This window comes from Nonomuraea sp. 3N208, from assembly GCF_052245935.1.
Classification (GTDB): domain Bacteria; phylum Actinomycetota; class Actinomycetes; order Streptosporangiales; family Streptosporangiaceae; genus Nonomuraea.
Genome location: NZ_JBQQBR010000007.1, coordinates 1 through 114,275, shown reverse-complemented (window position 1 = coordinate 114,275; position 114,275 = coordinate 1). Strand labels below are relative to the sequence as shown.

Here is a 114,275-nt window from a genome sequence, read left to right as displayed (position 1 = left end):
TGGGCGCCGGGGAGGACGGCGCCCACGAGGAGACGCGGAATCGGCTCGCGGTGGGCGACGCGGTAGGCGTCCCCGCTCTCGGGGTGTACCTCGAGGTCGAACGCGACCATGGGTTGGTCGTTGATCGTCACGCCCGTGTCGTGCATCGAGAGAATGACGGCGGCGGCCGGCACGCCGTTGTCCCGAAGGTCATGGTTACCGCCGGCCATGTCTTTGATCATCCCGAACAGCCCGCCGGATCTGCTCGGCTGCACGTCTCCACCGACGGCCGACATGGCCGTGCGCATCGCGCGATTGGTCAGGCCGAGCACGATCATGAAGGCCCCGGGGATCGACAGCGTCATGCCGACGGGGAAGGCAATAGTCGCCCAGTCGGGTATCGGCCACATCAGCATCCCGGTAACCCCGGCCGCCAGCACGAGGCTGCCGATCACTTCCACGGCCACTCCAATCGGGAGCAGCATTCCCTTACGGGTCATCAGCGTGTTTCCTTATCGCCCGGTCCTGTTCGTATGGTGATCAGGTAACGGCAGAGCGCTTGCCAGGTGCTTGCACGCCGTTTGCCCGGTGCGCCGATGAACAGCACGCCCTCGGGGCCGACGTCTCCGGCCGTGCCGACCTCGACGTCGCCGGCGAAGTCACGCGTGTTGACGTAGCCGGCCTGCCGGGTGTCCTTTCTCATTGGCCGGAGACAGTCTCATTGATCATGAGGCAGCCAGGTCAGCACGTTGCGGCCGCCTCAACTTCTATGAGTCGGGACAGGAGGAATCCACTTGCGGCTCACCATGATGGAGCCGTCGTCGGGAATGGTGATCGCGATGACGCAGTCGCCGCGAATCCAGCCCGACCGCACCAGATAGTGCGTCCCGGCGCGATCGACGATCTCGTGCAGGTTCGGGTACCCATACCACTTGCCGGTTTCCTTGGCGCGGATCCCGCAGTCGTCGAGCTGGCCGAGCCGCTTCTGGCTGTAGACCGTGGCGCCTGTTCTCTTCTCGAGATTTGCGGCAAGCTTCCGAGCTCGGGCGTGTCCCTCATCCTCCGCGTATAGGCCGATCGCCCAGATCGCAGACAGGAACGCGATGGCCACGGCCAAGGGCCGTATCCACGCCACCCGCCCCCTGCCGTCCGGGGCGGTGACCAGCAGCACGCCGACCATGACGAGGCCGAGCGTCGCATAGGTACGGACCGGGGTCGGGTCGCCGGGAGCCCCAACGCCGTAGCCGAGTAGCAGCGCGCCGAGCCCTGTGCCGGTGCGATGCCGGGCGATACCTTCGCGCATACGGTGAACAGCGCCACTGGCCGCGCCGGAAGCGCGAACCACGGCCTCCTTGACCCTCGCGAACCGGGAGCTCCCCGAGAGGGAGGTCTCCGAATCGCGTACATGTGGCCTGGCGCGCTGGATCCACACCGCTACGAGCAGGGTCAGGACCAGGATCACTAGCAGATCCTGGCCGGCCACCCCGACTCCCCGGAGGCCGTATTCCATGGCTGTCAGACCGAGATCGAGCGGCGAGAGGCTGAAGTAGGCGAAGAATGCCTCCGAGTAGGACCAGCCCATGTAGATGGTCACCGCCGTGATGACAAGCCCGTTGGCCGCGACAATGCCCGCTGCGCTCGGAAAGGAACGGGTGTTCTCGCCTACTGAGCGGTCCTCAGCACCTTCACCGTCCGGTCCCCTTCCCACGCGAGGATGCCCACCTTCCCTATTGACCAACGATCAGCAGATCTCACTCGGTCTCCCCCGGCGGGTCGGCGGCCCCTCCGCACGGCGACGCCGGATCATTGATGTCGCAGGTGTCGTGCTGGTCGGTTTCACCGTCGATGTCCCTGGCCCTTTTTGGGCTGGCGTCTTCGCCCTGTTCGCCAGAGGGATCCGGCATATCGGGGTTTTTTGGCTGATAGTGCGAGGTGTCGCTGGATCCCGAATCTGGATCGTCGGAAGAGTCGCATCCCGCAGTGGCAAAGAAGATCACCGCGACCGCGCTTACGGCCGCCACAACGTGTCTCATTGATCACGCTGCCCTTCGGGGCGCAAAGCGCCTGCTAGTTGGTCCGTCACGCAACCTTGGCGGGGATAAATGATCGGATCAGCATCATCTTGGATGCATCCATGTCCTTACGCGATCATTTCCAGTCGAACGGCTGGATCCGGGTCGTTCGTTACGAAGATAAGGTTGGCAACCTGCGGCCCGCGATCCGATTTGCGCAGAGAATGGCCGGTTTGCGCAGGCAGTAGAACGGAACGATGCGGCTCACGGGAGAGCAGCGCCGACGTGAACCTCCGCGTGACCGTACGGCAGCGCGGTGACATCCCAGCGCGCTCTCTCCTACCTGACCGATCGCAGAGTTTCGGAAGGGTGGGCTCCGTATTTCTGGCGATAGGCGGTGGCGAATCGCCCCAAATGGGTGAATCCCCACCGGTGTGCCACGTCGGTGACGCTGGTATAGGACGGCTCGGAAGCGACAAGTTCCGCGTGTACCCGCTCCAGGCGCACGCTCCGCAGGTATGCCATCGGCGACATGTCAACGTGGGTCTGGAATGCTGCTTGGAGGGTGCGGATGCTGACACCCGCGATGTCGGCGAGCGCTGCCGCAGTGAACGGAGTCGCCGGTGATGCCCGCATCGCTTCGATGACTCGCTTGACCGCCGGAGGTCGGGATGGTGGCCCGGGGCTGAGGAGTTCCTCCCGGTAGTTGTGATCTGCTGCTGCCAGCAGGTGGGAGAGCATGCCGTGCCATAGGGGCGCGCCGATGATCTCCTGCCTCGTCAGGGGGTCCTCAATCCCGATCTGCCCGGCGAGCATGCACACCAGCTCCCGCAGAATTCGCCCGTAGCCATGGGTCAGGTCCATCGAAGGGGCGAGGTTGATCGGTGAGCGAACGGGCCTTTGCAGGAGGCGCTCCAGTTCCGCCTCCAGCGCCTCGCGCCTGATCTTGACGCACAGGATGCGGCTACCGGCGCTCCATCGACTCAGCTGTACATCCCCGGTCGGCCCATACAACACAGCGCGCTGCGGGGTTGCCGTGACCTCATTCCCCAAATTCTCGGAACTCAGGTAGCCCGACAGCGGAATGTTGAAGTGATAAAACTTGCGAAGCTCGGCGAAGTCCATCTTGATGTCGGCGTTGAACTGGCAGTCTCCCACCAGGATCGGCCCGAGCTGCATGGCGTCGATCGACATCATGAATTGTTCGGCGCCGCGAAGGACACTCATGCGAAGCGGATAGTACGTCTGGGCGCCCTGCTCGCTGGCCTCGTCAGGGTCAAGCGTGCGAGTGCTGAATCTCCAAGGCAGTGATGGAACTGCCGTGGTAGCTGAATTCGCCATACTGCCGCCATGACACTCGGCCACTATTCAATTCCGGAACGCTAGCATATGGTCGGCGGCCACCGTCAAGCTCTCCCTGCGGCCGGCGGCTCAGGTGCCGCTCGTGCCCTCGATGAACGGCAGGCGGCACGGGACACCGGGGATGCGGGGGCTCTCGCCTCCCGCGTGATTCCGGTTGCTTATGGGAAGGCCAAACGCGTCAACCCCCACCGCCCGGTGTGCTTGACTTCCGCCCGGTAACCACACCCTCTGGGAGGGTTCATGGGGGAGTTCGTGGGGATCGACCCCCGAGGCGCACATGAGCTGATCCGCCGCATGGAGGCGGGAAAACAGGCCCTGACCGGTACCCGGCCAGGGCTCGACGCGGCCATCGCCGAGGCAGGCGAGGACTGGGCCGGCCGCCAGGGCACCGCGGCCATGCACCGCACCTGGGCCTTCTACGACGAGTCGCAGCACGACCTGAAATGGCGCATCGACACCATCGAGCAGCTGGTAACGGTACGTGAGAAGGGCATGCTCACCGGGACCTTCCCGTTCGGCAGCGAGACCGAGGCCGTGTCGGCCGCCGTGAACGACGCGAACGAGGTCGCCGAGACGTTCCAGAACCACGACCGATACCTGCCCGGCGACAACTGGCTCAGGAAGGCCGCCGGGCCGCTCAAGGGCAAGGTCGTCGACCCGGCCTACGCGGCCGCGCTGCTGGCCGGGCTCGGCGGACCTGAGGCGTTCGTCAAACTCTTCCGCGAGTGGATCGACACCCAGGCCGCCGGGCAACACCGAGGGCTCCAGCCCGAAGCGCTCGAACGAGCGGCCGCCTCCACCCCCGGGCAGCTGGCCGCCGCCTTCGCCAGCGCCGAGCGCACCGGACGGCTCGGCGGCGAATGGTACGACATGGTGGCGACCGCTCCGGCGGACGTCCTGACGACACTGGTCGCGCTGGCCGGCCAATCCGGCACGTTCCTCAACCGAGTGGCCATCGACCTCCTGAACCGCTCGCCGGACGCCGAACCCACGGCCGCGGACTGGAATCTCCACAATCTCGCGCAGGCGTACACGGCCAACCCGGACGCCTTCCAGCAACTGCTGGCCGAGCACCCGAAGGAGTCCGGAGTCCTGCTGGCCGCCGACACCCACAACCCCGCGTACGAGCCGACCCTGGCGGACGCGCTGCACAACGCGCTGAAGCCGGGCGCCGGGGCGGACGGGTTGCGCGAGCGGGCCTGGTTCACCGTCATCCGCAGCAACACCGAGCTGCCCGGGATCGAGGCGCTGAAGGCGGGGAGTGCCGGGCCGTGACGACCAAACAGCAACTGCTCAGGGAAGCCGCCGCCAAGGAGGCGCTCGCCTCCGCCTTCGCCAGGTACGCCAAAGGCCTGGCCGACGCCTTCGACGGCATCCCTTCGCAGCAAGGGCAGTTCGATCCTTTCTGGAAGGGCCCGTCGGTGGAGCGGTATCTTGCGCATGCCGTCCGGCTCCGCCGCGAAATGGGCGAGCTCGAGGATTCATGCCTCGCCACCGCAGACAACCTGCGCCGCCGAGCCAAGCAGCTCCGCCTGAATGCAGCGAACCTGGAGAGTCGGTGAGCGTCCACATCGGAGGACAGCGCCGCTGGGTGAGGGGCTGTGGCCTTTGCCGATTCTCGACAAGATCGCGGTTGATCGGAGCGGCGCGGGAGAGCAAGTGGCGGCCGCGTTCCTGGTCCCTGTGATGTCGGCGGCCCGGCTGCGTCGCGCGAAATAGGTCACACATTGACCGGCACATGTGTTCGATGTCTGACGTGACGTGGCACCGGTCGGGACACTACGTTGTGGTTGTGGCCCGGTGGGACGTCAGGGAACGCGCTGCGATGGTGGCACTGCTTCGCCGTACCTCTACGGAGAAGGCGGAACGCGAGCTCGTTCAGCGACTCACGGAAGAGGCATCAGCGGCGGCCGTGTTGCGTGAGCGCCTGGCTCCCGTCGACTTGTTCTCAGACCCAGTGGAGGAAGCGATAGCCGAGGCCCAGGAGGAGATCGCCTCCTGGGAGGAGGAAGGTATCCAAGTCATCGCCTTGGGCGATGATCATTAAACGATCAAGAACGCGTCGCTTGACATCCATAGGAGCATCACCAGCAGGCCGCCCGGACGCACTGCGCGGCGGGATACCTTCACGGCGACCTCCTGGCTCTCTGTCGTCGTGGCTCGCAGGACCGAGGCATCGGTGTCCTGCCCGCCGGCGACGAGAGAGGGCACCGAGCAGCGGAAGCCGAAAATCGCTTCGATCTCACCTTGCCGCACTGCGACGTCGACCGCAGGCCTGGCCGGGGCCGAGAAGGCGCTCATCCCGTCACCGTCCCAGCGCCCGAGGGGAGCGAAGAAGCGTGCGCGTGCACCCACCAGGCGAGCGGAAGTGCGATCAGCACCACCGCCTGGATCGCGAGCAACGCCGGAACGATGCCCCAACGGTCTGCCACCAGGCCGGCTCCCAGGGCGACGAGCGCGTAGAGCACGCTGCCGAGCAGCGACGCAAGCGAACCCATCGTCGCGCGTTCCCGGTCGGTGAACTCGCGCTGCAGCAACGTCTGCTGGGCGATTGTCGACATGCCGTAGGCCGGTGACCCAAGCAGCACGGGCGAAAATACCGTCGGCTTGACCAGCGCCACGAAGTTCGCCACATTGTCGAACAACTCACCGAACAGCAGAGTGCGGGCCGCGCCCACCCGGCCGATCACCCAACCACTGACGCGGAAGCCGATGAAGGCCACGCCATGGCCGAAGGTGCGCCATAGGCCCAGCGCCCAGAGCGGCCACAGCCCTGCCACGAAAACAGGCGACAACTGGGCCGCGCTTTCGCTGCTGTAACGAAGCGCCGACACCAGAGTCATCCGGCGGAGCACCGGATTACGGCGGATGCCGCGCAGGGCCGATCCGAGATGCACCAGCACGTTCGATTCCAGCGGGCTGTGCACCCGCGGTTCCCGGACCCGCAAGGCGACGAGCACGCACAGCACCTGCGGCACGACCGACAGCACGACCACCACACGCAGCGACCACGCGCCGGCGACCACGCCACCTATGGCTGCCGCCAGTGCGAGCGCGATCTGGAACATCGAGTTCACCCGGCCCGAGTGCCGGGGGAACTCCTCCTCCCGGCCGGCTTCGAGCAACGTGTCGTAGAGCAGAGACTCGTTGTTGCCGCTCCACAGTGAGGTCGCCAATCCCTCCAGCACAACAGCTGCCAGGAGGAGGCCGTAGCCCGAAGCGCCGGCGTACCCGAGATGGGCGGCCACCATGACGACGGCACCGGCGATCATCGTGCCGCGTCGGCCGAGGCGGTCGGAGAGCACCCCGGTAGGGACTTCGAACGCTGCCGAAGACAGCATCTTCACCGCCAGGAGGCTGGCGGCAGCGGTGTACGAGCCGGTGACTTGCGCGAAGTAGATGACCATAATCGGCCCGTACATGCGGAAGTCGCCGAAGAAGTTGAACCAGCTCAGCAGGCGGACATTCCGGTTGACAGTCTGATCAGCGGAGTTCGGAGCAGGCGGAGCTGACCTCGACCGTTGGGATTTCCTGCCGAACGGGGCAGCGATCAGGCGTTCGACCAGGACACGTACACGGAGCAGTGAAGAATGACGAGCGGACACAGCAGAACTCCCGGAAAGGCGAACGGAGACGCCAAACAGCGCCAAGGGCCGGTGACACGTGTCACCTCGCCCCGGCGACCGGGATGTGTGCTGACTTTGCTGCTACACGCGCGGCGTTACAAGCCTGCGCCTGCGGTCACCAAGGGGCGAACGGAAGCTCCGGTCATCGTTGTAGACATCAGTGCTCCTCAATTCCCCAGGCGGACGGGATTCCGCAGCGGCTTCAACTCTAGCGACCGAAGGACCTACGTGTCCGCTGAATCACGGACACAACGGCGGGTAACCGCGCCTCATGGCCGCTTGAGCCAATCCAGGATGGCGGCGAGGACAACGCCGTCGCGGTAGACAACGGCATGCTTGTCGTAGCGGGTGGCCAGGCCGCGCCAGTTCTTCATCCGGTTGAAGAACCGTCCACGACGTTGCGGTTCTTGTAGTCCTCGCTGTCATGGGAGACGGGCCGGCCACCCCGGGCGCCACGACGCCGGCGGTACCCCGCCTGGTCTGCCGGCTCAGGAATGACCGTCTTGATGCCACGCGCCCGCAGCATCGCTCGATGGCCACGTGACGAATAGGCCTTGTCCCCCCGCAGCAGTTCAGGCGTGGTGCGGGGCCGGCCGGGGCCTTTGCGGGCCACCCGCAGCTCGGCGAGCAGCTTGGGCAACGCCGGCCAGTCCCCGGCCTGACCAGGGCTGACAAGCACCACGAGCGGGCGGCCTTTGCCGTCGACCAGCGCGTGTGTCTTGGTGGTCAGGCCGCCGCGTGACCGGCCGATGCCGTGATCGTCGGGCTCGACAAGCTGATTCGTGTCATTCGGTGCCGCCCCCCGTGTGCGAGAAGGGCGACACCGACGACCTCGCAGCGGTCGCACCGTGCTGATGCACCCGCGCGATCGTGGAGTCCATCGACACCCGCCAATCGACCTCTCCGTCCACGTCAGCGTCTGCCTGCAGGGTGGCGAGGATCTCGTCCCACACCCCGTCACGTGACCAGCTCTGATGGCGACGGTGCACCGTCTGCCACGCCCCGAATTCCTTCGGCAGATCTCGCCACGCCACTCCAGTGCGAAGGCGGTAGAGCACAGCCTCCACCACCGGACGATGCGGCCGGAACGGCGGACCCATCGGCCCCTTCGTCGGCGGCAGCAGAGGCTCGATCCGAGCCCACATGTCATCGGAAAGCAGCGCCAGACGCGTCATCTGCCGATCTTCTACTGAACGCGCGCTCAACTCGTGAGATGCGCCCTAGTCGCGATAAGTCCGGACATAGTCGAACGTGGCGACGGCGCCCGCTCTGTTCATCGAGATCAGCCCGATCTTGAGCTTGCCCTTGAACGGAAGCGTCCATACGCCGCTCCGCACCCAGCGCGACCCGTCCCGGCTGGTCGCCGCGCGCACCTCCACCTCGTTGTTCGCCGCGTCATGGTGGTACGACATCCGCAACCACATCGTCGAGGCCGCCGGCCCGCCGAACATCGGCCCGTTGAAGACGGCGGTCGGTGGGGTGGTCGTCGGCCGTTCGCCCTCCTTCAGGAACTCGCTCACCTGCAGCACCGCCCCATTGCCGCGGGCCAGCGGCAGCACCGAGTGGGCCATCTTGAAGTAGCGGTCGTCGTTCTCGTACAACACCAGGCCGGCCTGCTGGTTGCCCTGGGTCGGCGCGAAGTCGAGCTTCGTCTCCACTGTGTAGTCGCCGTCCGGCGCGTCCCGGAGCAGGACCGACGCCGTGTTGGTGGTGCGGTGCAGTTCGGCGTTCTGGGTCGGCCAGGACAGCGTGCCGCCCGAGACGGTGACGTCGGCCGCCGGGCCGCGCACCCACTGCCAGGTCGTATCGATCGCCGTGCCGTCGAACTCGTCGCTGTACTCGGGCAGCAGCGCGCCGGGCGCGGGTTCGGGGATGCGTGATGTGACCGGCGTGTACAACTTCGCGGCACCGACGTTGTCGGCGTCGGCGGCCCCGCGGGCGACCGCGCCCACCGCGCCCGGACGGGCGGCGGGCGGCGGCAGGCGGCGGGTCTGCACGGCCACGGGGTCGCCCAGCTTGTCGCCGCTTACCTGTACGGTCAGGTCGAGGCCGCGAAGCTCGGCCACCACCGTGTGCCAGGTGCCGAGGTCGAACCCGGCGGGCAGCGGCGTCACCTGGCGGCCGCGGCTGATGCCGCCGATCACCACGTCGCTGACCAGGGCGCCCCGGTCGCGGTCCAACCAGGCGGTCACGTGGTTGAGGCGGTTGACGTGGGCGAGCGTGAGCCCGGCCGCGCCGGATGTGACCCGCAGGTCGGCTTGGGCTCGGACGTTGGCGCCCGGGGTCTTCTTGCCCGACGTCACGTAGGAGAGACCGCCCGTGTGGGAGGCGTAGCCGTGGGCGTCCTGGTCGGTCTTGATCGACCAGCCGCGTCCGTCCTGCCAGCCGCCGAAAGATCCCTCGCCGAACGTGCCGCCCGCGTCGTACGACGCCACCGGAGCGGGCTGCGGGCCCTCCGACGGTCCGGCGCCGGCGCGGACCACCGGCCAGCCGTCGATCCAGTCCAGCCGGTCGATGAGCAGCGGCCGTTTGGTCAGGCCGGACGGCCCGTTGACGATCGGCGGGAAGTCGGGGTCGGCGGTCGAGACGGCGTGGTAGACCAGCCAGTCCTGGCCGGACAGGTCGGTCAGGAAGCCGCTGTGGCCAGGGCCGGCCCAGCGGTTGCCGTTCGCGCCGGCCACGATGGCACCCTTGGTGGTCAGCGCCATCAGGTCCACGCCCTCGTCGTCCGTGAACGGGCCCAGCGGGCTGGTGGCGCGGCCGACCTTCACCTGGTAGCCGCTGTAGGCGCCGTCGCAGCAGCCGGCGTCGGAGTAGAAGAGGTAGTAATGGTCGCCGCGGCGGACGACGTACCCGCCCTCCATGCGGCGGCCCCTCGCGACCTGCGTCACCGGGCCTTCGACGCGGGTGGCGTCGGCGTTCATCTTCGCCACGCAGAGCGTGTCGTAGCTGCCCCAGTAGAGGTAGTGGCCACCGTCGACGTCGGTGAACTGGGCCTGGTCGATGGTGAAGGTCGGGCACGCGCCCTGCGGCTCGGGCGGTACCACGTCGCCTGCGTCCGTCCACGGTCCGACGGGGGTCGGGGCGGTGGCCAAGCCGATGTCGCCGGAGGCGAGCGAGTAGTACAAGTAGTACTTGCCGCCTATGTAGCGGATGTCGGGCGCCCAGAGGCGGGCGCCGTTGTGCCACGCCGGCTTGGTCTGCGAGGTGAAGACGTCGCCGGCATGTTCCCAGGTCACCAGGTCCGTCGAGCGCAGGATCGGCAACATGCGCTCGCCGGCCTCGCCCTTGCTGTTGAAGACCGGGTTCTGGGTGCCGTAGGCATACCAGAGGCCGTCGCGGGCGTGGATCACCGTGGGGTCGGGGAGGGAGTCGACCACGCCGGCCGACACCGGGTTCTCGTAGACGGGCGCGGCGGTCAGGCCGGACAGTAGGGCGGTGACGGCTAAGACAATCTTCATGGAGTGGGGCTCTCCTTCTCGAAGGAGCTCAGCGTGGGGTCGTAGTCGAGGGCGCCGATGTCGTACATCGGGGTCATCCAGTGGTAGAAGTTGTCGCCGCGCTCGCGCAGCAGGTCGTACAGGCGGCGCATCAGGCGGCGGCGGACCGGGGCCAGCTCGGGGTGGGTGTAGCGGTTGCTGAGCTCGTGCGGGTCGGCGTGCAGGTCGTACAGCTCGTTGACGGACTCCGGGTTGACGACCAGCTTGTAGCGGTCGTCGCGGATCATCCGCTGCGGGTAGGGGAAGTGGTGGCCGTGGAACTCGGCCAGCAGCTCGGCGGGCCACTCGGGATGCTCGCCGCGCACCAGGGGGACCAGGCTGCGGCTGTCCACGGCCGGCTTGGTGTCGCAGCCGGCCAGCTCCAGGATCGTCGCCGTGCAGTCGGTCAACGTCACGAACTCGTTCCTGACCTGCGGCTGTTCGCCGGGGATGCGGACGATGCCGGGGATGCGGTAGATGTCCTCGTACATGGCCGGGCCCTTGTCGTGCAGGCGGTGGGCGCCGGTGAACTCGCCGTGGTCGGCGGTGAAGAAGACCGAGGTCTGGTCGGTCAGCCCGAGTTCGTCGAGGCGGTCGAGGATGCGGCCGATCTGCTGGTCGATCAGGGTGACGTAGCCCCAGTAGACGGCGATCAGCTTGCGCGTGATCTCGATGGGGATCGTGTCGAACGTCCAGTGCTCGCTGTAGTTACGCTGCACCGGCGGTTTGCCCTCGAACGTCTCCGCGATCGACGGCGGCAGCTCGACCAGGCTCGGGTCGTACATGTCGAAGTACTCGTCCGGCAGCAGGTACGGCAGGTGCGGCCCGAAGAAGTGGGTGGCCAGGAAGAACGGGCGGCCGTCGGCGGCATAGCGGTCGAGGTGCTCGATGGCCCGGGTCGCCAGATAGTGCTCGAACGTGGCCTCCACCGGCTGGTGCAGCCGCGCCGCGAGCAGGTTGCCCTGGTTGCCGTTGGGGGTGGTGCCCCGGATCAGGTCCGAGATCCGGTACGGCGGCAGCCCCTGCTCCTCCAGGTACGCCAGGTAGTCCGGATGGTCGACCGGATTGTGCCAGCCGGGCAGGTTCGGGCCGTCGAAGCCGTACGAGGCGGCGTTGCGGCTGGTGCCGCCGTGCCACTTCCCGATCAGCCCCAGCTGGTAACCGCGCTCCCGCAGCCCGCCGGGGAAGGTGAACGCGTCCTCTCGCAGATCCTCCAGATAGCCGACGTTGCGCTCGTAGTTCGCCAGCAGCCGATGCCGGAACGGGGCCTGCCCGGTGAGCAGGCTGGCCCGCGCCGGCGTGCAGATGGCCGTCGGCGTGTAGAACCGATCGAACCGCGTGCCGGTGGCGGCCAGCCTGTCCAGGTTGGGCGTGGCCACGTGCGGGTTGCCGTAACAGCCCAGGGTGTCGACGCGGTGCTGGTCGGTCATCAGGAACAGCAAATTCACCACTGAGTCGTGGCGCTGAGACCCGGTCCTTCGGAACCGGGAGATAGCGCCAACCCCCTTTCGAAAAGAGTATGGAAAACATCGGTAACAGTCAGTAATATGTGCCGGTGCGTGAGGCTCGAGTGACAGGAGGTGCGCGATGGCGATCCGCCGCTCTGCCGCTAAGCGGAAAGGCCTGCCCTCGGTGGTGCAGCTCCGGCTCACACCCGCCCCCGACCAGGCCGACGCCCTCACCGCAGCAGTGCTGCTGTGCAATCAGGCAGCGACCTTCGTCTCCCGGCTGGCCTGGCAGCAGCGCACATTCACCATGGGGGAGCTGCACCGGCAGGCCTATTACCCGGTGCGCGCGGAGTTCGCCGGGCTGGGCGCACAGGCGGCCGTGCGGGCCATTGCCCGGGTGGCCGGCGCGTACGCCAACCGGCGTGCCACCAAGACGCGGGCTCATGTGTTCCGCCCGTACGGTGCGGTCCCCTACGACGCCCGGCTGATGAGCTGGAACCGTGATGCCCGCACGGTGTCGTTGTGGACCCCCACCGGCCGCGTGACTGTGCCGTATACGGGGCGGCCGGAGGCTTTGAAGGCCGTCGACACGCTGCCGCTCGGCGAGGCCGATCTCATCTTCCGGCGCGGCGAGTGGCTGCTGCACGTTGCCGTCACCCTGCCCAAACCGGCGGTGCGCGAGCCGGTCAACGGCTTCCTCGGGGTGGACCAAGGAGTGGCGAACCTGGCCGTCACCAACGACGGCGCGGTGCTGCCCGGGCCCGCCCTGCCCGGCCCGATCGGCGGCAACGGGCACGTGCGCAGCCTGCGGGAGCGCAGGTATCGGCAGCGCCGCCGTTTGCAGAAGAAGGGCACACCTGCGGCGCGGCGGGTGCTGCGCCGTCTGTCCGGGCGTGAGCACCGGATGATGACCGACGTCAACCACCAAATCTCCAACCATGTGGTGTGCGAAGCCGAACGCACCGGCCGCGGCATCGCCCTGGAGGATCTCCAGGGCATCCGCGGCCGGGTAAGGGCTCACCGGCTCCAGCGGCGCACCCTGCACGGCTGGGCGTTCGCCCAGCTGATCGCGTTCACCCGCTACAAGGCCGCGCGGGCCGGGGTCGCCTTCCTGCTGGTCGACCCCGCCTATACTTCGCAGGCCTGTCCCGACTGCGGGTGCGTCACCAGGGCGAATCGGCCGGCGCGGGGCCGGTTCGTCTGTACCGGGTGTGGCCTCGCTGGGCACGCCGATCACATCGCGGCCTGCAACATCGCCGTACGCGGCGTTGCGGGCTGGGCTGTTGTCAACCAGCCGCACGCTACCGGCCTCCCTTCAGCCAGACGGGACCGTGAGAGCAAACCACCGGTCTCAACCGGTGGTAGTTGACTTGCTGAAGGCCTTTTCGTAGAGATCGCCGGTGTAGTACGTGGCCGGGTCGGGGCGCGACTTGAGCTGGCCGGTGTTGACGAAGAAGTTGCTCAGGCTGTTCAGCCACTTGGCGACCGTGCCGTCCTTGGTCTTGGCCACCAGGTCGGCCGTCGGCATCGTCTGGACGTTCGCCGCGTCGGCCTTCACCTTGGCCGGGTCGAGCTTGAGCAGCGCCGCCGACTCGGCGATCGACTCCTCGGGGTGCGCGGCCCGCCAGTCGTTGGCCTCCTGCAGCACCTTGATCACCTTGTTGGTGAGCTCCTGATCCGTCTTGGGCCCCGACACGAACGCGGTCGGGAACGAGCTGTCGGGAAACTCCCTGGTGCTGGCGAGCTCGACGGTGCCCGGCACTTTCTGCTTGATCGTGTCGATCAGCGGATACCAGATGCCGGCCCCGTCGATCTGTCCGGCCGAGAACGCCGACACGACGGTGGCCGGGTCCATCGGCACCTTCTGGATGTCCTTGGCGGTCATCCCGGCCTTCTGCAGCGCCAGGTTGAGCACCATGTCGCCGGACGTGCCCTCGGGCACCCCGACCTTCTCGCCCTTCAAGTCCTGCATGGTCGCGACGCCGGGGCGGCCGATGACGCGGTCGGCGTACGCGAGCGTGTTGATCGCGATGACCTTGGCCTTGCCCGAGGCCGGCAGCCACATGGCGCCGGGGCCGATGTAGCCGAAGTCGAGGTCGCCGGCGCCGAGCGCCTGGATCTGCAGCGGCCCGTTGGTGAAGACCTTGATGTCGGGGGTGAGCCCCTGCTTCTCCCACAGGCCCTGCTTGTCGGCGATGGCGAGCAGGCTGGCGCCGTTGTAGTCGCTGATGTAGCCGAAACGGACCGTGGTGCCGTCATCAGAGCAGGCGGTCACGGACAGTGTCAGCAGGCTCACCGCCGTGGCGGCCGTCAGGGCGCGACGAAGAGAACGCATGGCGGATCAGTCCTTTCCAGGGGGTGTCAGGCGGCTGATGCTTGGTGGTAAACGCTGTGCCAGACCTCGTTGCGGATCCGCCCGAACTCGGGCGAGAGGCGCATTTCCTCGGTCCTTGGGTACGGCAGGTCGACGTCGACGACCTGCTGGATGCGGCCGGGACGGGCCGCCATGACGATCACGCGCCTGGCCAGGTAGACGGCCTCGTCCACGTCGTGGGTGATGAACATGACCGTGCGCTGCTCCTGGCTCCAGGTCGCCAGCAGCTGGTCCTGCAGTTGCACCCGGGTCAGCGCGTCCAGCGCGCCGAACGGCTCGTCCATGAGCAGGACCTGCGGGTTCACCGCGTACGCGCGGGCGATTGCGCACCGCTGCTTCATGCCGCCGGACAACGTCTTGGGCAGCGCGTCGGCGAAGTCGGACAGCCCCACGAGCTCGATCGCCCGCTGCGCCCGCCGCCTGCGCTCATCGGCAGGGAGCTCGGCCAGCTTCAGCCCGAACTCGACGTTCTTGCGCACGGTCAGCCAGGGGAACAACGCGTACTGCTGGAAGATCACCCCGCGTTCCGGCCCGGGACCGGTGACCGGCACGCCGTCCACCAGCACCTCGCCCGAGGTGGGCTCGACCAGCCCGGCCGCCATGCTCATGAGCGTGCTCTTGCCGCACCCGGACGGGCCCACGACCGTGACGAACTCCCGGTCGGCGATGTCCAGCGACACCTGGCTCAGCGCGGTGAACGTATCGTCCTTCATCGGGTAGGTCTTGACGACGTCCCTGAACGAGATCTTGGTGGTCAACGGCGCTCCTGCCAGTCGGTGAGGTGGCGCTCGGCCAGCAGCAGCAGCCGGTCCATCAGCAGGCCGAGCACGCCGATGGCGATCAGGCCCACGAAGATCGTGGGCAGGTCGTAGTAGAGCTGGGCGTTCTGCATGCGATAGCCCAGGCCCTCCTGGGCGGCGATCAGCTCGGCGGCGACCAGCGTGCCCCAGGCCGAGCCGAGCCCGACCCGCATCCCGACCAGGATGAACGGCGTGGACGCCGGCACCACGACCTTGAGGAAGATCGTCCGATCGGACGCGCCGAGCACGCGGGCGGCGTTGATCAGCGTCTTGTCCACGTCCACCACGCCCTGGAACGTCGCCACGACGCTGGACAGGAACGACGCCAAGAAGATCACGAAGACCTTCGGCACCTCGCCGATGCCCATCAGCACGATGGCGAGGGGAATGATCGCCAGGGGCGGGATGGTGCGGAAGAACTGCACGTAAGGCTCCAACAGGCCGCGCGCGGTGGCGTACCAGCCCATCAGGAAGCCGATCGGGATCGCCAGCAGGGTGCCGAGCAGGAAACCCAGCAGCACTCTGCGCAGGCTGGCGAGCGCGTCGTCCAGGAGTGTGCCGTCCGCGATCAGCTCGCCTGCCTTGGCCGCCACTTCCAGCGGGGTCGGCAGTCCCTGCACGCCGACCGTGGCCAGCAGTGTCCACACGACGAGGCCGATGACGACGGCGATCAGGTTCAGGGTGAAGGCGCGGCTGGAGCGTTTGGGCTCGCGTCGCGCCGTAGGTGTCTTGCCCAGTGCGGTGAGCTGCGTCATGACTGACCCAAATGGTTCATGAGGTCCTCTGGCACAAGATCCGGACCGGCCGGATAACGGGAAAGCAAAGGGGATTCGTGCAGCACCAGGGCGATGCCGCCGAGCGCGCCCGCGGCCTCGCCGAGCGTCGCGCGGCGCACCGTGATCCGGTGCCTGGAGATCGGCATGACGCGGGCGTGCAGCGTGCGCTCGATCGGCTCGAACAACGCGGCGCCGGTCTCCGCGAGCTCGCCGCCGATCACGATCACGCTGGGGCCGATGGCGTTGCACAGGGCCGCGAGCACGCCGCCGATGTTCTCCCCGACGCCCTCGAGCAGGCGGAGCGCCGTGCCGTCGCCGGCCTTGACGGCCTTGATCAGCTCGGGGGCATCGTCGGCCCGGCCACCGGCGGCGCGGTAGGAGTCCAGCACGGCTCTGACCGAGGCCACGGTCTCCAGGCAGCCGGAGCCGCCGCACGAACAGGGCGCGCCGTGCGGGTCGACCGTGATGTGGCCGAACTCGCCCGACAGGCCGTACGCGCCGCGGTGCAGCGACCCGGCGATCACCAGCCCGCCGCCGACGCCGTGGGACAGCCGCAGGTACAGCACGTCCTGGCCGCCCGCGGCCGCGCCCCAGATCGCCTCGCCCAGCGCGGCCAGCCGGGCGTTGTTGTCCAGCAGCACCGGCACGCCGAACCGCTCCCGCAGCAGCACCTGCGCAGGATGCAGGGTGTCGCCGTCCTCGCGGGAGTCCGGGCCGCCGACCGGGCCGACCACGCCGGCGCCGATCGCGCTGAGCGCGCCCAGCCGCAGGCCACCCTCGCCGAGTGAGCCGACGAGCCGCTCGGCCAGGTCCACTCGCTGCTCCCACGGCAGGTCGGCGTCGTGCGGCTCGCTGGCCGCGCCGACGATCTCGTGCGCCAGGTTGACGGCTGCGACGTGCAGCGCGCGGCGGGCGAAGTCGATGCCGATGGCCTGTCCGGCGTCCGGGTTGAGCGTCAGCGTCTCAGCCGGCCGGCCGCGGCCGCGCGGCGTGTCGTCCTGCTGGGTGGCGGTGACGACGGCGCCGGTGGTCATGAGCTCGGCGAGGATGTCGTACAGGGTGGTACGGGACAACCTGCAGAGCTTGCCCAGCTCGCCTCGGCTGAGTGGGCCGTGCTTGCGCAGCAGTCCGAGCACGAGCTCTTCGTGCCCGCGCCGCAGCTGTGACAAAGGGCCACGGGGTTGTGACATAACGCCGAGTCTGCCCACGCCCACTGTTTTTCGTCAATAACCCGGAAAAAAACGTCTCGGGTGCGACATGGCGCTGTGAGCTGGAGAAACGCGGCTGCGTAGGGGGTTGGCGAGCCTTGTAACGTTCCCGTAACACGCCCACGCGCCCACGCAAGCCCGTCGACGTGCGTCAGGAGTACCGCTCGCACACTGTGAACGACACTCTCCTGGTGGCCTTCGACGGTGTCAGCAGGTGATAGACGATCGTGTGCCGCCCCGGCTCGAAGGCTCCGAAAGGGTTGCGCCGGTCCTCGGTCGTGCCGGTCACCCAGCCCGTCTTCCGTCCTTCGTCCTGGCCGTCCACCACCCAGCGGTAGGTGTACTCCGTCTGCTTGCCAGATGGACCCTTGATCACGGCGACCGGGAAGAGACTGGGCGACCAGCAGCCGTCTCCTCCGATCTGCTGCCCCTCCAGCGTCAACGACACCAGGCGTACGGCCCCCGCAGCCGTCGTCGTCGTCGCGGGTTTCGCCGGGGACGTCGTAGGTTTGGGCGTCGACGGGCGGCGGGAGGGGGTGGGGGTCGAGCGGGCGGTCCTGGTGGGGCGCGTCTTCTTAGCCGGCGCAGTGGGGGTCTTGCCAGTGCCCCGGTTCGTGGCCGGTGGGCTGGTCGTCGTGGTGGTGGTCGGTTCCCTGGCGGCTGACGAGGTGGGCGCGGCCGTTGTCGCCGGGGTGGGCATCCACATGATCGCCCCGGCGACCAGCGCAGCGGACAGGCCCAGCGCGCCGACGCCGGCCAGCAGCGCCTTCCAGCGGGGGCGGCTCGCGGGATGACCCACCGTACCGCCTCGTCGGCCTGCCGTACCGGTGGGTGGAGCGCCGATGAGCAGGAGCAGGACGTCCTGCATGGTGGGGCGGGCGGCGGGGTCCTTGGCCAGGCAGGACAGCACGATCGGACGCAGCGGATGCGGCAGATCGCCCAGGTACGGCTCGTCGTGGAGGATGCGGCGGATCACCGCGGGCAGTGAGTCGTTGCCGAACGGCGGACTTCCTGTCGCGGCGAACACGATCATCGACGCCCACGCGAAGACGTCCACGGCGGGACCGAGCGGGGCGCCCGCGATCTGCTCGGGCGCCATATAGGCGGGCGTGCCGACGATACTGCTCGTCACGGTCAGCGAATGGCCGGACGCGCGGGCGATGCCGAAGTCGATGACCCGCGGCCCATCCCTCCCGAGCAGCACGTTGGCGGGTTTGAAATCGCGATGCACCACCCCGGCCCGGTGGATCGCCGCCAGCGCCGTCGCGGTCGCCACCGCGAGTCGCTGCAGGTTGGGCCCCACGTGACGGCCGGCCTCCTGGAGTGAAGGACCCTCGACGTACTCGGTCACGATGTACGGCCGGCCGCTCAGCGAGGCGTCGAACACCTGTGCGATGCAGAACGGCTCCACCCGGCGCGCCGCGTCGATCTCCTTGGCGAAGCGATGGTCATCCGCCAGGCCGTCAGCCAACACCTTGACCGCGACCCGCCGCCCGTCGGGAGCCTGGCCCAGGTAGACCACCCCTTGGCCGCCCGCGCCCAGACGCCCCAGCAGCCGGTAGGGGCCTACGGTCGGGGGATCTTCTGGCAGGAGCGGGTTCATCATCAGCTCCCAGTGGGGCAGATGGTGAACGAGAACGTCTTCGACACCGCTTGGGGCGAGGTGAGGCGGAGGATGATCCGGTGAGGACCGTCCGACTCCACGAGCGGGCCAGTGACCTGCCGAGTGTAGGTGTCGGCGATGACGGACTCGGAGCGCTGCACCACCCGCCCGTCCAGGACCCATTCGTAGCGGAACGTGGTGGCCAGCTTGGTCCCCTCCACCAGGCCGGAGATGTTGCCTTGGCCGAACACGCAGTCAGGGGTGTCGGCATGCCTGGGGCCAATGACCCGCACCCAGACGATCCGGAAGGAGCCGCTGCCCGATCGGGGTTTCGCCGATGAGGTCGCCGGCCGGGGAGCGGGCTGCGTCGGCTTCGTCGTCCGCGTCACGGTCGGCTTCGTGGTGGTCGCTGGTTTCGGGGTGGAAGGACGTTTGGTCCTTTTCGGGCTCTGGCGCGTTTTCGCCGGTGTCGGCGTCGCGGAAGTGGTGAACGCCAGCGGCTGCGTACTCGGTCGCGGCTCCCAGACGCTTGTGACCCCCCAGGCGAGGACGGCCGCGACCGCCAGCGTCCCCACGCTGGAGACCCCTGCGACGAGCGCCGTCCTGCTCCCGCGCCGACGCCGCCCGGGAACAGTGGACGGACCGCGGCCATCGGCACCGTCCGGAGGCCCGAGGGTCTGTCCCCCCAGAAGCTGCAGCAACACGTCGCGCATGGCCGGCCGCCGCGCCGGATCCTTGGCCAGGCACCTCAGCACGATCCCGCGCAACGGTTGCGGCAGGTCGCCGAGCTGCGGCTCGTTGTGCAGGATCCGATTGATCACCGCGGGCAGCGAGTCCTCACCGAACGGGGGCGTACCGGTGGCGGCGAACACGATCACCGATGCCCACGCGAACACGTCGACGGCCGGCCCGATCCGCTCGCCGGCGAGCTGCTCCGGCGCCATGTATGCAGGCGTCCCCACGATGCTGCTGGTAGCCGTCAGCCCCGCTTCCACGGACCGGGCGATCCCGAAGTCGATCACCCTGGGCCCGCCCTGTCCGAGCAGTACGTTGGCAGGCTTGAAGTCGCGATGCACGATGCCGGCCTGATGAATGGCCGCCAGCGCCGTCGCAGTCGCCACCGCGAGCCGCTGCAGGTCAGCGCCGACGTGGCGCCCGGCCTCCTGGAGTGAGGGACCCTCGACGTACTCGGTCACGATGTACGGCCGGCCGCTCAGCGAGGCGTCGAGCACCTGGGCGATGCAGAACGGCTCCACCCGGCGCGCCGCGTCGATCTCCTTGGCGAAGCGCTCGTTGGCGAGTCCCTCGCGGAGCACTTTGACCGCGACGGGCCTTCCGTCGGGCCCCTGGCTCAGGTAGACCACCCCTTGGCCGCCCGCGCCCAGACGCCCCTGCAGCCGGTAGGGCCCCACGGCAGTGGGGTCGCCTTCCCGGAGGGGTTCGACGTGCGACATGGGACTCCTGTGACGACTTGGGGGATCTTGGCACCATAGCGGGAAATGTCGGACCTAGTGGGCCAGTCGGGTAAACCAGACCCTCGGGCAGGCCTGGCGGATCACTCTGTAGGCCGTTGACTTTTGTTTGTCTGATCGCCAAATTAAATGGCATGAGGCGGACCCTTTTGGTGCTCCTGGCCATGCTGCTGACCTGCGCCACCCTCGTCGTGCCCACCCGGGCCGCGGCTGCGCGCGAGGTCACCTACGACCGGTACTCGCTCATGGTGGACGGTCGCCGGGTCGTGTTGCAGGCGGCCGAGTTCCACTACTTCCGGCTGCCCAGCCCGGGGTTGTGGCGGGATGTGCTGGAGAAGTTCAAGGCGGCCGGGTTCAACGCCGTCTCGCTCTACTTCTCGTGGGCCTACCACTCGCCGAAGTCCGGCGTGTACGACTTCACCGGCGTGCGTGACGTGGACCGGCTGCTGCGTACCGCCTCCGAGGCCGGGCTGTACGTGATCGCCCGGCCGGGGCCGTACATCAACGCCGAGAGCAGCGGCGGCGGCCTGCCTGCCTGGGTGAAGACCGTGCCGGGGCGCGCCCGCAGCAGTGAGGCGGGATATCAGACCGCCTACCGGGAGTGGCTGCACCGGATCAACCCGATCATCGCCAGGCACCAGGTGACCGACGGCGGGCCGGTGGTCCTCTACAACGCCGAGAACGAGTACCAGGTCAACACCGATGCCGCCTACATGCAGGACATCCAGGACCAGGCCCGGGCCGACGGCATCGACGTGCCCATCACGACCAATGACTGCTGCGACGGTGGCAGCTGGAGTTCGACCTGGGCGACCGGGCCCGGCGCCGTGCAGATCCCGGGCATCGACGACTACCCGCAGTCCTTCGAGTGCGCCAATCCGGGGCTGTGGGGGCCGTGGGGCGAGGGGCTGACCGAGCGGCTGCGCGACGACATCCCCGTGTTCGCCGCCGAATACCAGGCCGGCGCCATCGACGTGGGCAACGCCGGCTACGACAAGTGCCGCGAGCTCACTGGGCCGGCCTTCATGAAGTACTTCTACAAGAACAACCTGGTGACGACCGGGGCGACGATGTTCTCGTACTACATGGGATACGGAGGCACGAACTGGGGCTGGCTCGCCCAGCCCAACGACGTCTACACCTCCTACGACTACGGCGCCCCGATCACCGAGGCCAGGCGGCTCACTCCCAAGTACGACGAGTTCAAGCGCCAGGGCTACTTCCTGCAGGCCGTCGCACCGCTGGCCAAGACCGATCCGGTCGCCACGCCGCCCCCATCCGACAACCCGGCTCTGACCACGGTGGCGCGCGCCAACCCGGACACCGGCACCCAGTTCGTCCTGGTCAAGCACACCGACCGGGCCGCGACGAGCACGGACGCCGCCACCCTCGACTGGGCGGGACACCGGGTGCCCGTGCAGGTCAAGGGGCGCGACGCGCACGTCCTCGTCGCCGGGTACGACCTCGGCGGCCAGCGCCTGACCCTGTCCACCTCCGAGATCATGACGCACGCCGCCATCGATGGCCGCGACGTCGCCGTCCTCTACGGTACGGCGGGCTCGCCTGGCGCCACCGTCCTGCGGTACGGCTCCGAGCCGCGGGTCACGGTGCTCGACGGCCGCGTGACCAGCTCCTACTCGGGGGGCGACTTGCGGCTCGACTACAGCCACGAAGGGCTGGCCAGGGTGCTGGTCACGGGAGGCGGACGGCGGCCGCTGATGCTCCTGATCGGCACGGATGAGGAGGCGGCGAGGTTCTGGCGGGCGGACACGGCTTCGGGCCCTGTGCTGGTGCGCGGCACGGAGCTCGTGCGCTCGGCGTCCGTGAGCGGTGACACCGCGCGCCTGGTGGCCGACGTGGCAGGGGACGCCACGCCCATGGCAACCGGGGGCGCCACGAGCCTGGCGGCCCGCGCCGGGGCGGGGGAGGTGGAGGTGTTCGCGCCGCCCGCGGCCCGCCGCCTGCGGATAGGCACGCACGACGTCCGCGTGAACCGCACGCCGAGCGGCTCGCTGCTCGGCTCAACCCGCGCCCCCGAACCGGCCCCGCTGCCCGAGCTGACCTCCTGGCGCGCCCGCCCCGAGGCCCCTGAGGCCCAGCCCAGGTTCGACGACTCCCGCTGGACCCTCGCCGACCACACCGCGACCACCAACCCGCACCCGCCCAAGACCCTGCCCGTCCTGTACGCCGACGACTACGGCTACCACTACGGCAACGTCTGGTACCGCGGCCACTTCACCGCCACCGGCGCCGAGACCACGATCGACCTGAACGCGATCACCGGCCTGCGTGGCAACTACCTGGTCTGGCTCAATGGCCGGTATCTCGGCTCGGCCGCCGGCGGCGTGCAGGCGGACTCCGGCGACCAGTGGACCCCGCCCAATCCCGACCCGGGCCCAGGCCACTTCGCCATCCCGTCAGGCATGCTGAAGCCGGGCACCGACAATGTGATCGCCGTCCTCGTCGCCAACATGGGGCACAACGACGACTGGATCGCCGACGACCTCCGCTTCAAGCAACCCCGCGGCCTGATCGGCGCCTCCGTCGGCGGCACCCCCGTCACCTGGCGCATCCAGGGCGCAGCCGGGGTCGACAAGATCCGCGGCGGGCTCAACAACGGCGGCCTCTACGGCGAGCGCACCGGCTGGCACCTGCCGGCACATCCCGATACATCCTGGAAGAACGCCGACCCGGCCACCGCACCCCTGACGCCCGGAGTCACCTGGTACCGGACGTCGTTCAAGCTCGACCTGCCCAAAGGCCACGACGTCCCGATCGGACTCCGCTTCGGCGGCGACCCGTCACCGGCGTACCGCGTGCTGATCTTCCTCAACGGCTGGAACGTCGGCCAATACGGCGGCGACATCGGCCCGCAACGCGACTTCACGCTCCCGGCTGGGCTCCTGAACGAGCACGGCCTGAACACCCTCGCCCTGGCCGTCACCGCCGAAGAGCCGGTGCCCGCGGGCCCCGGCCCGATCAGCCTGTTCGCCTACGGCAACGTCCGCGTGGACTAACCCCGCGGGGGCACGGCCAGCTCGCCCAGCTCTGACCAGTCGTCCTGCGGGACCGCGGCGTTGACGATGCGCGGCGTCTCGGCCAGGTAGTCCGGCAGGGTGCGCTGGGCCTGCTTGAAGTGATCCGACTGCACGTGCGCGGCCCCGGCCGTGTCGTCGCGGAACGCCTCCACCAGGACGTACTCGTTCGGATCGTCAAGGCTCCGCGACCAGTCGAACCACAGGCAGCCGGGCTCGGCCCGGGTCGCCTCGGTGAACTCGGCGGCGATCTCCGGCCAGCGGTCGGCGTGCTCGGGCAGGATGCGGAACTTGGCGGTAATGAAGATCATCGGCCCTCCATAGTTCGGTACGGCCCGAGCTTAGCGACGAGCGATTTCCATGTATGTCATGTAGGAAATGTTGACTTTATGCCTGGAGATCCGTAGCTTCGTAGGCATGAGGGGCCTTTACCTGACAACCCGCCCGCACGTGGACTTCGGCCACGTCGCCAGCGCGCAGTGTCGCTGATCACGCATCGCAGGCAGACCTCTTTTCCCTCCCCAGAGGAACCCAACGTGATCAAGCTCAAACATGCCCTCATGGCCGCGCTGCTCCCCGCCCTCCTGGCCGGGTGCGGCGGCGCCGAGGCGAAATCCGCGGACTCAGAAGTGAAGGTGCTGCGCTACCAGGGCAGCGCCGGCGCCGTCACCTACCCCGAGCTGGCCGAGGAGCTCGGCTTTCTCGGCGACGTCAAGCTGAAGTGGGTGGGCAACACCACCTCAGGACCGCAGGACATCCAGTCCGCGGCCACCGGGCAGACCGACTTCGGCGGCGCCTTCGACGGCGCCGTCATCAAGCTCAAGGCGGCCAAGGCCCCGATCAAGGCGGTGATCGGCTACTACGGCTCCGACAAGGAGACCTTCAACGGCTACTACGTCAACGAGAACAGCCCTATCAAGACCGCCCGCGATCTCATCGGCAAAAAGATCGGCGTCAACACGCTCGGCGCGCACCACGAGGCCGTCATCAAGGAGTACCTCAGGCGCGAAGGGCTGACGCCCGATGAGATCAAGCAGGTCCAGCTCGTGGTGATCCCGCCGGTCAACACCGAGCAGGCCATCCGGCAGGGTCAGCTCGACATCGGCACGTTGGGCGGCGTGCTCAAGGACAAGGCGCTCGAGCGCGGCGGGCTGCGGTCGCTGTTCACCGACGTGGACCTGCTGGGCCCGTTCACCGCCGGAGCCGTCGTCCTGCGCGAGGACTTCATCGCCGAGAACCCGACTACCACCAAGACCTTCGTGACCGGCTTCGCCAAGGCCATCGAATGGGCGCAGACCCACTCCCGCGAGGAGGTCATCGCCAAGTTCGAGCAGATCATCGCCAAGCGCGGCCGCAACGAGAGCGCCGACACCGTCCGGTTCTGGAAGAGCACCGGCATCGCCGGCAAGGGCGGCGTCATCGCGGAGAAGGAGTTCCAGACCTGGATCGACTGGCTGGAACGCGAAGGCGAGATCAAGTCCGGCCAGGTCAAGGCAGCCGACCTCTACACCAACACGTTCAACCCCTACGCCGGCGGGAGCGGATCATGAGCAAGATCGGCATCAGCAACGTCACCAAGACCTTCCCCGTCAGGGACGGCGGCGAGCCGTTCACCGCGCTGTCCGGCGTGGACCTCGACGTACGCGAGGGAGAGTTCCTCACGCTCGTGGGCCCCAGCGGCTGCGGCAAGTCCACACTCCTCGACCTGATCGCCGGTCTGACGCCGCCGACGGCAGGCGAGATCGTCATCGACGGCACCCCCGTCACGGGCCCCGGGCTCGACCGGGGGATCGTCTTCCAGCAGTACGCCCTGTTCCCCTGGCGCACCGCCCAGGCCAATGTCGAGTTCGGGCTGGAGGCCAAGGCCGTGCCGCGGAAGGAGCGGACCCGGCGGGCACGCGAGCACCTCGCGCTCGTCGGCCTGGCCGGGTTCGAGGACCGCTACCCGCACGAGTTGTCCGGCGGCATGCGGCAGCGGGTGGCCATCGCCCGCAGCCTCGCCTTCGACCCGGACGTGCTGCTGATGGACGAGCCGTTCGCCGCGCTGGACGCGCAGACCCGCGAGTCCCTGCAGGAGGAGCTGCTGCGCGTCTGGCAGCACACCGGCAAGACGGTCATCTTCATCACACACGGCATCGACGAGGCCGTCTACCTGGGGGAGCGGGTCGCGGTGATGACCTCAAGGCCCGGCCGGATCAAGGAGGTCGTCGAGATCGCGTTCGACTCGCGCGAGGGCGACCTGCGGGCCGATCCGGTCTTCGGCGAGTACCGGCACCACGTGTGGAAGCTGCTGCGTGACGAGGTGGCGGCGGCGCAGGTCCAGGAGCGCGAGGTGGCGATCTCCCATGGCTGACACCCGGCAGGACACGCCGCCCGGCGAGCTCCATTGGTACGACCTCCCAGACGACGAAGCACTCGAAGACCCAGCACCCCACGACGAAGCACCTGACGACGTCCACGAGGACGACGCACCTGCGGACGCCGGTCCCGGGCCGGACACCGCGTCGCCGCCGCCTGCCCCGTCGGGCGTGGCGAAGGCCCGCCCGGAGCGGGTCAGGGGAACGCTCCGGCGCGCGGTCAGACGCGGCACCGTGAACTCGACGGCCATCCTGCTCCTCCTGGCCGCCTGGGAGATCCTGCCCAGGCTCGGCGTCCTGGACCGCGTCTTCGTCCCCCCGCTCTCCGAGAACCTGGTCGCCTGGTACGACCTCCTGATCAGCGGGCAACTCCCCGAGCACCTGCAGGCCTCCCTGGCCCGCTCGCTGGCCGGCTTCGGCCTGGCGATCGTGCTGGCCATCCCGCTCGGCCTGCTGATCGGCTGGTATCGGCCGATCGCCGACTTCCTGACCCCGCTGCTCGAGCTCTTCCGCAACACCTCGGCGGTGGCGCTGCTGCCGGTGTTCACGCTGATCCTCGGCATCGGCGAGACCACGAAGATCGTCTTCGTCCTGTACGCGTGCTCGTGGCCGATCCTGCTCAACACCATCAGCGGCGTGAAGACCGTCGAGCCCCTGCTCATCAAGTCGGCCAGGTCCATGGGCCTCGGCCCGGTCCGCCTGTTCCAGAAGGTGATCCTGCCCGCCGCCGTGCCCACGATCTTCACCGGCGTGCGGCTGGCGGGCGCGTACTCGATCCTCGTGCTGCTGTTCGCCGAGATGGTCGGCGCCAAGGCCGGGCTCGGCTACCTCATCCTGGACACCCAGTCCAGTTTCCGCATCCCCGACATGTACGCCGGCATCATCACGATCTCCGTGCTCGGCCTGCTGTTCAACCTGCTGCTGGTCGCCGTCGAGCGCCGCTTCTCCACCTGGAGGACAACGTGACGAGAAAGCTCCACCTCAACGCCTTCCTCATGGGCGTGGGCCACCACGAGGCGGCCTGGCGGCATCCGCGCACCGAGCCTGCCCGCCTCACCGACGTCCGCCACTACCAGGAGCTGGCCAGGATCGCCGAGCGCGGCAAGCTCGACTCTGTCTTCCTCGCCGACGGCGTGGCCCTGCACGGCAACGTCGCCCACAACGCGCTCGGCGGCCTGGAGCCGCTGACGTTGCTGTCGGCCCTGGCCGCGGTCACCGACCACATCGGCCTCATCGCCACTGTGTCGACGACGTACAACGAGCCCTTCCACGTGGCACGCAAGTTCGCCTCGCTCGACCACATCAGCGGCGGCCGGGCCGGCTGGAACATCGTCACCTCGGCCGGCGAGGCCGAAGCCCGCAACTTCGGCGTCGAGCGGCCGGCGCACGCCGCCCGCTACGCCAGGGCGACGGAGTTCCTGGAGGTCGTGCGCAAGTTGTGGGACAGCTGGGAGGACGACGCGATCCTGGGCGACCGCGTCGGCGGCCAGTACGCCGACACCGGCAAGATCCACGCGATCGAGCACGCGGGCGAGCACTTCGCGGTGCGCGGTCCCCTCAACACCTCCCGCTCGCCCCAGGGCCACCCGCTCCTGGTCCAGGCCGGATCGTCAGAGGACGGCAAGGAGTTCGCCGCCCGTTACGCCGAGGCCGTCTTCACCGCGCAGCAGACGCTCGCCGAGGGGCAGGCGTTCTATGCCGACCTGAAGGGGCGCCTCGCGGCATACGGCCGCCGGCCCGACGAGCTGCTGGTCCTGCCGGGGATCTCGCCGATCATCGGCTCGACCGAGCGGGAGGCGCTGCGGCTGGAGAAGGAGCTGGAGGACCTCATCATCCCCGCGTACGGGCTGGCTCAGCTCTCCCACATGACCGGCATCGACCTGACCGAGGACGCCCTGGACCAGCCGCTGCCCGACGTGCCCGTCGAGACGGAGGGCGCCCAGAGCCGTCGCAAGCTGGTGGTGGACCTGGCCAGGCGCGAACGCCTCACAGTCCGGCAGCTTCTCGGCCGCCTGGCCGGCGGGCGCGGCCACCGCGTCGTCGCCGGCACCCCCGAACAGATCGCCGACCAGATCCAGGAGTGGTTCTTCAACGGCGCGGCCGACGGGTTCAACATCATGCCGCCGATCCTGCCCGGCGGCCTGGCCGACTTCGTCGACCACGTGGTGCCGGAGCTACGCGCGAGAGGACTGTTCAGGCACGAGTACGAGGGCCGCACGCTCCGCGACAACTACGGCCTGGGCCGGCCCGCCTCCCAGTACGCCGCGCGGCTGGCGGTGGCCGGATGAGCATCGTCACGCTGGTCGGCAACCCCCGTGAGGGCTCCAGGACGCGGGCCGTCGCCGTCGCGGCCGCGGAGGCGGTCTCGACGCGGATCGGAACGGCCGGGCCCCACGAGGTAGTGGACCTGTCCGCGCTCGGCCCGCATCTGCTCTCCCCCGGCGCGTCCCCCGGGGTGGAGGTGGCGCTGGAGCTGGTGGCCGAGTCGAGCGTGCTCGTAGTGGCCAGCCCCACGTACAAGGGCACCTACACCGGGCTGCTCAAGTCCTTCCTCGACCGCCTGCCGCCGGACGCGCTGGCCGGCAAGGCGGCGCTGCCGCTGCTGGTCATGGGGGATGCCAAGCATGCGCTGGCCGTCGAAGTGCACCTGCGGCCGCTGCTGGTGGAACTGGGCGCGACCGTGCCCACTCCCGGGCTGGCGGTGCTCGAAGCACAGATTCCACACCTCGAGGAGATCCTGACGGCCTGGGCGGACCGGGTCGCCCCGCAGGCGGCCGCGGTGCTGGGGGAGAGGGCGTTGTCGTAGCACCTGACGGTGGCCGCCCACGGGCGGCCACCGTTGACGCACCGGAGTTCGCACCGCTAGCCTCAAAGTAGTGTTCTAGAAGACTAGAACTCAACAAAGAGGGGAGTCGAGGATGCACGGACAGGCCGTGCGGACACCGCTCACCGGGCGGACCGGGCCGTATTTCGGGAAGTTCGGCGGCCGGTTCATTCCGGAAGCGCTGGTGGCCGCCCTGGACGAGCTGGATGCCGCTTACCGGGACGCGCTGGCGGATCCGGAGTTCATGGGGCGGCTCAACGAGCTGCACCACACGTATGTGGGCCGGCCGAGCCTGATCACCGAGGCTCCGCGCTTCGCGCGGCACGCCGGCGGCGCGCGCATCCTGCTCAAGCGCGAGGACCTCAACCACACCGGAGCCCACAAGATCAACAACGCGGTGGGCCAGGCGCTGCTCACCCTGCGCATGGGCAAGACCCGCGTCATCGCCGAGACGGGCGCGGGCCAGCACGGTGTGGCCACCGCCACCGCGGCCGCGCTGCTCGGCCTGGACGCCGTGGTCTACATGGGCGAGGTCGACATGCGGCGACAGGCGCTCAACGTGGTCAGGATGCGGCTGCTCGGCGCCGAGGTGATCCCCGTGACGTCGGGCTCGCGCACGCTCAAGGACGCCATGAACGAGGCCATGCGCGACTGGGTGACCAACGTCGAGAACACCCACTACCTGATCGGGTCGGCCTCCGGACCGCATCCGTTCCCGACGCTGGTGCGCGAGCTCCAGCAGGTCATCGGGGTGGAGGCGCGGCGACAGGTGCTGGGGCTGGCCGGGCGGCTGCCCGATGTCGTGTGCGCCTGCGTCGGGGGAGGCTCGAACGCGATCGGGATCTTCCATGCTTTCCTTGACGACCCGGATGTGGAGTTGGTGGGGCTGGAGGCCGGGGGCGACGGGGTCGAGACCGGCAGGCACGCGGCGTCGGTGTGCGGTGGCGCGCTGGGCATCCTGCACGGGACCCGTACGTTCGTGCTGCAGGACGCCCACGGGCAGACCATGGAGAGCCACTCGATCTCGGCCGGGCTCGACTATCCGGGGGTCGGGCCGCAACACGCCTGGCTGCACGACATCGGCCGGGCGCGGTACGCGTCGGTGCCGGACGCGGAGGCCATGGAGGCGTTCGCGCTGCTGTGCCGTACTGAGGGGATCATCCCGGCCATCGAGAGCGCGCACGCGCTGGCCGGCGCCATCCGGGAGGGCAGGCGGCTGGGGCCGGACGGGATCGTGCTCGTCAACCTGTCCGGTCGCGGCGACAAGGACGTGGACACGGCGGCCCGCTACTTCGGCCTGCTGGAGGAGGCCGACGGGCCGGCGGGCGTCCGTGGCCTGGAGGGGAGCGCCGAATGAGCGCCCGGACGACCATCGAAAGAGCCAAGAGCGAGGGGCGGGCCGCGCTCATCGGGTACCTGCCGGTCGGCTTTCCCGACGTCGCCACGTCGGTGGCGGCGATGCGGGCCATGGTGGCCGGTGGCGTGGACGTCGTGGAGGTGGGCCTGCCGTACTCGGATCCGCTCATGGACGGCCCGCTCATCCAGCGGGCCACCGAGGCGGCGCTCGCCGGCGGCGTCACCCCAGCGGACGCGTTCACCGCCGTCCGGGAGGTCGACGCGCCGGCGCTGGTCATGACGTACTGGACGCTCGTCGACCGCTACGGAGTCGCGCGGTTCGCGGCGGACCTGGCCGCCGCGGGCGGCGCCGGGATGATCACACCGGACCTGATCCCCGACGAGGCGGCCGGCTGGCACGCGGCGGCCGACCTGTACGGGCTCGATCGCGTGCACCTGGTGGCCCCGACCTCCACGCCGGAGCGGCTGGCCCTGGCCGCCCGGTCCTCGCGCGGCTTCCTGTACGCGGCGTCGCTCATGGGGGTGACCGGCGAGCGGGACCTGGTGAGCACGACGGCGAAGGACCTGGTCGCGCGGGTCAAGGAGGTCACCGACCTGCCCGTGTGCGTCGGGCTCGGCGTGGGCACCGGCGCGCAGGCCGCCGAGATCGCGGGCTTCGCCGACGGCGTGATCGTCGGCTCGGCGTTCGTTCGCGCGCTCATGGACGCCCCGGACCGGGCGTCGGGCCTGGCCGCGGTCGAGGCGGTGGCACGGGACCTCGCGGCCGGCGTGCGAATGGCCGCAGGCGTTGGGTCCGAGTGAACGGGTGGGCCGCAGGCGTTGGGCCGAGTGAACTGGTGGGCCGCAGGCGTCCGGGCCCAGTGAACGGATGGGCCACAGGCGTCGGGGCCGTATGAAACGGTGGGCCTCAGGCGTCGAGGTGTAGCGAGACGGCCGGTTCCCGCACCTGGCGCCGGGTGGTGAACACGATCTGGGCGGCGCACATGACCGCCCGATCCGCCAGCACCGCCCGGTCCTCCGCGTCATACGTGACCCGCGTGCTCATGAGCGCCGCATCGCCCACCGGCCGCCGCAACAGCGCAGCCTCCTCCTCCGACAACACGACCGGCCTGATCGCCTCGGTGGCCCACGCCGGCGACACCCCGCACCGCTCCTCGATCAGCCGGTAGAGCGGCGTGCGCTCCAGCTCGCCGTCCGCGGGATCCCCGCCCAGGTCGAGCGGCGTGTAGGACAGCTGGTGGATCACGGGGGTGCCGTCCACGACCCGCAGCCGTTCGATGACCGTGACCTCGGCGTCCGAGCTCAGCCCCAGCTCCGCCCGCACCGCCGCCGGCGGCAGAGCGCGGAGCGTGCCGAGCAGCACCGTCCGCAGATCGATTCCCTGCCCGGCGAGATCCTCGGCGAGACTGCCCAAGCTGTTCATCTGGTACGGGATCACGTTCCCCGCCACGAACGTGCCGAGCCCCTGCCGCTGCTCGATGCGCCCTTCCGCGCTCAGCCGCTGCAACGCCTGCCGCACGGTCATGAGGCTGACCCCGTAGTAGTCGCTCAGCTCCCGCTGCGCGGGCAGCGGCTCGCCGGGCGCGAACGCGCCACCGTCGATCTGGGCGAGCAGATCACGGTAGATGGCCTGATATTTCGGCTCACCCCCCTGCGACCCGGTGAGGCGCGGCCGCGGTTTTCCCTGAGGGAACGTCGGCATGTCTTACTCCTGGCTGACAGTGAAAGCATATCTTCGCGTACTGGCGCGGCCTCCTGGGAGATGCCATGATCCGGTCCACCGGGCCAGCCCCTCAGCGAGGTGAAAGATCGTGATATTCCGTCGAGTCCTGTCCGTCGCCGCAGCCGCGGCAGCGCTCCTGCCCTTGGCGCCGGGCGCGGCCGAGGCCGCGAGCCGCGCCACCCGGTTCGCCACCTTCAACGCCTCGCTCAATCGCAACGTCGAAGGCCAGCTCGTCAGCGACCTGTCCACGCCGGACAACACGCAGGCGAAGGTCATCGCCGAGAGCATCCAGCGGGCCCGCCCCGACGTCCTGCTCATCAACGAGTTCGACTACGACGCCAACGGCACGGCCCTGCGCCTCTTCCACGACAACTACCTGTCGGTGGGCCAGGGCGGCGCGCAACCGATCACCTATCGGTACCGCTACACGGCCCCCAGCAACACCGGCATCGCCTCCGGGTTCGACCTGAACAACAACGGGTCCGTCGTCACCACGCCCGGCGCGCCCGGCTACGGCGACGACGCGTTCGGCTTCGGGGTCTTCCCCGGTCAGTACGGCATGGCGGTCTACTCGAAGTACCCGATCGACGTGCGCGGGATCCGCACCTTCCAGAAGTTCCTGTGGAAGGACATGCCCGGCGCCGTCCTGCCCGACGACCCGGCCACGCCGGAGCCCGCCGACTGGTACTCGCCGGACGAGCTCAAGGTGTTCCGCCTGTCCTCCAAGAGCCACTGGGACGTGCCGGTCCGCGTTGGGCATCGTACGGTGCACTTCCTGGTCAGCCACCCGACGCCGCCCACGTTCGACGGCGCGGAGGACCGCAACGGCCGCCGCAACCACGACGAGATCAGGCTCTGGGCCGACTACACGAACCCGGGCCGCGGCGGCTACATCTACGACGACCGCGGCCGGCGCGGCGGACTGCCGGCCGGCGAGCCGTTCGTGATCGCCGGCGACCAGAACGCCGACCCCAGCGACGGCGACAGCTACCAGAGCGCCATCCACCAGCTCCTCGACCACCCGAAGATCGACAGCGGGTTCGCGCCGTCGAGCGCGGGCGCGACGGAGGCCGCCGCGCTGCAGGGCGGCGCGAACGCCACCCACAAGGGCGACCCCAAGTACGACACCGCCGACTTCGCCGACACCGCGCCCGGCAACCTGCGCGCCGACTACGTGCTGCCGTCCAAGCGGCTGAGGGTGGCGGGCGGCGGCGTCTTCTGGCCGGTGTCCAGCGACCCGCTGTCCCGTCTCACCGGCGTCTTCCCCTTCCCCAGCTCCGACCACCGCCTTGTGTGGCTGGACGTCAGGCAGTAAGTGAAGCCGGGAGGGCGGGCCATCGTCCGCCGGGGCGCCGCTCGCCCTCCCGAACATAGATCTTGTCACCGGGTCAATGCGGTGTTACCTCTTGCGAGTGCGCGTGATCCGCGCACCTCCGGACACGCATGGAGGGAACCGACCGTGTCGTCAAAGTCCTGGTTACGTAGCAGCACCCTCATCGCCGTCGCGTTAGCCGCATCGGCACTGGCACCCACCGGTGCCGCCCAAGGAGAACCCGGCAACGGGCAATCGAACATCGTCCACGACTTCCAAGCCGAGGAGCATGGCAAGCCGGACGTGGACAACCGGCAGGGCCGAGTGGCGCCGCCCGCCAACGCCCGCAGGGCGGGCCCCGCCGCCGAGATTCGCTGGAACGCTCTCGGCACCCCGGCCGCCGTCGTCAGCTCCGAACCCCTGGCCGAGGGCCTCGGTTCCGACCCCGAGCAGGCCGCACGCGGCTACCTCAAGAACAACCAGAGCATCTTCGGCCTGCCGGCCGAGGCCGTCGACGCGCTGGAGCGGGTCGCGGTCAACCCCATCGGCGCAGGCCACGCCGTGCTGCTGCGGCAACGGTTCGGTGACCTGCCCGCCGGGGTGGACGGGCTCGTCGCGATCGGCGTCGTCGACGGCACGGTCAGGCACGTCACCTCCACGCTGTCGCGTGCCACCCAGGCGCCCCCGGCCGCCGCGATCAGCGCGCAGCAGGCGATGGAGATCGCGGCCAGGGACGGCGGCATCGACCTGGCCACGGCGGCCACCAAGCAGGCGACCCCGGTGGCGGTGCCCGCGCCCGATGGGGTGCACAACGCGTACCAGGTCGTGCTGATCGGCGGCGGGGACGGCGAGGCGGCGGCGTACACGACGCATGTGGACGCGGTCAACGGCGCCATCCTGGTACGGGAGAACCTGGTCGATCACCACCAAGACCCGGACAACCCGCACTGGGAGGTGTTCCCGGCGAACCCCCGCGACGACTACTCCTCCACGGACACCCGCCAGACCTGGTGCTACCAGCCGGGCACCGGCTGTGACTACGTGAGCGGCGGCGACCCGGCCACCGGCAAGGCCTGGGACGTCGACCACGTCACCGGCGAGCCGACGAACACCAGCCTCGGCAACGCGGCCAGGACATTCGAGAACCGGGCCAGTGGCGACCCGTTCACCGTCGGCACCCGCCCGAACGTGATCACGCCGAGCAGGAACTACGCCTTCCCGTGGCGCAACACCTGGTACGAGGCCAAGTGCAACCCCGCGGTGCTGGACCAGGAAGGCGAGAACGACCTCGAGGCCGCGATCGCCAACCTGAACGGCATGCACAACCGCATGCACGACTGGTCGTACCGGCTCGGCTTCACCGAGACCGCCTGGAACATGCAGGCCGACAACGGCGACAGGGGCGCGCTCGGCAACGACCCCGAGCAGGGCAACGCCCAGGCAGGCGCACGGGTGCTGTCGGTACGCGACAACGCCAACCAGATCACCGGCCCTGACGGCGTCGCGCCGATCACCAACATGTACCTGTGGCAGCCGATCGCCGGCGCCTTCTACGCGCCGTGCGTGGACGGCGACTACGACATGTCGGTCATCGCCCACGAATACACCCACGCGATCTCCGGCCGCATGATCGGCGGCCCGGCCGCCGGGTGGAGCGGCGCGCAGGCCGGCGCCATGAACGAGAGCACCTCTGACCTGTTCGCGATGGAGTACCTCTTCGAGTACGGCTTCCGGCCCTCAGGCGCGACGCCGTACGTCACCGGCGGCTACGTGACAGGCGACAAGGTCCGCGGCATCAGGAACTACGACATGTCGAAGTCGCCGCTCAACTACAGCGACGTCGCCTACGACATCGTCGGCCAGCAGGTCCACGCCGACGGCGAGATCTGGTCGGCCACGCAGTTCGACGTGCGCGCGGCCTTCGTCAAGCGCTACGGCGACGGCACGTCGAAGCAGCAGCGCTCGTGCGCGGACGGCACGACACCCGTCGAGCGGTGCCCGGGCAACCGGCGCTGGGCGCAGCTGTCGTTCGACGCCCTGCTGCTGATGGCCTCGGGCGCGGTCAGCTACGTCGACCACCGTGATGCGTTCCTCGCGGCCGACGCGATGCGCTTCGGCGGCAAGAACCAGGACATCATGTGGCGCGCGTTCGCCGAGCACGGCCTGGGCAAGGGCGCGGCCAGCACGGGCGCGAACGACGCCGACCCGACGCCGAGCTTCGTCAACCCGGTGGGCAAGAACGGCTCGCTGCAGCTCAAGCCTCTGGGCGAAGCCAAAGACGCGGCACTGCGGCTGTATGTCGGCGACTACGAGGGCCGTGTGGTCCCGGTCGCCGACACCGACCCGGCCACCCCGCTCGCCGACACGGTCGAGATGACGCCCGGCGTCTACGACTTCGTGGTCGCGGGCAACGGCTTCGGCCACCGCCGGCTGAAGTTCGCGGTGCTCCCCGGAGTGAAGCTGCCGCTGCCACTGGCGCTGCCCCGCAACCATGCATCGGCGGCGAGCGGCGCCGCGGCCTCGGGCGACGGCGTCAACCAGCCCAAGCTGATCGACGAGACGGAGGCCACGAACTGGGCCTCGCTCACCGGGGCGCCGGCCGGCAAGTCGGTGGTCGTGGACCTGGCGGGCGAGGCGCCCGTCCCGATCCGCCGGGTGCAGGTGAGCGCGATGCTCCGCCCCAACACCGGTGACGCCGCCGACCCCGGCGGCCAGAACCGTTTCTCCTCCCTGCGGGCCTTCGAGGTGCTGGCCTGCAGCTCGGGCTGCGCCGATCCGGCGAACTACACGAAGATCTACACCAGCCCCGCGGACGCCTTCCGCACGACGCTGCCGCGGCCCAGGGGCGCGGACATGATCTTCAAGTCGTTCGACGTCCGGCCGGCGACCGCCACGCATCTGATGCTGCGCGTGGTCAGCACGCAGTGCACGGGCAACCCGCTGTACGCGGGCGAGCAGGATGACGATCCGAACTCCGCTACGGACTGCGCCACGGCCAGTGCGCAGCGGGACCAGGTCAGGGCGGCCGAGTTCCAGGCATTCTCGCACTGATCCGTTCGTGAGAAGGGTACGGGCGCGGGCCCGTACCCTTCTTTTTGCTCCTCAAGTGAGGCGGAAGGTGAAGTAACCGACCGGCCAGCCGTCCTTGACCAGCTCTTCCTGTGCGATGACCTCCGCGGTGAATCCCTCCTGATCGATCAGATGCCTCAGGTAGGGCAGATCTCCGGAAGTCCCGAAGAAGATCAGCATCCTGCCGGTCGGGGTGAGATGCCGTCTGGCCTGGTGGAAGAAGGTGGTCATGGCCCGGTAGTCCGGGTCGGCGGTGGCCGCCTCCAGCAGGTCCCTCGGGGCGAACCAGCGGAATGGCGGATCGAAGACGATCAGATCGAATCGGCCGTCGACGTCGGTGAACACGTCGCTCTGGCGGACCTCGACGCGGTCGGCGACGCCGTTGAGCTCGGCGTTGCGCCGGGCTGCCGCGACGGCGACGGGGTTGATGTCCACGGCGAGGACCCGTGTCGCCGTCGAGGCGGCCAGGATGGCATTGACCCCGCACCCGGTGCCCATGTCCAGGACGCGGTCGTCAGCACGCACGTCCGCCAGGACGGCCTCGCCCAGCAGGTGCGACATTCCCGTGATCGGCTGCACCTGGGGCGGGACGACCAGCGTCCGGCCGAGGTAGGCGAACGTCTGATCGCCGGCGCCTTCGGCTTTGGCCTCCTCATAGGCCCGCTCGTGCCAGCCGCGGATGCGCTTCGCATGCTCGGGAGGGACCATCGGGCGATAGGAATGGCTCACACGCCTGCATCTTAGGCGCGGGACCGCAGGGAGAGGTCCGGCGACGGGTGGTGGGTCGCCGGGCCTCAAGCGCGCGGTTTAGTAGATCCGGTACTTCTTGCCGCAGTTGTCGAACTTGCCGGCCCAACAGGTGAAGGTGTAGATCTTCTTGATCCCCTTACCCTTCCAACTGCTCACGACCTTGCCGTCCCAGGCGCGGTTGAACTTGTGCCAGCCACCGTTCTGGTAGTACTCGAACCAGACCCAGCCCTTCTTGCCGCCCTTCTTGTCGACCCCGTACCACTTCGTGTAGACGTAGTGGCCCTGCTTGAAGGTGTTGCCGAAGGTGTAGGCCTTGCGGTCGCTCGAGAAGAACTTGCCCCAGTTGCCGGCGGTGGTGGCCGACTGGGTGGCCGCGGTGGCCGTCTGGGTGGCGGCGGCCTGGGCGGCCGGGGCGAGTGCGAGGCCGGTGACGGCGATCGAGCCGGCGAGGGTCGCTATCGCGAGCGTCTTACGCATGTGGGTTTCTCCCCCTGATCGGTGCTGCCGGTTCGTCCGGCAGCACGGACATTACGGAGAGCGGAATGGATCATCTGTGGAGAAATCCACACACCAAGAGTGATCAGCGACACAGGCCGCTCTGACGCCTCACTGGACGATGTCGCGCAGCGCCTTCTTGTCGATCTTTCCGATCTTGGTCAGCGGGAGCTCGTCGACGAGCACGAGGTGTTCGGGGAGTTTGTAGCGAGCCACCTCCATGCCGGTCAGGGCCTGCCGGATCTCTTCCAGCGTGAGCTGGTGCCCGGCTTCGGGGACGACGACGGCGCACACCCGCTCGCCCAGGTCGGGGTCGGGTTTGGCGACGGCGGCCACACGGGAGACCCCTGGGACGCGGTAGATGAGGTTCTCGACCTCCTCCGCGGAGATCTTCTCGCCACCACGGTTGATGAGGTCCTTGCTGCGGCCCTCGACGACGAGGTTGCCAGAGGGGTGCAGCCGTACGACGTCGCCGGTGCGGTACCAGCCGTCCGGCGTGAAGGAACGGGCGTTGTGGTCCTCGGCCCGGTAGTAACCGCGCGGCGTGTACGGGCCGCGGGTCAGCAGGGCGCCCATCTCGCCCGGGGCCACGGGCTCGTCCGCCGCGTCGACGATGAGGATCTCGTCGTCGGGGCACATGGGACGCCCCTGCGTGTAGATCTTGACGTCGTCGGGGTCGTCCAGGCGCGTGTAGTTGAGCAGCCCTTCTGCCATGCCGAACACCTGCTGGAGCGTGCAGCCGAGCATGGGTTCCACGCGGCGGGCCACCTCGGGGGCGAGGCGTGCGCCGCCGACCTGCAGCACCCGCAGCGACTCGGGCGCCGGGTGGCGGCCCGCCTCGACGGCGTCGATCCAGCGCTGCGCGACGGCCGGCACGGCGGCGGCGGCCGTCACGCCCTCGGCGGCCATCAGCGGCAGCACCTTGCCGGGGTCCGGGGTGGCCGCCAGGACGACCCGCCCGCCGTTCATGAGGGTGCCCAGGATGCCGGGGCAGCCGAGCGGGAAGTTGTGTCCGGCGGGCAACGCCACCAGGTAGACGGTGTCCCGGCCGAAGCCGCTGACCTCGGCGCTGCGGCGGGCGTTGTACTCGTAGTCGTCGTGGGTGCGGGTGATGAGCTTGGGCAGTCCCGTCGTACCGCCGGACAGGAGGAAGACGGCCACGTCGCCGCTGCCGGGCGCGAGCTCGTCGAGCGTGGCGCGGGCGGCGGCCGGGTCGTCCGCGGGCCGGGCGAGCGAACGCAGGTCGGCGGCCTTCTCGTCCACGTCGGCACCCGCGACCAGGAGCATACGCACGCTCGGTGTGGCCTCAGCGATCTCCTTGCCGAGCGCCTGGTGGTCGAAGTCGCCGAGGCGGTCGGGGACGGCGATGGCGGTCACGTCGGCGTGTGCGGCGAGATAGCGCAGCTCGTGGCCGCGGTGGGCGGGCAGCGCCATGACGGGGGCGATGCCCGCGCGCAGGCAGGCCAGGGTGAGCGTGACGAACTCCCAGCCGTTCGGCAGCTGGACGAGCATCGTGTCGCCCGGCTCCAGCCCCGCCGCCAGGAGCCGGACGGCCAGCCCGTCCGCGCGCGCGGCCAGCTCGCGGTACGTCAGGCGGGTGCCGCCGTCGACGACGGCGACGGCGTCACCGTGGGTGTCGGCCCACTCGTGCAGGTAACTCCCGAGCGGCCGGCCACGCCAGTGCCCGGCCGCGCGGTAGCGGTCGGCCGTCTCCTCGGGCCAGGGGACGAATCCCTCACGCATCGTCGGACCCTCCTTGATCGTCACGCAGCAGCAGTACGGCGTCGAGCGCGACGACGTCGCCGTCGGGCAGGACCCGCAGGGGATTGATCTCGCACTCCGCCACGGCCGGGTCGGCGCCCAGGGACGAGAGGGCGAGCAGGACGTGGGCGAGCCTGGCCCGGTCCACCGGCGCCGCGCCCCGGGCGCCCTGGAACAGGGCGCGGGTGGCGAGGTCGTCGACCATGGCGTCGGCCTCGTTCGCCGTCAAGGGTGCCAGGCGCAGGGAGACGTCGCCGAGCGTCTCGGCGGCCGTTCCCCCCGCGCCCAGGGCGACGACCGGCCCGAAGACCGCGTCACGGCGTACGCCGGCGATCAGTTCGGGGCCTGCCGGAGCCATGTGCTCGACCAGCAGCGCCGGGCTGGCGGGCAGGCGGGCGAGCGCGGCGTCGAGGTCCTCGTGCGTCCGGACGCCGACCTGGACGCCGCCCACCTCGGTCTTGTGCAGCACACCCGCGTCGAGGATCTTCACCACGACCGGGGCGCCGAGCTCGTCGAGCGCGGCGTGCGCGGCTTCGGGGCCGGCGCACACGCGGCGTACGGGGGTCCTGACGCCGAAGCCGGCCAGGACGTTCTTGGCGGTGTGCTCGTCGACCGGATCGGACAGCGCCAACGCGGGCCAGGTCGTGGGAATGACGTCCTCGCCGAGGCGGCTGCGGTTGGCCGCGTCCTCCGCCAGGGCGCGCACCATGGTCGCGCCGGCGGCCGGCGTGGTGGCGCACGGGATTCCCGCCGCACCGAGCTCCGCGCGGGTTCGACGTGCCTGCTCCGGCGGGCCGCCGACCACGGCGACCAGCGGCGTGGCCGGGCGAGCGGCTCTCAACGCGGCGGGCAGGTCGAGGGCGGCGGATTCCAGCAGTGCGTACACGGCCGTGACGTCGACGTCCGGGTCCTCGGACACGCGCTGGATCACCTGGGTGAACGTGGGGGAGGGGCGGCCGGTGTCGACGGGGTTGCGCTGGTAGGTCAGGTCGGGCAGCAACTCGCCGACCTCCTTGACCGTGCGCTCCGACAGCGGCGGGACCCGGACGCCGGCCGTGCGGAGGGCGTCGGTGAGCAACAGTCCGGGGCCGGCCTGCGCGGTGACCAGCCCGACGCCGGAGCCGGGCCGGGCGGGCAGGCGCACGCGGCCGAGTGCGGAGACGGCATCGACGAGCTCCCGTTCGTCATCGACGAGCACCGCGCCCGCCTGGCGAAGGGCCGCACGGGTGACCCGCCAGGAGGTGGCCAGCGCGCCGGTGTGGGAGCGGGCGAAGTCGCCGACGTCGCTGCGGCCGACGACCAGGGCCACGACCGGGACCCGGTCCACCAGGCGGCGCACCGCGGCGGTCAGGCGGCGGCCGTCCGCCGCGGTCTCGACGTGCAGGGCGACCGCGCCGAGCCCCTCGTCGCCGGACAGGTGGTCAAGGACGTCCGCCTGCGTGACGTCCACGCTGTTGCCGAGGCCGACACCGAGGCGGAGGCCCACCCCGGCGTCGGCGAGGGCGAACGCGAGAGCGTGGTTGACACCGCCGCTCGCGGCCACCACGGCCACGGGGCCCGACTCCAGGTCTGCGGCGTCCGGGACGAAACTGGCGGTCAGCGAGGCGTACGGGGCGATGAAGCCGGAGGTGTTGGGACCGAGGAGACGGATGCCGGTGTCCCGCACCACTGCGCTCAACGCCTGCTGGTGAGCCGCGCCTTCGGCGCCGGACTCGGCGAAGCCGCCGGCGCACACCAGCGCCGCCCGTGCTCCTGCGGCGGCGGCCGCACGCAGCGCGTCGGCGGTCATGGCGGCGGGAATGCAGGAGATCACCAGGTCAGGGGCGATGCCTTCGGCTGCGACCGCCGCGGCCACGGTCGGGAAGAATCGGCCTGGGTTGATCTTCATGACCGGGCCGGGGAAACGGTCCAGGGAAGCGGTCATGGCCGTGCCCAGCTTGCCGGGGACGTCCGAAGCGCCCAAGAGCGCGATGGACCGGGGTGCGAACAGCGGATCGAGGGCGTTCACTCGGCGGCTCCCACGAGGTCGGCCCGGCCGGACAGGAGCAGCGTTGTCGCGGCGTCGTCGTCGTAGCGCCCGACGATCACGGCAGGCAGGCCATGAGCGAGCCGCGCCTCCTCGGCGACCAGCACCCGGGTCAGGGGAGTCCCGCCGCGCACGCCGACGAGCGGAGCACCCATGCTCGCACGGACTTGAGCGAGGGCTCGCGGCAGGTCCGCCTCACTGTCGGGAGCGTCGATCCACACCCCCGATGAGGGCGGCAGGCCGGTGAAGGGGGCCATGGGGATCTCGGTGCCGTCGTCCCCCACGAGAGCGGCGTCGGTCGCCGTCACCTTGCGGCCGGGCAGGCTGCCGAAGGGAGTGTCCAGTGGGGGAGCGCCGTGCCGCTCGTGCCACCATCGGTCGACCCGGTCGGCGAACCGCGGGTCCCGCACGGCGAGCTTGCCACGCGGGATGGAGCGGCTCAGGAAATGGAAGGCGAACTGCAGCGGATCATCGAAGGCACGGACGTACCGGCCGAAGTGCTCCCACCACGACAAGCTGGGCCGTGCGGAGTTCTGGATCTTCTCGACCTGGGGGCGGCGGCGGTGCTCGTAGAGCTCCAGGGCGCCGGGGACGTCGTGCGGGGCCTCGGCCAGGGCCTGGGCGAGGGCGACTGCGTCCTCCATCGCCATCTTGGTGCCCGATCCCACGGAGAAGTGCGCCGTGTGAGCGGCGTCGCCGAGCAGCGCCCAGTTGCCGCGCCGCCACGACCGTGCCTTGCGGGTGGCGAAGTTCGCCCACCGGGAGTTGTTGCCGACGAGGGGGTGTCCGTCGATCTGGTCGTGGAAGAGCCGCTCCAGGTACGCCTTGGTCTGCTCGTCGCTCGCCCCGGGCGGCGTCGCCGGGTCGAACGCGTCCAGCCCGGCCGCGGCCCAGGACGAGGCGTCGGTCTCCACGATGAAGGTGCTGAGGGAGTCGCTGATGGGATAGGCGTGCGCGGCGAACACCCCGTGCGGGCCGTCCTCGTGGACGAACGTCAGCCCGTCGAACATGTACGTCGTGCCGAACCAGATGAACTTGGCGCTCGCGACCTCCGCCGTCGGCCCGAACTCCTCGGCGAAGATCCGCCGGAACCGGCTGTTGGCGCCGTCGCAGGCGACCACCAGGTCGAAGCCGTCCAGCTCGGCCGGGTCGCTGATCTCGTGCTGGAAACGCATGGTCACGCCCTCGGCCAGGGCCCGCTCTTGGAGCAGGCTGAGCAGGGTCTTGCGGACCACCGCGGCCATGCCCATGCCGCCGACGCGCTCCCGCGCGCTGTGCACCCGCACCTCGATCTCGTCCCAGTGCCGGCCGTGCTTCTCCAGCGCCTCGCTGAGCACCGGGTCGGCGGCGTCGATCGCGCCCAGCGTGGCGTCGGAGAAGACCACGCCGAACCCGAACGTGTCGTCAGGGCGGTTGCGCTCGAAGACCACAACCTCCGACTCCGGCCGGTCCCGCTTGATCAGCGTGGCGAGGAACAGCCCACCGGGGCCACCGCCCAGGCACGCGACCCTCATCGTGCTTCCTTCACTCTCACGATTGCCAAAATATGACATCTGCATCACCGTCGTCTACAAAATGACACAATTCAGGTAGCCGTGGGATCGGCGACGAGGCGGTCGACGTGCGCCTCGGCCTCGCTCCGCAGCAGGCCATGGGCCTCGAGGAACATCTCATGGGCGGCCCGGCCGCTCCAGCCCTCGGGCAGCAGTTCGGGCGGCAGGTCGGGATCCCGGAACGGGAACATGCGGTAGTCGTGGATCAGCCGCATCCGCTCGACCAGTGCCTCCCTGCCGCGCAGCTCGCCGGCGCGGTAGCGGGCCAGCCGGGGGCGGTAGTGGTCGAGCAGCGCGCCGTAGTCCTTGTCGAGCACGGTCAGGTCCCAGGACCTGGCCGCCATCTCGCGGTCGGCCGCGGCCCCTTCCGAGCGGGCGCGCAGCACGTCGAGCCGGATCGCGGGATGGTCGGCGAAGTCGGCCCTGACCTGCGCGATCCGGTCGTGGGGACTGATCCACACCGAGGCCGACAACATGCCGAACCCGAGCCAGGCCAGCCGCTTGCGCAGCTGCTCGCGCAGGGTCCGCTCGGTCTCCGGCACCGAGTAGATGACCATGTGCCACTGGCCGTCCCACGGCCCGGGCTCGCGGGCGAAGATCCGCGCCCTGCCGTCGTCGAGCAGCCGCCAGGCGGCATCGGTGAGGACATAGCTGGTCTCCCTGCCCTCGCGACGGCCCTCCAGCCAGCCCTCCTTGCGCATCCGCGCGACCACCACGCGTACCGTCGCCTCGGGCACGTCGAAGCACCCCATGAGCGCCACCAGGCCGCGCAGCCGGACCTCACCTCCGCGATAGCGCAGGTAGTCCCCGAACACGTCGAAGACCAGCGACCGTGGCTTCACCGAGCCTCCCGATAATCTGTTTCAGCTTCTTGACGATCGTCTCACATTCGGCCCATATTTCAATGACCGCCGCCACGCTCGATGGCGGCGACCGCCACGTCGCAAGGAGACGTCATGGCAGAGACTTTCGTCCTCATCAGCGGTGCCTGTCACGGGGGCTGGACCTGGCGGCTGGTGGCCCAGCACCTGCGTGCCGCCGGGCACCGCGTCCTGGCCCCTACCCTGCCAGGCCTGGCCGACGGCGACGACCCCGAGAGGCACAGCCTGGCGGAGGTCAGCGACTTCATCGTCGACTTCGTCGAGCGCGCCGACCTGAGGGACGTCACCCTCGTCGCACACAGCTGGGGCGGTTACCCGCTCACCGGCGCCGCCCACCGGCTCGCGCCCCGGCTGCGCAAGCTCGTCTACTGGGGCGCGTTCGTCCCGGCGGAAGGCGTACCCCTGATGGGGGAGGTGCCGCCGCACTACGCAGAGATGTTCACCCAGCTCGCGGCGGCCTCCGGCAACAACAGCATCGTCTTCCCCTACGAGGTGTTCTGCGGCGCGTTCATGCAGGACGCCGACGAGTCCACGCAGCGCCTCGTCCACAGCCTGCTGGTGCCCCAGCCGATGCGGTACTTCACCGAGACCGTCACCCCGGTGGACCCGGCGGCGCTCGGCGTGCCGGCCAGCTACTTGGTCGGATCCGAGGACTTCGCCCTGCCGCCGGGCGACCTCGGCTGGACGCCCCGCTTCCCGCATCGCCTCGGACCCGACACGCCTGTCATCGAGCATCCGGGCAGCCATGAAGCCCAGTTCACCCGTCCGGCCGAACTCGCCGCCGCCTTGCTCAAAGCCTGACGACGGCCTCGCCGGCCCCTTTCCGGGGCCGGCGGCCCCGCCGTCAGAGCTTGAGCAGGGCCTCGGCGTTCTGGTGGCTGATCTTCGCCCGGTCGGACTCGCTGATGGGGGCGTTGTCGAGGAAGGCGGCGGCCTCGCCGATGTCCTCGAAGGGGTAATCGGAGCCGAACAGGATGTGGTCGGCGCCGAGTGCCAGCAGGGCGCACAGGAGCGGCGGGGCCGAGCAGACGCCGCTCGTGGTGATGTAGAGGTTGCGGCGCAGGTACGCCGACGGGTTGCCCAGCTTCAGCTCGATGCCGTGGTGGTTATGGAAGCCCCAGCGCGAGTCGAGCCGCCACAACACGTACGGCAGTCCCTCTCCCATGTGCCCCAGCAGCAGCTTGGCGTTGGGGAAGTCGTCGAACACGCCGCCGAAGACCAGGCGCAGCGCGTGCGCGGCGGTGTCGGTGCCCCAGCTCCACATGGGGCCGATGAGCTCGGGGTGGTCAGACAACACGTGCGGAACGTCGAAGCCGTTGGCCGGGTGCAGGTACAGCGGCACGTCGAGCCCTTCCGCGTACTCCCACACCACACGCAGCGAGGAGTGATCCAGATAGCGGCCCTGAGTGTGCGCGTTGACCAGCGCGCCGCGCATGCCGAGCTGGGTGACGGCGCGCTCCAGCTCCTTGGCGGCCGCCTGCGGGTCCTGCAACGGCAGCGCCGCGAAGCCGGAGAAGCGGGTCGGGTGCTCGGCGATGACGCCGGCGTGGAAGTCGTTCACCGCCGCCGCCCGCGCCACGGCGACCGCCGGGTCGGTCTCGGCCTGGATACCGGGGGAGTTGAGCGAGAGCACCTGGACGTCGACGCCTGCCGCGTCCATCGCCTGCAGGCGCTCGTCCGCGAGGTCCAGCAGCCGCCGCGAGGCCTCCCGCCACGCGTCGGGGCGGGCGACCGTGGCCGTCCCGGCGCCGTAGCCGACGAGGTCCTCCGTGACGAAGTGCTCCTCCAGGCCGATCTTGCGCATGTCCGTACCCCTCTGTCTGTTTCACCAATATGCATTGACTTCATTAATAGTGGAAAGTACGGTGACCGCATGTCAAGCTCACAACACGGTCACCACACGGTGATGGGAGAGTGCGATGTCGCCGTGGTGGGGTACGGGCCGGTCGGGATGGCGATGGCCGCCCTGCTGGCTCGGGCCGGGCATCGCGTGGTCGTCCTGGAGCGGTACGCCGGCCTGTACAACCTGCCCCGCGCCGCGATCTTCGACGACGAGACGATGCGGACGCTCGACAAGCTCGGCGTGGCGCAGGAGCTGCTGCCGAAGGTGCGCGTGCAGCGCAACTATGAGTGGTGCGACGCCGACGGCGAGGTGCTCATCGACGTCGACTACGCCGAGGTCGGCCGCAGCGGCTGGGCCGAGTGGTACATGATGTACCAGCCCGATCTTGAAGACGCCCTCGATCGGGTCTGCCGCAGCTTCCCGCAGGTGACGATCAGGCACGCGAACCGGGTGACCGGGCTGGAGCAGACCGCGTCCGGCGTCGTGGTCACCGTCGAAGGCCCCGACGGCCCCGGCACCGTGACCGCGCGTTACGTCGTGGCGTGCGACGGCGGCAACAGCTTCGTCCGCCAGGCGCTCGGCGTCGGCCAGGACGACTACGGGTTCTCCGAGCCGTGGATGGTCTGCGACTTCCGGCTGCGCCGGGCGGTCGAGGTGCCGCCCGCGCGACAGGTCGGCGACCCCCGCCAGCCGACGTCGATCATCTCGCTCGGGCCGTCGCATCACCGGTTCAGCTTCATGCTCGACTCGGAGGAGGACTTCGCGGTCCAGCGCGATCCCGAACTCGTCTGGGCCAGGGTCGCGACCTACCTGGGCCCGGAGGACGCCGACCTCATCAGGGTCGCCACGTACACCTTCCGCTCGCTGATCGCGCACCGGTGGCGGATCGGGCGGATCCTGCTCGCCGGGGACGCCGCGCACCAGATGCCGCCCTTCCTCGGGCAGGGCATGTGCTCGGGCATCAGGGACGCCCAGAATCTCGCCTTCAAGCTGGACCTGATCCTGACCGGGCGGGCGGACGAGGATCTGCTCGACAGTTATCAGCCCGAGCGGGAGCCGCACGTACGCGCGGTCGTCGAGAAGGGAATCGAGCTCGGCCGGCTGCAGACCATCCGCGACCCCGAAGCCGCCGCCGCGCGGAACAGGGAACTGCTCGCCCGGCGGGCCGCGCGACAGGAGCAGGAGAAGATCCGCTTCCCCGGTCTGGCGTCGGGCTTCCTGGCGAGGGAGCCGGCGGCCGGGCGGGGGGAGCTGTCGGTCCACGGCGTGGTGGACGACGGGGCACGCCGCGGACGCCTCGACGAGATCGTCGGCCATGGATTCCACCTGCTGGTGACCGAACCGGTGCGCCGGGAACTCGACCGCGACAGCCTGGCCACCGCGCTGGAGGCCGCCGGCGTCCGTGTCGCCGTGCTGGCCTGGCACCCTCCCACCAGCGACGATGTCCTGTTCGACGTGGACGGCACCTACCATGGGTGGTTCGCCGAGCACGGCTGCTCCGCCGTCGCCGTCCGCCCCGACTTCTACGTCTTCGGCACCGCCCGCGACGCCGCGGCGGCCCGGACTCTCGCCTGCGAGCTCCTCGCCGCCCTCGGCACCGGCTCGACCGTACCGGCCGGCGCGTCCCACAGCCTCTGAACTCCGAACACCCCCTGCGACACACGGCTGGAGCGGCCATGCACACCAACCCCACCACCGTCCGACGACCACTTTCCGAGAAGACCATGCTCATCGTGGTCGCGCTCTTCGCGGCCCTGGAGGGTTACGACCTCGCCTGCTACGGCGTCACCGTGCCCTCGATGCTCGCCGATCCCAATATGGGCGGCGACGCGGCGACGGCGGGCACGGTCGGATCTCTGGTGGCCGTCGGCATGATGATCGGCGCCGGCCTCGCCGGCGCGGCGATCAGCCGCCTCGGCCCGCGCCGGCTGCTGCTGACCGGCGCAGGAGCGTTCTCCGTCGGTATGCTCGCCTGCGCCGTGGCACCCGGCTTCGCCGTGTTCGGCGCGGCGCGCCTGCTCGTGGGCGTCGGGCTCGGCGTGGTGCTGCCGACCCTGACCGCGTACGTGGCCGACCTCTCCGACCCGGGGCGGCGCAGCCGAAACGTCGGGCTCATGATGTCCGGGTACGCCCTCGGCGCCCTGCTGGCTCCGCTGCTCGGCGCGGCACTGCTGCCGCACGCGTCCTGGCACTGGATCTACGTCATCGGCGCGGCGCCCGCGCTGGTGCTGCTTCCGATCGCCGCGCGGATCCTCCCGGAGAGCCCCGTCCACGCCGACCGCGCCGCCCGGCCCGCGGCCCGCAACGACCTGTTCGGTCTGAAGCCCCTGCTCGCCCCCGGCACGCGCACGGTGACCCTGCTGTTCTGGGTGGCGTCCTTCTGCGGCCTGCTGCTGGTCTTCGGCATCAGCACCTGGTTGCCCACCATCATGAGGAACAGCGGCTACTCGCTCGGCTCCGCGCTGCTGCAGACCGCCGCGATGTGGGTGGGCGCCGGGCTCGGCATGATCGCCGGAGGGCGCATCGCCGACGGGATCGGGATCAAGCCGGTCGTGTCGACGGCCTTCCTCGTCGGCTCGATCAGCCTCATCGCGATGAGCGCCCGGCCCGCGATCGTGCTGTTGTTCCTGCTGATGTTCGTCAGCGGGCTGGGGTTCATCGGCTCGCAGGTCATGACCAACGCCTTCATCGTCAACCGCTATCCGGAGGACGTCCGCGGGGCCGGGATAGGCTGGGCGTTGTCGGTGGGGCGGCTCGGTGCCATCCTCGGACCCTCCATGGGCGGCTGGATCCTGTCGTCGCAGCTGGGCGTGGAGTGGAACTTCTACCTGTTCGCGATCCCCGGCCTGATCGGCGCGACGGCGGCCGCGCTCGTGCCGGTGGCCCGCGCCGCCCGGCACGCGGTACCGGAGGGGGCGGGATGAGGCGGTTCACATACGAGACGTTCGCGGCCCGTGTGGTCTTCGGCGCCGGATGCGCCCAGGGCTCGCTGGCCGCGGAGGTCGAGCGCCTCGGCGCGCGCCGCCCGCTGATCGTGACCACGCCGCGCACCGCCCCGCTCGCCACGACGCTGGCCGGGCCGCTGTCCGTGGCCGGCACCTTCGACGGCGTACGACCGCACGTGCCGGTGGAGACGGTGCACCAGGCCATCGAGCTGGCCAAGCGGACGGGCGCGGACGCGGTGCTGAGCGTCGGCGGCGGCTCCACGACGGGCACCGCCAAGGCGATCGCGCTCCGCACGTCGCTGCCCATCGTGGCCGTGCCGACCACGTACGCCGGCTCCGAGGTGACCCCCGTCTGGGGCATGACCGAAGGCGCGCGCAAGACCACCGGCCGATCCCCGCTGGTCGTGCCGAGGACCGTGCTGTACGACCCGGACCTGACCACGACCCTGCCGGCGGCGATGACGGCCGCCAGCGCGATGAACGCGATGGCCCACTGCGTCGAGGCGTTCTACGCGCCCGGAGCGAACCCGGTCACCGACCTCGTCGCCGCCGAAGGCGTCCGGATGATCGCCGACGCGCTGCCCGCCGTCATGTCCCGCCCCGCCGACGCGGCCGGGCGCGCCGGGCTGCTGTACGGGGCCTACCTGGCCGGGTCCGCGTTCGGCGCCGCGGGGTCCGGGCTGCACCACAAGATCTGCCACGTCCTGGGCGGCGCGTTCGGCCTGCCGCACGCCGAGACCCACACGGTGCTGCTCCCGTACGTGGCGGCCTTCAACGAGCCGGTGGTGCCCGCCCTGCGGACGCGGGTGGCTCCGGCCCTCGGCGCCGACGACACCGCCCGCGGGCTGACCCGTCTCGCCGCCCGCATCGGAGCCCCGGCGTCGCTGGCCCAGATCGGGCTGGCGGAGGACGATCTGGACACAGCCGTACGACTCGTGCTGGAGAAGGACTTCGGCGACAACCCGCGGCCCGTGGGCGAGCCCGAGGTACGCGGGATCCTGACCGCCGCCCTGCGAGGAGAATCAGTATGACCACTCAGCCGATGCCCACGGCCGACCGGGCGCTCACCGACCGCGTGCTGGCCAGCTTCGACGCCGCGCCCTCCGCCCGGCTCCGCGAGGTCATGCGCAGCCTGGTCACGCACCTGCACGCCTTCGCCTCCGACGTGCAGCTCACCGAGGAGGAGTGGGCCGCCGCGGTCTCCTTCCTCACCCGGGCCGGCCAGATCAGCGACGACCGGCGCCAGGAGCTGATCCTGCTCTCCGACGTGCTGGGGCTGTCGATGCTGGTCATCGGCATCAACCATCCGGCGACCGAGACCGCCACCGCCTCCACCGTGGTCGGCCCGTTCTTCGTCGAGAACGCCCCCGAGTTCGCCAACGGCGACGACATCTCCGGCGGCGCCGGGGGAGAGCCGTGCTTCTACTCCGGGCGGGTGCTCTCGGCGGTGGGCGCGCCGATCCCCGGGGCCCGGATCGAAGTCTGGCACTCCGACGACGAGGGCAACTACGACGTGCAGTACGCCCAGCTCGACGGGGCCCAGGGCCGGGGCCGCCTGCGCTCCGACGCCGACGGCCGCTACCGGTTCTCCTCCGTGTTGCCGGTGCCGTACCCGATCCCGCACGACGGGCCGGTCGGGGACCTGCTGGCCGCCGCCAAACGCGACTCCATGCGGCCCGCCCACGTGCACTTCCAGATCAGCGCTCCGGGATTCGCCACGCTCACCACCCACGTTTTTGTGGCCGGCGACCCGCACCTCGGCTCCGACGCCGTCTTCGGGGAGAAGGACTCGCTGGTACGGACCTTCGTCCGGCACGACCCCGGCCTGGCTCCCAACGGCCGGGTGCTCGGCACCGCCTTCTTCACGATGGACTTCGACTTCGTGCTGGACGTCGCCGACTCCGTATAGTTTCGGCGATAGCTATCGGCGATAGGTAAACAAGTTGTGCGCGGGGGCGGGCAAGGTGAATGACCTAGAGCATGTCGGTGACGAGGACCGGTCGCCGGCCGCCTCCCGTCAGGGCATCCAGTCGGTCGAGATCGCGATGACCGTGCTGCTGGCCCTGGAGCAGAGCGCGGGACCGGCGAGCCTGACCCAGATCGCGGCGCTCAGCGGCATGCAACCCAGCAAGGCGCATCGTTACCTGGTGAGCCTGGGCCGAGCCGGGCTGGTCTCCCAGTCGCCGAGCTCGGGCCTGTACGACCTGGGCCCGGCGATGCGGCGGCTCGGCGCGGAAGCGCTCCGCAGGATGGACGAGGTCGCCCTGGCCTCCGAATACCTGCCGGGCCTGCGCGACCGCACCAAGCACGCGATCAACCTGGCCGTGTGGGGCGACCACGGCCCGGTGATCGTCCGCTGGGACTACGGCTCGCACGTGCTGCCCATCACCGTGCGCGTGGGCGCGACGCTGCCGATGCTGACCTCCTCGATCGGCCGCGTCTACCTGACCCACCTGCCCCAGACGCTGACCGACCCGGTCATCTCGGCCCAGGAGGCCACCGCCGATCAGCGGTTCACCGAGGAGGAGATCGAGCGCATCAAGGCCGACATACGCCACAACGGCTTCGCCGTCACCTCCGGCGGCGTGATCCCCGGAGTGACCTCCGTGGCCGCCCCGGTGTTCACCACCGGAGAAGCGTTGCCGCTGGCGGTCGCGATCGTCCTGCCCGCACGGCTCGCGACGGACGATGTCCTGCGAGCCGTGCAGGCGGAGCTGCTCAAGACCACCGGCGCGATGTCCGCCCAGCTCGGACACCAGGGCGCCGCCACGCCGGCGGACCGGCCGTCCACCTCCGGCAGCAAGCCCACCCGCCCGGCGCGTAACCGCCGCTGACCCGGTCAGCGCTTGACGGACTGCCGATCCACAGGCACCGGAACGAACGGTGTCCCAGCGGTCTTCGCGGTCGTCGTGTCCGGCCCGCACAACGCCAGCAGGAAATGAGCGCCCATCGCGTAGTCGATCGGGCCGTACACGATGGCGCCGTTCTCGTCGACGGTCTGGTGCTTCGTGCGGTTGACCCCGAAGGGACATCTGGCGGACGCCGTCCGGGCTGGACATCGACTGCGTCTCCATGCCCCAGACGCCACCGCTGTGCCCCCAGAACCGGCCGCACGGCAGGTCGACCGCGTAGATTCCGAGGCCGTAGTCGATCGGGGCGCCGCCCGCCAGCACGGTCACCGTCTTCTGCATCTCGGCGAGCTGCTCCGCGCCGAGCAGCTCGCCGCGCAGCAGCGCCCGGTAGAAGCGGTTGAGATCGTCCATCGTGGCCGTGACCGCCCCCGCCGCGCCACCCCACGACATGTTGTAGACGCTGTAGTCCCGCGGCGGGTCGATGAACCCGTACATCGACTCGTACGCCTTGGAGTGCGGTCCCGGGATGTGCGGCGTGCGCGGGAACGACGTGTGCCGGAGACCCGCCTTGCGGATCACGTTGCGGGTGATGTGGTCCTCGGCGTCCGTGCCCGTCACCTTCTCCAGCAGCAGGCCCGCGAGGATGTAGTTGGTGTTGGAGTACGAACCGGGCGCCACGCCGGGCTCGCCCGTGGAGGCGCCGTTCAGCCCCAGCTCGACCAGCTCTTCCGGGGCGATGTTGCGGAAGCGGTAGTCGTCCAGGCTCTTGGTCGAGCCCTCCAGCAACGAGGGGAACGCCGGGGCGATGTAGTCGGCGATGTGGCTGGTGTGGTTGAGCAGCATGCGTACGGTGACCTTCTGGCCGCGCTCGCCGGGGACCAGGTCCGGCAGGTAGCGGCCCACCGGGGCGTCCAGCTCGACGGCGCCGCGCTCCACCTGCTGGAGGATCGCCACCGCCGTGAAGGTCTTGGTGATGCTGCCGACCCGGTGGACCATGTTCGGCCGCACCGGGCGGCGCGTGTCGACGTCGGCCACGCCGGCTGCGCCCCGCCACGTCCGGCCTCCGTCGCGGACGTTCGAGTAGATGCCGTACATGCCGGCCTCGTGCACGGCGTCCAGGGACTTCTGCAGCGCCATGGTGTCCGGCTCGGCGACGTGGTCGCGCTCGCCCTGCCGGTCGAGCCCTTCGGGGGTCGCGGCGGCGGGAGTCGCGACGGCTCCTGCCGCGAGCAACGCGCCCATCGCGGTCGCGACGGCCATCCGCCTGCCGCGCTGTGGGAATCGGCGAGAAATCATGGGCTTCATCATGATCCAAAGGCGGATGCGGGGTTAGTCGGCTATGTCACCGGCTCGGTATGACAAGGGTCATGCCGCACCCCCGAGGTACTCTTCATAACCGACCCGTACGCCTCGGAAAGGACACCGCCCATGCCGCACGCGGCGCGACCCACGGTCACGCTGCACGACGTGGCCGCGGCGGCCGGCGTCTCGGTCGCCACCGCGTCCCGGGTCCTGGGCGGCAGCACTAGGAAGGTGGCGCCCGAGTACGAGGCCCGCGTGCTGGCCGCCGCGGCGGCCCTGCGCTACACGGTGGACGCCTCGGCCAGGGCGATGCGGCGGGCGAGCGACTCGATCGCGCTCGTCGCCGACGACCTCACGACGCCGTCCATGGGCATGGTCGTGGCCGCGATGGAACGCGAAGCCCGCGCCGGCGGGGCCTTCGTCACCGTGTCCGCCACCATGGGAGCGCACGAACGGCAGCTGGAGACCATCCGCCTGCTGCGGTCGCTGCGGCCACGCGCGCTCGTGCTGACCTCCAGCCGGTTCGTGGCGAACGCGCTCGGCGGCCGGTTGTTCAAGGAACTGGCCGCCTACGAAAGGGAAGGCGGCCGGGTCGTGATCGTCGGCGAGACGGACATGGCCTTCGACGCGATCGGTTTCGACGACTACGGCGCCGGGCGGTCGGCGGGCGCTTTTCTCGCGGAAACGGGGCACCGGCGGGCGGCGATATTCGCGGGGGTCAGGGAACTGCGCACGGTGTCCGACCGGACGGCCGGATTCGTCGACGGACTGCGGGCCGGAGGCGTTGCCGAGCGGGATATCCGGATCGTTTATTGCGAAGTCAGCCGGCCGGGCGGATTCGACGCGGCGCGGCTGCTGGCAGCGGCGGGAATGGAGGGCCGGCAGGCGGTTCTCGCGGTCAACGACATCGTCGCCATCGGCGCGATGTCGGGTTTCCGAGCGGCCGGGATAAACGTTCCCGAGGACGTTTCCGTGACCGGGATCGACGATATTCCGTTGGCCGGTGACGTGACGCCGCGATTGACCACGGTCGCGCTTCCGCTGGCGCACGCCGGAGCGGAGGCCATTCGTTTCGCACTCGCCGAGGCGGGGGGCGAGCCGCGGCGGCTGATCGTCGAGGGCCGCTTGATCGTCCGCGACAGTACCCGCCCGCGTCAGACGTAGCGTCCCGGCGGCGCTGGATTTCGCCGCCGATTGCACCCCTTGTAATGTTACGGTCCGTGACGAACGCCCGTCTCGCGTCCGGCCGAGGTGCGGCTGCCGACCGGCGGCGGAGACGACCGCGCCGAGCCGGGCCGAGAGGCGCGCGGACTGGCCCGATGGCGCGTCCCTGACCTCGCCGGCACCCGGCTCGCGACGTATCGCAGCAGGTCACGGCGGCATAACGGCTGGCTGTGTGATCACTCACACCCCGTGACGACCGCCGTGATCATAATCCCCATGGTGCTCCGATACCCGCTCTTGACGCTCGCGTTACGGGCGTGCAAACTGCGGAATACGTTTTCCCGCTCATTGCACGGCGGTGACTGGAGGTTACTGATGATCGCGTCGAGGAGGCCCGCGTGAGCGCACTCGGCGAGCTACAGCGCATGCGCAAGGGCAGCGGCGGCACCCTCGGCGGCGGCCGTGAAGGCCTGGCCAAACGCGACAACAAGGCCGCGTTCGTGTTCCTGCTGCCCTGGTTCGCGGGCCTGCTGTTCATCACGGCCGGCCCGATCGCGGCCTCCTTCATCCTGGGCTTCACCGACTACAACCTGATCCAGCCGCCGGTGTTCAACGGCCTGGACAACTGGGTCCGCATGCTCGGCGACGCGCGCCTGCACAAGGCGCTCGGCGTGACGCTGGTCTACGTCCTGGTCTCCGTCCCGCTGCAGCTCGCCTGCGCCCTGGCCCTGGCCCTGCTGCTGGATCGCGGGCTGCGCGGGCTGGCGTTCTACCGCTCGGCGTTCTACCTGCCGTCCCTGCTTGGCTCCAGCGTGGCCATCGCGGTGCTCTGGCGGCAGATCTTCGGCGCCGACGGACTGTTCAACCAGGTGCTGGCCATGGTCGGCATCGAGGGCAGGGGCTGGATCTCCGACCCGGACAGCGCGCTGTCGACGCTGATCGTCCTGAACGTGTGGACGTTCGGCGCCCCCATGGTCATCTTCCTGGCCGGGCTGCGCCAGATCCCCGCCATGTACTACGAGGCCGCGGCCACGGACGGGGCAGGCAAATGGACGCAGTTCCGGAAGATCACGATCCCGCTGCTGTCGCCGATCGTCTTCTTCAACCTGGTCCTGCAGGTGATCCACGCGTTCCAGTCGTTCACGCAGGCGTTCGTGGTCTCGGGCGGCAGTGGCGGACCCTCCGACTCCACCCTTTTCTACACGCTCTACCTCTATCAGCGGGGATTCGGCAATTTCGACATGGGGTACGCCTCCGCGCTCGCCTGGCTGCTCCTCGTCATCATCGCCGCGTTCACCGCCATCAATTTCTGGGCCGCGAAATTCTGGGTCGTTTACGATGACTGAACTCCGTAAGGTGCTCAAGCACGCCGGGCTGATCGCGCTGGCACTGGTCATGCTTTATCCGGTGCTGTGGATGGTGGTCAGCAGCCTGCGGCCCAACAACGAGATCTTCCGCCGTCCCGGCCTGATCCTCGACAGCCTGCAGACCCAGAACTACGGCGAGGGCTGGACCGCCCTGGCCTCCCCGTTCGGCCACTACCTGGCCAACTCGGCGATCCTGGTGCTGGCCTGCATCATCGGCAACCTGGTGTCCTGCTCGATGGCGGCGTACGCGTTCGCCCGGTTGGACTTCACCGGCAAGCGCCTGTGGTTCGCCATCATGCTCGGCACGATCATGCTGCCGATCCACGTGATCATCGTCCCGCAGTACATCATGTTCTCCCAGCTCGACTGGGTGAACACGTTCCTGCCGCTGGTGGTGCCGAAGTTCCTGGCCACCGACGCGTTCTTCGTCTTCCTCATGGTGCAGTTCATCCGGGGGCTGCCGCGCGAGCTGGACGGGGCGGCCAGGATCGACGGCTGCGGGCACGCCCGGATCTTCCTGCGCATCATCCTCCCCCTGATGATGCCGGCCCTCGCCACCACCGTGATCTTCACCTTCATCTGGACGTGGAACGACTTCTTCGGCCAGCTCATCTACTTGACCGACCCGGAGATGTACACCGTGCCGGTGGCGCTGCGCTCGTTCGTGGACGCCACGGTGCAGACCTCGTGGGGATCCATGTTCGCCATGAGCGTGGTGTCCCTGGCTCCGGTCTTCCTCGCCTTCCTCGTCGGCCAGCGGTACCTCATCCGGGGCATCGCGACGACCGGCGGCAAGTAACCCCCAGGGAATCATCATGAGACGAATCGCCCTTGCCGCCGCGGCGGCACTCATGCTCACCGCCTGCGGCAGCGGCGGCGGAAGCGCCGGCCAAGAGCTGTCGAAGGACCCGGTCACCCTCCGCTTCACCTGGTGGGGCGCCGACGAGCGGCACAAGCGCACCCAGCAGGTCATCGACATCTTCCAGAAGAAGTACCCGAACATCACCGTCAAGGGCGAGTTCAAGGACTGGAACGGCTACTGGGAGAGCCTCGCCACCACCGTGGCCGCGAACGACGCGCCCGACATCATCCAGATGGACGAGCTCTACCTCGCCTCGTACGCCGAGCGCGGCGCGCTGCTCGACCTCGGCACCGCGTCCAAGCACCTCAAGACCGCCGACTTCGACAAGAGCGCCCTGGACACCGGCATCGTCAAGGGCAAGCAGTACGCGCTGCCGGTCGGCCTGAGCACGTACGCGATCGTCGCCAACACCGATCTCCTCGACCAGTTCAAGGTCAAGGCCCCGGACGACGCCACCTGGTCCTGGGAGGACTTCAAGAAGACCGGTGACGCGGTGTCGAAGGCGGGCGGCGGCAAGGTCACGGGCGTCCAGTCCTTCGGCTTCGACGCGGGCAGCCTGAACATCTGGGCCCGGCAGAACGGCGCCGCCCTGTTCGACGAGGCAGGCAAGGTAGCAGTGCCGGAGAACGTCCTGGCGAGCTACTGGACCTTCATCAAGGACCTGGCCAAGTCCGGCGTCTCCCCGGCGCCGTCGGTGACCATCGAGCGGGCCGGCGGCCCGCTGGACCAGTCCGGCACGGCCACCAACGCCTCCGCCCTCGCCACCTGGTGGAACACCCAGCTGACGTCGCTGTCGGCGGCCAGCGGCTCCAAACTCAAGCTGCTCAAGCTGCCCGGCGAGGCGCAGGCGTCGTCCCCGGCCGCGTACTACAAGCCCTCGATGTACTGGTCGATCTCCTCGCGCAGTAAGCACCCGGCCGAGGCCGCGTTGTTCGTGGACTTCCTGGCCAACAGCCAGGAGGCGGCCGACATCATGCTGACCGACCGCGGCGTGCCCGCGAACACGAAGATCCGCACCGCCATCACCCCGAAGCTCGGGGAGACGGACAAGGCGGCTGTCGAGTTCCTGGACACGGTCAAGGTCGGCACCGCCCCCCGGGTCACTCCGAACGGGGCCAGTAACCTCGAGGCGATCATCAAGCGGCACACTGAAGAGGTGTTGTTCGACCGGCAGACGCCGGAACAGGCCGCCAAGTCGTTCATCAAGGAGCTCCAGGCCGAGATCGACGGCGCCTGAACCCCTTCCCACCAGGAGTTATCACCTTGTCTCAACGGAACTACCGGGCCGCGATCGTCGGCACCGGTGGGATCGCCACCGCCCACGCCCGCGCCGTCGCCGCCTCCGGCGGCAGGGCGACGCTCGTCGCCGTGGCCGACGTGGACCTCGGCCGGGCCAAGACGTTCGCGGAGGAGTGGAACGTCCCCGGCACCCACGCGAGCCTGACCGACCTGCTGCGGGAGGAGCAGGTGGACCTCGTGCACCTGTGCACCCCGCCGCAGCTGCACGCGCCGCAGGCCGTCGAGTGCCTGGAGGCCGGGGCGACGGCGCTGATCGAGAAGCCGCCGACGCTGTCGCTGGCCGAGTTCGACACGCTGATCGCGGCCGAGCAGCGCTCGGCCGGGCACGTCGCGACCGTGCTGCAGCACCGCTTCGGCACCGGCGCGGTACGCCTGCGCCGGCTGCAGGAGGCCGGCGAGCTGGGCCGCCCGCTGCTGGCGACCTGCGCCACGCAGTGGTACCGCGACGAGGCCTACTACGCGGTCCCGTGGCGCGGCACGTGGGAGTCCGAGGGCGGCGGCCCGACGATGGGGCACGGCATCCACCAGTTCGACCTGCTGTTCTCGATCCTCGGCCCGTGGCAGGAGGTCACGGCGATGGCCGCCCGCCGGGCCCGCGACGTGGACACCGAGGACGTGTCGATGGCGCTGGTGACGTTCGAGAGCGGCGCGGTGGCAACCATCGTCAACTCGGTGGTCTCGCCGCGGCAGACCTCCCAGCTCAGGTTCGACTACGAGCACGCCACCGTCGAGGTCGACCACCTGTACGGCTACACCGACGACGACTGGACGATCACTCCCGCGCCCGGGTACGAGAACGTCTCCGCCCTGTGGGCGCAGGGGACCAGCACGTCGCCGAGCAGCCACGACGACTGGCTGGCCGCCGTGCTCGACGCCCTCGACCAGGGCCAGGCGCCGCCGGTGACCGCCGCGGACACCAGGCGCACGATGGAATTCATCGCCGCGCTGTACGCCTCCGCCTTCACCGGCGAGCGCGTGCGAACCGGACAGATCACTGCAGACAGCCCGTTCGCCACGTCGATGGAGGGCACGGGCGCCCCATGGGAAAAGGTGAGGAACAAGTGACCCTGCAGGCCAACCACGCGCTGGGCCGGTCGGTCACCGTCACGGCGGGCGACGTCGAGCTTTTCAGCTACGCCTACCGCCCGGACACGCCGGTGCTGGAGTCGCCGAAGCCGTACCTGCACCCGATCCGCACGGTCGGCGGCGCGCTGGTGTCGCTGTTCCGGCCGCACGACCACGTGTGGCACAAGGGCATCGCCTGGTCGCTGCCGCACGTGGGCGAGCACAACTTCTGGGGTGGGCCGACGTACGTGCACGGCAAGTCCTACGTGCAGCTGGAGAACAACGGCAGCGCCACGCACCGCGAGATGACCACGCTGACGGCCGAGGACAACCGGGTCGACATCGGGCACACGCTCGACTGGACCTCGCAGGCCGGCGCCCCGGTGATCGAGGAGCGGCGCTCGCTGGCCGCGACCGTGCTGGACGAGGCGACGTGGGCGCTGGTGTTCGACACGACCATGACGAACGTGTCGGGCGGCATGCTCGACTTCGGCTCCCCGACCACGAAGGGCCGCGAGAACGCCGGGTACGGCGGCCTGTTCTGGCGCGGACCCCGGTCGTTCACCAACGGGATCATCCAGTCGCCGGCCGGCGCGGGCGGCGACGAGCTACGCGGCACGCGGGCGGAGTGGTTCGGCTTCCGCGGCCGGCACGACGAGACCGGCGAGCACTCGACGGTCGTCATGGTCGACGACACCGCCAACCCGCAGCACCCGCCGCAGTGGTTCGCCCGCAGCGAGGACTTCGCGTGCCTCTGCCCGGCGCCGTTCTTCAGCGAGGAGGTCCCGCTTCCCGACGGCGAGGCGCTGCGCTTCCGGTACGCGGTCGTGATCGCGGACGGCGACCGCGGCGAGGACGGCACGGCGGTGCTGGCCAAGCAGGGACGGGCGGCGCTGGCATGACGTTCCCCGGCGGTACCTCGATCAGCCGGCTGACGGTCTACACGGGCGCGTGCGCCGACGGTCTGGAGGGCGGCACGCCACACGTGCACACCGCCTCCACCGAGGCGTACGTGGTCGTCGGCGGGCACGGCGCGCTGCAGACCCTGGACGCGGGTGGCCTCAAGGAGACCGAGCTCAGCGCCGGCTCGACCGTGTGGTTCACGCCGGGGACCATCCATCGCGCGATCAACCGGGGCGGCCTCGAAGTGGTGGTCGTCATGTCGAACGCCGGCCTGCCCGAGGCCGGCGACGCGGTCATGACGTTCCCGCCCGAGATCGTGGCCGACCCGGAGCGCTACCGCGAGGCTGCAACGCTGCCTGCCGACAACGTCGAGGAGGCCGTCGCCCGGCGGCGCGAGCTGGCCGTCGAGGGCTTCCTGCGCCTCGTCGACGGGGGTCCGGAGGCGCTCCAGCGTTTCTACGCCAGCGCCGTCGCCCTCGTCCGGCCGAGGGCGGCGCGGTGGCGGGAGATCTGGGAGAGCACGGTCGCCCAGGAGACCCGCCGCACCGAGGAGATCCTCGACGCTCTCGCGAGCGGCGACGGATCCCACCTGCTGCGGTCGGCGCTGATGGAGAGCCCGCCGCAGGAGCGGTGGGGCATGTGCGGCCACCTGCGCGCCCACGACGTCGCCAACCCGATCGTGCACTGAACATCTCGGACAACACCCCCACAAGGAGCGCGGCCGATGCCACGTAACGCTGCCTTAGTCCGTACCCTCTTGCGCATGATGACGGCCGCCGCCATGGTCGCGGCGTTCGCCCTTCCCGCCCAGCCCGCCGCCGCACAGGCGGGCACGACGTACTACGTCGACGCGGCCGGCGGCGACGACGCGGCCTCCGGCCAGGACGAGGCGCAGGCGTGGAAGAGCCTGGACAAGGTGAACGCCACCACATTCGCTCCAGGCGACCGCATCCTGCTGCGCGCGGGACAGCGGTGGACCGGCCAGCTCTGGCCCAAGGGCTCGGGCGACAGTGGTGCACCCATCACCGTCGACCGGTACGGCGAGGGCGGCAAGCCGCGCATCGACGGCGCCGGCCAGGTCGGCGACGCCGTCCGGCTGTTCAACCAGGAGCACTGGACGATCAGGAACCTGGAGGTCACCAACGAGGTCCCGGCCACCGGCAGCCCGGGCGAGAACCTGCGCGACCTGCGCGGCGTCCACGTCTCCGGCGACAACAGCCAGACCCTCGACGGCTTCGTCATCGACGGCGTCGACGTGCACGACGTGACGGGCCAGGTCAACTGGATCGGCGGCAGCATCGAGAACAACGCGCCCGGCGTACGATTCCAGACCGGCTGGGACGGCTCGAAGAAGACCGGCGGCATCGTGTTCGACACGACCGTGCCCGACATCCACAGTCCGCCGGACCGGGCCACCGTGCTCAACGACGTGGTGATCCAGAACTCCACCGTGCGCAACACGTCGTTCGCCGGCATCGTCGTCAAGCAGTACACCGGGGACGGCAAGAACGACGCCGGCCAGACGATCGCCACGCCCACGGGGTGGGGCACCCGGCAGAGCCCGGACGACCCCAAGTTCACGCCGCACACGAACATCGTCATCAGGAACAACTACGTCACCCAGGCCGACACGGCGTACGGCTGCAACGGCATGTACGTCACCAACGTGCGCGGCGCGCTCATCGAGCGCAACGTCGTCTACCGCACCGGCACCTCCGGCATCGAGACGTACTACGCCGACGACGTGACGTTCCAGTTCAACGAGGTGTACGAGACACAGCAGAAGGCCGGCGGCGCCGACTCCAACGGCATCGACCCGGACAAGGGCACCACGCGGCAGGTCGTCCAGTACAACTACCTGCACGGCAACGGCGACGGCGTGCTGCTGTGCCAGTTCGCCTTCGGGGACGCGATCGTCAGGAACAACGTGATCGCGAGCAACTCCCGCTACCAGATCTACCTGCACTCGGATCGGGCCGCCACCGCGCAGGTCTACAACAACACGATCTACAACGACAGATCCGCGTACCTCATCTACGGGTACGGCAGCTACCTCGAAGCCCGCTACAACATCACCAACAACGTCCTGTACTCGACGCGGGCCGCGGCAGCCCTGACGACCAGCCCGACCATCGCCTACAGCCACAACCTCTACGGCGGCGCCGACCTGGCGGTCCCGGCCGGCGACAAGAACGCCGTGGTCGCGGATCCGAAGTTCGCCATCGCCCCGCTCGACGGCCCCTACGGCACGCCGGAGACCGGGCCCCGGCTGGAGACCGCACACGGCCTGCGCATCACCTCCGGATCGCCGGCGATCGACACGGGCGCCGAGATCACCGCGAACGGCGGCCGCGACTACGCCGGCGCCACCCTCTACAACGGCGGCCCCGACCTCGGCGCCTTCGAGTACGCCACCGCCGAGGGCGCGACGGCCGAGGCCGTCATCGGCACCGTACGCACCCCGTCCGGCGCCCCGATCACCGGAGCGACCGTGACCGCGGCCGGCGTCACCACCACCACCGGGGCCGACGGCAGGTTCGCGCTCGTGAACATCCCGTTCGCCGACGGCGTCGAGGTCACCGCCACCAGGAACGGCTACCAAAGCGCCGCTGACACGGTGAACGTGCGCTTCGGCAACACCACCACCGTCCACCTCACCATGGCCTCGACCAGCGTGGTCGGGACGATCACCGGCCGGGTGCTGGACCAGGCCGCCCAGCCGCTGCCCGGCGCGAGCCTCACCGTCAAGGACGGCGACCAGACGCTCGGCACCGCCACCAGCGGCGCCGACGGCGCCTTCACGGTGGAGAACGTGCCGGTGGGGGAGGGCTACTCGCTCCGCGCCGAGGCCGGCGGGTACGTCGCGGCGACCCGGTCCGGACTGCGCGTGGAGGCCGCCACGGCGACCGACGCGGGCTCCTTCCTCCTGGTCCGCCCGATCCCGTCCTACGTGGCCGTCCACGACTTCAACGATCTGCCGGTCGGCCCTCTGGCCACCGGCACCGGGCTCACGGTAAGCGCCGCCGGCGGAAGCGTCGAGGTCACGGACGACAAGGGCGTGCTGCTCACGCGTACGGCGAACAGCGGCAGCACCAGCGTGTCCCGGACGTTCGCGCTGAAGGGCGTCGTGACCGTCGAGGCGAACGTCATGAGCCGGCAGGCCTACACCTCCGGCAACCACTGGTGGTCCGTCCCCTACATCAGGAACTCCAGCGGGCAGAACGCCGTCAGCGTGGCCTTCACCAAGAACACGATCGTCGCCTACGCGGGGGCCACGACCCGGACGGTCGGCACGTACGAGCCCGGCCGCTGGTATCACGTCGCCGCGGTGATCGACACCGTCAACCAACGCTTCGACCTGCTGCTCGACGGCCGCCACGTGCTGGAGGGCGCCGCGTTCAGGAACCCGATGGACACCGTCGCGCAGATCGACTACTACGCCAACAGCAGCAACTACGGCAGCATCGACCTCGACGACATCCGGGTGTCGCAAGGCGTGGGGCTTGCCCGCGACGACACCGCCCTGCTCAGCGTCGACACCAGCCAGGGCGCGCCCGACGGCGACCTGGTGCTCGACGTGCCCGCGCGCGTCGGCGAGGTCGAGGTGACCGCCGTGGCCCGCAGCCCGTTCGCCACCTCGGTCGCCATCGATGGCGAGCGCACCGAGGGCGCGCAGGCCACGCGGCGGATCACGCTCGGCGACACCGGCGCGGACGTCCGCATCGTGGTCACCGCCGAGGACGGCACGGAGGGCGCTCACACCCTGCGGATCAAGCGGAGGTCGCCGGCCCAGGACACCACGCTGTCCGCCCTCGTCCCCGACGCGGGCACCCTCGACCCGGCCTTCGACCCGGACGTCCACGCGTACGAGCTCGCCATCCCCGGGGACCGCGTCGCCTTCACCCCGACCGCGCTCAACCCGAGGTCGGCCATCACGGTCCAGGACCATGCGGTCACCAGCGGGACGAAGTCGCCCACGATCACCGTCCCCGCCGAGATCGCCATCAAGGTGGTGTCGGAGGACGGGACGGCGGACACGACGTACAAGGTCAAGGTCACCGGCCCGGGGCTGCCCCAGGACGGCGCCACCGCGCCGCCCGCCCGCGCCGCGCTCTCCACCACGAGCGGCCGGCAGCACGGCCTCCACGACGGCACGTACGACGTGACCATGAACCTCTGGTACGGCGTCAACGGCAGCGTCTTCATCCTGTACGAGAACGGCAAGGAGATAGCCAGGCGCGACCTGGCCCCGAAGACCCCGTCGGCGCAGAAGTCCACGATCCCGATCGTCGGCAGGAAGAACGGCACGTACCTCTACACCGGCGAGCTGCTCAACCAGGCGGGCCGCACCGCCACCACGTCCGTGAAGGTCGAGGTGACCGACGCCAACCCCGGTGAGCCCGTGCTGAGCTCCGACAACTGGGACGGCGACGGCGACTACACGATCCGCATGAACATGTGGTGGGGCACGAACGCCACCACCTACCGCCTCTACGAGGACGGCGTGCTCGTCGACACCCAGCGGCTCGACGCCGCAACCCCAGCCGCCCAGAGCGCCGCCACTGTGCTCCAAGATCGGCCGGCCGGCACGCACACGTACGTGGCCGAGCTGGAGAACGCGGCAGGCGTCACCGAGAGCAAACCATTGACGCTGGTGACAAAATGACCGGTATGGATGACGGGTCGAAGACCCTTTACTCCCCGCCAACCCTGCACGACGTCGCCAGGGAGGCCGGCGTCTCCATCGCCACGGCGTCGCGCGCGCTCAACGGCAGCGTGCGCAACGTCAGATCGGAGAACGCCACCCGGGTCCGGGCGGCGGCGGCCAAGCTCGGCTACGAGCCCCACCTGTCGGCGCAGGCCATCGCCAAGGGCTCGACCAGGACCGTCGCGCTGGTGGTCCGGGACGTGGCCGACCCCTACTTCTCCTCCATCGCCGCCGGGGTCACCCAGGCGGCGGAGCCCGCCCAGCTCATCGTCACCATGGCGGTGGCGGACGGGTCGCCCGAGCGGGAGCTGGAGATCGTCAGGACGCTGCGCGGGCAGCGGCCCCGCGTCATCATCGTCGCCGGCAGCCGCATCGAGGGCACGGGCACGCGGGACGCGCTCGTGGAGGAGCTGGAGGAGTACCAGACGGCCGGCGGGCGGGTCGTCATGATCAGCCAGCGGGACCTGCCGTTCAGCACCGTCACCATCGACAACCACGGCGGTGCGGGACGGCTCGCGCGGGCCCTGCTCGACGCCGGCTACCGGCGCTTCGCCGTCTTCCACGCACCTGCCGAGATCCGCACGTCCAGCGACCGCCACGCCGGGTTCCTGGCCGCCCTGCGGGCGGCCGGGGCCCCCGACCCGATCGCGATCGAGACCGGCTTCACCCGGGCGGGCGGCTACGACGCCGCTCGCCGGCTGGTGAGGCTGGGGTTCGAGGACGTGGAGGCGGTGTTCGCGGTCAACGACGTCATGGCCATCGGCGCCATGACGGCCTTCCGTGACGCCGGGGTGGTGGCCGGGGCGGACATCGGGGTGGCGGGTTTCGACGACATAGGGTCGGCGGTGGACGTGGTGCCCGCGCTGACGTCCGTGGCGGTGCCGCTCCGGGAGGCGGGCCTGGCCGCAATGCGGCTCGCGCTGTCGAACGACACCGGCGACGTCCGCCTCCCCGCCTCCGTAGTCCTCCGTGGAAGCACCCCGCCCCGCTCCCCGGCCGGAAAATGACCGGCACGCCGGCCTCGCCCCAGGGCATGATCATGAGCCATGAGCTATGACGAGCTGATCCACGAGGCGATCACCACACCCTTCGAGGGCTGGGACTTCGGCGTGCTCCGCGGCCGCGTCACCTACGACGGCACGCTGCCCTGGGACTACGAGCAGCTGGTCCGCGACCGGCTCCCAAGGGCGACGGCGCTGCTCGACCTCGGCACCGGAGGCGGCGAGCTCCTGGCTTCCCTCGCCCCACTCCCGCCCCGCGCCGTGGCCACCGAAGGCTACGCGCCGAACGTTCCGGTCGCCCGCCGCCGCCTGGAGCCGCTGGGCGTCGAGGTGGCGGAGACCTCCGAGCCGTTCCCTGACGGCTCGTTCGACCTGATCATCAACCGTCACGAGGCGTACGAGCCGCGCGAGATCCGCCGTCTCTTGGCCGACGGCGGCACGTTCGTCACCCAGCAGGTCGCCGGCCGCGACCTCGAAGAGATCAACGAGACGCTGGACGCCCCACCTCACCAGAACCGCGCCTGGGACCTCGCCACCGCGACCGCCGGCCTGGACGTCACCTGGAGCCAGGAGGCGCGCTTCACCACCACATTCCACGACATCGGCGCACTTGTGCTGTTCCTGCGGGTGGTGTCATGGCAGGTGCCAGACTTCACCGCCGACGCGTACGAGGGCCGCCTCCGCGCCCTGCACGAGGCCATGGAACGCGGCCACCCCCTGAAGGCGACCGCCTACCGCTTCGCCGTCCTGGCCCGCTGATCCCGCTCGTCAGAGGCTCGGCACGGCCGCCGTCTCCTCCTTGGCGGGAACGGTCACTTCGGCCTGGCCCCACGAGGAGAAGGCCATCTCGGTCTTGACCGCGGCCCCTTCGAGCGGCACGTTCATGACCAGCTTGGCGGGCAGGCCGTTACCGTTCACCCAAAGGTCGTAGGTCGCGGTGACGCCCTTCGCCGCCTTCATCAATTGCGCGCCCAGGCGGGCGTTGTATGCATCGCCGAGGCCGCTGACGCCCTTCATCACCTTCTTCAGGCCGTTTTCGGGGAGCGCGGCTTTGACGGCCGCCAGCGACTGGTCGAAGTTCAGCTCCACGTATTTCTTGGCGCCGAACTTTTTCAGTGCCCCGGCGAAATCGTAGGTGATGGTATAACGCGTGCCGAGCGGGTCCTGGGCGGACGAGAGCGTGCCGGAGGTGTAGAGGCCGGCGTTCCTGGCGAGGTTGAGGTCGGCAACGGCGCTGCCGGCCGCGCCCGGTGCGAGGAGGGCGAGCATGCCCTTCTGCTTCTCGCCGAACCTCAGCCACGCCTTGCCTTCGGCCATGTCGGCGAGATCGTCGGTCACCGCCACGTACGTGGAATCTCCGCTCTCGATGACACGGGTCTTCTGCCCAGGAGATGCCGGGTCCTCGGACGTCATGTCCACGTCGGCACCCTTTCCGCGCAGGCTCACGATCACGTCGGCTTTGACGGCGGATTCGTCGCCGGTCACCGACACGGCTATCTTGAGGCTCTTGTGCTTGGTGAGCTGGGTGTCGAGAATCCGCGCGACCGCTGCCACGTCGGTCAGCGCCTCCTGATCGCTCCGGCTCGGTGTGGAGGAGGGCGGTGCGGCGGCGTTCTCCTGCGTGCCGCAGGCGGTAAGGGCGGCGAGTGTCATGAGGACGGGCGCGACTGCACGGCGCATGATGTAAGGCTCCATGAGAATTCGGCAGCGGAGATCTGGCAAATTCGTGCAGAGAATAGGGAATTCTTCGTCCCGGCACCCGCCTTTTCATCACCTCGATTCGCGTGACCGGCCCCATATCCCGGGGAAAGGGCCGGCGCCGGATAAGAGTCTGCTCAGTACGTCCGGCTGTAGCCCAACTCGGCCTGCCACCCGTTGTTCGGGCCCGCGACCTCCGCAGACCCGGCCGCCGTCCGGCGGGGATTCTTGTACCGAGGGAACGAGATTCGACGCCCGCGTTGGGATTTTGTCACCTGCTCTCCGACCGGAACCGGTGGCCGGTGTCCCGAAGGGATGGCAGGCTACCTGCATCCGCCCCGGTCCTCCCGCAAACGGATGGCCGGGGAGGAACCACGGAAGGAGTCACTCGCTCCCTGGTTCCGCAAGCCAGGGCCTGACCCGATTGATTCGGGGTGGCCGGAGTGACCAGACCCAGCCACCACCTAGAGGGAGGTGACCTTGGTGGCTACGTTGGACACACGTCAGCAGATCCACTCCGCCCTGCTTCCTCAGCGGCGGACCCTGGAACCCGCGTCAGCAGACACCCCCGGAGCAGGGACGAAACGGGACGCGGACGCCTTCGGGCAGCGGAGTGCCCAACATGGTCGAGAGGAGACCCGCCACGCCTCACCTGACGCGGCGGGCGTCACCCGCGCAGGCGGCGTAGGCGGTCGTGAGACCGCACCCCGTGCCATCCCGCGTGCTTCTGGCTGCGGGGTGGCACGGCATACCTGGACGCCGTTTCGCCTGGCCGGCGAGACGGCCTTCCCTGCCCCGCTACGCGGGAGTCCCTTTCCTCTCCGGCCTGAAGGCCGGAGTATCACGGAGGAATTCCGATGACTCATGACGTCGGCCGCGTCGCGGCCAAGCGGATCAACGACCACGTGGAGCTCGTCCACGTCGACAACCCCGGCGTGGTGTTCGAGGTCCCTCGCCTCGACTGGGAGGCGTTCACCACGGCGGTCAAGTCGGGCGCGTTCGATCTCAGGACGCTGGAGCGCGCCGCCGAGGAGAACGTGGCCTGACCACTTTTCCCAGCCGCGCAAAAGGGCGCCCGCTCTCGCGCAGGAGAGCGGGCGCCGCCATGTAGGAGACTAGCCGCGTCCCGTCCAGTAGGACGTGGCCCGCTCCCAGGCCGCGCCGCCGACCGCCCGGCCAGCGCGCTCCTGCGACCTGTGAAGATCCCGCCGTGATCATCGCTTGGCCGCCAAACGTGTCACCGCCGGTGAAACGCTTGAGCACCTCGGCGGACGCCGTGCTGAACGTGCTGTGCCCCGAGACGTACTCGGCGAACGGTGGCGTCGGGAACGTCGGCCGCTGGTACGGCACCCACGTCGACCCGTCGATCACCCGCCCGTCCAGGTCGGGATCTGCTGCCCCCGGTAGAGGAACCGGATCGCGGTGAACGTGCGGAGACGCCCTGCGCGAGCAGGCACCATTGCCCGGGCGGCGTCTCGCTGCTGGGCCCGTCGGCCCAGTACTCGGAGATCGCCTTCTGCCGGTCGGTCAGCGCGGCCGGTGGTGTCGGCGTAGCCGCCGAGCTGGTTGGGGCCCTCGGCGTGCCGGTGGTCCAGCGCCGCCTGGCAGGCGGCGAAGCTGACGGCCTCGGCCTTGTTCGCCTCCGTGCGCTCCGCAGGCGGACGCCGCAGCGACCCGCCCAGGCGGGTGCCGACGGCCACCGCGTCATAGGCCGCCCAGGAGTCGTAGGCGCAGGTGTGGACGATGGCGAGGGTCCTGGCCGCCTGCGGCGGGCCGAGCGAGCCCGTACGGACCGCTCTGAGCAGGGCATGGTTCCACTTGATCAGGACGTTGGGTCACGCCGCCGCGTGCACGGCCCCGTGTGCCCGGCAAGAGGAGACGATCCAATATTCGAATGGTTGACAGTGGACTACGGGAGGCGGAGCTCGGCGAAGACCCCGCGGTGATCGGTGCGGGGCACGTCCGCGACCTCGACCCGGCGCACGCTCACCCGCCGGTCGGCCACGACGTGGTCGATGGAGATGATGGGCGGCATCGCGCGGAGGTTCGGCCACGTCGGGACCAGACCCTTGCCCACCTGGTCGGCCGCGTCCACGTAACCGCGGCTCAGCAGGTCGCGGAAGGCGCGGTGGTCGAGGCTGGCGTTGAAGTCGCCGGCCAGCACCCGGATCACCGATCCCGCCCCGTCCGAAGCCGGCGGCAGGGCACCCAACGCGGCGTTCCACTCCTCCTCCATGCGGCCCAGCGGCGGGTTGGGGTGGATGGCCACGATCTCGACCGTGCTCCCGCCGGGCATCGCCATGGTGGCGGCGGGCATGTTGTGCCCGATCGGGGTGAACAGTCCCGTCAGCTCGCTCACCGGATGTTTGGCGTAGATGCCGCTGCCGGTCGCGCCGAACTCGGCCTGCAGCACCCGGTGCGGCAGCAGCTGCTTCAGTCCGGCCGCGTCCAGCCGCTCGACCGCGTCCGGGGTCAGCTCCAGGGCGGTGAAGACGTCGACGTCGTACCGCCGTACCAGGTCGGCCACGGTCTGGGCGTCGCCCCGGCCGAACAGGTTGACCGTCAGCACCCGCAGGGGTGCCCCGTTCGCCGCGGGCTGCTCCGCGCCGGTCAGCCGTGGCGCCACGCAGGCGGCCATGACCACGCACGCGAGCACGGCCACGATCGCGGCCGGCCGGTTACGCCTGATCAGCAGGAGCGCGGTCAGCGCCGCCAGCACCGCGCCGTACGGCGTCACGGTCATCAGCTGCGTGTCGAACGAGCCCTGCTCCAGGCCGCCGACCCTGATCGCCGCCCACAACCCCAGCAAGACGACGATCGTCCAGGACAGCCACCGCCTGCGTCGCCGGCGTTTCGGCGCCGGCGAGTCGTCCGCCGTGGCCTGCTCGGTCCCGACCGTCGTGCTCACTCCGCCGTCCCCGTTCCCGTCCCCGATTGGCATCACAACTTGAACCTTAAACGGATTCAGTGTGCGCAGAGCGCCACGGCGCGGCGCGCGTCAGCCCTTGCGGCCCACTCCGCCGTACATCCAGGTGGCCGTGTCGGGGAAGAGCGGGGTGTCGCGCCACTGGGAGACGCCGACGAGACCCGGCTCGATCAGGTCGAACCCGTCGAAGTAGCGAGCGATCTGCTCGCCGGTGCGGGGCGTGCGGTGCATCGCCTGGCTCTGGGTCGCCGCCAGGTAGTCGTCGGCGGTCTGCTGGGGCACGAGGTCGAGCGTCAGGTGGCTCAGTACCAGGTAGCTGCCGGCGGGCACGGCGTCGGCGAACGCCTTGACGATGCCGGCCGGATCGTCCTGATCCGAGATGTGCATGAGGATCGCGACGATCACGAGCCCGATCGGCTGGCTGAAGTCCAGCGTCTCGCGTACCTCGGGGTGGTCGAGGACGGCGCGCGGGTTCTTGACGTCGGCCTCGATGTACGCGGTCCTGCCCTCGGGCGTGCCGGTCAGCAGGGCCCGGGCGTGGGCCATCACGATGGGGTCGTTGTCGACGTACACCACTCGCGACTCCGGCGCCTCGGCCTGCGCGATCTCATGCACGTTGCCCTGGGTCGGGATGCCCGTGCCGAGATCGAGGAACTGCCGGATGCCGAGCTGCGTGAGGTGGCGCACGGCCCGGCCGAGGAAGGCCCGGTTGTTCCTGGCGCTCTCGCGGACCCCTGGCACCGCGGTCATGGTCGCTTCGGCCACTCGGCGATCGGCCTCGAAGTTGTCCTTGCCGCCCAGCCAGTAGTCGTAGACGCGGGCCGAGTGGGGGATGTTCGGATTGATCCCGTTTGGTGCGCTCACGATCAGGATCCTAGGTTATCCGCGGCCGGCGAGAGATCCGGGTAGGGCTCACGTTTTCCGTGATGATGGCCGCCCGGGATGTCACCGAGTGCGAGAGCCGTGCGCTGAGCAGCCCGTACTCAGAGCGCCACGTTCGCGACGATGACCGTGGCGTCACTCCTGCACGACGTACGCGTCCGACGCCCGGCCGTGCGTGCCCTCGTACGTGCCGGAGCTCGCGCCCACCGCCACCAGGCGCGGCCGCGTCACCGGCATGCCGGGCGGCCATTTGCCGCGCTTGCCGCGGACGGTCATCACGGACAGGCAGCCGACCAGAAACGAGATCACGAAGAAGGTCATGGGTCCCCTCCCACCGCGGTTGTCGCGGCCCGCGCCTAGTAGACGCCCATGCGCGGCGAAACGGCTGACGGCCGATCGGCCGTCGTAGCGCGCCATGACGGCCGATCAGCCGTCGTGCCGCCCCCGGGACGGCGTACCAGGGTGTGGAAGGGCGGTGCACACCGCAGGAAAACCGGGCCTAGGAAAAGAGCCATGCGACCCATGACCTCATCCGCCGTCACAACTGCGGCACGACCATTCGGATTCACGAGGGAAACCCAATCCCGTTTCTTTTTGCCCACTCTGCGCTGCGTTATCGTGAGACCCGTCTTGTGCTCCCAGCGCGTGCGGACGGCCCATGGCTCACCCCGGTTCCACGAGGTACGACTCGGCGACCAGGCAATTGGAGAAGGCCACCGCGCGCACCGGTGCCGGCGCGCGCAGCGCAGTGGGTGCGGTGGCGGTCATCTCGGCGGCGTTCGGCGCCGTCCCCCCGGTCTCCTTGTCGTGGCTGGCGCCCATGCTGGCGATCCACCTGGTGTGGACGGCCCTGTTCGTGCGCGTGTGGTGGCGCAGAGCGCCGCTGCCCCACTGGCTGGTGGCCGGTGATGTGGTCATCACGGTCGCACTGTGCTTCGCGCAACGTCATCTCGTCGCCGGCGAGGCGCTCGTCACGGGGTCGAGCTGGGTCGCGGGAGCAGTCACGATGACCATCGTCATCGCCGGGGTCACCTGGAAGCCCAAGGTGGTCGTCCCCGTGGGGCTGGTCGTCGCGGGGGCGTTCGCGGCGGGCGTCCGCATCGCCTCCCCCTCCCACGACGTGGCCGGCACCCTGGGGATCCACCTCGTGCAGTTGCTCGCCATCGTGATGCTGATGACCCTGCTGCGCCGCTCGGCCGCCGCGACCGACGCCTTCCTGGAGCGGAACGTACGCGCCGAGATCTCGCGCATGGTGGAGCGGCTGCGCCGCGAGGACGAGTTGAAGCAGGTCGGCAGCATCCACGAGACCGCGCTGCACACGCTCACGATGGTCGGCCTGGGCACCTACGACGAGCCGTCGCCCACGCTGAAAGCCCAGGTCAGGACCGACCTGGCGGCGCTGGAGAAGCTGCGGGACACCCCGCGCGCCGACTCGGTCCCCATCGCCCTGGACATCCTGCTGGACGAGGTCGCCGGGCGGGCCACGGGCCTGGAGGTGCATAGGGATCTCACGCCCGAGACGGTGCCGGGCAACGTCGCCGAGCGCTTCGCCCGCGCCGTCACCGAGGCCCTGGCGAACATCGCCCTGCACGCCGGCGTACGCGAGGCCGAGCTGGTCTCCCGCAGGCGTGACGGCGAGATCCTGGTGGAGGTCGCCGACGCGGGCCGCGGATTCGACCAGGACCAGTTGCCGGCCGACCGGTTCGGCGTACGCGGATCGATCCTCGACATGATGCGCTCCCTGCCGAACGGCGGCGCCGAGATCTCCTCCAGCGCGCAGGGCACCCGCGTGAGCCTGTGGTGGCGGCCATGACGGAAGAGATCGAGCAGGTGGCGCAGCGGTACGCCCGCTTCACCGCACTCGGCGCCGCGGTCATCGCGCTCGTGTGGCACATCGGATACGACCTCACCGTCACGATCACCGGCTGGTCCGCCTTCCGGTGGCCCTGGCTGGCATTGGTGGCCTGGACCGCCTACTCCGCGATCTTCGTGGTCGCCTTGCGGTCACTGACGGGCACCTCGCGCGGTCCTGCCAGGATCCGCGAGCTCGCCCTCGCCACGCTGGCCATCGACGTCGTGGTGATCCTTTCGCTCCGCCCAGAGGAGCTGCTCGGCATCAGCGACTGGGCGTGGGGCTCCGTCGGGTGGATCGCCGTCATGCTGGTGTGGGGGCGGCCCCGCTGGCGGGCCGAGCTGATCGCATTCCTCGCCGCCAACGCCGGCATCATGCTGGCAGCCATGATCCTGACCGGGACGCTCGACCGCGTGTCCATCTCCAAATACCTGGTGGTCATCGCCGGCGGGGTCACCATGCAGCTCGGCTACGCGTGGGGCTGCCGCATGCTGCTGGCCCGCGCCGAGGACGCCGTCGTGCTGGCCCGCCGGCTCGCCGCCGACGACGTCCTGCGCGAGTCCGCCCAGCGCATCCACGCTGACCGGCTGCGCAGGTACGCCGCCATCCGGGACGTGGCCGAGTCACTGCTCCAGCAGCTCGGCGACGGCGCCGACCCCGGCGACCCGCGAGTGCGCGAGGACTGCACGGCCGGGGCCATGCGGCTGCGCCGGCTCATCACGGAACGGGAGGACGTACCCGACGAGCTGGTCTCCGCGCTGCGCGAGCGCATCGAGGCGGCCGAGCGGCGCAAGGTCATGGTGACGGCTCCGCCGTTCGGCGACTACCTGCCCGGCCTTCCCGACGGGGTGCGGGAGGATCTTCTCAGGGCGCCCATCCGGGCGCTCGACGGCGCCAGGTCGCGGGCGCGCGTCACCGTGTCCGCGATGTCCACCATGGTGAGCGTGGCCGTCGTGGCCGACAACGACGACCTGCCCATCAGCGCCGCACCCGTCCACGAGCCGAGCGGAGTCGTGGTCACCTATCAGCGGCAGGGAGGGGAGGTATGGGTCAACAGCATCTGGCAAGGCCCGTGACGGTCGCCCTGGTGGAGGACCACCAGGTCGTGGTCGACGGGGTGCGGTCCTGGTTCGCGAGCTCCGGGCCGCCGGAGCTCGCGCCGAGCCCGGTGGAGCTGGTGGCACAGGGGCCCACCATCGAATCGGTCCTCGGCTCCGAGGCCGACGTGCTGCTGCTCGACCTCAACCTCAACGGCTCCATGGTCATCGACCGGGTCGGCGAGCTGTGTCAGGGCGGGCAGCGGGTCATCGTCTTCTCAGAGCACGAGGAGCCGGAGATCGTGCGTGCCGTGCTGGACGCGGGCGCGTCGGCGTTCATCGGCAAAGGCCGGGCCACGCGCGAAACCTGCGTCCAGACCATCCTGGAGGTGGCCGTCGACCGGCCCAGCGTGACGCCTCCCATGGCGCAGGCGATCGCGACGGACGAGCGGCCGCACCGCCCGCAGCTGTCGGACAAGGAGCGGGCGGCGCTGCTGTTCTGGTTCCAGTCGATGTCCAAGGCGTCGGTGGCGGCGCGGATGGGGATCAAGGAGCGGACGGTGCGCCAGTACATCGACCGGGCCCGCGTCAAGTACGCGGCGGCCGGCCGCCCCGCCCCCACCAAGGAGAAACTCCTGATCTGCGCCATCCAGGACGGCCTCATTCAACCCGACGAGGTCACCATCTACACGTCCCTGGCCGCCAAGACGCCGCGCGATCGGGGGTGAGGCTCCTGGACCTCGGCCCTCCCAGCAGGAGGGGGCCGGCAGGGCCGGGGTCCAGGTCATCGGCGTAGAAGAAGGTCGGCAGGGTCGAAACTGACAGGGAAGGGTGCCGTTAGGTTTGCGACGGTGCCGGCCTTGTAGGCCGTCGGCGGGTCGTAGTGGTCGCCGTTGAGCTCGTAGACGTAGAGGGTCGGTCCTTCATCCGGCTCGATCCGCCAGTAGATGGGGATGCCAGCCCTTGCGTACGCAACGGCCTTGAGACCCTCGTCCCGCGCCCTGGTACTCGGGCTACCCACCTCTACGGCGAGCAGGATGTCGCGAGGCGAGAACATGAGCCCATCGCTCTCCGGCACATCCTCAGGCAAGACGACGAGATCGGGGATATAGAGGTCCTTGTCGGAAACCCGCAGGTTCACCGTCGACACGGGCTCCAACTCGAGCGACATGGCATCGTCGAGAATTCGCTGCAGCCGGTAGATCACGCGCTGGTGCAGCCGAGTGGGGGAAGGGCTCACGAATAGGCTCCCGTTGAAGAGCTCGTAGCGGTTCCCGTCGTTGGGGAACTTGAGCAGGTCGTCGACCGTGTACGGCGGGTTGCCGGGAAGAACCGTGCGCCCCGTGCTGGTCGGCTCGATCGTTGCCATTGCGGTCATCCACTCAGTATCGGGAGCCTTGCCCTCGCTCACATGCTACTTCCCCTAATTCCATCACTTTAAGTTGTTCCACTGTTACTTTCCGCGTTCAATTGAAACTTTCACCCGTTATGGTGCCGCTCCGGAAATCCCTTTCCGCTGCTCATTCAGGCATTGACCAGGCGTGCCACGGACGTGCGGAACATTGACAAGCGGTCATCACTTGGCCGGGTCGGCGCGGTCAGATACCGTCGCGTAATGGGAGCGCTCCCAGTAACCGGAACCCCCGACCGGAACATGGAGACCGCACGATGCCCCAAGTCGCACTCAAGCGTTGGGCGCTGCGCGCCCTGGCTCTGCTCATGTCCATGGCGATGATCTTCACTGTCCCGCTCGCCCAGACCGCCTCGGCCCACGGGTCCGTCGTCGACCCGGCCTCCCGCAACTACGGCTGCTGGCTGCGCTGGGGCAGTGACTTCCAGAACCCGACCATGCAGCAGCGGGACCCGATGTGCTGGCAGGCGTGGCAGGACAACCCGAACGCGATGTGGAACTGGAACGGGCTCTACCGGAACGAAGTCGGCGGGAACCACCAGGCGGCCATCCCCAACGGCCAGCTGTGCAGCGGCGGCCTCGCCGAAGCCGCCCGCTACCGTTCCATGGACACGCCCGGCCCATGGACGATGACGAACCTCGGCAGCACATTCGACATCCGCCTGCACGACCAGGCCAGACACGGTGCCGACTACATCAGGGTCTACATCACCCACCAGGGCTACGACGCCACGACCACGCCTCTGGGCTGGAACCACCTGGAGCTGGTCCGCGAGACTCCCAGGTACGCGCCCAGCGAGAACTACGTGATCTCCAGCCTGAGCAAGGGATCGCGTACTGGCCGCCACGTGATCTACACGATCTGGAAGGCCTCGCACATGGACCAGACGTACTACATCTGCAGTGACGTGAACTTCACCTGAGCTCGACATCATGTCCCCGCCGGGCGTGCCCCCATGCGCCCGGCGGTGCTCTATGAACGGGGCTCGACCGGGAGCAGGTTGCCGAGTGGGCCGAGATCCAGGTTGAGCTCGTCGTCCGTGATGCCGAAGCGGTCCTTGAGGTCGGTCATGGCCTGGTCGAGGCGCATGAGGGCGAGGCCGAGCGCCTCGGTCTGCGCGTCGGTGAGGTCGCCCTCGTCGACGCGGCGCAGGGCCTGACGTTCCATGAGCTGGCGGATCAGCTCGACCAGCGTCAGCACCAGGCAGACGAGGTCGTGTTCGACCTGGTCGGGGTCGGTTTCCAGGCGGCGGGTCATGGCGGATCCCCACGGACTGAGGTGATCAGGGCGCGCAGGGACACGCGGACCAGGTCGACCTCGGCGATGGAGATCACCAGGTCGCCGCTCAGCACGACGCCGCCGGCCAGGAGCCGGTCGAGCAGATCCACCAGGGCGACCTCCCGCTGGACGAGCTCCGCGGTCATTTCCGCTCCTGTGCGGTGGTGGTTTCCGGCGCTCGCTCCTCGATCGTGGTGAAGGAGTAGGCGGGCCATGGGCCGGTCACTTCGATGCGCACGTCGCCCCACTGGGCGGCCACATCGGCCGCGGCCTCCGTGAAGGCGTGGGGGTCCTCGATCAGGTACGCCGCATTGAGAACCATCACGCCGTCGTGCCCCGACAGCCGCCGATCCTGGAGACGATGCCGGTGGCTGGCGATCGCGTGCGGCGCCAGCCGCGCGTGCACTTGCTCGGCCCGGCCCGCCAGCGCCTGGGTGACGTCCTCGCGCTGGCGGCGCTGAGCGCTGCGCCGCCGCAGGTACGCCACACCAGGGCCGGGCCGTTGCGCGCGGGAGAACGCGGCCTCGGGCACGGTCGGCGGCGATGGGCTGGCCTGGTGGTCGTTGGCGGGTGAGCCGGTGGGGGCGGTGCCGTACACCTTGATGCCCCACTCCGAGCGGCCCGTCACCCTCGACAGGGCATGTTTGATGCCGGCTCGCCGCTCCTCCAGCAACTCCCTGACCCGGCCGTCGTCATGGAAGACCGTGGCCAGCCGGACGGGCGCGGTGGGGCCGAGCTCGGCGACCGTGCGCACCACCGCGTGGTGCGTACGGGCGACCGACTCCAGCCACCCCAGGTCCTCGAGGTTCTCGCGCAGCGCCTGCTCGCCGTACTCCGACAGCGGCACCGTGCTGACGACCGCCGCGAGCCCCGAGTGCGAGACCATGCGAACCGGGCTGCCGGACACGCCGGCGACCTCCCCGGCCACCGGATGGCGTGCGTTGGTGACGGCGTACAGGTAGACGGCGGTGTCAGTCATGCGGATCCCTCCCCGGCGTCCGCTCCAGCTCGGCGAGCCGAGCTCGCAGCGCGCGGTTTTCCGCCAGCACGTCCCCGCGGGCGCGGGAGGACAGCGACGGGTCGTGTTCCCACCAGTCGATGCCCAGCTCCTTCGCCCGGTCCACCGAGGCGACCAGGAGGCGGATCTTGATGGTGAGCAGCTCGATGTCCAGCAGGTTCACCCGGACGTCACCGACGACCACGATTCCCTTGTCGAGGACGCGTTCCAGGATGTCGGCCAGGTTGGCGGGGTCCCTGCGGACCGGCTCGGCGGCCGGTCCGGAGCGTACCCAGGAGATGTCGGCCACGACCTCACCTCCTCGGCGCCCGCAGCAGCCGGTCCAGCAGCTCCTCCTCCCGCGCGGCCGCCTCCTCCTCGGAGATCTCACCGGCGGCCAGATCGGCTGCCACGTCTTCCAGCTCACGCCTGATCCGGACCGGGTCGTACAGCTGCTCCTCCGCGCGGTCGCACAGGAACTCCGCCATCCGCACGACCGCGAACGCGGGCGCGAGCGGCCACGTCACCATCTTGGTGATCACGACTGCCGCCCCTGCAGCGAGCCCACGAAGTCGTACGGAGGCAACGGGCCGACGAGGCGCAACCGTACGCGGCCCGCCCACTGCCGGCCGAGCTCCTCGATCGCCTGCTCGAACCCGTCTTCCTGCCCCTGCTCGACCAGGAACGCCAGGTTCGCGACCTCGTCCTCCCTGGCGGGCGGGCGCGGCGCCACCTGCTCGGCGTACGGCGACAGCGCGGCCGCCAGCCGATCGCTGTCGCCGGCCTGCTTGCGGGCCATGGCCTGGGCGATGACCTCGCCGAGCCGCAAGCGCTCGTCGTAGCTGGACTCCTCGGGCACCCCGCGGATGCGTTCCCGCAGTTCCAGCACCGCGGGCTCCTCGCGTAGCACCTCCAGGTACGCGGAGTCGTTCTCGTACCGGCCCTTCACGACCAGCTCGACCCGGCCCCGGATCTGCTCCAGGTCCGCAAGGAAGGCGTCCTGGTTGGCGGCGAGCAGCTCGTCGGCGATCTCCTGCGGTCCCGTCATGGCCGCGCCGAAGCGGAACGGCAGCACGGGGATGCGCCGGCGGGCCAGGTCCTCCAGCACCCGCTCGTGGGAGAGCAGGTCGTCGCGAGTGCCGAGCGGGCGATCCGCCGGCAGGTCGCTGACCAGGGCGCCGCACCGGTCGTGCGTCACCAGCGTCACGGGCGCGCCACCGATCCCGAGCATGGGCGCCGGCAGGTCGGCGGTGTTGTGAGTGACGCCATAGATGTACTTGTTCGTCATGACTTTTCACCATCCGTCTCGACGGTCACGCCTTTGACGACGACCTGGGTCTCCTTCTGCGCCGCTGGGCCGATCGGCCCACGTACGTCGACGGAGATTTCCTCGGCTCCGTCGCCGCGGATGTCGAGCCGTTCGATGGCCTGCGCGTACCGCAGGTACGTTTCAACGCTGGCCACCACGACCCGCGCCTGGATGGTGAGGACTTCTATGCCGATCAGTGAAACCTGAACGAATGCGTCGATCACGAGCCCCTTGTCGAGAATGAGCTCGACGACGTCACCCAGGCCGCTGGAGCCGGAACGCTCAACGACAGCCGGGGTTGACATGATTTCTCCCTCCTTTGACACCGGGATGTGAATTTCACCCTGTGTCAGTCCTTGGTCGGCGTCTATGTCGTTTGACCTATTCGTCGAGACAGGTCACATCGGATGACAATCATGGCTTTTCAGTCGCGGCTGACGAAACTTTCACCGGCCTCACGCGGGCTCCGGGGGATCGTTTCCGCTGCTCGCCCTGCATTCAGGGGGCGGGCGGCCGCACGGATGGGCGTTGACATCGATCTGATATTTGTGCGGATTTGAGCTGTCAGATAACGTCCCCGACGGGAGCGCTCCGATCACCGGACCCCGGTTGAACTCGGAGACAACACAATGCCGCTCGCCGGACGGCCCTCGCGCGTCCGGCGGGCGGTGCTGTCTGGCGTGTGCCCGCCTTGTCGACGCACGAGGCGAGCAGCAAATCCACCCCGGCCTCCCGCAACAACGGCGCCACCTCGGCCGCCGCCCGGGCCGGCGCGCAGACCACCGCTTCCAGCGGCATGTCACCCCCGCCAACTGGCGCGGGGGCGAGCGGGTCGCCTGCACCTGACGGAGTCCCACGGCGTCAGCCGGTGGGTGGAGCGGTGTCAGGAGGGTAAGCCGGACGGCCCCGAGCTTCACCGCCGACCGCCCGCTGATCATCTGGGAGAAGTGGAGGTGTTTACGTGAGTAAAACGGACATCGGCGTAGCCTCGTCGCTGTCCCGATGGTGCGAACAACCGATCGACCTCCTGGGAGCCGACCGCGGCGTCGCGGGACAGGTTCGCCGCACTGCTACCCGGGGTAGTGGGCTTTTGTGTGCACGTGCGTACCGAACAGAGCATGTTCAAGCTGAGCCAGGACATCGACGCCGAGCGGTACGCGCGCGTCCGCGCCTCGTTCGCGGCCGAGAACCCCGGGCTCGCCGACCTGATGGGTGGTTCATGAGTTTCCCCAGCTTCACCTCGACGCAGATCGATCCCCGCGCCCGCGGCAAGGAGCTCGGCACGCACCGGCAAGAGGCGATCGTCGCCAACCTCGCCGGCTACTCTGACCTTTTCGCCGTCGCTGGCGCCACCGCCACGCAGGTCCGGACGTGGGGTGAGCAGGCACTCGACCGCGCCGCCGGCTGGGCGCCGCACTTGGCGGAGGAGATCGCCGGGATCGCGTCCGGCGCCGGGCTGGAGCCCTGGCAGGTGGCCATGATCAATGCCCGCACCGAGATCCTTGCTGCCGTCGACGCGGTCGGTGAGGGGGAGTGCTCCACGTCTGTCGTGCTGCCCGGGCCGCGTACGGTGCAGACCTGGGACTGGCACGACCACCTGCGTGACGCGCCCATGCTCTGGGAGCTGGAGAGCCGTCCCGGGCACGTGGTGCGCACGTTCACGGAGGCCGGGGCGCTGGCCAAGATCGGGGTCAACACGGCCGGGCTCGGCATCCATTTCAACATCCTGCGCCACGAGTCCGACTCCACCGATCTCGGCGTGCCCGTGCACCTGATCGCCCGCAGGATCCTGGAGGAGGCCGCCACCGTCGAGGACGCCATCGCCCTCGCCTGGTCCGCCCCGGTCTCCGCCTCCACCGTCATCACCGCCGTGACCTCGGACGACGCCGCCTCGATCGAGATCTCCCCGGCCGGGGTCGGTGTCATCTCGCCGGAGCGCGGCGTGCTGCAGCACTGCAACCACTTCCTCGCCCCCGGGCTCGCGATGGGGGAGCGGCACGCCACCGACCGGCCCAGCACATACGTCAGGCTCCAGCACCTGGAGGACCATACCGAGGGCCTGAGCAGCGAAGACCACACCGCGCGGGCGCTGGCCATGCTCAGCCACGGCCCCGACGCGGCGCCCGTCTGCGCCCACCCCGACCTGACGCAGCCGATCAACCAGCGGTGGGAGACGGTCGCCACGATCGCGCTCGACGTGCCCGCCGGGCGGATGCGGGTGCACAAAGGCGGCCCCTGCCAGGTCACGGAGGAGACCTGGCAGACCTTCTGAGCCGGCCGGTTAATCGGCTCAGTGGAACGCGGGGATCCCGGTCAGCGCCTTGCCCAGGACAAGCGTGTGGATCTCCGAGGTTCCCTCGTAGGTGAGGACCGACTCGAGGTTCACGGCGTGCCTGATCACCGGGTATTCGAGGGTGATGCCGCTCGCGCCGAGCACCGTGCGGCACGTCCTGGCGATCTCCAGGGCCTCGCGCACGTTGTTCAGCTTGCCGGCGCTCACCTGCTCGGCCGTGATCGTTCCCGCCTCCTTCAGCCGCCCGAGGTGCACCGCGAGCAGCAGGCCCTTGCCGAGCTCCAACGCCATGTCGGCGAGCTTCTCCTGAGTGAGCTGGTACGACGACAGCGGCTTGGCGAACACCTCGCGGTCGCCGGCGTACGCGATGGCCGTCTCCAGGCAGTCGAGCGCCGCCCCCATCGCGCCGAACACGATCCCGAACCTGGCCTCGTTCAGGCAGCCCAGCGGCCCTGACAGGCCGCGTGCGCCCGGCAGCACGGCCGCGTCAGGGAGTCTCACCCCGTCCAGCACGAGTTCGCTCGTCACGCTCGCACGCAGCGACACCTTGTGCTTGATGTCGTTGGCGGTGAAGCCTGGCGTGCCCGCCGGGACCAGGAACCCCCTGATCCCGTCTTCCGTACGAGCCCACACCACGGCCACGTCCGCGACCGAGCCGTTGGTGATCCACATCTTGGTGCCGTTGAGCACCCAGTCGCCGCCCTCGCGCTTGGCCGTCGTCCGCATGCCGCCCGGGTCGGAGCCGAAGTCCGGCTCGGTCAGGCCGAAGCAGCCGATGCGCTCGCCGGTGGCCATCGCGGGCAGCCACTCCTGCTTCTGCTCCTCGCTGCCGTACTTCCAGATCGCGTACATGGCGAGCGAGCCCTGCACGGACACGAGGCTGCGCAGGCCCGAGTCGGCGGCCTCCAGTTCGAGGCAGGCCAGTCCGTACGCGACCGCGCCGAGGCCGGCGCAGCCGTACCCCTCCAGGTGCATGCCGAGCACGCCGACTTCGCCGAGGGCACGGGCCAGCTCGCGGGCCGGCAGTCGCCCCTCTTCGAACCAGCCGGCGACGTGCGGCCGGATCTCGCGGTCGCACATCTTCCTGACCGTGGTCCTGATCTCGCGTTCCTCGTCGGTGAGCAGCGTGTCCAGGGCGAACAGCGCGGTCGGGGCGATCATCGTTACCGGCCTCCTGTATTTTGGATCCAATATTGAAAATCCAATATTGCATAGTTAGGATGCGTTGACCATGGACGTTCTGAATTTGATCGGTGGCCACCACTTCGGCCGGCCGGGCCGGGTTGTGTCGGCGAACTCCTCGCCCTCCCCCTCGGCCCAGCCGCGTGTGGCCGGTTCGCCTCGGCGCGGGAGGTCGAGCGGGCCGCCATCTTCACCCGGGACCTCGGGGCGCCGCGTGAGCGAGCGTAGCGAGCGAACAATCGGGCACAGCACGTCCGTGAGCCAGCGTTGCGAGCGAACAATCAGATACAGCACGTCCGTCACGCGACCGACGAAGGAGGGCGCGTGACGGGAGCGTTGTCGGGGTTGTTGGTCGCGGATTTCAGCCGGGTGCTGGCCGGGCCGTACGCCACCATGCTGCTGGCCGATCTGGGGGCCGACGTGGTCAAGGTGGAACGGCCCGGGGCCGGGGACGACACCCGCGCGTGGGGGCCGCCGTACGGGCCCGGGGGCGAGGCCACGTACTTCCTCGGGGTCAACCGCAACAAACGCTCGATCGCGCTCGATCTGCGGGCCGACGTGGAGGTCGCGCGGGCCCTGGCGGCCCGCGCGGACGTGCTCGTGGAGAACTTCCGGCCGGGGACGATGGAGCGGCTCGGGCTCGGGTACGACGCGCTGCGGGAGCTGAACCCGGGGCTGATCTACTGCTCGATCACCGGGTTCGGGTCAGGGGCCGGGGCCGGGCTGCCCGGGTACGACCTGATCGCGCAGGCGGTCGGCGGGCTCATGAGCGTCACCGGCGAGCCGGACGGGCCCGGGACGAAGGCGGGCGTGGCGCTGGTGGACGTGATCACCGGCCTGCACGCCGCCCTTGGCATCCTGGCCGCGCTCCGGCACCGCGACCGGACTGGCAAGGGCGGGCGAGTCTCGGACGGGCAGACGTCGGGCGGCGGCGAGGGGCAGCGCGTCGAGGTCTCGCTCCTGTCCTCCATCCTCTCCGCGCTCACCAACCATTCCTCCGCCTATGCCGCCGCCGGAGTCGTGCCGCGGGCCATGGGCAACCGGCATCCGAGCATCGTCCCGTACGAGGTGTTCGAGACCGCCGACCGTCCGCTGGTGATCGCGGCCGGCAACGACCGCCTGTTCCAGGCCCTTTGCGAGACGCTGGGCCGCAAGGACCTCGCGGAGGACACCCGCTACGCCACCAACGCCGGCCGGGTCGCCGCCCGCGAGGCGCTGGTCACGGAGCTGAACGCCGCCCTCCGGGAGCGCCCGGCCGACGAGTGGTTCGGGCTGCTCACCGCTGCCGGAGTGCCCTGCGGCCCGATCAACGACCTGGCCGCCGCCTTCGCCCTCGCCGACGGCCTCGGCCTGGAGCCCGCCGTGGAACTCGGCGGAGTCGGCCAGGTCGCCAACCCCATCCGCCTCAGCGCCACCCCGCCCTCTTACCGGCGCCCGCCGCCGGAGCTCGGGGAGGACGACGCGTGGGTTCGTGAGATATTGGGGCCGTGAGTCCGGACGAGGCACGACGCAGGCCGCCAACGGCCCAGCAGTTCGTGCTGGGTGAGCTGCGCCGTGCCATCACGACCGGCCGCCTGCGTCCCGGCGCGCCGATCCGGCAGGACGCGCTGGCCGAGGAGCTCCAGGTGAGCCGCGTCCCCCTGCGCGAGGCGCTCAAGACGTTGGAGGGCGAGGGCCTGGTGACGTACAAGGCCCACAAGGGCTACTGCGTCGCCATGCTCTCCCTCGACGACCTGCGCGAGGTTTACCGCATTCGTGAGCTGCTGGAAGAAGAGGCCGTGCGGCGGGCCGTCGATCGTCTCACCGACGCCGACCTCGACCGGCTGGAATCGGCCCAGGACGAGGTCGAGCGGGCCGCCGCCGCGGGTGACGTCCTGGCCATGACCACCGCCAACCGGCTGTTTCACATGATGTTGTTCGAGTGCGCGGGCATGCCGCGGCTGGCCCGGCTGATCAGGACGCTGTGGGATACGACGGATGCGTACCGGTCGATGTACTACGGGGACGCCGGCAACCGTGAGCGGGTGATCAAGGAGCATCGCGCGACCCTGGACGCCCTGCGCCGCCGTGCCGCCGACGAGGCCGTCGCCACGCTCGACGTGCACCGCGCCCACGCGGTGGCCGAGCTGGAGTCACTGCTCGGCCACGCCTCCTGAGCCGGTCGGCTACGTGAGGGGCAGCGTGGAGATCGGCTCGCCCTTCTGGTCGAGCAGCTCCACGCTCGTCTCCTTCTTGTGGTTCGGCGACCAGGCCAGCACCTGCAGGCCGTGCTCAGGGACCATGATGTGCCGGCCCTCGAACCTGACGGCGCCCACCTCCGACGACAGCCGTACGACGCCGTACGTCACCCACCTGGCCGGCCAAGGGAACCACCGGCCCGCGTTGATGTCGGACCGCGCTGTGCCGTCCGCCCGGCCGTGCCCGTTCAGCGCGGTGGCCGCGGGGCTCGGGGCCAGGAGGTCGTCGGCGGGTCCCGCCGCGGTGCTGGTGCCGTCGCGCAGGCTCCAGCGGCCGCCGCGGCTGAGCGACAGGACCCAGACGTCGAGCCAGAACAGGCCGACGTCGTCGAGCCTGGCGAAGGCCGTCGCGGCGAGCCGGTCGCCGACGTAGAGGGAGAGCGGCGAGAAACGATGCCGTCCGCCGAGGGTCTCCGGCAGGACCTTCGGCAAGCCGTGGGCTATGAGTCGCCGAGTCTCGGTCGCGGGAGTGTACCCAGGATGGTGAGTACGATCCACGCGCTCATCGTACTCTCCGGCCTACTGCGCGCACCTGTCCCGGCAACCGCCGAACCGGGCCGTGTCGGGCTTCGTGAACGCTGTCTCGGGGGCGCCGCCCAAGGCCGCCGTCATTGAGGCCTTCCAGATGGGGCCGGGGATCGACGTGCCGGTCACGTACGCATAGCGGCGGCCGCCGATGGTGACGTCGATCAGCCGGTGCGCGTTGGGTCCGCCGGGGGCGCCGAGGGCGACGGCGGAGGCCAGGTCCGGCGTGTAACCGGCATACCAGGCGCTCGCGTAGTTGTCGGTGGTGCCGTCCATGCCTGCCGCGTCGCGCCCGAGTCCCTTGAGCCGGCTCCTGGCCAGCGCGCCTGACAATACGTCCGTCACCGCGTCGGCCACCTCCGGCGCCACCGCCGCACGGCAGCGCGGTGCGACGGCGTGCAGCACCCTCGAACCGTCGCGGACCTCGGTGACGGCCATCGGTTCGCAATGCTTGCCGTGGGCGGCGAGCGTGGCATAGGTGGTGGCGACCGACACCGGGTCCACCTCGTTGACGCCCAGCGTGAACGTCTCGAATTCGGCGAGCTTCATGCCGTCGGCGCGGGCCAGGCCGAGCCGTTTGGCCATCTCCACGCTCTTGCACAGGCCGACGTGCTCGGACACCTTCAGGAAGAACGTGTTCTCTGCGGCCCAGGTGCCCGACCGAAGGGTCGTGAAGGCGTCGTGACTCTGCCCTTTGCGGTTGACGACCGAATGCGCCGGGTCACCGATCGCTTGGTCGGCGCAGTTCTTGAACGCGGCGTAGGAGGGCGCGCGGTATCGGTCGCTGTAGGGAAAACCGTCCTCGAAACGCATGCCGGCTTCGAGCGCGGCGGCCAGCGTGTACACCATGGCCGTGGTGCCCTGCTGAATGCCGCGCGCGTCTCCGGGACCCCGGCTGGTGGCCAGCGCCCTGATCTCGCCGCTGCCCGGCACGACCATGGCTTGCACGGCGACGTGCTTGTCGTCGCGGCCGACATGGCGGTCGATGGCCTGCTGGGCGGCCTGCTGCATGCGCTGGTCGATCGCCGTCTCGATGGTCAGGCCGCCGCGGGTGAGCAGCCGCCCGTCGAGCGCGAGCAACTCCTCGCGCACCCGCTTGCACAGATACGGCAGCTTGCTGTCCGCGCAGTCCCCGGAGAACTCCTCCAGGACGGCGCCCCGCGTATCCACCAGGACGCTCTTGCGTACCGTGGTGGGGCCGAGCGCCAATTTGTCGCGGGCCTGCGGCGGCTCGTCCCCGCCTGCGCTGATCAGCAAAAAACCCGCGACCAGCGCGCCCGTTACTGTGACGACGCCTGCGGCAACCCGTAACCCGTTCACCGGCACGCGGGAATTCTAGTGGGCCGGGCTCTGTCCTGCCGGGCGGCGGTGGAGGAGGCCGAACTTCGCCCACATGGCCTCCGCCGCCTCGATCGAGGCGCCCGTACGGGCCGGGTCCACCGCCGCCAGCTGCGTGACCAGCGCCTGTGCGACCGCCAGCCCGGCCGTCAGCGATGGGAAGAACGCCTCGCCTTCGGCCGGCACCATGACCACTTCCTCTGCCGCCTCTGCCAGGGCGGGACTGGCCGCGTCCGTCAGCGCGAACACCCGCACGCCGCGCGAGCGGGCCTCGTTGGCCGCAAGCACGGTGCTCTCGTACAGCCGCCAGAAGCTGATGGCGATCAGGACGTCGCCGGCGCCGATGGTGGCCATCGCGTTGGCCAGCTCCGCGTCGCCCGTGGTCACCGCCGTGACGGGGTAGCCCGCGAGGCGGGCATTGTGCGCCAGGGCCAGGCCGATGGCGGCGTAGCTGCCGTCGGCGACGATCACCGTGCGGCGGGCGGTCGCGATCGCCTCGGCGATGGTGAGCAGAACCGCCTCGTCCAGGCGCCTGTTGAGCAGCGCGAGGTTGTCGAGGTCGCGGCGGAGCGACCGGGAGCTGGGCGTGCCGGTGCCGCGGTGCTCGGCGGCGACCTGTCCCGCGCTGAGTGAGGACAGGTAGCGGGCCCGCAGCTCCTGCTGGAGCGCCGGCCAGCCGGCGAAGCCGAGCGCCTGTGCGGTGCGCGTAACGGTCGCCACGTTGACGCCCGCGAGCTGGGCCAGCTCTCCCGCCGACCCGAAGGACGCCCGCCGCGGCTGGGAGCGCAGCACTTCGAGCACCGCGGCCGCCTTGCCGCGCAGGCCGCGCTCGGGCGTCCGGGCGCCCAGCCAGTCCTCGAAGCTGTCGGTCAACGGATCCTTCTCTCGGCAGAGCTGCGGGCCGGGAACATGCTACGCGCTCGTAACACGACCGAATTGCAAAGATTATTGCAGATCCATGAAATTGCACTGTATGTTGCTGACAAATTCGGTCGAAAGGGTGTGTTCGATGACCTTGCTGGCCCGGTTGGACCGGCTCCCCCTGAGCCGTCCGCACTACCTCCTCCTCCTGATCGGCGGCCTCGGCTACACGTTCGACGGCATGGACTCGGCCGTGGTCGCGTTCTTGCTGCCGAGCGCGCAGGATGCCTGGGGCCTGAACAACGGCCAGCTGGGCCTGATCGGGTCCGCGACCCCCTTCGGGTTCCTGTTCGGCGCGGCCATCGCCGGGCTGCTCGGCGATCGCATCGGCCGCAAGAAGGTCATGATGTACGCGCTCGCCTTCTATGCCGTCTTCTCGGTGGTCGCCGCGTTCGCGCCCAACTACGAGGTGTTCCTGGCGAGCCGGGTGCTGGCCGGGGCGGGCGCGGGCGCGGAGAGCGCGATCATCGCGCCGTTCCTGTCGGAGTTCGTGCCGGCCAACCGGCGCGGGTGGTTCATCGGCGCGCTGGCCGGGTTCTTCTCGTTCGGGTTCGTCATGGCCGCGTTGATCGGGCGGTTCGTGGTGCCGACGATGGACGACGGCTGGCGGGTGGCGCAGGTGATCACCGCGCTCCCGATCGTGATGTTGTTGTGGTGGCGCCGATCGTTGCCGGAGTCGCCGCGGTTCCTGCTGCAACATGGTCGCGTGGACGAGGCCGAGGCGGTGGTGGCCGACCTCGAGCGCCGCGTCGAGCGGGCCACGGGCGAGCCGCTGCCGCCGGTGCCCGAGTCGGCCACCCCGCCCTCGGCGGGCGCGCCGAAGGTGAACCTGCTCAGTGCGCTGCGCTTCCTCTGGAGCCCGCTCATGGCCCGGCGGACGGCGGTCATCTGGCTGATCTGGTTCGTGATCACGTTCTCGTACTACGGGTTCTTCTCCTGGATCCCGACCCTGCTCGTGCAGCGCGGCATCACGGTGACCAAGAGCTTCGAGTTCTCGATCATCATCTATCTGGCGCAGGTCCCCGGCTACTTCTCGGCGGCCTGGCTGTCGGAGCGGCTGGACCGCAAGAACACGATCGCCCTCTACCTGGCGGGCTCGGCGGTCAGCGCGTTCTGGTTGTCGCAGATGGACTCGCCGGTCACGATCACGCTGGCGGGCGCGGTGTTGTCCTTCTTCCTCAACGGCACGTACGCGGGCGTCTACTCCTACACGCCCGAGGTGTTCCCCACCTGGATCCGCGCCACCGGAACCGGCCTGTCGAGCGCGTTCGGGCGGGTGGGCAGCATCCTCGCCCCGACGATCATCGGTCTGTCCGCCGCCAGCCTCGGCTTCGCGGGAGTGTTCGGGCTGACCACGGCGGTGCTGGTGGCGGGGGTCGTCTGCGTGGTGGTGTTCGGCCTGGCCACGGCTGGGCGATCGTTGGAAGAGCTGACCGAGCCGGCCAAGGAGGGTGTCAAGTGAGCGTGCTGGATGAGCTGGAGTCACGTGTGCGGAAGGAGCTGGGCGTGCGGCTCTTCACCGTGCTGGCCTGGGTGCCGGAACGGCAGGCGCTGCGCCGCGTCCACACCAGCCATCCCGCCGAGTACCCCGTCGGCGGGGAGAAGACCGTGGAGGTCGCGCAGGGCTGGCTGGCCACCTGCATCGAGGGGCGGCAGCCCTTCTTCGGACCGGACCAGGCGGCGGTCCGTGAGGTGTTCGCCGATCACGAGCTGATCGAGCGCCTCGGCTGCGGGGCCATCATCAACGTGCCGGTGGTCGACGAGGGCCAGGTGCTGGGAGTGCTCAACATCCTCGACGCCGAGGGCGCCTACGACGAGACGTCGGTCACCGTGGCCGAATCGCTCGCGCCGCTCGCCGCGCCCGCCCTGCGCGGAGGCGCGCGGTGAACCTGTTGCTGCGTAACGCCCTGGTGCTGGACGTCCGCTCGGGCGAGTACACCGAGGGGGATCTGCGGTGCGCGGACGGCCGCGTCGTGGAGGCGGGTCCCGGGCTGCGGGCGCCGTCGGACGTGCGGGTGCTCGACGTCGCCGGCGCGTACGTCGTACCCGGCCTGATCGACGCGCACGTGCACGTCACCGCCTCCACCGCGGACCTCGGCGCGCTCGGCCGCATGTCCCCGTCGTACGTGGCCGCGCACAGCGCCCGGATCATGGGCGAGATGCTCGGCCGCGGCTTCACCACGGTCCGCGACGTGTCCGGCGCCGACTACGGGCTGTCCGACGCGCAGGCGGAGGGGCTGATCCGAGGGCCGCGGCTGCTGTTCTGCGGCAAAGGGCTGAGTCAGACCGGCGGCCACGCCGATTTCCGCGGCCGGGGCGAGCACCTGCACGACGACCACCCGTGCTGCGCGGGCGTCGGGCGCGTCGCCGACGGGGTCGACGCGGTCCGCGTGGCCGCCCGCGACGAGTTGCGCAAGGGGGCGCACCACATCAAGGTCATGGCCTCCGGAGGCGTGGCGTCGCCGACCGACCGCATCGACTCGACTCAATACTCGATGGAAGAGCTGCGCGCGGCCGTCGAGGAGGCCGAGGCGGCCAACCGGTACGTGGCCGCGCACGCCTACACCGCCCGCGCCGTCAACCGGGCGCTGGAGGCCGGGGTCCGCTCCATCGAGCACGGCAACCTGATCGACGACCGCAGCGTGGAGTTGTTCCTCGCGCACCACGCGTTCCTGGTGCCGACGCTGGTGACGTACTGGGCGTTGAAGGAGGAGGGCCGGGCGTTCGGGCTGCCTGAGGCGAGCTGGCGCAAGGTCGACGAGGTCCTCGAGGCCGGGCTGGTCGCGCTGGAGCGGGCCACGCGGGGCGGGGTGCGGCTGGCGTACGGGACGGACCTGCTCGGCGGCATGCACCGGCACCAGAACCACGAGTTCCGGCTGCGGCGGGAGGTACAGGACCCGATCGACGTGCTGCGGGCCGCCACGGCGGGCGCGGCCGAGCTGGTCGGGATGGCGGGCGAGATCGGCACGCTGGCGGTGGACGCGCACGCCGATCTGCTGGTGCTCGACGGTGACCCGCTGGCGGACATCGGCGTGCTGGCCGACCCCAAGCACATCCGCCACGTCGTCCAGGCGGGCGTACCGTTTGATGCGTGACGTCGCTGACCCGGGCCGCTCTCGTGATCGTCGCGGTGGTGCTCCTGCTGCTCGGGCTGCTGTGGTTGTTCCAACGGCAGCTCATCTACCTGCCTGACCGGTCCGCCGTGCCGCCGGCCGGGGAGGTCGTCCCGGGCGCGCGGGACGTCTCGTTCACCACCGGCGACGGGCTGCGGCTCAACGCCTGGTACGTGCCCGGGGAGCGCGACGTGACCGTGCTGATCGCGGGCGGGAACGCGGGCAACCGGCTGCACCGGGCGCCGCTGGCCAGGGCGCTGGCGGCGCACGGGCTGCCGGTGCTGCTGATGGACTACCGCGGCTACGGCGGCAACCCGGGCGTCCCGACTGAGGAGGGACTACACCTCGACGCCCTTGCCGCCCGCGCGTTCCTCGGGGACGGCCGGGTCGTCTACTTCGGCGAGAGCCTGGGCGCGGGGGTGGTGACCCGGCTGGCCCTGGAGCACCCGCCGGACGGGCTGGTCTTGCGCTCGCCCTTCACCGACCTGGCGGCGGCCGGTCAGGCCAACTACCCGTTCCTGCCGGTGCGGCTGCTGCTGCGTGATCGGTTCCCGGTGGCGGAGCAGATCGCGGCTGTGCGGGCGCCCACAGTGGTCGCGTACGGCACCCGCGACACGATCGTGCCGGCCCGGCTGAGCAGGGCGGTCGCCAAGGCCGCCGGGGGCAAGGTGACGACCGTGGAGCTGGCCGGAGCAGGGCACAACGACCTGTCCATGCTGACCGGCGCCGAGCTCATTCACGCCGTGGTGGAGTTGACCGACGGGATCTAGGCGAGAGACGTGCGCGCGTGTACCGTCGGGGCGCCCGCACGTGTACGGTCAGGGCGCTCCCGCCGGAAGGAGATCTCCGTGCGCCTCATTCCCGCCGTAGCGATTCTGCTCCTCACCACCACCCTTGCGGCCCCGGCCGCGGCCGACGCCCGCTCCCCGGCGCTGGTACGTACCGACAAGGGCGTGATCAAGGGGGACGTGCTGCAGGACCACCGGGCGTTCCGCGGCATCCCGTACGCCGAGCCGCCCGTCGGCGTGCTGCGCTGGCAGGCGCCGCGCCCGGCCGAGCCGTGGGCGGGCGTCCGGGACGCGACGGCCCCCGCCGCCCAGTGCGCGCAGCCCGCCACCCCGTACGGAGGTCAGGCCTCGTACGGCGAGGACTGCCTGTACCTCAACGTCAGCGCCCCCCGGCGCGGCACGCGGCTGCCGGTCATGGTGTGGGTGCACGGCGGCGGCAACACCACGGGCAGCAGCGCGCTGTACGACCTGTCCAAACTGGTCGTCGAGGGCGACGTGGTGGTGGTGTCGGTCAACTACCGGCTCGGCGTGCTCGGCTGGCTGGCGCACCCTGCGCTGGAGGCCGGCGAGCGCTACCAGGCCGGGAACTACGGGCTGCTCGACCAGCAGGCGGCGCTGCGGTGGGTGCGGCGCAACATCGCGGCGTTCGGCGGCGACCCGGGCAACGTGACGTTGTTCGGAGAATCGGCGGGCTCGGCCGACATCTGCGCCCTGCTCGCGTCCCCGACCGCGGCCGGGCTCTTCCACAAGGCCATCGGTCAGAGCTACAGCTGCGCGTACCCGACCCGTACGGAGGCCGGCGCGGAGGCGAGCGCGGTCACGTTCGCACAGGCGGTGTTATGCGCGGCCGATGACACCGTCTCGTGTTTGCGCGCGCTGCCGGTCAAGACACTGGTGGACGCCTTCCAGGACCCGGACCCCTACGCGGTGGCGGGAGGCGACCATGTGTTGCCCGCGCAGCCGCACGAGGCGATCGCGAGCGGGCGGTTCAACCGCGTTCCTGTGATGCACGGCAACAACCTGGACGAGATGCGCCTGTTCATCACCGACCCCATCTCTGCGGCGGAGTATGAGGCGTACGTGCGTGCCACGTTCGGGGCTGCCGCCGACGCGATCCTGGCCCGCTACCCCGCGGCGAACTATCCCGACCCACGGACCGCCCTGGCCACCGTGCTGACAGACTTCGGCGGGCCGCTGGCGACCTGCGGGCATCAGGACGCGCTCCGGCTGTTCGCGCGGGCCGGGGTGCCGACCTACGGCTACCAGTTCGCCGACCGGACGGCGCCGCCGCTGATCGACGTGCCCGGCTTCGAGGAGGGCGCCGCGCACGCGGCGGAGCTGCCGTACCTGTTCCCCGGCCTGTTCGGGGGGCCGCTGAACGCCGAGCAGGAGCGGCTGTCGGACGCCATGGTGGCCTACTGGACGTCGTTCGCCAGAGACGGCCGGCCCCATGCCGCCGCCCAGGCCTCGCACTGGCCCCGTTTCCGCACGTCCGGCGACGTGCTGAGCCTGGCGCCTGGCGCGGGCGGCATCCGGCCGGTCGACACGTCCGTGCCGAGCAACTGCGCCTTTTGGGCGTCCCTGCCCATCAGCGGGCGGTAGCTGCCCGCGAAGAGGGGGCGGGACCGCGCAGGCCCGCCCCCTCTTCGCAGACCGCCGCGGCATCCCGTGCTGTGCTTGGGCGACGAGCAAAGCGCACGGGGTCAGAGCCAGCTGGCTCGCACGCTGGTGGCGGACTCGTCCGGCGGGGTGCCCAGTTCCCCGACGCGGATGCGCTCCAGGAGCCGCCCAACGGTGTCGACGATCTCCGGCGCCCGTTCGCGCAGCCCCGCCACATCCGCCGGAGACACCTCGCTCCGGTCCAATCCGACCTCCTCCAGCACACCGTCCAGATCGGCAAGCCGCTCCGCCAGCCACTTCAGCGGCTCGCCGGACAACTCCGTGTCGAAAACCCGCGGCCCAGGCTCCCACCCGTCGATGGACGGGTGGTGATGGGTGCGGTTGAAGCTGCCCGGCGGGCTGTCGACCGACTCCAGCAGGTCGATGCGCCAGAGCGGCCGATCGACCGTGATCGGCCGAGCCGAGTAGATCGAGCCCTTCAACTCACCGGGTTCGAGCCTGCGGATCTCCAGGCGCACGCCTCGTTCAGCCCCCTCCTGGCCCGGGATCGGGTTCGGGTCGACGAAGTAGATGTCGCTGACGGCCACGCCGATCTGCTCGAAGCCGAACAGGTAGAGCACGGGAACCACTTCCTTCGCAGGTCTCAGTGGGGGCTCTACCCAACGTAACCTGGCAGGCCCGGCCGGGCTACCTGATGATCAGCGCCCGGCCGCAGACCGGGGCGGCCGCCCGGCCACCGCCTCCACCTCGCCGGGCGGATCTTGCAAGCGCAACCGCCGCCACAGGCGTACTGCGTACGCCTGGTATCCGTCATATCGTGAGAATCGTTCTTGGAGGCGCTTGTGTTCTGGTGGGCACCCCGGTCTTCAAAACCGGTGGGCGGCGCGCGGCGTCGCCGGCGGGTTCGATTCCCGTGCGCCTCCGCGTGAGGTCACAGATGAAGGATGATCCGCGGCGGCGGATTCCGCGTACCGACGCCGTACTGGCCGACCCCCGGGTGGTGGCGGCGGCCGGTGGCGCGGGCCGGGCCGTCGCCAAGGCCGCGGTCGTCGCTGCGCAGCAGCGGGCCAGGGAAGGGCGGATCGCGCCCGAGGACGTCGTGGCGGCCACCGTGTCCGCCCTGGCCGGCGGCTCCCGCCGGGTGATCAACGCTACGGGCGTCCTCGTTCACACCAACCTGGGCCGCGCTCCGCTCTCGCCCGCCGCGGTCGAGGCGATCAGCGCGGCCGCCGGATGTACGGACGTCGAGTTCGACCCGGTGACGGGGGAGCGGGCGCGGCGCGGGCGGGCGGCGATGGGCGCGCTGGCGGCGGCTGTTCCGGACGCGGAGGACGTACATGTCGTCAACAACAACGCGGCGGCGCTGGTGCTGGCGGCGACCGCGCTGGCGGCCGGGCGGGAGATCGTCATCAGCCGCGGCGAGATGGTGGAGATCGGGGACGGGTTCCGCCTCCCCGATCTACTCCAATCCACGGGCGCTCGACTGCGCGAGGTCGGGACCACCAACCGCACCCACGTCCGCGACTACGCCGACGCCATCGGCGACGGGACCGCGTTCGTGCTGAAGGTCCATCCGTCCAACTTCCGTGTCGAGGGCTTCACCGCCGCCGCCTCGGTCGCGGAGCTGAGCACGCTGCCGGTGCCCGTGGTAGTCGACGTCGGCTCAGGGCTGCTGGCGCCGGACCCGCTGCTGCCGGACGAGCCCGACGTCGGCACGGCGCTGCGTGAAGGAGCTGCGCTGGTGACGGCCAGCGGCGACAAGCTCCTCGGCGGGCCACAGGCGGGGCTGATCCTGGGCCGCGCCGACCTGGTGCAGCGCCTGCGCCGCCATCCGCTCGCCCGCGCCTTACGCGTGGACAAGCTGACCCTGGCCGCCCTGGAGGCGACGCTCCGTTCGGACCCACCAGTTCGGCTCGCGCTCCACACCGACACCGAGCGGTTACGCCGCCGCGCGCACCACGTGGCCGACGTCATCCTCGGCACCCGGCACGAGCAGCGCGCCATGGGGGCCGGCGAGACGGGCGACGGCGTCAACCGGCCGGGCGCGGGCGGGGCGAGCCGTGCTGAGCCGGGCGGGGCGGGGCGGATGGAGTGTGAGGTGGTAGAGAGCGTGGCCGTCGTGGGCGGCGGGGGAGCGCCCGGATGGGAGCTGCCGAGTGTGGCGATCGCCCTGCCCGCGCGCCTCGCCCGCCCGCTCCGCTTGGGCAACCCGGCCGTGGTCGGGCGGGTGGCCGGCGGCCGGCTCCTCCTCGACCTGCGCTCCGTACCGCCCGAACTGGACGACGAGCTGGTGGAGGCGGTGCTGGCATGTACGTGATCGCCACGGCCGGACATGTCGACCACGGCAAGTCCACGCTGGTCCGCGCGCTCACCGGGATGGAACCCGACCGGTGGGCCGAGGAGCGCCGCCGCGGCATGACCATCGATCTCGGCTTCGCCTGGACCACGCTGCCGTCGGGCCGCCGCCTGGCCTTCGTGGACGTGCCGGGGCACGAGCGGTTCGTCACCAACATGCTGGCCGGGCTCGGCCCGGTGCCTGCCGTGATGTTCGTCCTGGCCGCCGACCAGGGCTGGCAGGCCCAGTCCCAGGAGCACTGGGAGGCGATCGAGGCGCTCGGCGTGGAGCGTGGACTGCTGGTGGTCACCCGGTGCGACCTCATGGATCCCGCGCTGGCGGTGGAGGAGGCCCGTGAGCGGATGCCCTCCTGGCCTGTGGTCACGGTGAGCGGTGCCACGGGCGAAGGGCTCGACGACCTCCGCCGCGGGCTCGACCTGCTGGTCTCCACGCTCCCGCCGCCCGACCCCAGGGCTCCGGTGCGGCTGTGGATCGACCGGGCCTTCACGATCACGGGCGCGGGCACGGTGGTCACCGGCACGCTCGCCGGCGGCACGCTCAGAGCCGGGGACCCGCTCGTCCTGGACGGCGAACGGGTACGGGTGAAGGCGCTGCAGATCGCGGGCGAGCCGGTGGACGAGGTCACGGCCACCGCTCGCGTGGCGGTGAACTTGCGCGGTGTCGAGCGCGAGCGGGCAGTGCGCGGGAAGACGCTGCTCACGCCGGAGGCATGGCTGGAGACCGACGTGGTGGACGTGCGGCTGGACGGCGGGCCCGCGCCCCGCGAGGCCGTCCTGCACATCGGGTCGGCCTCGGTGCCGGTACGCGTGCGCGCCATCGGCCCGGCGCGGCCGGGCGCCGGGGCGGTGCGGCTGACGCTGGCCCACGCGCTTCCCCTGCGCGTCGGAGATCGGGCGCTGCTGCGGTGCTCGGGACGGCCGATCACCAGCGTGCTCGTGCTCGACGTGCGGCCACCGACGTTGCGTCGCCGTGGCGCGGCCGCGAAACGCGCGGCCCAGCTGGCGTCGTTCGCCGTCCCGGACGTCGCGGGAGAGCCCGGCGGCGCGGTGCCCCACACGGGGATGGTGACCGGCCGGGCAGGGGCGCCGGGGAGCGGGGTGCCTGATGCCGCCACCGTGCTCGGGTGGCGTGGGGTGGTGCGGCGGTCCGAGCTGGCCGCCATGGGGTGCGATCCGGGAGGGCTCGACGTGCCCGGGGCCGGTGACTGGGCGGTCGATCCCGCGTGGTGGGCGAGGCTGGCGGAGCGGCTCAGGGCGATCGTGGCCGAGCAGCCGGGCATCCCGGTGGACGCCGCGCGTACCGCTCTCGGCCTGCCGGCGCGGGACCTGGTCGAGGCGCTGGTCAAGGGCTGCCCGCCGCTGAACGTGTCCGACGGCAGGATCGACGGAGACGGCGTGCCGGCCGAGGTCGTCAGCGCCGTCGAGCGGCTGCGTGCCGAGCTGGCCGGGACGCCGTACCTCGCGCCGGAGGCGGCGCGGCTGCCCGCGCTCGGCCTCGGCAGCCGGATGGTCGCGCTCGCCGCGCGGGCCGGGATGGTGCTGCGGCTGGCCGACGGAGTGGTGCTGCTACCGGGCGCCGACACTGAGGCGGCGCGGATCCTCGCGACGTTGCCGCAGCCGTTCACGGCGGCGGACGCGCGGGTCGCGCTCGGGACGAACCGGCGGGTCGTGATCCCGCTGCTGGAGCACCTCGACAGGCTCCGCCTCACCCGCAGGATCGACGACCGGCTGAGGGTCGTCGTAGACAGGGGAGCGGCGCCGTGACCGAATCGTGGGCAGGGGAGTGGCGCCGTGACTGAACCGGGCGAGCGGGTGCGGGTCGGGGTTGTGTTGCCGAGGCCACCGGAGGATCCGGGGGAGTGGCTGTCCGACGCGGTGGCGTTCGAGGCGGCCGGGGCCGACGCGCTCTGGATGGAGCACGGCGCGGCGCCGTCGCTCGATCCGCTCACGCTGAGCGCCGCCCTCGCCGCGCTGACCTACCGATCGCTCCTGGTCGTGGCCGTGCCGCAGGCGCCCGCGCCGCGGGTGCTGGCGACGGTGGAGCGGCTGAGCCGCGGACGGCTCGCCCTCATCGCCGGCACCCAGGTGGAGGCTCGCGTGCGGCACGGCGGCGACGGAACGTACGAAGAGGCCGGGGCGGGGCGGTGGGTGTCCGTCGCCGTGCCGTCCGGGCGGGCCGCCTGGCGGGAGACGCTGCGGCTGGCGGCCGAACGCGGCGATCACGGCGTGCTCGTGCCGGCCGATTCGAGACTGCTCGACCTCTTGCGTAACCCCGACGATCCGGGCGGCCGCCATGACCTCCAACTCGCCCAGGGGTAGACGCACAACCGGTCAGATCATACGGTGAAGAAAGTGAACGGCACTGAGGGAGTCCGGTCATGGAGGTCACCCGGCGGCAGTTCCTGAGCATCGGCCCGGCAGGGGCGCTCGGCGGCTCCGCCCTGGGGTTCGACCTGACCGACTCGATCAGGGTCAAGCAGCGGCTCCGTATCGAAGGGGCCACCCTGTCGCACTCGCTCTGCCCGTACTGCGCGGTCGGGTGCTCGCTCATCGCCCACACCAAGAAGGCCGCGAACGGCAAGACGGAGCTGCTGCAGATCGAGGGCGACCCGGACAGCCCGGTCAACGAGGGCACACTGTGCCCGAAGGGCGCGACGTCGCTGCAGCTGGCCGTCTCGCGCAGGCGGGTGCCGCACCCGCTCTACCGCGCGCCGGGAGCGGCGGAGTGGAAGCAGGTCTCCTGGGAGTTCGCGCTCGACCGGCTCGCCAGGAACATCAAGGCCTCGCGTGACGCCACGTTCGTCACCCAGGACGCCGACGGCAACGTCGTCAACCGCTGCGAGGGTGTCGCCTTCGCGGGCGGGGCGGCGTTCAGCTCGGAAGAGGGTTATCTCGCCACGAAGCTGATGAGGGGGTTGGGCCTGGTTCACCTCGAACAACAGGCCCGTGTTTGACACGGTCCCACGGTGGTCAGTTTGGCTGCCACGTTCGGCCGAGGGGCCATGACCAATCATTGGCGTGACATCAGGCACGCCGACCTGATCCTCGTCAACGGCGCCAACCCGGCCGAGGCCCACCCGGTGGGTTTCCGCTGGCTCATGCGGGCCAAGCTCGACAGGGGCGCGAAGATCATCCACGCGGATCCGCGGTTCACGCGGACCTCGGCGGTGGCCGACACCTATGTCCGTATTCGGACCGGCACCGATGTGGCCTACTTCGGCGGCCTCGTCAACTATGTGCTGGCGAATCGGCTCTATCACGATGACTACGTCAGGTGGGCCACCAACGCGGGCTTCGTGGTCAAGGACGGGTACGCCTTCCAGGACGGCATGTTCAACGGCTACGACCAGGAGCAGGGCGTCTACAACACCAAGCTGTGGGCGTACGAGACGGACGACGAGGGCCACGCCAGGATCGAGCTCGACCACCCACGCTCCGTGCTCAACCTGCTCCGCGCCCACTACCAGCGCTACGACCCCGACACCGTCGCCCGCATCACCGGCATCCCGCGCGATCAGTTCCTCCAGGTGGCCAGGCAGGTCGGCGAGATGGGCCGCCCGGACAAGGTCATGACCATCGTGTACGCCGTCGGCCTCACCCACCACACCACCGGCGTGCAGCTCATCCGCTCGGGCGCCATCCTGCAACTGCTGCTCGGCAACATGGGCCGCCCCGGTGGCGGCATGAACGCCGAACGCGGCCACGCCAACATCCAGGGCAACACCGACCACGCCATCTCCTGGGACATCCTGCCCGGCTACCTCCGCATCCCGGCACCAGGCCAGAAGGACATCAAGGCGTATCTGGGCGAGAGCGCCAGCGTCAAGCTGCATGCCAGGGCGGTGAACTTCTTCGGCGAGAACTACCGCCGCTACCTGGTCAGCCTCCTCAAGGCTTGGTACGGCGACGCCGCCACCAAGGACAATGAGTTCGCCTTCGACTACCTGCCCAAGCCCGCCGCCAACGCCTCCTGGATCTCGATCTTCGACCAGGCGCTGCGCGGCAAGATGCAGGGCGTCATGTTGTCCGGGATGACCGCGACCAGCATCGGCCCCGACTCCAACCAGGTGCTCCAGGCGCTGTCGAACCTCAAGTGGCTGTGCGTGATGGACCCGTTCGCCACCACCAGCTCCGAGTTTTGGCAGGCCCCCGGCATGGATCCGGCGAAGATCCAGACCGAGGTGTTCATGCTCCCGGCCACCCACTGGATCGAGAAGGACGGCTCGTTCACCAACAGTGGCCGCTGGGTGCAGTGGAAGGACCAGGTGCTGCCGCCGGAGGGCGAGGCCAGGCACGACCACTGGATACTCTCCGAGCTGTTCCTGCGGGTCAGGGACCTGTACGAAGCCCAAGGCGGGAAGTTCCCCGACCCGGTGCTGAAGATGGCGCTGCCGTACGCCAACCCGCGCAAACCCGAGCTGGACGAGATCGCGCAGGAGATCAACGGCCGGGACCTGCGGACCGGCAAGCGGCTGGCCACGTTCGCCGACCTCAAGGACGACGGCACCACCAGCGCGGGCGACTGGATCTACACCGGCCACTACCCGGAGGAGGGCAACCTGGCCAAGCGGCGGGACGGTGTGCAGGATCCGGCCAAGAACGACCCCAGCGGCATGGGCTTCTACCCGAACTGGGCGTGGAGCTGGCCCGCCAACCGCCGTGTCCTCTACAACCGGGCCTCCGCCGACGAGAACGGCCGGCCATGGGACCCGTCGCGCCCCGGCATCGCCTGGGAGAACGGCGAGTGGGTGGGCGACGTGCCCGACTACCCGCCGACGACCGCGCCGGGCCCCGACGCGCCGCTGCCGTTCATCATGACCGGCGAGGGCGTGGGCCGCCTGTTCAGCAACGCGGTGGCGGACGGGCCGTTCCCCGAGCACTACGAGCCCATCGAGTCGCCCATCGCCAACCCGCTGCATCCGGAGGTGTCGGCGACGCCGGTGGCCTTCAGGTACGACGAGCGGGCCGGGCGGCCGAACCGGTTCGGCACGGTTGCTGACTACCCGTACGTGGCGACCTCGTACCGGCTGACCGAGCACGAGCACTACGTCACGCAGAACGTCGAGCACCTGGTCCAGCTGCAACCGGAGGCGTTCGTGGAGGTGCCGGCCGCGCTGGCGAGGGAGAAGGGCATCTCGACGGGTGACCGCGTGCGGGTGTCGTCCCGGCGGGGCAAGCTCGAGGTGCGGGCCGTGGTGACCAACCGGCTCGGGCCGCTCGACGTGGACGGGCGGAGGGTGTACCAGATCGGCATCCCCATCCACTGGGGGTTCGTGGGCATCAACACCGGGCAGCACTGGCTGGCCAACGCCCTCACCCCGTTCGTGGGGGATGCGAGCTCGCGGACGCCGGAGTACAAGGCGTTCCTGGTGAACATCGAGAAGATCTGATGTTCGCCAGGGAGCGGGTACGTGCCGGGGAATTGCGGGAGCGATATCCGCACGCGGCCGAGGTCCTCGGGCTGTACGTGGCGCTGGTGGAGGCCTGGGAGTCGGTAGGCGACCGCGTCCCGTCCGATGGGGCGGTGGAGTGGGCGCACGTGCACGTGCTGCCCCGCGTCATCGAGGCGACCGCCGCTCATGGCCCCCCGCTTCTGGCGGCCGCGGTCCGCATAGCCGTCGGCAACGGCCTCCTGACCCCGGCTTCGCGCCCCGTTCCGCCCGCCGCCCGCAACGGCCCGCCCGGGACGGCCGCGGGCTCGGGCGGCGGCCTGCTGGACGCCTGGCTCGCCGGTGAGGAGCTCGCGCCCGTGGAGCGCTACCTCGCGCGCGCCACGATGCGCGTCGTCCCGCTCTCCACGCCGCCCGGCCACGAGGCGGCGGAGGGCGACGGGCCGGCGGGCGCCGGAGCCGGCCGGGGAGAGCCAGGGCCCGGGCGCTGTCCCGCGTGCGGCGGAGCGCCGCAGCTCAGTTACCGCCTCGCGAGCGACGACCCGCTCGTGAGCGGCCGCCGCATGCTGCGATGCGCCCGATGCGCCCACGAGTGGACCTTCTCCGCCACCACCTGCCCGCAATGCGGCGAAACAGGTAAGCGAACCGTCCACGTCGAGGCCCCCGCGGAGCCGCAGGAGAGCGGCGGCGCACGGGCCGCACCGCGAGTCGGGCATGGGACCGCCAACGGCGACGCGTTGTTCCCGCACCTCAGGGCCGAGTCTTGCGAGACCTGCCGCCGCTACCTCATCGACATCGACCTCGGCCGCGACCCCCACGCCGTACCGCACGTGGACGAGCTGGCCGCCGTGCCCATCGACCTGCACATGGCCGACCACGGCTACACCAAGATCACGCCCAACCTGATGGGGTTCTGAAGATGCCGCACATCACACCGGGCCAGGCGTACGGGTTCTTCACCGACACCAGCGTGTGCATCGGCTGCAAGGCCTGCGAAGTGGCCTGCAAACAGTGGAACGAGCTGGAGGGCAACGAACCGTCGTTCCTGGACGGCTTCGACAACACCGGCAAGCTGGACGCCGAGAACTGGCGGCACGTGCAGTTCCACGACAACGTACCCGACGAGAGCGTCACCCCGGGCAACGGCAAGGCCTGGCTGATGATGTCGGACGTCTGCAAGCACTGCCAGCAGGCCAGTTGCATGGAGGTCTGCCCGACCAACGCGATCATCCGCACCGAGTTCGACAGCGTCTTCATTCAGCCCGACGTCTGCAACGGCTGCCGCAACTGCATCGCGGCCTGCCCGTACGACGTGATCGGCGCCAGCGACGTGAACGGCATCGCGCAGAAGTGCACGCTCTGCTACGACCGCCTCCAGAACGACATGACCCCGGCTTGCGCCAAGGCCTGCCCCACTGAGTCGATCAAGTTCGGCCCGGTCTCGGAGCTGCGCGAGACGGCCGCCAAGCGCCTGGAGATCCTGCACGCCCAGGGCGTCACGGAGGCCCGCCTGTACGGCCACGACGAGAAGGTGTACGGCGGCCTGAACGCGTTCTTCCTCCTCGTGGACAGACCCGAGAAGTACGGCCTGCCGGACGAGCGCAACGCGGTGCTGCCCAGCCGCAACAACGTCGGCGGCTACCTGACCGCCGCGGCCACCGCGGTCCTGGGCGTGCTCGGCGGCCTGATCGCGCTGCGCCGCCGCAAGGAGAAAGTGACGGAGGCCGAGGGGGAGAGCGATGGATGACGTTCAGCACTTCGCCGGCCCACCCGACTGGCTGTGGTACATCCTGGCGTACTTCTTCCTCGCGGGCCTGTCCGGCGGCTCGTACGTCCTCGCCACCCTGCTCAGGCTGCGCGGCGCCCCCGGCGACGAGCCCATGGCCAGGATCGGCTACTACATCGCCTTCCCGCCGATGCTCATCGCGCCGCTCCTGCTCGCCCTGGACCTCGGCCAGCCGTGGCGCTTCTGGCACATGATGTGGAACACCACCCCAGGTCACCCCGGACTCAACTTCAAGTACTGGTCGCCGATGTCGATCGGCTCCTGGGCGCTGGTCGTGTTCGGCGCGATCACCACGGTCTCCTTCGCCGCGTCACTCGTACGGGACGGAAAGCTCCGTCTTCCCCTCGTGACGTGGCTCGACAACCGCCCGTTCAACATCTTCGGGTCGTTGTTCGGCCTGTTCATCGCGGGCTACACGGGCGTACTGCTGTCGGTGTCGAACCAGCCGGTGTGGAGCGACACCTGGGCCCTCGGCGGGCTCTTCCTCGCCTCCGGCCTGGCCGGCTCGGCCGCGCTGATGGTGCTGCTGGCCCGCTTCCGCCCGGAGGCGCGCCCGAGCGCCGGGATGTTGTCGGTCTCCGAGCGGCTGTATGCGCTGCTGGAGCTGGCGCTGATCGTGGTGTTCGCGGTGACGTTGTTCGCGGCGGGCACTCAGGGGATCGTGTTCGGCCTGCCCTGGCTCGTGTTGTGGCTGGTCGTCCTCGCAGGCCTGGCCCCAGGCCTCTACGGCCTCTTCACCGAGCGGTTGTCGGCAGACGGCGTAGCGGCCCTGCGTCATTCCTTGGCCGTGCCCCTGCTGGTGCTGGCCGGCGTCCTAGCCTTGCGCGCCGCCATCATCTTCAGCGTCCAGGTGTGATGACTGGCAGCCTTTCGAGTACGGCCGGTCGGGTCGGTAGCGAGGACATTCCACCTCCGGCAGGATCCGTCCGGCAGGCAACCGGGTCTGTCCAGAGAGACAGAGCAGACGACTGTGCGGTCTCGAAGAGCGCTCATCACAGGTAGGTGTAAGGAGCGCCAGGAGAGCTCGTGCCGCCGGCTGACACAACCGTGACCATGACCGTCCCAGACCCTTCGGGTGGAGTGGCCACGATCTGGGTGTCGGAGACGATGGAGAACGGAGCGGGGGAGACGCCGAAGAGCACACCTGTGACGTGGGTGAAGTCGGTCCCCACGATGGTGACGGAGTTGCCACCAAAGGACGGTCCCTCGCTCGGGTTCAGGCTCACGATCGTCGGGGCGGCGACATAGCTGTAGTAAACATCGCCCGCACTCGAGCCGCCTGGCGTGACCACGATGATCGGGACAGTGCCGGAACCGCCGGGTGCCGTGGCGTCCACCTGGCTGTCGGAGATCACGGTGAAGCTGGACGCCAGTGTTCCGAACTGTACCTGGGTGGCGCCGGTGAATCCGGACCCGGTGATCGTGGCGATGTTGCCTCCGGCGACAGGGCCTTGACTGGGCGCTATGCCGGTGACGACAGGCGCGGTTGCGGCGAAATAGCAGAACGGCGCCGGATTGCTGGTGCCTGCAGGGGTGGTGACCGTGACGAGGACGGGGGCCGACCCGGTGGCCGGGGCTGTGGCAGTGAGCTGGTTGCTGGAGACCACGGTGAAGCTGGACGCCTGCCCTCCGAAGCGCACCTGGGTGGTGCCGGTGAATCCGCTGCCCGTGATCGTGACTACGGTTCCGCCCGCTTCCGGACCCGTGTTCGGCGCCAGAGTGGTGATGATCGGGGCCGGTGCGTTCACGTAGGTGAACGGGACCGTTTGAGTGCTGGTGCCAGAAGAGCCGGTCACCGTCACATTGACCGTGCCTGTGCCTGGTGGGGAGATGGCGGTGATCGTGGTGCTGGAGACCAGGACGAAGCCGGCGGCCCGTGTCCCGCCGAATCTCGCAGCGGAGGCCCCGGCGAACCCGCTGCCGGTGATGGTCACGCTCGTGCCACCCGCGGAGGAGCCCTGATTGGGGGTCACGCTGTTGACGACGGGGGCCATGGTCGTCACGTCCTCTCGGGAGCGTCCGGATGAGCGTTGATGGACGTCGGGGCAGCGCCTGATCGCGTCGCCCCGACGGTTGCGTGTCCTCGCCGAAGCTCAGACGTAGGTGAAGGTAGCGGCGGCGCTGTCCCCGCCAGGTGTGCTGACGATGACGTCCTGAGCGCCGGCGATGGGACCTGTTGGGGCGGTGGCCAGAATTTGCGTGTCGGACATGGAGGTGAAGTCGGCATCAACGCCGCCAAAAGTGACGCTGATGGTCGAGCCGGCGAATCCGGTGCCCGTGATGAGGACCTCGGTGCCTGCCGGGCCGGTGTCCGGTTCGAGATCTGTGATCACGGGAGTGTCGTAGAGTGCCACGGCGTTGGCGACGGTGAACGTGCCGCCTGCTGTACGCACCGAGGCGCTCCTGAGCTGGAACCATGGCGCGGCCGTGAGTTCGGCTATCGCCACGGGGGTCGCCGTGACCTGGGTGTCGCCAGTAGGAGGCGTGAGAGTCGCTGTCACGCCCGCGAACTGCACCTGGTTCGTTGTCAGCAGGCCAGTGCCGGTGAACGTGACAGCGGAGGGCGCGGTGGCCGATCCTTCGAACGGCGCGACATCGGCGACGAACGGGGACCCGATGTAGAACAGCGGCAGCGAGCTGCTCGTGCCGCCGCCGGTGCCGCTGACGACGACGCTGACACCGGCGGGCCCGCACCCGGAGGGAAGCGTGCACGTGGCTACTGTGCCGGTGTTCGTGGTGGGAGTGACGCTCTTTGCTCCAATCCTGATGGTGGCGGTCACCGTGGTGCCGAGACCAGTGCCGTTGACGGTAAGAGTCTGGCCGAAGCTTCCCTGGTTGGTGTTCTGCGGTGCGACGCTGATTGACGTGATGACTGGTGCCATTTGATTGATCCTTTGACTGATCCTTCTCTCGGACGCGTGGGGCTTCTATGAAAGATGAGCTATGAGAGGCCTCCTTTCAGCTGGGCATGGCAGGATTCGGAGCGACGGGATGAGAAGTGCATGGCAGGCATATGTGAGCCGCTGACCATCTATGCAGCCTGAGCGGGACCGTGCGGCGTGCTCGCCGTTCTTGTATGCCGGCACCGTCGCCGTGACGCTCATGCGATTCTCGGCCGATCGAAGCCCAGATCTTTGAATGATCTGAAGTCGGTCAATTACTTCGATCAATACCGTTCATTGATAACTTGATTAGACACTCTTTGATGATCCAAGTAAAGATTCTCAGAAAGAGATTTACCAAATGCATTGTGTGGTGCCCCGAAGATGGTTTAGGCGTTCATGAGATTGGGGCGGTTTGCTGAGCAAATATCTCAAAAAGGATATCTCTGACAAAGGGTCTAAGCTGCCTTTGGGAACGTTGATCCCGAACGGCGGCAGAACGATCCGATCCGGCCTCAATCCAGAAACGTGCCAATTCATCGCCCCGATGAGGCAAGCCTGCGTGCCGCACCTCTCGGCGAAATGTCATGCATATGTAGAACCGAACCATGTGATCGTCGATATGGAGGTTCCAATGCTGTGGCTTCGGCTGGGCGTGGCTGGACGTCGTCCTTCGGTGCTGCCGGGTCGACGTGATGCTCGGGGATGGTGGTCCCGTATCCGAGCATCGGGGGCAGGGATGGTCATAGCGGTCGGGTTGATGGCGCTGATGGCGGTCGCCGCCCCTGTGCCGGCTCTCGCGGAGCCTCGGGAGTTCGCCTATGTGACCAATTCGCTCTCGAACACCGTGTCCGTGATCAATACCGCTACCGACACCGTTGTCGCCACCATCGCCGTGGGAAACAACCCTCAGGGGGTCGCCGTCGCCCCCGACGGCACCCGTGCCTACGTGACCAACGGAGACTCGAATACCGTGTCAGTGATCGACACAGGTGCCAACGCGGTCATCGCCACCATTCAAGTTGAATCACTCCCCTTCGGAGTGGCGGTCTCTCCCCGCGGCGACCGCGTCTATGTGACCAATTCGTCGTCGGACAGAGTGTCGGTGATCAACGCCGTCACCAATACCGTCATCGCCACCATCCCGGTCGGCGACTTCCCCGTCGCCGTGACCTTCAGTCCGAATGGCACACGTGCCTACGTGGCCAACGCGGGGCAATTCTCCACCGAGGTGTCGATGATCGACACCGCCACCAATACCGTCACCCCCATCCTGGTCGGCCTCACTCCTGCCGGGGTGGACGTCACTCCCGATGGCACCCGTCTCTACGTGGTGAATCGCGGGTCCGGGACCGTGTCGGTGATCCGCACCACCGACAACGCCCTCATCGCCACCATCCCGCTGGGCATTGATATTGAGCCTCAGCGAGTGGTGATCAACCCGGGCGGCACCCTGGCCTACGTGACCGACTCGTTGTTGAGCACCGTGTCGGTGATCCGCACCGACGCCAACGCCGTCATCGCCACCATCCCGGTGGGCCTGAGTCCTGTGGGGGTGGCGATCTCAAGGAATGGCACCCGTGTCTACGCAGCCAACGGAGGATCGGACAGCATCTCCGTGATCGACGCGGCCGCGAATACAGTCATCAGAACGATCGCCGTCGGCGATGCACCCCTCGGTGTGGCGGTGGGTGGGACCGGTGGCGTGACCCGTCGCGATGGTCCGCCCAGCGTGGCCGGCCAGAAGACCCAGGAAGTCGGCCAGAAGACCCAGGAAGAAGGAGGCATCACTTCGGACAGGGCCGGAAAGGGCAGGTCCAACCAGGACCAACACGACGTGTCGACTGCGGAGCAGGCAGGGCGCAACAGTGGGCAGGTCAAAGTGGAGGTCGATCATGAGCAGGCGACCAAGGGCAGGCGCAAGGCGCATCGCGGAGGTAACCACCGAGCAGGTCGCTGACGATGCACTCGCGTGGGCCGAGGAAATGCTGCCGATTGCAGGAGAGGCGTGGACTGAGGAGTAGGTGCGCGCCGCCGTGATCTTCAGCGTCCAGGTGTAGCAGGGTCAGGGGGCGAGGACGGTCTCGCCATCCAGCCGCCCACCGGCAAGTCCGTGATCCGGCCTGCCATGGTGTCCGCGACCCTGCGCAGCTTGTGCGCTACCTCAGTGAGGACACGGTCGTCACACTCAGGGCGCTCCTCACCGCGGACCAGCCCATGGACGAGGTACGGCTGAGCCCGGACGGCCGCTTCCTGGCCACCCACAGGCTCGGCTCGACCAAGGTCACGGTGAACGGACGGGACTTCGAAGCCAGGCCACCCTGCGCTCAACTTCAGCGGGAGAAGAGCACGGTGTACGGCTCGGCGGGCTCGGGCGGTGAGGTGCTCACTCGGCCTGACCCCGGCGGCGCTCCAGCTCGGCACGGACTTCGTCGGTGAAGGTATCTCCCGAGGCGAAGTCCTCGCGGGAAGCGCGCAGGTCGGCCAAGGTCTCGTTGTCGCTGAGGATCTCAAGGGTCTCCTGCATCGACCGATATTCGGCCACGGAGATCAGCATGACCTCGGCGCGGCCGTTGCGGGTAATGGTGAAGTGGTCATGCTCGCGGGCGACACGGTCAGCGAGTTCGGCGATGCGAGCCTTGGCCTCGGTGATCGGAATGGTCTCCATACAGGTCATTTTCGCGACCGGTCGCAAGTATGACCACCGCTGGCTTGCGTCGGCAGAGGGGTGCCCTCGCGCTCCGGAGGACCCGGAAGCGATCCGCCTAGTCACCCGAGACACTTCGCCATCGCGCGAGCTTGGCTCGCTGTGGCTAGTAACGGAGTGTCGCTTACCGGATATTTCCGATTTGTGATAATCGCGCGCCTTGCCGTATAGGTCGGATTTCTTTACGTTGATCGTCGGATGTTGATTGGCTCCGAGCCGCGCGGGAGAGCGCCTGTGGCCCTGCGGTAGAGAGCGACGTTGGTGCCCCTGTCGGTGTCTTTCGTTGTGGTTCGGAGTGTGACGGCATATGCGCCGGTATTTGGCGTGGGCTCGTTCTGGGCGGACGTCTGCCGTGGTGGCGGCGACTCTCATGAGTCTGGTGCCGGGGCTGCTCGGTTTGCAACCGTTACCGGCGGTTGCCGATGCGGTTGCACCGGCAGCGGCCGTCGCTTTCCAAGGCTCTCCGGGGACGCCGAAGCAGGCGTTCGGTTCCACGAAAGACCTACCGACGCTCACCGCGAGCGAGGCGACGCGGACTTCTGCCGAGGCGGACACGCCGGAGAAAGACGTCGAGGCACCCAAGAACGCGTTGCCGCGGGAAGAGCGTGAAGGTGTCACGCGGGAGGCCAGGACGGCCGAAAAGCCCGTGAGCGGTGCTTCGGCGTTCATGGCGCAGTTGGCGGCAGAGCCGCCGTGTGGTTCGTATCAGCCATGGAGGTACGGCGTTTACGTCGCGTACGGGACGTATGTCTATTCGGGCGGGCGGATCTGGATGGCCACCCAGAACATTCCTTCCAGCCTCAACACGTACCCGCCGCACGAACTCGAAGCCGGGTGGATGTTGGTCGGTCCGTGTCCGAAGCCGCCGGCGCCGACGATCACCTCGATGTCTCCGGACAACGGCCTGCAGTTGATGACGACCAGGCCGACGTTCAGCGCTACGGCCACCACATGGGCGGGCGGCACGATCAGCTTCGACTTCGAGGTGTGCGACACCGCGTCGATGTACGGCTGCCGCACCTACAACGACTGCTGTCGGACCTCTTCGGGCAGCATAACCGTGCCGGATGGCGTGCTGGCCTGGGGGCGCCAGTACTGGTGGCGGCTCGTGGTCAGGGATGCCTCCACCATCGGCGGCCAGAGCGCGTACTCGCCGATACGGACGTTCGTTATCGGTGTGCGCCAGCCGACGATCACCTCGCAATTGTCGACGTCTGGCGGGAGCGGCCAAGAGTTTCATCAGCTGGCCGGTAACTACACCACCCGGTTCACCGACGCCCAGGTGAGCACGGCCGGGCCGCCGCTGTCGGTGGTGCGCTCGTACAACAGCATGGATCCGCGACGCAACGGCATCTTCGGCGCCGGCTGGTCGACCCGGTGGGACATGCGGATCGTCGCGGAGCAGATCAGGGGCCGGGAGTCGCTGCTGGTCACCTATCCGGACGGGCGCCAGGTGCGTTTCGCGAAGAAGGATGACGGCAGCTATCAGCCTCCACCCGGCCTGCACGCGACGCTCGCTGAGGCGTCGAAGTCGCCGACCTGTCCAGCGGGGACGACGTGCACCGGTTGGGCATTGATGGACAAATCGTCGACGTCGTACGTGTTCGACGAGAGCGGGCGACTGACGAAGATCGTCGATGGGCGCGGGCGTGCGCAGACGCTCGTGTACGGGCAGGACGGCAAGTTGGCCCAGGTCACCGCGCTGGGGGGCCGGTCGCTCCAGTTTTCCTGGACCGGTGCCCACGTCACGTCGGTATCCACGACGCCTGTCGACGGCAAGGCGCTGACGTGGACCTACTCCTACAACGGTGACGTCTTGGAGAAGGTGTGCAATCCCGCCGAGGGCTGCACGCAATACGGCCACGCCTCCGGATCGCTGTATCGAACCACCGTGCTGGACTCCGATCCCCTGGGGTATTGGCGGCTGGGCGAGAGCACCGGGACCGAGGCGAAAGACCTCGGCTGGAACAACCAGAGCATCCATTACGGCGGCGGCACGATCGGTACACCTGGTGCGCTGGCCGGAACGCCGGACACCGCCATCGAACTGGACGCCGACGACTCCCTCTCCCTGCCGAACTACATGCTCCCGCGGGTGGAAAAGTGGACGTCGTTCGAGACCTGGTTCAAGACGACCGGCACGGGCCCGATCCTGCAGCTGCAATACAAGTGGTACGCGACCAAACACTCGATGCTGCAAGTTGCAGCCGACGGCAAGCTGTCGGCGTCCTACCTGCCCACCACTACGCCCATCACCTCCGGGGCCGCGGTCAACGACGGTGCCTGGCACCATGTCGTGCTGACCGTCGCAGGCGATACGCAAACGCTGTACTTGGACGGCCAGGCCGCAGGGACGCTCACCGCGACGATTGACGACCCCGAGGACTGGCATTACGCGTGGGTTGGCGGGCTGGCCGCAAGCATCGACGAGGTCGCCGTCTACGATCGCCCGCTGTCCGCCACCGAGGCCGCCACCCACTTTGCTGCCCGCGCCGCTGCACCGAACAAGCTCACCCAGGTCGTTCTCCCCTCCGGGCGTATCTGGGCCGCCAACGTCTATGACGCGGCCAGCGACCGCCTCACGGCTCACACCGACCAGCACGGCGGCACCTGGAAGATCGGCGAACCCGCCCACGACCGCATCACCGGCATGAGCACGGTCACTGTGACCGACCCGCAGGACGGCACCCAGCAGTACGTGCACGACGTCTGGCGCGGCTACCGACTTACCTCCGTCACCGACCAGCTGGGCAAGAAGACGACCTACAGCTACGACACCGGCGGTTTCCTGCAGACCATCGCGGATGCGAACCTCAACACCGTCACCGGCTATAACGACGCCCGCGGCAACGTGCTTGAGCGCAGGACCTGCCGAACGACCAGCAGTTGCCAGATCGTCCGCAGCGAGTACTCCCTGAACGCCACCAATCTGTTCGACCCGCGCAATGACCGTCTGCTCAAAGTCCGCGATGCCCGGTCGGGCAGCGCCACCGACAACACCTACGCGACCACCTTCGAGTACGACACCTACGGCGAGCAGACCAAGCAGACCATCCCGGCCACGCTTGATTTCCCCAACGGCCGCTCTGCCACCGTCGCCTACACCGACGGCAGCGAACCCGCCGTAGGCGGCGGCACCACCCCGGCCGGACTGGTCAAGACCCGCACCGACGCCAAGAACAACAGCACGACCTTCGGCTACAGCGCCGCGGGCGATCTCGCGGAGCAGACCGACCCCACCGGTCTGGTCACCACGTTCGAACACGACGCGTTAGGCCGCGTAACGGCGCAAACGCAGATCTCCGACGCCGAGCCTGGCGGCGTGAAGACCACCTTCACCTACGACAACCTCGGTCGACTGGCCACTCAAACGGCACCGGGCGTGAAGAACGAGATCACCGGTGTCACGCACACGGCGAAGACCAGCTACACCTACGACCCGGACGGCAACACGCTCACCGAGACCGTCACTGACCTGACCGGCGGCGATCCCGAGCAGACCAGGACCTACACCTACGACACCTACGGCCACCAGGAGACCAGCACCGACGCGGAGGGTGGTGTGGTCCGCACCAGCTGGGACAAGCTCGGCCTGCAAGCGACCATCACCGACGAGCTCGGCTCGGTGTTCGGCTACACCTACACCAAGCGCGGCGAGCTGGCCTCGCGCACGGTGAAGAACTGGACCGGCAGCCCGGTCAACCCGCAACCCGCCAAGGAGATCACGCTCGAGTCGTTCTCCTATGACCCCGGTGGGCGCCTGGCCGCGCGGGTGGACGCGATGGGCCGCAAGACCTCCTACACCTACTACGGCGACGACCTTCTGTCGCAGGTGATCGGCGACGATGTCAAGCTGAATAGCTCCACCACCGCCAAGGACGTGGTGCTGGAAGCCGACACCTACGACGCGGCGGGCAACCTCACCCAGCAGGTGATCGGGGCCGACCCCATCTCTGGCGCAGGTATCACCACCACCGCGTACGTCTACGACGCCGCTGGCCGCCTCACCTCGGCCACGCTCGACCCGAACAAGCTCAAGCGCAAGACCGCCTTTGAATACGACGCCGACGATCTGGCGACGAAGGAGACGCGAACCGGAGCGGGCACGACGCGCCAAGAGATCATCACCTACGCCTACAACGCCGCCGGCATCAGGACCCGGCAGACGGTGGAAAACGGCGACCAAGATCTCACCACCACCTGGACGGTCGACGACCGCGGCCTGATCACCGCCACAACCGACCCACGCGGCAACGCCGACGGGGCCAGCGCCGACGGCTACACCACCACCCACCGCTACGATGCCCTCGGCCGCCTGATCGAGATCAAGGCCCCCGGCGTGCAGATCGACAAGGCCGGGACCGCCGAGCAGGGGCGCCCCACAAGCAAGATCGGCTACAACACCGCGGGCTGGCAAACCCATGTCGTCGATCCGGAGGGGCACCTGGCCACCGCCGGTTTCGACCGGATGGGCCGGCGTACGTCGCTGACCGCCATGCCCTACACGCCACCCGGCGGCCCCGCGGTCACCCCCAAGATGGGCTACGCCTACGACGCCGCGGGACGTCTGATCAAGACGACCGACCCACGCGGGCAGGTCACCACGACCGAGTACGACGCGCTCGGTAACCCGGTCCGGGTGACCGATCCGCCCGCCGCACAGGGGCAGCCCGCCGGGCAGTGGGTGTCGGAGTACGACCTGGCAGGCGAGAAGCTGGCGGCGATCGACCCGACCGGCGCCCGCAGCGAGGCCACCTACGACGACCTGGGACGGCAGATCACCACCACCGTGATCGAACGACGCCCCAGCAGCGCGGCCTACACCACCACCCTCGAGTACAACGACGCCGGCTACCTCACCAAACAGGTCCAGCCCGGTAACAAGACCACCGGCTACACCGTGAACGCCGCCGGACAGGTCACGGCGGAGACCGATCCGAACAACAACACCTCCACGTTCGCCTACGACCTATTGGGCCGGCTGCACAAGGCGACCAACGCCCTCAGCAATGCGGCAACCGCCGAATATGACCTGGCCGGCCGCGCAACGGTCGTGAACCGTCTCGACAGTACAGGCGCCACGGTCAAGACCGAGAGCTACGGCTACGATCCTGCGGGCAACGCCATCCGACACACCTCGGGCGAGGGACACCTCACTCGCCGCGCCTACGATGCGACCAACCTGCTGACCGAGCTGGTCGAGCCCGTTTCCGCCACCGAGTCGATCACGACCAGCTTCGGCTACGACGCCACCGGCGCCCGCACCCGCGTCACCGACGGCCGCGGCAACGCGACCTGGACCAGCTACAACAGCCTCGGCTTGATCGAGACCCTGACTGAGCCCGCCACCGCCGCTCATCCTGCGTTGGCTGACCGTACCTGGACGCACGTCTACGACGCCGCAGGCAACGAGACCGCGCTCATCCAACCCGGTGGGGTACGCCTGGACCGCCAGTACGACGCCCTCAACCGGCTCACTCAGGTCAGCGGTTCCGGAGCGGGCATCGTCGCCACCGACAAGACCTACGCCTACGACCTGGCCGACCGTCCCATCACGGTCGGAGATCACAGCCTGGAATTCAACGACCGCAACCTGCTGACGAAGGTCTCCGCCCCTTCCGGAACCACCAGCGCCTTCGCCTACGACGCGCTCGGCAACCCCACGCAGCGCGTTGATGCGACCGGCACCACCAGCTACACCTGGGACACCGGCAACCGGCTCAAGAGCGTCACCGACCCGGTCAGCGGCCGCGTCAACACCTACGACTACGACAAGGCCGACCGGCTCACCACCATCACCTCGGCCACCCCCGCCAACACCCAGAGCTACACCTACGATGCCCTGAACCGGCCGACCAGCCACACCCTGAAGAACAGCAGCGGCGGCCAGCTCGCCAAAATCACCTACGGCTGGGACAAGGACAACAACCTCACCTCGAAAATCACCGAAGGGCTCGCCGGCGCCGGAAGCAACACCTACGGCTACGACCACGCCGGCAGGCTCACGTCCTGGACCGGCCCCGACAGCACCACCACCGCGTATGAATGGGACGCCGCCGGCAACCGCACCCGTGCCGGCACCAAGACCTACACCTACGACGAACGCAACCGGCTCACCGCGGGGGATGGCAGCACCTACACCTACAGCCCCCGTGGCACTCTGACCTCCCAGACCAAAGAGGGCAACACCCGGCACGTCACCTTCGACGCCTTCGACCGCCTCGTCAACGACGGCGACACCGCCTACACCTACGACGTCTTCGACCGCATGCTCACCCGCCAAAAAACGGGTAGCAGCCAGCAGCGGTTCCTCTACGCCGGACTCGACAACGACATCGTCGCCATCACCGACCAGACCGGCGCCACACAAGCCTCCTACGGCCGCGACCCGTACGGCGACCTGGTCAGCGTCAAGGAAGCCGGCAACCCTGCCCTCGGCGCCCTGACCGATCTCCATCAAGACCTGATCGGTACTTTCTCCGGCACCACCCTGTCCAGCACCACCACCTACAACCCCTTCGGTGAGGTCTCTGCCCAGACCGGCACCAAACCCACCCTGGGCTACCAGAGCGAATACACCGACCCCGACACCGGCAACGTCAACATGCACGCCCGCTGGTACCAGCCCGGCACCAGCACCTTAACCTCACGCGACAGCTGGAATCTCGAGCCGAACCCGTCAACCCGCATGAACCGCTACGGATACGGTCAGGCAAACCCGCTCACGCATACCGACCCTACGGGCCACAAGCCCGCAGATGATCCAGACTATGAGTGGTGCAAATTTTGGGAATGGCATTGCCTCAGAGGGCGGTCCGCGGGTCTATGCCCCTGATGTCGTAGTGTGATCGAGTGAATCTGTAGCGTTATGCCTGACTGGTGGGCGTGGGTGTGCTGAGATGGCCGGGTGAGTGAACGCAAGCCGTACGCGAGCGACTTATCCGATGAGCGGTGGGCCCTGATCGAGCCGGTGATCACGGCGTGGAAGGCCGCCCACCCCTCGGTCAGCGGCCACCAGGGCAAATACCAGATGCGGGAGATCGTTAACGCGATCCTGTATCAGAGCCGGACCGGCTGCCAGTGGAGCTTGCTGCCCCATGACCTGCCACCTCGCAGCGCGGTCATGTACTACTACACCGCCTGGCGTAAGGACGG

The 114,275-nt window shown here is 69.6% G+C and carries 104 protein-coding genes, 1 tRNA gene and 1 pseudogene (1 of these 106 running past the window's edge); 56 read left to right on the top strand and 50 right to left on the bottom strand.

Features of this window, described 5'->3' with window-relative positions:
- From ACTWPT_RS12375 to ACTWPT_RS12355, 5 genes are all read right to left on the bottom strand, one after another.
- Positions 1 to 479, bottom strand: the 5' portion of a protein-coding gene (locus ACTWPT_RS12375) for a hypothetical protein (RefSeq protein WP_443177455.1). 394 nt of this gene lie to the left of the window's left edge; the window shows 479 of its 873 coding nt (coding positions 1–479); it begins with the start codon at positions 477 to 479; the stop codon falls past the left edge of the window.
- Entirely contained in the window at positions 479 to 682 is a 204-nt protein-coding gene (locus tag ACTWPT_RS12370) for a hypothetical protein (RefSeq protein WP_443177454.1), read from the bottom strand. Before ACTWPT_RS12370 ends, ACTWPT_RS12375 begins: the two co-directional genes overlap by 1 nt.
- 57 nt (positions 683 to 739) lie before the next feature.
- A complete protein-coding gene (locus ACTWPT_RS12365; protein ID WP_443177453.1) occupies positions 740 to 1,573 on the bottom strand; it encodes a hypothetical protein in 834 nt (277 codons plus the stop codon).
- Positions 1,574 to 1,730: 157 nt separating this feature from the next.
- A complete protein-coding gene (locus ACTWPT_RS12360; protein ID WP_443177452.1) occupies positions 1,731 to 2,000 on the bottom strand; it encodes a hypothetical protein in 270 nt (89 codons plus the stop codon).
- A gap of 330 nt (positions 2,001 to 2,330) precedes the next feature.
- Complete coding sequence (locus tag ACTWPT_RS12355; RefSeq protein ID WP_443177451.1) at positions 2,331 to 3,332, bottom strand: AraC family transcriptional regulator; 1,002 nt, start codon at positions 3,330 to 3,332, stop codon at positions 2,331 to 2,333.
- 261 nt (positions 3,333 to 3,593) lie between these two features.
- On the opposite strand from ACTWPT_RS12355, the gene ACTWPT_RS12350 reads away from it, so the two are divergent.
- The 3 genes from ACTWPT_RS12350 (at position 3,594) to ACTWPT_RS12340 (ending at position 5,400) form a co-directional block, all read left to right on the top strand.
- Entirely contained in the window at positions 3,594 to 4,628 is a 1,035-nt protein-coding gene (locus tag ACTWPT_RS12350; RefSeq protein ID WP_443177450.1) for a hypothetical protein, read from the top strand.
- On the top strand, positions 4,625 to 4,915 hold the full coding sequence (locus ACTWPT_RS12345) for a hypothetical protein (protein WP_443177449.1): 291 nt from the start codon (positions 4,625 to 4,627) through the stop codon (positions 4,913 to 4,915). The genes ACTWPT_RS12350 and ACTWPT_RS12345 overlap by 4 nt, the downstream gene beginning before the upstream one ends.
- Positions 4,916 to 5,100: 185 nt before the next feature.
- Positions 5,101 to 5,400: a hypothetical protein gene (locus ACTWPT_RS12340; protein ID WP_443177448.1), complete on the top strand. Its 300-nt coding sequence runs from the start codon at positions 5,101 to 5,103 to the stop codon at positions 5,398 to 5,400.
- Here ACTWPT_RS12340 and ACTWPT_RS12335 read toward each other — a convergent pair.
- The 6 genes from ACTWPT_RS12335 to ACTWPT_RS12310 form a co-directional block, all read right to left on the bottom strand.
- Positions 5,397 to 5,654, bottom strand: a complete 258-nt coding sequence (locus tag ACTWPT_RS12335) for a hypothetical protein (protein ID WP_443177447.1) — start codon at positions 5,652 to 5,654, stop codon at positions 5,397 to 5,399. The two genes, ACTWPT_RS12340 and ACTWPT_RS12335, sit on opposite strands and share 4 nt — an antisense overlap.
- Positions 5,651 to 6,958, bottom strand: a complete 1,308-nt coding sequence (locus ACTWPT_RS12330) for an MFS transporter (protein WP_443177446.1) — start codon at positions 6,956 to 6,958, stop codon at positions 5,651 to 5,653. Before ACTWPT_RS12330 ends, ACTWPT_RS12335 begins: the two co-directional genes overlap by 4 nt.
- A 391-nt stretch (positions 6,959 to 7,349) precedes the next feature.
- Positions 7,350 to 7,826, bottom strand: a complete 477-nt coding sequence (locus ACTWPT_RS12325) for a transposase (protein ID WP_443177445.1) — start codon at positions 7,824 to 7,826, stop codon at positions 7,350 to 7,352.
- On the bottom strand, positions 7,765 to 8,154 hold the full coding sequence (locus tag ACTWPT_RS12320) for an IS5 family transposase (protein ID WP_443177444.1): 390 nt from the start codon (positions 8,152 to 8,154) through the stop codon (positions 7,765 to 7,767). The genes ACTWPT_RS12325 and ACTWPT_RS12320 overlap by 62 nt, the downstream gene beginning before the upstream one ends.
- Positions 8,155 to 8,199: 45 nt before the next feature.
- Positions 8,200 to 10,440, bottom strand: coding sequence for a family 43 glycosylhydrolase (locus tag ACTWPT_RS12315; RefSeq protein WP_443177443.1), 2,241 nt, complete (start codon positions 10,438 to 10,440; stop codon positions 8,200 to 8,202).
- On the bottom strand, positions 10,437 to 11,906 hold the full coding sequence (locus tag ACTWPT_RS12310; RefSeq protein ID WP_443177442.1) for a sulfatase-like hydrolase/transferase: 1,470 nt from the start codon (positions 11,904 to 11,906) through the stop codon (positions 10,437 to 10,439). Before ACTWPT_RS12310 ends, ACTWPT_RS12315 begins: the two co-directional genes overlap by 4 nt.
- A gap of 139 nt (positions 11,907 to 12,045) precedes the next feature.
- On the opposite strand from ACTWPT_RS12310, the gene ACTWPT_RS12305 reads away from it, so the two are divergent.
- A complete protein-coding gene (locus ACTWPT_RS12305; RefSeq protein ID WP_443177441.1) occupies positions 12,046 to 13,275 on the top strand; it encodes an RNA-guided endonuclease InsQ/TnpB family protein in 1,230 nt (409 codons plus the stop codon).
- Here ACTWPT_RS12305 and ACTWPT_RS12300 read toward each other — a convergent pair.
- The 6 genes from ACTWPT_RS12300 to ACTWPT_RS12275 form a co-directional block, all read right to left on the bottom strand.
- The gene (locus ACTWPT_RS12300; RefSeq protein WP_443177440.1) at positions 13,258 to 14,241 is read right to left on the bottom strand and encodes an aliphatic sulfonate ABC transporter substrate-binding protein; all 984 of its coding nucleotides are present in this window, start codon (positions 14,239 to 14,241) and stop codon (positions 13,258 to 13,260) included. The genes ACTWPT_RS12305 and ACTWPT_RS12300 overlap by 18 nt on opposite strands.
- Positions 14,242 to 14,267: 26 nt before the next feature.
- On the bottom strand, positions 14,268 to 15,038 hold the full coding sequence (locus ACTWPT_RS12295; RefSeq protein ID WP_443177439.1) for an ABC transporter ATP-binding protein: 771 nt from the start codon (positions 15,036 to 15,038) through the stop codon (positions 14,268 to 14,270).
- Entirely contained in the window at positions 15,035 to 15,835 is an 801-nt protein-coding gene (locus ACTWPT_RS12290) for an ABC transporter permease (protein ID WP_443177438.1), read from the bottom strand. Before ACTWPT_RS12290 ends, ACTWPT_RS12295 begins: the two co-directional genes overlap by 4 nt.
- Positions 15,832 to 17,046 (bottom strand): ROK family protein, encoded by a 1,215-nt coding sequence (locus ACTWPT_RS12285; protein WP_443177437.1) that lies wholly within the window; start codon positions 17,044 to 17,046, stop codon positions 15,832 to 15,834. The genes ACTWPT_RS12290 and ACTWPT_RS12285 overlap by 4 nt, the downstream gene beginning before the upstream one ends.
- Positions 17,047 to 17,215: 169 nt before the next feature.
- Positions 17,216 to 18,670 carry a serine/threonine-protein kinase gene (locus ACTWPT_RS12280; RefSeq protein WP_443177436.1) on the bottom strand — a complete coding sequence of 485 codons (1,455 nt, stop codon included), beginning with the start codon at positions 18,668 to 18,670 and terminating at the stop codon, positions 17,216 to 17,218.
- Positions 18,670 to 20,121: a serine/threonine-protein kinase gene (locus ACTWPT_RS12275; RefSeq protein WP_443177435.1), complete on the bottom strand. Its 1,452-nt coding sequence runs from the start codon at positions 20,119 to 20,121 to the stop codon at positions 18,670 to 18,672. Before ACTWPT_RS12275 ends, ACTWPT_RS12280 begins: the two co-directional genes overlap by 1 nt.
- A gap of 152 nt (positions 20,122 to 20,273) precedes the next feature.
- On the opposite strand from ACTWPT_RS12275, the gene ACTWPT_RS12270 reads away from it, so the two are divergent.
- On the top strand, positions 20,274 to 23,156 hold the full coding sequence (locus tag ACTWPT_RS12270; RefSeq protein ID WP_443177434.1) for a beta-galactosidase: 2,883 nt from the start codon (positions 20,274 to 20,276) through the stop codon (positions 23,154 to 23,156).
- Here ACTWPT_RS12270 and ACTWPT_RS12265 read toward each other — a convergent pair.
- Complete coding sequence (locus tag ACTWPT_RS12265; RefSeq protein WP_443177433.1) at positions 23,153 to 23,485, bottom strand: putative quinol monooxygenase; 333 nt, start codon at positions 23,483 to 23,485, stop codon at positions 23,153 to 23,155. The two genes, ACTWPT_RS12270 and ACTWPT_RS12265, sit on opposite strands and share 4 nt — an antisense overlap.
- Positions 23,486 to 23,710: 225 nt before the next feature.
- Here ACTWPT_RS12265 and ACTWPT_RS12260 point away from each other — a divergent pair, with 225 nt between their 5' ends.
- From ACTWPT_RS12260 to trpA, 7 genes are all read left to right on the top strand, one after another.
- Positions 23,711 to 24,724: an ABC transporter substrate-binding protein gene (locus tag ACTWPT_RS12260; RefSeq protein ID WP_443177432.1), complete on the top strand. Its 1,014-nt coding sequence runs from the start codon at positions 23,711 to 23,713 to the stop codon at positions 24,722 to 24,724.
- On the top strand, positions 24,721 to 25,527 hold the full coding sequence (locus ACTWPT_RS12255; protein ID WP_443177431.1) for an ABC transporter ATP-binding protein: 807 nt from the start codon (positions 24,721 to 24,723) through the stop codon (positions 25,525 to 25,527). The genes ACTWPT_RS12260 and ACTWPT_RS12255 overlap by 4 nt, the downstream gene beginning before the upstream one ends.
- On the top strand, positions 25,520 to 26,497 hold the full coding sequence (locus ACTWPT_RS12250; RefSeq protein ID WP_443177430.1) for an ABC transporter permease subunit: 978 nt from the start codon (positions 25,520 to 25,522) through the stop codon (positions 26,495 to 26,497). Before ACTWPT_RS12255 ends, ACTWPT_RS12250 begins: the two co-directional genes overlap by 8 nt.
- Positions 26,494 to 27,819, top strand: coding sequence for an LLM class flavin-dependent oxidoreductase (locus ACTWPT_RS12245; RefSeq protein WP_443177429.1), 1,326 nt, complete (start codon positions 26,494 to 26,496; stop codon positions 27,817 to 27,819). Before ACTWPT_RS12250 ends, ACTWPT_RS12245 begins: the two co-directional genes overlap by 4 nt.
- On the top strand, positions 27,816 to 28,337 hold the full coding sequence (locus tag ACTWPT_RS12240) for an NADPH-dependent FMN reductase (RefSeq protein WP_443177428.1): 522 nt from the start codon (positions 27,816 to 27,818) through the stop codon (positions 28,335 to 28,337). The genes ACTWPT_RS12245 and ACTWPT_RS12240 overlap by 4 nt, the downstream gene beginning before the upstream one ends.
- Before the next feature lie 112 nt (positions 28,338 to 28,449).
- Entirely contained in the window at positions 28,450 to 29,712 is a 1,263-nt protein-coding gene (trpB, locus tag ACTWPT_RS12235) for a tryptophan synthase subunit beta (RefSeq protein WP_443177427.1), read from the top strand.
- Positions 29,709 to 30,512, top strand: a complete 804-nt coding sequence (gene trpA, locus ACTWPT_RS12230) for a tryptophan synthase subunit alpha (protein ID WP_443177426.1) — start codon at positions 29,709 to 29,711, stop codon at positions 30,510 to 30,512. The genes trpB and trpA overlap by 4 nt, the downstream gene beginning before the upstream one ends.
- A gap of 106 nt (positions 30,513 to 30,618) precedes the next feature.
- On the opposite strand, the gene ACTWPT_RS12225 is transcribed toward trpA, so the two are convergent.
- Positions 30,619 to 31,413 (bottom strand): GntR family transcriptional regulator, encoded by a 795-nt coding sequence (locus ACTWPT_RS12225; RefSeq protein ID WP_443177425.1) that lies wholly within the window; start codon positions 31,411 to 31,413, stop codon positions 30,619 to 30,621.
- A gap of 109 nt (positions 31,414 to 31,522) precedes the next feature.
- Here ACTWPT_RS12225 and ACTWPT_RS12220 point away from each other — a divergent pair, with 109 nt between their 5' ends.
- Positions 31,523 to 32,749, top strand: a complete 1,227-nt coding sequence (locus ACTWPT_RS12220) for an endonuclease/exonuclease/phosphatase family protein (protein ID WP_443177424.1) — start codon at positions 31,523 to 31,525, stop codon at positions 32,747 to 32,749.
- A 144-nt stretch (positions 32,750 to 32,893) separates the two neighbouring features.
- On the top strand, positions 32,894 to 35,797 hold the full coding sequence (locus tag ACTWPT_RS12215; RefSeq protein ID WP_443177423.1) for a M36 family metallopeptidase: 2,904 nt from the start codon (positions 32,894 to 32,896) through the stop codon (positions 35,795 to 35,797).
- A 51-nt stretch (positions 35,798 to 35,848) separates the two neighbouring features.
- On the opposite strand, the gene ACTWPT_RS12210 is transcribed toward ACTWPT_RS12215, so the two are convergent.
- The 6 genes from ACTWPT_RS12210 to ACTWPT_RS12185 form a co-directional block, all read right to left on the bottom strand.
- Complete coding sequence (locus ACTWPT_RS12210; protein WP_443177422.1) at positions 35,849 to 36,544, bottom strand: methyltransferase; 696 nt, start codon at positions 36,542 to 36,544, stop codon at positions 35,849 to 35,851.
- 78 nt (positions 36,545 to 36,622) lie between these two features.
- Positions 36,623 to 37,042 (bottom strand): hypothetical protein, encoded by a 420-nt coding sequence (locus ACTWPT_RS12205; RefSeq protein WP_443177421.1) that lies wholly within the window; start codon positions 37,040 to 37,042, stop codon positions 36,623 to 36,625.
- A 129-nt stretch (positions 37,043 to 37,171) separates the two neighbouring features.
- Positions 37,172 to 38,803, bottom strand: coding sequence for a (2,3-dihydroxybenzoyl)adenylate synthase (locus ACTWPT_RS12200; protein WP_443177420.1), 1,632 nt, complete (start codon positions 38,801 to 38,803; stop codon positions 37,172 to 37,174).
- A complete protein-coding gene (locus ACTWPT_RS12195) occupies positions 38,796 to 40,829 on the bottom strand; it encodes an acetate--CoA ligase family protein (protein ID WP_443177419.1) in 2,034 nt (677 codons plus the stop codon). Before ACTWPT_RS12195 ends, ACTWPT_RS12200 begins: the two co-directional genes overlap by 8 nt.
- Complete coding sequence (locus tag ACTWPT_RS12190) at positions 40,826 to 42,361, bottom strand: FAD-dependent monooxygenase (protein ID WP_443177418.1); 1,536 nt, start codon at positions 42,359 to 42,361, stop codon at positions 40,826 to 40,828. The genes ACTWPT_RS12195 and ACTWPT_RS12190 overlap by 4 nt, the downstream gene beginning before the upstream one ends.
- 71 nt (positions 42,362 to 42,432) lie before the next feature.
- Positions 42,433 to 43,242 carry a PaaX family transcriptional regulator gene (locus ACTWPT_RS12185; protein ID WP_443177417.1) on the bottom strand — a complete coding sequence of 270 codons (810 nt, stop codon included), beginning with the start codon at positions 43,240 to 43,242 and terminating at the stop codon, positions 42,433 to 42,435.
- A 114-nt stretch (positions 43,243 to 43,356) separates the two neighbouring features.
- Between ACTWPT_RS12185 and ACTWPT_RS12180 the strand changes: the two genes are divergently transcribed.
- The gene (locus tag ACTWPT_RS12180; RefSeq protein WP_443177416.1) at positions 43,357 to 44,082 is read left to right on the top strand and encodes an alpha/beta fold hydrolase; all 726 of its coding nucleotides are present in this window, start codon (positions 43,357 to 43,359) and stop codon (positions 44,080 to 44,082) included.
- A gap of 43 nt (positions 44,083 to 44,125) precedes the next feature.
- Here ACTWPT_RS12180 and ACTWPT_RS12175 read toward each other — a convergent pair whose 3' ends face one another.
- Positions 44,126 to 45,085 (bottom strand): amidohydrolase family protein, encoded by a 960-nt coding sequence (locus tag ACTWPT_RS12175; RefSeq protein ID WP_443177415.1) that lies wholly within the window; start codon positions 45,083 to 45,085, stop codon positions 44,126 to 44,128.
- 69 nt (positions 45,086 to 45,154) lie between these two features.
- On the opposite strand from ACTWPT_RS12175, the gene mhpA reads away from it, so the two are divergent.
- From mhpA to ACTWPT_RS12150, 5 genes are all read left to right on the top strand, one after another.
- Positions 45,155 to 46,762 (top strand): bifunctional 3-(3-hydroxy-phenyl)propionate/3-hydroxycinnamic acid hydroxylase MhpA, encoded by a 1,608-nt coding sequence (mhpA, locus tag ACTWPT_RS12170; RefSeq protein WP_443177414.1) that lies wholly within the window; start codon positions 45,155 to 45,157, stop codon positions 46,760 to 46,762.
- Between the two features lie 38 nt (positions 46,763 to 46,800).
- The gene (locus ACTWPT_RS12165; RefSeq protein ID WP_443177413.1) at positions 46,801 to 48,048 is read left to right on the top strand and encodes an MFS transporter; all 1,248 of its coding nucleotides are present in this window, start codon (positions 46,801 to 46,803) and stop codon (positions 48,046 to 48,048) included.
- Positions 48,045 to 49,100: a maleylacetate reductase gene (locus tag ACTWPT_RS12160; RefSeq protein ID WP_443177412.1), complete on the top strand. Its 1,056-nt coding sequence runs from the start codon at positions 48,045 to 48,047 to the stop codon at positions 49,098 to 49,100. The genes ACTWPT_RS12165 and ACTWPT_RS12160 overlap by 4 nt, the downstream gene beginning before the upstream one ends.
- Complete coding sequence (locus tag ACTWPT_RS12155; RefSeq protein WP_443177411.1) at positions 49,097 to 49,978, top strand: intradiol ring-cleavage dioxygenase; 882 nt, start codon at positions 49,097 to 49,099, stop codon at positions 49,976 to 49,978. The genes ACTWPT_RS12160 and ACTWPT_RS12155 overlap by 4 nt, the downstream gene beginning before the upstream one ends.
- Positions 49,979 to 50,114: 136 nt before the next feature.
- Entirely contained in the window at positions 50,115 to 50,903 is a 789-nt protein-coding gene (locus ACTWPT_RS12150) for an IclR family transcriptional regulator (protein WP_443177681.1), read from the top strand.
- 300 nt (positions 50,904 to 51,203) lie between these two features.
- On the opposite strand, the pseudogene ACTWPT_RS12145 reads toward ACTWPT_RS12150, so the two are convergent.
- Positions 51,204 to 52,016: pseudogene (locus ACTWPT_RS12145) on the bottom strand (serine hydrolase domain-containing protein); the annotation flags it as partial.
- A 333-nt stretch (positions 52,017 to 52,349) separates the two neighbouring features.
- Between ACTWPT_RS12145 and ACTWPT_RS12140 the strand changes: the two are divergent.
- The 10 genes from ACTWPT_RS12140 to ACTWPT_RS12095 all read left to right on the top strand — a co-directional run bounded on the left by ACTWPT_RS12140 (position 52,350) and on the right by ACTWPT_RS12095 (position 65,351).
- Positions 52,350 to 53,387, top strand: coding sequence for a LacI family DNA-binding transcriptional regulator (locus tag ACTWPT_RS12140; protein WP_443177410.1), 1,038 nt, complete (start codon positions 52,350 to 52,352; stop codon positions 53,385 to 53,387).
- A 425-nt stretch (positions 53,388 to 53,812) separates the two neighbouring features.
- Entirely contained in the window at positions 53,813 to 54,733 is a 921-nt protein-coding gene (locus ACTWPT_RS12135; RefSeq protein WP_443177680.1) for a carbohydrate ABC transporter permease, read from the top strand.
- Complete coding sequence (locus ACTWPT_RS12130; RefSeq protein ID WP_443177409.1) at positions 54,726 to 55,553, top strand: carbohydrate ABC transporter permease; 828 nt, start codon at positions 54,726 to 54,728, stop codon at positions 55,551 to 55,553. The genes ACTWPT_RS12135 and ACTWPT_RS12130 overlap by 8 nt, the downstream gene beginning before the upstream one ends.
- 16 nt (positions 55,554 to 55,569) lie before the next feature.
- Entirely contained in the window at positions 55,570 to 56,853 is a 1,284-nt protein-coding gene (locus ACTWPT_RS12125) for an ABC transporter substrate-binding protein (RefSeq protein WP_443177408.1), read from the top strand.
- Positions 56,854 to 56,879: 26 nt separating this feature from the next.
- Positions 56,880 to 57,980, top strand: a complete 1,101-nt coding sequence (locus tag ACTWPT_RS12120; protein ID WP_443177407.1) for a Gfo/Idh/MocA family protein — start codon at positions 56,880 to 56,882, stop codon at positions 57,978 to 57,980.
- Positions 57,977 to 58,882: a PmoA family protein gene (locus tag ACTWPT_RS12115; RefSeq protein WP_443177406.1), complete on the top strand. Its 906-nt coding sequence runs from the start codon at positions 57,977 to 57,979 to the stop codon at positions 58,880 to 58,882. The genes ACTWPT_RS12120 and ACTWPT_RS12115 overlap by 4 nt, the downstream gene beginning before the upstream one ends.
- Positions 58,879 to 59,571 (top strand): cupin domain-containing protein, encoded by a 693-nt coding sequence (locus ACTWPT_RS12110; RefSeq protein ID WP_443177405.1) that lies wholly within the window; start codon positions 58,879 to 58,881, stop codon positions 59,569 to 59,571. The genes ACTWPT_RS12115 and ACTWPT_RS12110 overlap by 4 nt, the downstream gene beginning before the upstream one ends.
- A gap of 75 nt (positions 59,572 to 59,646) precedes the next feature.
- Positions 59,647 to 63,549 (top strand): carboxypeptidase regulatory-like domain-containing protein, encoded by a 3,903-nt coding sequence (locus ACTWPT_RS12105; protein WP_443177404.1) that lies wholly within the window; start codon positions 59,647 to 59,649, stop codon positions 63,547 to 63,549.
- A 5-nt stretch (positions 63,550 to 63,554) separates the two neighbouring features.
- Positions 63,555 to 64,598: a LacI family DNA-binding transcriptional regulator gene (locus tag ACTWPT_RS12100; RefSeq protein ID WP_443177403.1), complete on the top strand. Its 1,044-nt coding sequence runs from the start codon at positions 63,555 to 63,557 to the stop codon at positions 64,596 to 64,598.
- A gap of 39 nt (positions 64,599 to 64,637) precedes the next feature.
- Complete coding sequence (locus ACTWPT_RS12095) at positions 64,638 to 65,351, top strand: class I SAM-dependent methyltransferase (RefSeq protein WP_443177402.1); 714 nt, start codon at positions 64,638 to 64,640, stop codon at positions 65,349 to 65,351.
- A 9-nt stretch (positions 65,352 to 65,360) separates the two neighbouring features.
- Here the strand turns inward: ACTWPT_RS12095 and ACTWPT_RS12090 are convergent, their stop codons facing one another.
- The gene (locus ACTWPT_RS12090) at positions 65,361 to 66,272 is read right to left on the bottom strand and encodes a hypothetical protein (protein ID WP_443177401.1); all 912 of its coding nucleotides are present in this window, start codon (positions 66,270 to 66,272) and stop codon (positions 65,361 to 65,363) included.
- An 875-nt stretch (positions 66,273 to 67,147) separates the two neighbouring features.
- Between ACTWPT_RS12090 and ACTWPT_RS12085 the strand changes: the two genes are divergently transcribed.
- Positions 67,148 to 67,336, top strand: coding sequence for a hypothetical protein (locus tag ACTWPT_RS12085; RefSeq protein ID WP_443177400.1), 189 nt, complete (start codon positions 67,148 to 67,150; stop codon positions 67,334 to 67,336).
- A gap of 321 nt (positions 67,337 to 67,657) precedes the next feature.
- Here ACTWPT_RS12085 and ACTWPT_RS12080 read toward each other — a convergent pair whose 3' ends face one another.
- The 4 genes from ACTWPT_RS12080 to ACTWPT_RS12065 form a co-directional block, all read right to left on the bottom strand.
- Positions 67,658 to 68,035, bottom strand: coding sequence for a DUF6851 domain-containing protein (locus tag ACTWPT_RS12080; protein WP_443177679.1), 378 nt, complete (start codon positions 68,033 to 68,035; stop codon positions 67,658 to 67,660).
- Positions 68,036 to 68,199: 164 nt separating this feature from the next.
- Complete coding sequence (locus ACTWPT_RS12075) at positions 68,200 to 69,231, bottom strand: endonuclease/exonuclease/phosphatase family protein (protein ID WP_443177399.1); 1,032 nt, start codon at positions 69,229 to 69,231, stop codon at positions 68,200 to 68,202.
- A 57-nt stretch (positions 69,232 to 69,288) separates the two neighbouring features.
- Positions 69,289 to 70,080 carry an SAM-dependent methyltransferase gene (locus ACTWPT_RS12070; RefSeq protein ID WP_443177398.1) on the bottom strand — a complete coding sequence of 264 codons (792 nt, stop codon included), beginning with the start codon at positions 70,078 to 70,080 and terminating at the stop codon, positions 69,289 to 69,291.
- Positions 70,081 to 70,233: 153 nt separating this feature from the next.
- A complete protein-coding gene (locus ACTWPT_RS12065) occupies positions 70,234 to 70,419 on the bottom strand; it encodes a hypothetical protein (protein ID WP_443177397.1) in 186 nt (61 codons plus the stop codon).
- Positions 70,420 to 70,756: 337 nt separating this feature from the next.
- Here ACTWPT_RS12065 and ACTWPT_RS12060 point away from each other — a divergent pair, with 337 nt between their 5' ends.
- The 3 genes from ACTWPT_RS12060 to ACTWPT_RS12050 are packed head-to-tail and all read left to right on the top strand — an operon-like array spanning position 70,757 to position 73,715.
- Positions 70,757 to 71,911, top strand: coding sequence for a sensor histidine kinase (locus tag ACTWPT_RS12060; protein WP_443177396.1), 1,155 nt, complete (start codon positions 70,757 to 70,759; stop codon positions 71,909 to 71,911).
- On the top strand, positions 71,908 to 73,026 hold the full coding sequence (locus ACTWPT_RS12055) for a hypothetical protein (protein ID WP_443177395.1): 1,119 nt from the start codon (positions 71,908 to 71,910) through the stop codon (positions 73,024 to 73,026). Before ACTWPT_RS12060 ends, ACTWPT_RS12055 begins: the two co-directional genes overlap by 4 nt.
- Positions 72,996 to 73,715: a helix-turn-helix transcriptional regulator gene (locus tag ACTWPT_RS12050; protein WP_443177394.1), complete on the top strand. Its 720-nt coding sequence runs from the start codon at positions 72,996 to 72,998 to the stop codon at positions 73,713 to 73,715. Before ACTWPT_RS12055 ends, ACTWPT_RS12050 begins: the two co-directional genes overlap by 31 nt.
- 56 nt (positions 73,716 to 73,771) lie before the next feature.
- Here ACTWPT_RS12050 and ACTWPT_RS12045 read toward each other — a convergent pair whose 3' ends face one another.
- A complete protein-coding gene (locus tag ACTWPT_RS12045) occupies positions 73,772 to 74,398 on the bottom strand; it encodes a Uma2 family endonuclease (RefSeq protein ID WP_443177393.1) in 627 nt (208 codons plus the stop codon).
- Positions 74,399 to 74,655: 257 nt separating this feature from the next.
- Between ACTWPT_RS12045 and ACTWPT_RS12040 the strand changes: the two genes are divergently transcribed.
- Positions 74,656 to 75,321 carry a lytic polysaccharide monooxygenase auxiliary activity family 9 protein gene (locus tag ACTWPT_RS12040; protein ID WP_443177392.1) on the top strand — a complete coding sequence of 222 codons (666 nt, stop codon included), beginning with the start codon at positions 74,656 to 74,658 and terminating at the stop codon, positions 75,319 to 75,321.
- 50 nt (positions 75,322 to 75,371) lie between these two features.
- Here ACTWPT_RS12040 and ACTWPT_RS12035 read toward each other — a convergent pair whose 3' ends face one another.
- From ACTWPT_RS12035 to gvpJ, 7 genes are read right to left on the bottom strand one after another with little or no spacing between them, the layout of a single operon-like run.
- On the bottom strand, positions 75,372 to 75,656 hold the full coding sequence (locus ACTWPT_RS12035; protein WP_443177391.1) for a gas vesicle protein K: 285 nt from the start codon (positions 75,654 to 75,656) through the stop codon (positions 75,372 to 75,374).
- Positions 75,653 to 75,823, bottom strand: a complete 171-nt coding sequence (locus ACTWPT_RS12030) for a gas vesicle protein (protein WP_443177390.1) — start codon at positions 75,821 to 75,823, stop codon at positions 75,653 to 75,655. The genes ACTWPT_RS12035 and ACTWPT_RS12030 overlap by 4 nt, the downstream gene beginning before the upstream one ends.
- Positions 75,820 to 76,656: a GvpL/GvpF family gas vesicle protein gene (locus ACTWPT_RS12025; protein WP_443177389.1), complete on the bottom strand. Its 837-nt coding sequence runs from the start codon at positions 76,654 to 76,656 to the stop codon at positions 75,820 to 75,822. Before ACTWPT_RS12025 ends, ACTWPT_RS12030 begins: the two co-directional genes overlap by 4 nt.
- Positions 76,649 to 76,984, bottom strand: coding sequence for a gas vesicle protein (locus ACTWPT_RS12020; protein ID WP_443177388.1), 336 nt, complete (start codon positions 76,982 to 76,984; stop codon positions 76,649 to 76,651). The genes ACTWPT_RS12025 and ACTWPT_RS12020 overlap by 8 nt, the downstream gene beginning before the upstream one ends.
- 4 nt (positions 76,985 to 76,988) lie before the next feature.
- A complete protein-coding gene (locus tag ACTWPT_RS12015; protein WP_443177387.1) occupies positions 76,989 to 77,216 on the bottom strand; it encodes a gas vesicle protein GvpG in 228 nt (75 codons plus the stop codon).
- Complete coding sequence (locus ACTWPT_RS12010) at positions 77,213 to 77,962, bottom strand: GvpL/GvpF family gas vesicle protein (RefSeq protein WP_443177386.1); 750 nt, start codon at positions 77,960 to 77,962, stop codon at positions 77,213 to 77,215. The genes ACTWPT_RS12015 and ACTWPT_RS12010 overlap by 4 nt, the downstream gene beginning before the upstream one ends.
- A complete protein-coding gene (gene gvpJ / locus ACTWPT_RS12005) occupies positions 77,959 to 78,309 on the bottom strand; it encodes a gas vesicle protein GvpJ (protein WP_443177385.1) in 351 nt (116 codons plus the stop codon). Before gvpJ ends, ACTWPT_RS12010 begins: the two co-directional genes overlap by 4 nt.
- 774 nt (positions 78,310 to 79,083) lie before the next feature.
- Here gvpJ and ACTWPT_RS12000 point away from each other — a divergent pair.
- Together ACTWPT_RS12000 and ACTWPT_RS11995 are read left to right on the top strand one after the other, a co-directional pair.
- Positions 79,084 to 79,206: a hypothetical protein gene (locus ACTWPT_RS12000; protein WP_443177384.1), complete on the top strand. Its 123-nt coding sequence runs from the start codon at positions 79,084 to 79,086 to the stop codon at positions 79,204 to 79,206.
- The gene (locus ACTWPT_RS11995; protein ID WP_443177383.1) at positions 79,203 to 80,255 is read left to right on the top strand and encodes a C45 family autoproteolytic acyltransferase/hydolase; all 1,053 of its coding nucleotides are present in this window, start codon (positions 79,203 to 79,205) and stop codon (positions 80,253 to 80,255) included. The genes ACTWPT_RS12000 and ACTWPT_RS11995 overlap by 4 nt, the downstream gene beginning before the upstream one ends.
- Before the next feature lie 18 nt (positions 80,256 to 80,273).
- On the opposite strand, the gene ACTWPT_RS11990 is transcribed toward ACTWPT_RS11995, so the two are convergent.
- Together ACTWPT_RS11990 and ACTWPT_RS11985 are read right to left on the bottom strand one after the other, a co-directional pair.
- Positions 80,274 to 81,437, bottom strand: coding sequence for an acyl-CoA dehydrogenase family protein (locus ACTWPT_RS11990; RefSeq protein WP_443177382.1), 1,164 nt, complete (start codon positions 81,435 to 81,437; stop codon positions 80,274 to 80,276).
- A gap of 54 nt (positions 81,438 to 81,491) precedes the next feature.
- A complete protein-coding gene (locus tag ACTWPT_RS11985; RefSeq protein ID WP_443177381.1) occupies positions 81,492 to 81,761 on the bottom strand; it encodes a hypothetical protein in 270 nt (89 codons plus the stop codon).
- A 21-nt stretch (positions 81,762 to 81,782) separates the two neighbouring features.
- On the opposite strand from ACTWPT_RS11985, the gene ACTWPT_RS11980 reads away from it, so the two are divergent.
- Both ACTWPT_RS11980 and ACTWPT_RS11975 read left to right on the top strand, forming a co-directional pair.
- The gene (locus ACTWPT_RS11980) at positions 81,783 to 82,949 is read left to right on the top strand and encodes a CaiB/BaiF CoA transferase family protein (protein WP_443177380.1); all 1,167 of its coding nucleotides are present in this window, start codon (positions 81,783 to 81,785) and stop codon (positions 82,947 to 82,949) included.
- Positions 82,946 to 83,614 (top strand): GntR family transcriptional regulator, encoded by a 669-nt coding sequence (locus tag ACTWPT_RS11975; RefSeq protein WP_443177379.1) that lies wholly within the window; start codon positions 82,946 to 82,948, stop codon positions 83,612 to 83,614. The genes ACTWPT_RS11980 and ACTWPT_RS11975 overlap by 4 nt, the downstream gene beginning before the upstream one ends.
- A 9-nt stretch (positions 83,615 to 83,623) precedes the next feature.
- Here the strand turns inward: ACTWPT_RS11975 and ACTWPT_RS11970 are convergent, their stop codons facing one another.
- The 3 genes from ACTWPT_RS11970 to ACTWPT_RS11960 all read right to left on the bottom strand — a co-directional run bounded on the left by ACTWPT_RS11970 (position 83,624) and on the right by ACTWPT_RS11960 (position 86,431).
- Positions 83,624 to 84,127: a hypothetical protein gene (locus ACTWPT_RS11970; protein WP_443177378.1), complete on the bottom strand. Its 504-nt coding sequence runs from the start codon at positions 84,125 to 84,127 to the stop codon at positions 83,624 to 83,626.
- Between the two features lie 87 nt (positions 84,128 to 84,214).
- On the bottom strand, positions 84,215 to 85,546 hold the full coding sequence (locus tag ACTWPT_RS11965) for a hypothetical protein (RefSeq protein ID WP_443177377.1): 1,332 nt from the start codon (positions 85,544 to 85,546) through the stop codon (positions 84,215 to 84,217).
- A 9-nt stretch (positions 85,547 to 85,555) separates the two neighbouring features.
- Positions 85,556 to 86,431 (bottom strand): MurR/RpiR family transcriptional regulator, encoded by an 876-nt coding sequence (locus ACTWPT_RS11960; RefSeq protein ID WP_443177376.1) that lies wholly within the window; start codon positions 86,429 to 86,431, stop codon positions 85,556 to 85,558.
- Positions 86,432 to 86,567: 136 nt separating this feature from the next.
- Here ACTWPT_RS11960 and ACTWPT_RS11955 point away from each other — a divergent pair, with 136 nt between their 5' ends.
- From ACTWPT_RS11955 to ACTWPT_RS11935, 5 genes are all read left to right on the top strand, one after another.
- Complete coding sequence (locus tag ACTWPT_RS11955) at positions 86,568 to 87,941, top strand: MFS transporter (protein ID WP_443177375.1); 1,374 nt, start codon at positions 86,568 to 86,570, stop codon at positions 87,939 to 87,941.
- On the top strand, positions 87,938 to 88,366 hold the full coding sequence (locus ACTWPT_RS11950) for a GAF domain-containing protein (protein WP_443177374.1): 429 nt from the start codon (positions 87,938 to 87,940) through the stop codon (positions 88,364 to 88,366). Before ACTWPT_RS11955 ends, ACTWPT_RS11950 begins: the two co-directional genes overlap by 4 nt.
- Entirely contained in the window at positions 88,363 to 89,574 is a 1,212-nt protein-coding gene (locus ACTWPT_RS11945; RefSeq protein ID WP_443177373.1) for an amidohydrolase family protein, read from the top strand. The genes ACTWPT_RS11950 and ACTWPT_RS11945 overlap by 4 nt, the downstream gene beginning before the upstream one ends.
- The gene (locus ACTWPT_RS11940; RefSeq protein ID WP_443177372.1) at positions 89,571 to 90,362 is read left to right on the top strand and encodes an alpha/beta hydrolase; all 792 of its coding nucleotides are present in this window, start codon (positions 89,571 to 89,573) and stop codon (positions 90,360 to 90,362) included. The genes ACTWPT_RS11945 and ACTWPT_RS11940 overlap by 4 nt, the downstream gene beginning before the upstream one ends.
- Before the next feature lie 78 nt (positions 90,363 to 90,440).
- The gene (locus ACTWPT_RS11935) at positions 90,441 to 91,982 is read left to right on the top strand and encodes a carboxylesterase/lipase family protein (RefSeq protein ID WP_443177371.1); all 1,542 of its coding nucleotides are present in this window, start codon (positions 90,441 to 90,443) and stop codon (positions 91,980 to 91,982) included.
- Between the two features lie 101 nt (positions 91,983 to 92,083).
- Here ACTWPT_RS11935 and ACTWPT_RS11930 read toward each other — a convergent pair whose 3' ends face one another.
- Positions 92,084 to 92,620 carry a hypothetical protein gene (locus ACTWPT_RS11930; RefSeq protein WP_443177370.1) on the bottom strand — a complete coding sequence of 179 codons (537 nt, stop codon included), beginning with the start codon at positions 92,618 to 92,620 and terminating at the stop codon, positions 92,084 to 92,086.
- Positions 92,621 to 92,832: 212 nt separating this feature from the next.
- On the opposite strand from ACTWPT_RS11930, the gene ACTWPT_RS11925 reads away from it, so the two are divergent.
- The 9 genes from ACTWPT_RS11925 (at position 92,833) to nrfD (ending at position 102,387) form a co-directional block, all read left to right on the top strand.
- Positions 92,833 to 92,925 (top strand) — tRNA-Sec (locus ACTWPT_RS11925).
- A gap of 12 nt (positions 92,926 to 92,937) precedes the next feature.
- Complete coding sequence (gene selA, locus ACTWPT_RS11920) at positions 92,938 to 94,317, top strand: L-seryl-tRNA(Sec) selenium transferase (protein WP_443177369.1); 1,380 nt, start codon at positions 92,938 to 92,940, stop codon at positions 94,315 to 94,317.
- Positions 94,308 to 96,119, top strand: coding sequence for a SelB domain-containing protein (locus ACTWPT_RS11915; RefSeq protein WP_443177368.1), 1,812 nt, complete (start codon positions 94,308 to 94,310; stop codon positions 96,117 to 96,119). Before selA ends, ACTWPT_RS11915 begins: the two co-directional genes overlap by 10 nt.
- A 27-nt stretch (positions 96,120 to 96,146) precedes the next feature.
- Positions 96,147 to 96,674 (top strand): LLM class flavin-dependent oxidoreductase, encoded by a 528-nt coding sequence (locus ACTWPT_RS11910; RefSeq protein WP_443177367.1) that lies wholly within the window; start codon positions 96,147 to 96,149, stop codon positions 96,672 to 96,674.
- A gap of 59 nt (positions 96,675 to 96,733) precedes the next feature.
- The gene (locus tag ACTWPT_RS11905) at positions 96,734 to 97,309 is read left to right on the top strand and encodes a hypothetical protein (RefSeq protein ID WP_443177366.1); all 576 of its coding nucleotides are present in this window, start codon (positions 96,734 to 96,736) and stop codon (positions 97,307 to 97,309) included.
- Between the two features lie 12 nt (positions 97,310 to 97,321).
- Complete coding sequence (gene fdnG, locus ACTWPT_RS11900; RefSeq protein ID WP_443177365.1) at positions 97,322 to 99,745, top strand: formate dehydrogenase-N subunit alpha; 2,424 nt, start codon at positions 97,322 to 97,324, stop codon at positions 99,743 to 99,745.
- On the top strand, positions 99,745 to 100,662 hold the full coding sequence (locus ACTWPT_RS11895; protein WP_443177364.1) for a hypothetical protein: 918 nt from the start codon (positions 99,745 to 99,747) through the stop codon (positions 100,660 to 100,662). Before fdnG ends, ACTWPT_RS11895 begins: the two co-directional genes overlap by 1 nt.
- Before the next feature lie 2 nt (positions 100,663 to 100,664).
- The gene (locus tag ACTWPT_RS11890) at positions 100,665 to 101,492 is read left to right on the top strand and encodes a 4Fe-4S dicluster domain-containing protein (protein WP_443177363.1); all 828 of its coding nucleotides are present in this window, start codon (positions 100,665 to 100,667) and stop codon (positions 101,490 to 101,492) included.
- Positions 101,485 to 102,387: an NrfD/PsrC family molybdoenzyme membrane anchor subunit gene (gene nrfD, locus ACTWPT_RS11885; protein ID WP_443177362.1), complete on the top strand. Its 903-nt coding sequence runs from the start codon at positions 101,485 to 101,487 to the stop codon at positions 102,385 to 102,387. Before ACTWPT_RS11890 ends, nrfD begins: the two co-directional genes overlap by 8 nt.
- 136 nt (positions 102,388 to 102,523) lie before the next feature.
- Here the strand turns inward: nrfD and ACTWPT_RS11880 are convergent, their stop codons facing one another.
- Positions 102,524 to 103,525, bottom strand: coding sequence for an IPT/TIG domain-containing protein (locus tag ACTWPT_RS11880; RefSeq protein ID WP_443177678.1), 1,002 nt, complete (start codon positions 103,523 to 103,525; stop codon positions 102,524 to 102,526).
- Positions 103,526 to 103,624: 99 nt separating this feature from the next.
- Positions 103,625 to 104,413 carry an IPT/TIG domain-containing protein gene (locus tag ACTWPT_RS11875; protein ID WP_443177361.1) on the bottom strand — a complete coding sequence of 263 codons (789 nt, stop codon included), beginning with the start codon at positions 104,411 to 104,413 and terminating at the stop codon, positions 103,625 to 103,627.
- A 739-nt stretch (positions 104,414 to 105,152) separates the two neighbouring features.
- Here ACTWPT_RS11875 and ACTWPT_RS11870 point away from each other — a divergent pair.
- Positions 105,153 to 106,373 (top strand): YVTN family beta-propeller repeat protein, encoded by a 1,221-nt coding sequence (locus tag ACTWPT_RS11870; RefSeq protein WP_443177360.1) that lies wholly within the window; start codon positions 105,153 to 105,155, stop codon positions 106,371 to 106,373.
- Positions 106,374 to 106,799: 426 nt separating this feature from the next.
- Here ACTWPT_RS11870 and ACTWPT_RS11865 read toward each other — a convergent pair whose 3' ends face one another.
- Both ACTWPT_RS11865 and ACTWPT_RS11860 read right to left on the bottom strand, forming a co-directional pair.
- Complete coding sequence (locus tag ACTWPT_RS11865; protein WP_443177359.1) at positions 106,800 to 107,081, bottom strand: type II toxin-antitoxin system Phd/YefM family antitoxin; 282 nt, start codon at positions 107,079 to 107,081, stop codon at positions 106,800 to 106,802.
- Positions 107,082 to 107,870: 789 nt separating this feature from the next.
- On the bottom strand, positions 107,871 to 108,140 hold the full coding sequence (locus ACTWPT_RS11860; RefSeq protein ID WP_443177358.1) for a hypothetical protein: 270 nt from the start codon (positions 108,138 to 108,140) through the stop codon (positions 107,871 to 107,873).
- A 40-nt stretch (positions 108,141 to 108,180) separates the two neighbouring features.
- On the opposite strand from ACTWPT_RS11860, the gene ACTWPT_RS11855 reads away from it, so the two are divergent.
- Positions 108,181 to 113,955 carry a LamG-like jellyroll fold domain-containing protein gene (locus ACTWPT_RS11855; RefSeq protein ID WP_443177357.1) on the top strand — a complete coding sequence of 1,925 codons (5,775 nt, stop codon included), beginning with the start codon at positions 108,181 to 108,183 and terminating at the stop codon, positions 113,953 to 113,955.
- Between the two features lie 72 nt (positions 113,956 to 114,027).
- Positions 114,028 to 114,275 (top strand): transposase (locus tag ACTWPT_RS11850; protein WP_443177356.1); only part of this gene is annotated, 248 nt, incomplete at its 3' end.

Coding starts and splice junctions, on each gene's coding strand:
- ACTWPT_RS12370 (WP_443177454.1), bottom strand. CDS start 682: ATGAGAAAGGACACCCGGCAGGCCGGCTACGTCAACACGCGTGACTTC.
- ACTWPT_RS12355 (WP_443177451.1), bottom strand. CDS start 3,332: ATGGCGAATTCAGCTACCACGGCAGTTCCATCACTGCCTTGGAGATTC.
- ACTWPT_RS12350 (WP_443177450.1), top strand. CDS start 3,594: ATGGGGGAGTTCGTGGGGATCGACCCCCGAGGCGCACATGAGCTGATC.
- ACTWPT_RS12340 (WP_443177448.1), top strand. CDS start 5,101: ATGTCTGACGTGACGTGGCACCGGTCGGGACACTACGTTGTGGTTGTG.
- ACTWPT_RS12335 (WP_443177447.1), bottom strand. CDS start 5,654: ATGAGCGCCTTCTCGGCCCCGGCCAGGCCTGCGGTCGACGTCGCAGTG.
- ACTWPT_RS12320 (WP_443177444.1), bottom strand. CDS start 8,154: ATGACGCGTCTGGCGCTGCTTTCCGATGACATGTGGGCTCGGATCGAG.
- ACTWPT_RS12315 (WP_443177443.1), bottom strand. CDS start 10,440: ATGAAGATTGTCTTAGCCGTCACCGCCCTACTGTCCGGCCTGACCGCC.
- ACTWPT_RS12305 (WP_443177441.1), top strand. CDS start 12,046: ATGGCGATCCGCCGCTCTGCCGCTAAGCGGAAAGGCCTGCCCTCGGTG.
- ACTWPT_RS12300 (WP_443177440.1), bottom strand. CDS start 14,241: ATGCGTTCTCTTCGTCGCGCCCTGACGGCCGCCACGGCGGTGAGCCTG.
- ACTWPT_RS12290 (WP_443177438.1), bottom strand. CDS start 15,835: ATGACGCAGCTCACCGCACTGGGCAAGACACCTACGGCGCGACGCGAG.
- ACTWPT_RS12285 (WP_443177437.1), bottom strand. CDS start 17,046: ATGTCACAACCCCGTGGCCCTTTGTCACAGCTGCGGCGCGGGCACGAA.
- ACTWPT_RS12280 (WP_443177436.1), bottom strand. CDS start 18,670: ATGATGAACCCGCTCCTGCCAGAAGATCCCCCGACCGTAGGCCCCTAC.
- ACTWPT_RS12275 (WP_443177435.1), bottom strand. CDS start 20,121: ATGTCGCACGTCGAACCCCTCCGGGAAGGCGACCCCACTGCCGTGGGG.
- ACTWPT_RS12270 (WP_443177434.1), top strand. CDS start 20,274: ATGAGGCGGACCCTTTTGGTGCTCCTGGCCATGCTGCTGACCTGCGCC.
- ACTWPT_RS12265 (WP_443177433.1), bottom strand. CDS start 23,485: ATGATCTTCATTACCGCCAAGTTCCGCATCCTGCCCGAGCACGCCGAC.
- ACTWPT_RS12255 (WP_443177431.1), top strand. CDS start 24,721: ATGAGCAAGATCGGCATCAGCAACGTCACCAAGACCTTCCCCGTCAGG.
- ACTWPT_RS12250 (WP_443177430.1), top strand. CDS start 25,520: ATGGCTGACACCCGGCAGGACACGCCGCCCGGCGAGCTCCATTGGTAC.
- ACTWPT_RS12240 (WP_443177428.1), top strand. CDS start 27,816: ATGAGCATCGTCACGCTGGTCGGCAACCCCCGTGAGGGCTCCAGGACG.
- trpB (WP_443177427.1), top strand. CDS start 28,450: ATGCACGGACAGGCCGTGCGGACACCGCTCACCGGGCGGACCGGGCCG.
- trpA (WP_443177426.1), top strand. CDS start 29,709: ATGAGCGCCCGGACGACCATCGAAAGAGCCAAGAGCGAGGGGCGGGCC.
- ACTWPT_RS12225 (WP_443177425.1), bottom strand. CDS start 31,413: ATGCCGACGTTCCCTCAGGGAAAACCGCGGCCGCGCCTCACCGGGTCG.
- ACTWPT_RS12205 (WP_443177421.1), bottom strand. CDS start 37,042: ATGCGTAAGACGCTCGCGATAGCGACCCTCGCCGGCTCGATCGCCGTC.
- ACTWPT_RS12200 (WP_443177420.1), bottom strand. CDS start 38,803: ATGCGTGAGGGATTCGTCCCCTGGCCCGAGGAGACGGCCGACCGCTAC.
- ACTWPT_RS12190 (WP_443177418.1), bottom strand. CDS start 42,361: ATGAGGGTCGCGTGCCTGGGCGGTGGCCCCGGTGGGCTGTTCCTCGCC.
- ACTWPT_RS12180 (WP_443177416.1), top strand. CDS start 43,357: ATGGCAGAGACTTTCGTCCTCATCAGCGGTGCCTGTCACGGGGGCTGG.
- ACTWPT_RS12175 (WP_443177415.1), bottom strand. CDS start 45,085: ATGCGCAAGATCGGCCTGGAGGAGCACTTCGTCACGGAGGACCTCGTC.
- mhpA (WP_443177414.1), top strand. CDS start 45,155: ATGTCAAGCTCACAACACGGTCACCACACGGTGATGGGAGAGTGCGAT.
- ACTWPT_RS12165 (WP_443177413.1), top strand. CDS start 46,801: ATGCACACCAACCCCACCACCGTCCGACGACCACTTTCCGAGAAGACC.
- ACTWPT_RS12160 (WP_443177412.1), top strand. CDS start 48,045: ATGAGGCGGTTCACATACGAGACGTTCGCGGCCCGTGTGGTCTTCGGC.
- ACTWPT_RS12155 (WP_443177411.1), top strand. CDS start 49,097: ATGACCACTCAGCCGATGCCCACGGCCGACCGGGCGCTCACCGACCGC.
- ACTWPT_RS12150 (WP_443177681.1), top strand. CDS start 50,115: ATGACCGTGCTGCTGGCCCTGGAGCAGAGCGCGGGACCGGCGAGCCTG.
- ACTWPT_RS12140 (WP_443177410.1), top strand. CDS start 52,350: ATGCCGCACGCGGCGCGACCCACGGTCACGCTGCACGACGTGGCCGCG.
- ACTWPT_RS12135 (WP_443177680.1), top strand. CDS start 53,813: ATGCGCAAGGGCAGCGGCGGCACCCTCGGCGGCGGCCGTGAAGGCCTG.
- ACTWPT_RS12130 (WP_443177409.1), top strand. CDS start 54,726: ATGACTGAACTCCGTAAGGTGCTCAAGCACGCCGGGCTGATCGCGCTG.
- ACTWPT_RS12125 (WP_443177408.1), top strand. CDS start 55,570: ATGAGACGAATCGCCCTTGCCGCCGCGGCGGCACTCATGCTCACCGCC.
- ACTWPT_RS12110 (WP_443177405.1), top strand. CDS start 58,879: ATGACGTTCCCCGGCGGTACCTCGATCAGCCGGCTGACGGTCTACACG.
- ACTWPT_RS12105 (WP_443177404.1), top strand. CDS start 59,647: ATGATGACGGCCGCCGCCATGGTCGCGGCGTTCGCCCTTCCCGCCCAG.
- ACTWPT_RS12100 (WP_443177403.1), top strand. CDS start 63,555: ATGGATGACGGGTCGAAGACCCTTTACTCCCCGCCAACCCTGCACGAC.
- ACTWPT_RS12095 (WP_443177402.1), top strand. CDS start 64,638: ATGAGCTATGACGAGCTGATCCACGAGGCGATCACCACACCCTTCGAG.
- ACTWPT_RS12090 (WP_443177401.1), bottom strand. CDS start 66,272: ATGCGCCGTGCAGTCGCGCCCGTCCTCATGACACTCGCCGCCCTTACC.
- ACTWPT_RS12085 (WP_443177400.1), top strand. CDS start 67,148: ATGACTCATGACGTCGGCCGCGTCGCGGCCAAGCGGATCAACGACCAC.
- ACTWPT_RS12075 (WP_443177399.1), bottom strand. CDS start 69,231: ATGCCAATCGGGGACGGGAACGGGGACGGCGGAGTGAGCACGACGGTC.
- ACTWPT_RS12065 (WP_443177397.1), bottom strand. CDS start 70,419: ATGACCTTCTTCGTGATCTCGTTTCTGGTCGGCTGCCTGTCCGTGATG.
- ACTWPT_RS12060 (WP_443177396.1), top strand. CDS start 70,757: ATGGCTCACCCCGGTTCCACGAGGTACGACTCGGCGACCAGGCAATTG.
- ACTWPT_RS12055 (WP_443177395.1), top strand. CDS start 71,908: ATGACGGAAGAGATCGAGCAGGTGGCGCAGCGGTACGCCCGCTTCACC.
- ACTWPT_RS12050 (WP_443177394.1), top strand. CDS start 72,996: ATGGGTCAACAGCATCTGGCAAGGCCCGTGACGGTCGCCCTGGTGGAG.
- ACTWPT_RS12040 (WP_443177392.1), top strand. CDS start 74,656: ATGCCCCAAGTCGCACTCAAGCGTTGGGCGCTGCGCGCCCTGGCTCTG.
- ACTWPT_RS12035 (WP_443177391.1), bottom strand. CDS start 75,656: ATGACCCGCCGCCTGGAAACCGACCCCGACCAGGTCGAACACGACCTC.
- ACTWPT_RS12030 (WP_443177390.1), bottom strand. CDS start 75,823: ATGACCGCGGAGCTCGTCCAGCGGGAGGTCGCCCTGGTGGATCTGCTC.
- ACTWPT_RS12025 (WP_443177389.1), bottom strand. CDS start 76,656: ATGACTGACACCGCCGTCTACCTGTACGCCGTCACCAACGCACGCCAT.
- ACTWPT_RS12010 (WP_443177386.1), bottom strand. CDS start 77,962: ATGACGAACAAGTACATCTATGGCGTCACTCACAACACCGCCGACCTG.
- ACTWPT_RS11995 (WP_443177383.1), top strand. CDS start 79,203: ATGAGTTTCCCCAGCTTCACCTCGACGCAGATCGATCCCCGCGCCCGC.
- ACTWPT_RS11990 (WP_443177382.1), bottom strand. CDS start 81,437: ATGATCGCCCCGACCGCGCTGTTCGCCCTGGACACGCTGCTCACCGAC.
- ACTWPT_RS11955 (WP_443177375.1), top strand. CDS start 86,568: ATGACCTTGCTGGCCCGGTTGGACCGGCTCCCCCTGAGCCGTCCGCAC.
- selA (WP_443177369.1), top strand. CDS start 92,938: ATGAAGGATGATCCGCGGCGGCGGATTCCGCGTACCGACGCCGTACTG.
- ACTWPT_RS11915 (WP_443177368.1), top strand. CDS start 94,308: ATGTACGTGATCGCCACGGCCGGACATGTCGACCACGGCAAGTCCACG.
- ACTWPT_RS11905 (WP_443177366.1), top strand. CDS start 96,734: ATGGAGGTCACCCGGCGGCAGTTCCTGAGCATCGGCCCGGCAGGGGCG.
- ACTWPT_RS11895 (WP_443177364.1), top strand. CDS start 99,745: ATGTTCGCCAGGGAGCGGGTACGTGCCGGGGAATTGCGGGAGCGATAT.
- ACTWPT_RS11890 (WP_443177363.1), top strand. CDS start 100,665: ATGCCGCACATCACACCGGGCCAGGCGTACGGGTTCTTCACCGACACC.
- nrfD (WP_443177362.1), top strand. CDS start 101,485: ATGGATGACGTTCAGCACTTCGCCGGCCCACCCGACTGGCTGTGGTAC.
- ACTWPT_RS11880 (WP_443177678.1), bottom strand. CDS start 103,525: ATGGCCCCCGTCGTCAACAGCGTGACCCCCAATCAGGGCTCCTCCGCG.
- ACTWPT_RS11875 (WP_443177361.1), bottom strand. CDS start 104,413: ATGGCACCAGTCATCACGTCAATCAGCGTCGCACCGCAGAACACCAAC.
- ACTWPT_RS11870 (WP_443177360.1), top strand. CDS start 105,153: ATGGTCATAGCGGTCGGGTTGATGGCGCTGATGGCGGTCGCCGCCCCT.
- ACTWPT_RS11865 (WP_443177359.1), bottom strand. CDS start 107,081: ATGGAGACCATTCCGATCACCGAGGCCAAGGCTCGCATCGCCGAACTC.